We start from the raw sequence: 107047 nt of genomic DNA on the forward strand, positions 1-107047 counted from the left end.
ACTGCCCGTGGTGGGGGTGACACCGGTAGGGCGAGCGGTCGTAGTAGGGGCCGGTGTCGGCACCTGTGCTGCCCACACCCCCAACGGGAGCCACTTCTGTCCCGGGATGTGGCTCTGGGTGGGGGGTTCGGGGTGGGGGCATGCTGATATCCCCACAGGGCACGGGCCCTTGGGGTCTGACACCCACTCGGGGGTGTTCTCGCGGGGGTGGTGTTCCACCTGGCGGAAACGCATGGTCGTGGAAGCGGATGGTGGTCAGGGGGCGGTGGCTGGGGCTGGCTCCCCCTCCCCATCCCCGGACCCGGCTTCCTTGCCTTCTTCTTGGCGGTTCTGGGCGTGGTGGTGTTCCCAGATCTGCCGGTTCACCTTCGCCTGCAACCGGTGCTTAAGCCGGTTATGGGTCGAGCACAACACCTGCATGTTGTCCGCGCTCGTGACCCCGCCGTGAGAGAACGGGACGATGTGGTCGTACTGCGACCAGCTACGCGGCACGTCACAGCCTTCGTGCCACTCGCAGTAGGGCTTCTTGAACCCCGCCGCCTGGCGCACCGGGTCCGGGGCGCACCGCTGCTTTCGCCCCACATCCAACAGAGTCCGACCCTGGGCGTCGGTCACGAACCGGCGCAGCCAACTTTCGGGGGTCAGGCGGGCCACCATCTGGTCGGGGATGACCACACCATCCTCGGTGGTGGCGGGCTCTGCGGCGCCGTCTCCGAGGAAGCGTGTGAGGGGGACGGTGATGTTCAACGTGGCCAACGGTTGGCGGCTCAGGCTGGAGCAACCCCGGTGGGTCAGAGCGGTCTCGAAGATGCGCATCATCGCGTCATAGGTGCGCTGATGCTTCGGGACGGCGGCGTTATCGGGCCCGTACGGTTCGGTGTAAGCCTGCAGGGCGGCCTGGATCAGTTCGTTGTCGGCCCCCGGCCCCCACATCCGCAGCAAAAACCCGGACTCGAACGTGGGTGAGAATTGGGCGCCCCGGTTCTCGAACGTTTCATCGTAGTCCCGGTCGGCCTTATCCGGGTCCAGGCGGGCGACGAACCATTTCGCCGCGTCCCGCAACTGGCGCACCGAAGCCTGCGGGCACTCGGCCTTGAAACCGATCAGCCCGAATTCCAACCGGGCCCGAAACCCTTCCACCGAAGGACGCTGGGCACGGAATTCCTCATCCGCTGTTTCGAGGACCTTCGCCCACTCGGTAGTCGCTTTTTCCGTGGAGGTCGCGATGGCGCACGCTTCACCCAAGGACAGGGCGCTGGTCTGGAAGGCTTCTTCTACGAGGGGGAGCTGCTGGCGGTGTAGGGCGCGGGCGAGGGTGGCAAGGCTCTTGGCCTCGGCCGGAGAGGTGCCCCACTGGTGGGTGATCCACGCCTGGATACTGCGCTGGCCACCCTCTTCCAACAGGGCACCGGTGGCCTCCATACGGGCCAGGGCGGGCAACATCCCGTAGCGGATCCGGTCTGTTTCCTGGTTGAGCCGGCGAAACTGGGCGAGCACATCGCCCTCGCACCCGAACGGGATATCCCGGCCGGAGAATTCCACCGCCATCTCCCGCGCACCCGCCATCGCCTGATCAACCGGGGTGTTCCCGGTCGGGCGCGGTGCACTGGGAGGAAAGCTCATACTCTGATTATATGAGAACACCCCAGGAAATGGCAGGCTTACCGGCGGGTATATTCAACCTATTTCCATGTCGGTGAATGTGCCTACCATAGATGGGGTGGCCATTCTGGGTTATCCACAACCCCTTCCCCTATGACCGGATCCACCTATCACGGAGATGCTCCTAGCGACTTCGAGGGAAGGGGCTCTGAAGAGAAACGATCTTGTCCGTAGCGCCATGTTGGGCGCCCAAATGGGCGCTACGAGCAAGATCATCGCTGTGAAGACCAGAGCCGGCCACCGCAGGGACGCGCCCCGCCATCCGCCCTACCTGTAGCGGGTACTTCGTTACCCCACCGGTCACGTAGTGGCGACGCGGCCCACGAGGACACCAGACGGAGGGGAAGGCATCCGGCCGGCCACGGCCGGAGTGGGCCGCAGGCCCACAGGGCCGTTGGGACCTCAACCACTCTCCCCCCTTCCCCGATAGCCGCCAAACCGCCGCCCGCACCGCACGAGTCAAGGCCACCCACCCCGCTGCCAGAGCACACAACATTGCCTTGACGCGTGCGGTGCGGGCGGCAACAATCACGCGGCGGGGAAGGAGGGAGAACCCACCCCCACCCCGCACAACAACCGGAAGGTTCTCTACCTGAGGCGCCCCACCAACCACCCGACAGCCGCCAAACCAGCGTGGAGGTTATCGCCAGGGGCGTCCTGAAGTGTTGCAGCGTTCACCTCCCACCCACCTCCCACCCCTGGTCCAAAGCGAGTTCGGGCAGCACGAAGTCGGGAGAAAACAGGCTCCCCCAAATCGACGTTACGGGGGTAAGTGCTCGGTCGCCAGGGCGTATCCACAGCCTGTGGATAACCGCCTTCGAGGGATCTCGGGACAAGGCGAGGGGTCTGAGCCTGGGCTTGGGGCAACTTGAGGTCGGGTGCCGACCACGGCACCGGGTGGAGGCACTGATGGAATCGGCGAGGACAGGGCGGGGACGCATCTGGGATGCACCGGGGCACAGAGGTCTTACACCGGCTGAGGTCGGCGGTGATCCTCCGCTCGGCCTTTCTATAACCCGTCCACCTGCCCCCACAGTCCGACACGCGCCACGACTCCCTCAGAGGTGTTCGGACACACGTCGGCCCCGGAAGCCTTCGGGGCTCCGGGGCCGGTCGGGTCAGTGATCCTCGGGCGGTAGCGGCTCGCTGCGCACCCTTCGGGAGGGTGGGCCCGAAGCGAAATCGGGCATGGGCGGCCTCGGGGGCTTGAGCACCATGGGGCGCTTGCTCACCGGCTCGCCGGGGCGTGGCCGCGGAGCGGGCTCCGGGGCCCGATCGATCTCCTCGGCGGTGGGTTCCTCCACTACCTCGGGTTCCGGTTCGAGGAGGGGTTCGGGTTCGGGGTCCGGCTCGGGGCGTGCGGCACCCGGTGGCATGGAACCCAACCGGAAGGCGGCGCGCACCTCGGGTCCGGTGTCATGGTCCAGGGCGAGGTCGGCGGTCGATCCGGTGCGCTGGGCGACGGAGTCGAGTGACGGCAGGGGCTCAGGTTCCGGGGAGTCCTCCTCGGGTGGCGTCCACACCGGCGGTACGTAGTCGTCCAGCGCGGAGGCCTCGGTTCGGTCGGTCGGGGGTTCCCATAGGGGGGCGTCTTCGTCCGAAGGCTCGTCTGCGGTGGTCGCCCCGGGCTCTTCCGGCTCTTCGGGTTCCGTGGGCTCAAGGACTTCGTCGGTGTGTTCGGGGAAGAACAGGCGAACGCCGGGCAGCTTCTGCGCAGGCTCGGCGGGGTCGGGTTCCTCGTCCCAAGGCTCCGTGTCGGGTTCGTCCTGCTCGCCTGAATCGGGGGTCACCGGCGGGAGTGGTGGGGCCTCGGACTCGTCCGAACTGGGGTCGCCGGCCTCGGGTTCGTGCACGAACCCCTCGTCTCGTTCATCGGTCGACACCTCCCACGTCACCGGGTGGAAGTCCTCGGTGCCGTCGGTGTCACCGATGTCGGCCGGTTCCGGCTCGGGGGCTTCGGCCCCCGGCACCACCGGTGCTTCGGCGGCGGCCCGCTTGATCGGATTGTCGCCGGTGCGGGCGCGTCGCGGTAGCCGGATCGTGGGGACGGAGGGCTCGGGTTCCGAAGGCTCGGGTTCCGACAGCTCGGCTTCGGGCAGTCCGGCTTCCGGCGGCTCGGTCTCTTCCCGGGTCTCTTCCTCCGTCTCCCCTTCCTCGACCTCGGCTTCCTCGGCCTTCACTTCCGCGACGTGTGGGATCGGCTCGGTGGGCGCCTCGTGACCACTCGCCCGAGCCTCGATCTCCGGCTCGATCTCCGGCTCGGTCTTCGCCGGTTCCTCAAGCTTCTCGGGCCTCTCGGGCCCTTCAAGGTCCTCCGGCTCGCCGCCCAGACGCAGCAGTCGCGTCTTGAGGGCCTCGGGCGCGTCCTCCCGGGTGTCGGTCCGGGGCTTGGGCGAACCTCGCAGGACGGTGGTGCGGTCGTCGCTGGGCTTGGGGCGGGGGCGTGCCCGTGCGTTCCGTCGTCGCACGTGCGCCCGCACGGCGATCCACAGCAGGAAGGCGACCATCAGCGCGGCCAACGGCGCCACCGCCACCACCACGGTGAGACCGCGGGGGAGGGTGTCGCCCAGTTCGGCGAACCAGGTGGTCCTGGTCAGCACCATGGGTACCGCTGCGCTGAGGATCAGCAGTGGGATCAGACCGATGTCGATCCACAGGCGTTCGCGTGGCGGGGCCGCGCGCAACGCATAGCTGACCCAGAAGGCCATGAGGACCAGCAGGGTGAAGGTCACCGGGAACACGTGGGCCAGCGGGAGGGCGCTGTCGGCGTGCACGATCGCGGCGAGGCGGTAGATGCCCTCATAAGCGATGAAGAGTGTGCACACGGCGATGACGCCGACGAACAGCGCGCCGAAGACGAGAGCACCGGCTCCCGCGCCGCGATCCGCGCTACGACCGTTACGTGTCCCTGTCTCGGGGGCGTTGTTGTAAGGGGCCATCGTCAACGCAGCGTAGTCCAGCGGATGGCGCTAACACGAGATTCCGGCCGATTCCGGTTGCTTCCCGACGCCTAGAGAAGGGGAGGCTATGTCCGTTCTTGGGGGAATTGACGGAGGGTGTTCGGTCGTGGCCAGGGTGAGTCGTCCCTTGTGAAGGGGGCAAGTCACATCCGAACCGGGCGAATACGGTTCACCACTTATAAGTGCTCGGGGCTGTCCGGAGAGCGAAGGGGGTGGTGGATCTTAGAGGTTTGTGACGCATGCGCGAGGGGAAAGCGGATACGCTTGACCGTGTGAGTCTGCGCTTCTATGACACCAGTGCCCGACAGGTTCGAGAGTTCACCCCGATTCGCGAAGGGTGTGCCTCCCTGTACCTGTGTGGTGCCACGGTGCAGGCGCCTCCCCACATCGGCCACATCAGGTCGGGAGTCAACTTCGACATCCTGCGCCGGTGGCTGACCCACCTCGGGTACGAGGTCACCTTCTGCCGCAACGTCACCGACATCGACGACAAGATCATCAAGGTCGCCGCGGAAGAGGGCGTTCCGTGGTGGCAGGTGAGCGAGCGCAACCAGCGTGCCTTCACCTGGGCCTACGACAGTCTGGGCTGCCTGCCGCCCACGGTCGAGCCGCGTGCCACCGGCCACGTGCCGGAGATGATCGAGCTCATGCGGCGCCTCATCGACGCCGGTCACGCCTACCCGTCCGAGGACGGCTGCGGCGACGTCTACTTCAACGTGGGTTCCTACCCGGCCTACGGGGAGCTGTCCAACCAGCGCCCGGACCAGCTGGTCGAGGCCGCGGACACCGACCCGGACCGGGACAAGCGCGACCCCCGCGACTTCGCCCTGTGGAAGGGCGCCAAACCGGGTGAGCCCACGTGGGACACCCCTTGGGGTCGGGGTCGCCCGGGTTGGCACCTGGAGTGCTCGGCCATGGCGACCAAGTACCTGGGCCCCAGCTTCGACATCCATGGCGGCGGTCTGGACCTGGTCTTCCCTCACCACGAGAACGAGCAGGCCCAGTCCCGGGCCGCGGGTGACGGGTTCGCCCGGTACTGGCTGCACAACGGTCTGTTGGCCGTGGGCGGCGAGAAGATGAGCAAGTCGCTCGGCAACTCGCTGCGCATCCCACAGATGCTGGAGAAGGTGCGGGCCGTCGAGCTGCGCTACTACCTGGGACAGGCGCACTACCGGTCCACCATCGACTACTCCGACGCCGCGTTGCAGGAGGCCGCCGTGGCCTACCAGCGCATCGAGGGTTTCCTCACCCGCGCCGTCGAGGTGCTGGGCTCCGTCGAGCACGCTTTGGACGTCCCCAAGGAGTTCGCCGAGGCGCTCAACGACGACCTCGGGGTCTCGCAAGCCTTGGCGGTGGTTCACGGGCACGTGCGCGAGGGCAACACCGCGCTGGCCTCCGGCGCCAAGGAACGGGCCGCGGAGCTGGCCAACGAGCTGCGCACCATGCTCGACGTGCTCGGGCTGGACCCGTTGAGCCCGCAGTGGGCCTCCGGCGACCAGGGGCTGAGCGAGATCGTGGACGCGCTCGTGGTGGTCGCACTCGAACAGCGCAAGGCCGCTCGGGGGCGTAAGGACTACGCCGCCGCCGACGCCATCCGTGACCAGCTGGCCGATGCCGGTGTGGTGGTCGAGGACACCCCGCAGGGGCCGCGCTGGGACCTGCGCCGGGGCTGACCCGACCGATCCCGAATCGACGCGTGTGGTCACGCGTCCCCACTAGGCTGGGAGTTTGCCGCCGCCCATCGGCGAGACGGCGACCCATCGGCCGGAAGTGCTCTTCCGGCATGCTCGCGACACGTATTTGGAGGCGGCGATCATGCCGGCGAAGAAGAACAAGAAGGGCCCGACCAAGGGCAGCGGCGGCAAGGGACGTCGGTCCCTCGAAGCCAAGAGCGGGACTCTGCCCGCCGAGCAACGGCACTGGTACGAGGGCAAGCAGCGGCACAAGGCGAACAAGAACGCCACGCGTTCCGGTGGTTCCGCCGGTCAGGGTGGCGGCCCCGAGCGTTCGCCCAACCGTCCGGACAACTCCGACCTGCTGATCGGTCGCAACCCGGTCGTCGAGGCACTGCGTGCCGGCATGCCCGCCACCCGCCTGTTCCTGTCCAACAGCCTGGACCCGGACGAGCGCGTCAACGAGGCCGCCAAGTCGGCCGGTGCGCAGGGCGTGGACGTGGTCGAGGTGACCCGCTCGGAGCTGGACCGTCGTTGTGAGAGCAACGGCCTGCCCGGCGCGGCCCACCAGGGCATGGTGCTGCAGGTGCGGCCCTACCAGTACTGGGCGTCCGAGGGGCTGCTGGACAAGGCGCTGGACTCGGAGACTCCGGCGCTGATCGTGGCCCTGGACGGGGTGACCGACCCGCACAACCTGGGCGCCATCGCCCGTTCCGCCACCGCCTTCGGCGCTCACGGCCTGCTCATCCCCGAGCGTCGCGCCGCCGGGGTGACCATGGCTTCCTGGAAGACCTCCGCGGGCACGTTGGCCAAGCTGCCCGTCGCTCAGGCCACCAACCTGACCCGGGCCCTGGAGGCCTACAAGAAGGCGGGGCTGTTCGTCGTCGGTCTCGACGCGGGTGGGGACACGCAGCTGCCCGACCTGGAGCTGGCCACCGGCCCGCTCGTCATCGTCGTGGGTGCCGAGGGCAAGGGCTTGTCCCGTCTGGTCCGTGAGACCTGCGACGTGGTCGCGAGCATCCCGATCAGTGGCGCCGAGTCCCTGAACGCCTCGGTCGCCGCGGGTGTGTCCCTCTACGAGGTGGCACGTCGCCGGGGCGCTCAGGCATAATCGCAGGTCGGAGGCGATGGGATGGCGCCGAGTAGGCCACCTGTCGCCGGACCCGGTACCATGCGGGTGGACACCAGAGGCCGTGAGCCTCGGTGGCCGGCCGACGTAGCTCAATTGGCAGAGCAATCGCCTTGTAAGCGATAGGTTAGGGGTTCAAGTCCCCTCGTCGGCTCTGATCTTTCTCTGGCCCGGTCCTTCCCGACCGGGCCAGAGTCGTTTCCGGGCTCGGTGGGCAGACCGAGGGGACGGAGCACCCGGCCGGAAGAGCGGAGCAGTGACAGCGAACCCGAGCCCTGAGCAGTGGCGGGACCGGATGGTGGAGGCCCTACTCCGACCCGGAGTGGTGGGAGGGGAGTTCCTTTCCCCACGGATCGAACGGGCGTTGCGTAAGGTGCCGCGTCATCTCTTCATCCCCGAGGCGGATCTGGAACAGGCCTACGACCCCTTCAGTCCGGTGATGACCAAGCGCGACGAAGAACAGGGCTTTGTCAGCTCGGTCTCCGCGCCGCAGATCCAGGCGATGATGCTCGGCCAGGCCGAACTGCGGCCCGGGCAGCGTGTTCTGGAGGTCGGCTCTGGTGGCTACAACGCGGCTCTGATCGCCGAGATGGTCGGGCCGGAGGGTGAGGTCACCACCGTCGACATCGACCCGGACATCACCGCTCGTGCCCGAGACCTGTTGGAGGCCAACGGTTACGCGCGGGTTCGGGTGGTCACCGCCGACGCCGCTCGGGGGGTCGAGGAGGGTGCGCCCTACGACGCCATCATCGTCACCGCCGGGGCCTGGGACATTCCGCCCGCCTGGATCGGGCAGTTGACCGAGGGCGGTCGGTTGGTGGTTCCGTTCCGGGTCCATGGCCTGACCCGATCGATCGGGTTCGTTGAACACGATGGGATTCTGCACTCGACTTCGGCGCTGATCTGCGGGTTCGTGTCCATGCGGGGCGAGGACGAGCATCGGGGGATCCTACTTCGGCTCAGGGGGACCGAGGGGATCGTCCTGCGCTTCGATGAGAGGGTTCCCGAGGATCCGCACCTGTTGGACGACGTCGCGCGTACTCCCAGGGTGGAACGGTGGACGGGGGTGATGGTGACTCTCCGGGAAACGATCGACACCTTGCAGTCGTACCTGGCCACCACCCTGCCGGGTTTCTGCGTCATGACGGTCGACCCCGCACTGGATACGGGGACGGTGGCGCCGAACAGCACTCGCTTCTCCATGGCCGCGGTCGAGGGCGGTGACTTCGCCTACCTGGTCACGCGAGGGGTCCCGGGGCAGGGGGCGGTCGCATACGGGGTGCACGCCTTCGGACCGACGGCGGCGGAGTTCGCGGAACGGGTGGGGTCACGGGTCCGCGAGTGGGATCGGGGTCGGCGTTATGGGCCGGGGCCCGAGATCCGGGTGTATCCGATCTCCGTTCCGGTCGATCGGTTGTCGCAGGACCTGGTGGTCACCAAGCGGCACACCCATGTCACGTTCTCCTGGCCGACTTCCTGAACGTCGCGTCGGCCATGTGGTCTCGGGGTCTGCGTCAGCGTCGAAGAGTGTTCAACAGGCCGGACCATTCGTGGCGGTCGAAGGTGAGGTGGCCGTGTTCGCGGTTCTTGGTGTCGCGAACCAGGACGCTCGGTCCCCCGGCTACTTCGATGCACTCTCCGCCGTTGGTGCTGTAGCTGCTCTTGTGCCACTTCATCGGCTATCCCCATGAGCGCCGGGTATCTCGGTCGGTGCCGAGATACCCGATCGTGTCAGCGCCTAAGAGCATTCAAGAGGTTGGTCCACTCAGGGCCTTGGAAGGAAAGGTGCCCGAGCTCTCGGTACTGGGTGTCCCTGACCAAGACCTTCTCTCCCCCAGCGACCTCAACACAGTTGCCACCTCCGCTACCGGAGTAGCTGGACTTATGCCAGACCACTTTTTCGGCCTTGTCGAAAGCCACTTTGTACCTCATCCCTCAAATCGTTCACTACGGATGCGCAGGATGCGCTGGACGGATTCCTCCTGGTCGAGTGCCTGACTCTGAAGACGCTGGAAGATACGTGAGAAGAGGTCGACTTCCTGCTCCTTCTCCAAGTAGAGAGCGCCTGTTCGGTACTCGATGAGCACGACCTCCCCGAAGCTGACGTCATCCAACAGCTCCGGGAACTGCATGAGGGCGAAATTGCTTCCCGTTACCGGGTGAGCTCCTGCCTCGAACGGAAGCACTCGCAGGTCAATGTTGGGCGACTCGGCGCGCTCCAGGAGCGAAGCAAGCTGCTCACGCATGACTTCTGTATCGCCAACGGATCGGTAGAGCGCGCTTTCGTTGAAGACCGCCTTGAACTGAAGGGGTGAATCTCCGGTGAGCCGCTTCTGACGCTGCATGCGTACGGTGACGTGGCCCTCGACCTGATCGTCCGAGCCGGCATCGATATCAGCGGCGAGGATGGCACGTGCGTAGTCCTCGGTCTGAAGCAGACCTGGGATGACGCCGTCTTCATAGTTGAGCACGGCCTCAGCCTCGGATTCAAAGGCCACAAAAGGGGCGAACCAATCGGGGATCTCCCGGTGGTTCTGCCACCAGCCCAGTTCCTTCTGGCTCGCCAACTCGACAAGGCTGTCCCGTACATGCGAGTCAAGCCCGTAGTAGTCGGCGAGGCGATACACGACGGCTTTGGGGAAGGGGTTCTCCGCCCGCTCGTACTTGGTCAGAGTCCCCTGAGTGAACCCTGCGACCGAGGCGGCGTGAGTGACCGTTGCTCCATGTCGGATGCGAGCATCGCGCATCACCTTGGCCACCATCCGGCGCGCAACTGATGCTGTGGGTTGACCCACTGGACCACTCTCCTGACAGCCGATACCTCTTCAGTCTGGCGCACAGCAGTCCCACGGGCCAACTTTTCGCATGCTCGGCTAGGGAATAATTCCCTAGAAGAGATTGTGCATGGGAATCATTCCATGCACACTGATTCCAGAAGCTTCGACTCCTCAGAGCATCGGGTCGAACACGCTTCGAAGCAATGCGACAGCTATGCCTTGAAGGAGGCGCTATGGGCAAGGAGCGGATACCGGGACCGCGGCGGCCTGATGGTGGTGGGGTGGGTTGGCCGTCCGCACGCTGGTCCTACTTCGGAGGGACGCTCTCCGACGTGCGCCGTCTGCGTGACTGGTGTGGGAGTGAGCCGGGCCTACAAAACCACCGTGGGGACTGGGTGCGGCTGGTGGCCAGCGAACTCGCCACCAACGCCGTCCTGCACACCGCGACCGGCGAGAAGTACGGCCGCATGGGCGCTTCCATCGAGGTCCTCGACGACCGGGCCATCCTCTGCGTGCTCGACCAGGGAGCCAAGGCAGGCAAGCTCGCGTCGGTGCCGCGAGTGCGTCAGCAGGGACCGAACGTCCTCTGCGCCGGCGGCCGGGGGTTGTGGCTGGTGGATCGGATCGCCGAGCACTGGTGGTGGGAGGGACAACACGGCTTCCCCCTGGAACTCTGGGCGACCATCCCGCTGGACCGGGATCCGAGCGCGTAAAACCCCCAGAAAAACGAACACCCCGGACGGTGGGTGCAACCGCCGTCCGGGGCTGATCAACCACCTGAAACCAGCAGGAGGATGACTGTGCAGCACCCTATCGGCCGGCACCACCGGCGATGCCGAAGTCTCACCGAACACCTCTGGGCCTTGTTCGCCCTCGCCCTGGCGGCGGCGCTGACCTACGTGTTCATCCCGAAGGCACGAGAACGCGCGGCGATCGCTCCCGCCCCGAAAAGGGCGGAGATTGCGACCCCGGAACCGAGCCCGCCGTCCCCGGAGGACGACTACCGCCACCCGGACGATTACGCGGGCGCGCTGGTCCGCCCGTACCTGGCCTCTCCAGCCCCGCCGACCCCGCTGATCCCGCGCCCCCGAGTACCGGTAGGGGACCTACTGGCCGAACCCGAACCCGAACCGGCACCCGCCGACGACCTCACGGACCTTGCGGAAGCCATACGTACCTACCTGCGGGTATGCGGCTGACCCCCGACCAACGACGGGGCGTGCGGGGGTTTGTCCCCCGGGAGAGCCACAACCAGGTGTCCACCACATGGTGACGACCGGAAACCGCCGAATCCGTAGCGTTTCCCTCAGTCGCGAAGTTCCGCGCTCTCGACCCCCGCACCCCTTCCTGGAGATCGACATGTTCCGCACCGCCCGGACCGCCACCGTCACCGCCCTGATCGCCATCCTGGGCGCGGGTCTGACCGGATGCGGAGCGCTCTCCGACGTGGAGGACGGCCTGCGGGAAGCCGAAGGCGACCTGGAGACCGCCGCCGAGGAGATCGCGAACGACGGCGAACTCTTCACCGGCACGAAGACGCTCGACGTGAACGGCGCGTCGGTGAACCTCTCCTGCTCCGGTGACCCGGCCGTCGACAGCCCGGTCATCCTCCTCATGGCCGGGATGGGCGACGGCCTCGACACCATGGCCGACCTCCAGGAGACCCTGAGTGAACAGGACCGGGTCTGCTCCTACGACCGTCTCGGCGAGGGCGAGAGCGACCAGCCGGAAGGCCCGCAGAGCATCGCCGACAGCGGCGAGATCCTGTCGGCGGTCCTCGACGACGTCTCCGACGGCCCGGTCGTCCTGGCCGGCCACTCGCTGGGCGGCCTGATCGCCGCCCGCTACGCCCCCGACGACACCGAACGCGTCAAGGGTCTGGTCCTGATGGACGCCACCTCCCCGACCATGCTCGACGACATCACCGAGGTGATCCCCGAATCCGCCACCGGTGACGGCGCCGAGGTTCGGGCACAGAACATCGCCATGTTCGAGGGTGAGAACCCGGAGATGATCACCATCGAGAGCGACCCGGAGGTCCGCTCGGCCGGTGACATCCCGACGGAGGTCATCCAGCACGGCGTCCCTTACCTGGGTGAGATCCCCGAGTACGGCGACGAGCTGGAGCGCGTGTGGAGCGAGGGCCAGGAGAAGTGGCTGGCGGTCTCCGGAGCCAGTGAACTGAGCACCGCCGAGGAGGCCGGTCACTACATCCACGTCGACCAGCCCGAGGTCGCCGTCGAGGCCATCCGACGAGTGGTGGGTCAGGTCGCCGAGTAGGGGCGAGGACCGATCGCGGGGCTCAGCGCAGGGCGGCCTTCGGTGGCTTCTCGCGCAGGGCCCCGTAAGCCAACAGGTACGGCGGAATCCGCCTGGCCCACGGCACCTGCTCGACCACCCGCAACGGCAACGGCGGGGTCTCACGCCCCAGGTCGATACGCCCCTCCAACGCGGGCAGGATCGCGCGGCGGTGGGCCAGGCGCTGGAGGTTCTGGGTCAGCATCGTGACGGGCATCCGGCGCCGCTGCACGGCGGCCACGTCGGCCAGAGTCACCCGTCCACGGCGGAGAGGCTCCTCCAGATAACGGGCGGCGGCGACCGCGTCCTGCACGGCGAGGTTGATACCGATCCCTCCGACGGGCGACATCGCGTGCGCCGCGTCGCCGATGCACAACAGGCCCGGGGTGTGCCACCGCCGCATCCGGTCGACCCGGACGTCCAACAGCTTCACGTCGTCCCACTCGGCCACCAGCCGGCGCCCCTCGAACCAGGGGAACTGCCGCACCAACGCCTCGTTGAACTCCTCCAACGACCGTGCCCGGTTCCGCGCGTCGGCGCCCTTGGGGATGATCGCCGCGGCCTGGTAGTAGTCCCCGCGATCGATCAGGATGCTGAACCTGCCCTCCCCGAACTGCCCGATCCCGCCCGCAGGGTCGTCGGTAGCACGGGGCAGCCGGAACCACTGCACGTCCATCGGCGCGGAGAAGTCCCGCAGCTCCAGCCGGGACAGCTCACGGGCCAGGGAATCGCGGCCGTCACAGGCCACCGTGACCATGGCCCGAACCTCGCCGGTCTCCCCGTCACGGGTTCGATACCGCACCCCGTTGATCCGCCCGCCCTCCTCGATGAAGGAGGTCGCCTTGGTGTTCATCCGCAGCGTGAAGCCGGGCTCCTCGGAGGCGGAGGCGACGAGCAGGTCCAACAGGTCCCACTGAGGGACCATCGCGATGTAGTTGTAGTCGCTGTGCATCGGGGTGAAGTCCGCCAGGGTCACCATCCGCCCATCCGGCCCGGTGGGCAACCGGACTTGATCCACGCGGCGTTGGGGCAGTCGCGCGAACCGTTCGGCCAGGCCGAGGTCGTCCAGCAACTCCATGGTGGAGGGGTGGACGGTGTCGCCGCGAAAGTCCCGTAGGAAGTCGCCGTGTTTCTCCAACACGGTGACCTCGACACCGCAGCGGGCGAGGAGCAGACCGAGGACGATGCCGGCCGGGCCGCCCCCGACCACACAACACGTCGTTCTGGACATGTGACCACCTCTGTGACGGGTCGGGTGCCCTCAACCTACAGAGCGAGTGAACCCCTGTACAGGAAGGGTCCGGGGGTCGTGTTGCATGGAGCCGTGTCCCCGCCTGTCTGAGGAGGAGTGCGCATGCGCTGGACCGTCCACTCGGAGAAACCGCTCTACACCGACCGCTGGCTCGACATTCGGGTCGCCGATGTGGAGGTGGGCGAGGGCCGGAGGTTGGAGCATCGGCTGATCCGCTCCGCTCCGGGAGCGGGTGCCGTCCTGTTGGACGGTCGAGGGAACGTGCTGTTGATCTGGCGCCACCGCTTCATCACCGACACCTGGGGTTATGAGATCCCCATGGGAGGGGTGGAGGAGGGGGAGACACCGATCGAGGCCGCGGCGCGGGAGGCGGAGGAGGAGACGGGGTGGCGTCCGGGCCCGTTGCGGCCGCTGCTGTACACCCAACCGTCGGCGGGCATCTCTGACAGCGCGCACCACGTGTTCGTCGCCGAGGGGGCCGAACACGTCGGTGAGCCCGTGGACGGCTGGGAGTCCGAACGGGTGGAGTGGGTTCCGGTGGAGCGGGTTCCCGAGCTCGTACGGGACCGGAGGGTGGTCAGCGGCAGCACCATGAACGCGCTCCTGTACGTGTACGCGACGGGGTGAGCCGAAACCCATTGGTGTCCGGCCCCAGGCCTTCGTTAGGTTGCTGTCCCATGGACACCTCCACTCCGCGGGACTGGCTCACGACCAATCGTGCCAACTGGGACGAACGCGTCCCCCTGCACGTCGCCAGTGACTTCTACGACCTGGACGGTTTTCGCGCCGGGGACGAGGCACTGCGCGACTTCGAGTTGGCCGAGGTCGGCGACGTCACCGGCAGGTCCCTGCTGCACCTGCAGTGCCACATCGGGCTGGACACGCTCTCCTGGGCGCGGCACGGGGCACGGCGGGTGGTGGGGCTGGACTTCTCCGGACCGGCGGTCGAGGCGGCCCGGGGGATCGCCGCGCAGATCGGGATGTCGCGGGAACGGGCGAGCTTCGTCGAGTCCGACGTGTACGCCGCCGCCGACGTGGTGCCGGAGGAGTCGTACGACATCGTCTACACGGGTGTGGGCGCCCTCTGCTGGCTCCCCGACATCCGGCGGTGGGCCGAGGTCGCCGCCTCGCTGGTGGCACCCGGCGGATTCCTGTACCTGGCCGAGTTCCACCCGATCACGGACGTGCTCGACGACGAGACCGGAACGAAGGTCGTCCACGACTACTTCGCGCGCGAGGCCAAGGTGTACGAGGCCACAGGGACGTACGCGGACCTGGAGGCCCGTACCGAGAACAACCGTGCCGTCGAGTGGCAGCACCCGATCGGGGACGTGGTGTCGGCACTGGCGGCCGAGGGACTGCGACTGGAGTTCCTGCACGAACACGACGTGTCGCTCTTCCCACGGTTCGGCTCCTTCCAGCGCGACGACAAGGGTTACCACCGCTTCCCTGAGAGTTCACCGAGAATTCCCCTGATGTACTCCCTGCGTGCGAGCAAACCCGCGCGTTAGGGGACCGGTGTCGCAAGGGCCCGGAGTGGGTGCAAGATCGACAAAAGGGCCTATTGGTACCGGGTTCGGGGGTTCGGGAGAAGAATTTTCAGGAACTTCCCGCACACGCGGGAACGGGTTGGAAACGCTGTGAACTGTGCGAACGCCGGGGGTCTCTAGGTAAGTGGGGGACCGAACCCTCTCCTATTGGGTTGTTTCGCTTCCCGAGTGCTCCGGTTGATGGCAAAATGACCAGCTGAGGGAGCCTCCCGGCCGGATTCGTCCATGGACCGCCGTGCCCGCAGTCTTCCTCTCGAACCCCGCTGACACCAACCTGGGTCGGCCCTCGCGGCGAGTCCGCACACCCACGGCGGATCTCCCATCGCGAAGACCTCCTGGAATCCCCCGCAGTCCGTGCACGACGGCTGAACCACGAACCTTCTTCACCCGCATCCCCGGACCAACTCTCTGTGTCCTTCGACGTCCCTTCCCCGGCCCGTTCTCGAAGTGAATCGACCAAGGCATGCTGCTGACAGACACAGCGGTTCCAGTGGAGTCCGCCCCCACACAGATCTGGCTGTGGGTACTGGCGGCGAGCACGATCGTGCTCCTGGCCGCGATGGTTTACACGACCCTGCGACTGCGGGAGGCCCGGCGAAGCGCGACCGAATCGGCGCGCCGTGACGCCGGGTTGATCGAAGAGGCCCGGGCCGCGGCGGCCCGCGCCGAGGCCCGGGCCGACCGACTTCAGTCGGCACTGGCCCAACGCGACCGCACCGCCCGCACCGTGACCGAGGACCTGTTCCCACAGGTGACGCGGCGAATCCGAGAAGGAGCCTCGACCGACACCGTCCTCGCCGAGGTCGACTCCGCGGACGGCCCCGACCCCGCCACCAGACCACTGGTGGAGGCGGTCACCCGTTCGCTCTGGCGTGGGCACCAACAGCGCCGAAGACTCCTCAGCGTGGTCAAGGGCTGTGCCGACCGCGCCCGCGCCGGTGTCGCACAGCTGCGCGCCGACGTGCAACAACGCAGCGCACCCTATTGGAAGTCCCTCGACTCCACCGGGGCCAGTGAGCGGATGCGTGAGGACTTCATGGTCGTGGAGGCCGGTCTCTCCCGCCTGGAGATGCTCATCCAGCGCCTGCTCACCGTGGCCGAGGCCGACCGGATCGGCCGCAACTGGACCCAACCCCTGCGCGTCGAACGACTGGTCCGCGCGGCGGTCGGCAGTGTCCCCGACTACGCCCGCGTGCAGATGAACATGCCCACCACCCCGGTGGTGGTCGAGGGCCGCGCCGTCAACTCGATCATCCAGATCATGGCCGAACTGATCGACAACGCCACCGCCTTCTCCGCACCCTCCGAGGCCGTCGTGGTGCACTTCGAGAACACCGCCATGCGGCTCGGCGTGCACATCGACGACAGCGGTCTGGCCATGACCGAGGAACAGTTGGCCGAGGTGCGTCGTCGCCTCGACCCGAAACGGCCCCCGGACATCTCCGAGCTCTCCGCCAACCAGTTGGGTCTGCTGGTGGTCCGTCGGGCCGCCGACCCCCTGGGCATTCGGGTCGACATCTCCCCGTCGCCCCGCGGCGGCACCCGTGCGACCGTGTGGATCCCGCGCAATGGGCTCCTGCGCACCGACGACGCCGCCGTGTCCGTGGTCCCTCCGGCTCCCGCGGTGTCCTCCTCCGCTCCGACGGTGCCGGTCCAGGCCCCCGCGGAGCCGGTCGCCGACCCCGCCGCCACCGAACCGCTCTCCACCCTCCCGACCCGTGGTTACCAGGCCCCGGTCGAGCCTTCCGCCGAGCCCTCTTCGGAACCTTCCGCCGAGCGTCCCCGGCAACTGCCCCGGCGGCGTCGCGGAGCCACCCTCCCCGACGAGGCGGCCGCCCCCAAGACCGTCGAGCCACCCCGGGACCGGGTGGCGACCAGCCTTCGGATCGCCCAGTGGCACGCCCACACACGGCCGACACCGAACCCTGCCGCCGAGAATCGTGAGGACTCCTGATGCTGACCAACCTGACCTGGCTCATGGACAAGCTGCGCGAGCTTCCCGGAGTGCGTCACGTGCTCCTGCTGTCCACCGACGGTCTGGTCCGTTCGGCCGACAGCACTTTGGGCAGAGACGAGGCCGATGGCCTGGCCGCCTCCGCCTGTGGGCTTTTGGCCACGGGTGGTCAGGTCAACTCCGTGTTCGGCATCACCGACCCGGTCCGCACCGTCGCGGTGGATCTGGATCCCCACCACCTGCTGGTGATGGGGGCCGGCTCGGGGTCGGCGCTGGCCGTGCTCACCGACCTGACGAGCCCCTCCTCCGACCTGGGCGTGGTCGCCACGGAGATGGGCCGACTGGTCGAGCGCCTGCCGGAGCAGCTCGCCACGCCGAGCAGGCACGGTGGCGAGGCGGGTCTGTCGTGATGGATCCCGACGTTCCCGATGGCCTGTTCATGGTGGTCGGTGGGCGCAGCGGTACCACTCTGAGGCTGGATCCCTTCGCACTGGTGGTCACCGAACGCTCCGACACGGCAGGCCTGTCCCTCGAACAGGCCGACATCGTGCGGATATGCGACCGGCCGATCGCCCCCGCCGAGCTCGGTGCGCGGCTGGGGATCCCGTTGGGCGCGGTCACCATCCTGCTGGCCGACCTCGTCGATCGCGGGCACATCGTGATCCGTTCCGCCGGTGGAGCCGCAGACCGGTCCACTTCGGCGTTCGCCTCCCCGGCCGACGACCGTCAACTCTTGGAGAAACTGCGTGTTGGGCTCATCAACCTCCCCCTATGAACCCCTGGCGCCGTCCGCCGCGATCTCGATGAAGATCCTCGTCACCGGCGGTTTCGGGGTGGGAAAGACCACGATGGTGGGTGCGATCAGCGAGATCAAGCCGCTGACCACCGAAGCCGAGATGACCCAGGCCGGGGCAGGTGTGGACGAGGGCCTGGAACTGCGCCCGGACAAGACGACCACCACGGTCGCCTTCGACTTCGGTCGGATCAGCATCGACGACCAGATCGTGCTGTACCTGTTCGGCGCCCCCGGACAGAAGCGGTTCCACGCGCTCTGGGAACGGCTCTGCCAGGGCGCGGTGGGCGCGATCGTGCTCGTCGACACCCGTGACGTGGAGGGTTCGTTCGCCGCGCTCGACCGGGTCGAACGAGCGGGCCTGCCCTACCTGGTGGTCCACAATCCCTTCGCGGACGAGGCCGAGGAGTGGAGTCTGGAGGAGATCCGGACCAGCCTGGACATCGACCCGGGTACGCCGCTCGTGCGCTGCGACGCTCGCGACCCCCAACAGGTTCGCACGGCCCTCGCCGAACTGGTCGTGCACCGTCAGCAGATCCTGGAACAGGAGCCGGCCCGATGACCGAAGCGAACACCGAGATCGAACACCCGCGCCTGCCGCCGCTTCCGGAGACGCACCGGAACGCGTTGAGCCTGCTCGATGAGCGGTACCAGCGGGACTCGCCCGGACTGTTCGCCGAGATGCGTCGGCGTCACGGACCCGTGGTCCCCGTCCTGATGGCCTGGGACGTGCCGGCCTGGCTGGTGGTCGGTTACTCGGAGCTGCTCCAGGTGACCTCCGACTCCGACCTGTTCGCCCGGTCCTACACCCGGTGGAACATGGGGGAGTACCTGCCACCCGAATGGCCGATGTGGCCGCTGGTCGGTGGCGGTTTCGCCACGAAGTCGATGCTCTACACCGAGGGTGCGGAGCATCGGCGTCGTTCGGCGGTGCTGAGCGACGGGTTCGCCCGCATCGACCAGTGGGAGTTCGAGGAGTTCTGCCGCAGGTCCTCGCAACGACTGATCGAGGAGTTCGCCCAGGAGGGCGAGGCCGAGTTGATCCTCGCCTACGCGCAACGGTTGCCGGTCATGGCCCTGGGGTGGGCGGTCGGCGCCCCGGAGGAGTTCCACGATGACCTGGTCACCGGTTTCCTCCAGCTCATGGGGGCGGTCGGCGGAGACCCCAACGAGGGGATGCGCAAGGTTCAGGCCGTCACCGACGAACTGGCCGACCGCGCCATGCGCGAACCCGGTCCCCATATCGCCGCACACCTGGCGCACAGCGGGCTGGGGCTGACCCGGGAACAGCTCAGCGCGGACATCTTCGTGTCCATCATCGCCGGTCACCAGACCAGTGCGAACTGGATCGGCAACACCATCAGGCTGATGTTGACCGACCAGACGCACACCAACGCGCTCACGCGTGGTCGTCGTTCGGTGACCGACGCGGCCCGTGACGTCCTCAAGGACGACAGCCCCACGCAGATCTTCGCCGGCCGTTGGGCGGTTCGTACGACCCAGTTGGCGGGTACGACGATCCAGAGCGGTGATCTGGTGCTGCTCGGCTTGGCGGCCACCCACCAGGATCCGCTGTTCCGTCCGCCCGGCCAGGAACGCCACCACAGCCGGGCCTACCTGTCCTTTTCACACGGCCCCCACGGCTGCCCCCACGCGGCCCGAACCCTGTCCGAGATCATCACGGTCACCGGCATCGAAACCCTTCTCACCCACCTCCCCGATCTGCATCTGGCCGTCCCCGCCGACCAGTTGCGCTGGCAGCCCCAGGTCCTGATCCGGGCCCTGGAATCGCTGCCGGTCCGTTTCACCCCGCCTGTCACCTCAGCTGATCCCCTAGGAGACTCTCTGTGGCTCTGAGCCTGTCCAGACCGGTCCACCAGCTCGATCCCCTCAGCCCCGACCTGCACGAAGACGCCGTGAAGATGCGCGAGCACGGCCCCATCGTGCCGATCGCACTTCCCGGCGGCGTCCCCATGTGGGGCGTCGCCGGCGACGCAGCAGGGCGCAACCTCCTCAAGGACAACGTCCGCTTCACCAAGGACCCCGGGTACTGGAGGGCCCTCAACGAGGGGGAGATCCCCGATGACTGGCCGCTGATCAGCATCGCGGCGCCCTCCGGGCACTCGGTCGTGAACACCGACGGCGCCGATCACCGGAAGCTGCGCCGTCCCCTGGCGCAGGCGTTGACGGCCCGCCGGGTCGAGGCGTTGACCCCCCTGGTCACCTCCCTGGTGGAGCGCCTCGTGGGCGAGATGGAGAAGGCGGCGGACGAGGCCGAGGACGGGGTGATCGACTTCCGGGGGCGGTTCGCCTGGCCGCTGCCGATGGGCGTGATCGGTTACCTGCTCGGAGTGGACGAGGCCGACCACGACGAACTGGGTCGGCTGTACAACGCCCTGTTCGACGACACGGTGAGCGAGGGGCGAAGCGCCGAACTGAGCCTGCACGCCTGGTTGGACGCCCACGTGGCCAAGCTCGAACGCGAGCCCGGCGACGACCTGGTCAGCGCCATGTTGGCACTGCCGGAGGAGGACCGCCTTCCCCGCGAGGACCTGGTCGTGACCCTGTACGTGGTGCTGGCGGCCGGTCACGAGACCACCACCCACCTGCTGCTCAACGCCGTGCACGCGCTCAGCGCCCGCCCCGAGCAGCTCCGTCTCCTGCTCTCGGGCGAGGTGCCCTGGGAGAACGCGGTGGAGGAGACCATGCGCTGGGACTCGCCCACCGCGAACTTCTTCACCCGCTTCGCCACCGAGGACGTGGACGGGGCGGACATCCACCCGGCCGCGGCGGGGGTGAAGATCGCCAAGGGCGATCCGGTGTTCGTCTCCTACATCTCGATGGGGCGTGACCCCGAGCGCTTCGGTCCCACCGCCGGTGAGTTCGACATCCAGCGTGAGGGCGCGGCCCACAGCAACTTCGGGTACGGCGCGCACTTCTGTATCGGCGCGCCCCTGGCCCGTATGGAGGCGGGTATCGCCCTGAAGACGATCTTCGCCCGCTGGCCCGAGCTGTCGGTGGTCGGTGACGTGCCGCGCTCACCCACGATCGTGGTCAACTCGCGAACCCACCTGAACGTGCGCCTGAAATAACACGCGCCTGAAGTAGGGCCGGTTCGGTCGGACCGCCGGTCCGTCGTGGTCGATGACCATCGACGAGCCCGGCGGCCCACCCCGGGTGGTACGGTCAGTCCTCCGGCTCCCGTGGACGGACCACGGTCTCCGGGCCCGGGTAGATGACCCGTTCCTCGCCGTCGGCGAACCGCACCAGGTAGGGCGGGCCGTTGCCGGCCCCGCGCACCTCGATGATCTCCGCCTCCCGCTCGCCTCGGGAACTGGCGACACCGTGCGTGTGCAGATGGTCCCCGACCGTCGCTCGCATGGTTCCTCCCGTAACGATGATTCGGTTGAGCCCTAGGATGTCCGGGTGAACAAGGTCCTCCCCGTCATCGCCTTCGTCGTCTTCGTGCTCGTCTTCGTCGTCACGAGGACCCCCGTCCGGAACTTCCTGGAATCGTGGGTGGCCCTCGAAGGTGTCGTCCTCGGTCTGGCCTCGATGGTCGCCTCGGCGGCGTTGGCCGCTCTGGTCGCGGGTGCCATCCTGTACGTGAGTCGGCTCCTCGAATGATGGCCGAACGGTCCGCGACGAGCGTTCACCCGGTGCCGAGGTAGCCGTTCGGGTCGAGCACGTACTTGCTCGCGGCCCCCTGGTCGAAGGACCGGTAGCCCTCCGGGGCCTCCTCCAACGAGATCGCCACCGCGTTGACCGCCTTCGCGATCTGCACGCGGTCGTTGAGGATCGCCATCATCAGTTGCCGGTGGTACTTCATCACCGGGCATTGGCCCGTGAAGAAGGCGTGCGACTTCGACCAGCCCAGCCCGAAGCGGATCGACAGCGAACCCACCTTGGCGGCCTCGTCCGACGCGCCCGGGTCACCGGTCACGTACAGACCCGGGATGCCGATGGAACCGCCGGCCTTGGTGACGTCCATGGCGTCGTTCAGGACGCTCGCGGGCGCCTCCTCACCGGCCTTGTCCCCGCTTCCATGGGCCTCGAAGCCGACCGCGTCCACCGCGCAGTCCACCTGCGGTGCGCCCAGGACCTGTTCGATGAGGTCGCCGGGATCGCCCTCGGAGATGTCGATGGTCTCGCAGCCGAACCCGCGCGCCTGGGCCAGACGCTCCTTCTTGGAGTCGCCGACGATCACCACCGCCGCGCCCAAGAGCTGTGCGGAGGCCGCCGCGGCGAGACCGACCGGTCCGGCGCCCGCGATGTACACGGTCGACCCCACGGTGACCCCGGCGGTCACACAACCGTGGAAGCCGGTGGGGAAGATGTCGGAGAGCATCGTCAGGTCGAGCATCTTCTCCATGGCCTGGTCCCTGTCGGGGAACCTCAGCAGGTTCCAGTCCGCGTAGGGAACCAGCGCGTACTGCGCCTGGCCACCGACCCATCCGCCCATGTCGACGTAGCCGTAGGCCGACCCCGGGCGGTCGGGGTTGACGTTCAGGCAGATCTCGGTGCGCCTGGCCTTGCAGTTCACACATCGTCCACAGGAGATGTTGAACGGTACCGAGACCAGGTCGCCGACCTTGACGAACTCGACGTCGGGTCCGGTCTCGACCACCTCTCCGGTGATCTCGTGTCCCAGCACCATCCCTTCCGGGGCGGTGGTGCGGCCCCGGACCATGTGCTGGTCGCTGCCGCAGATGTTGGTCGCCACGACCTTCAGGATCGCCCCGTGGGGGATCTTGCGCCCCACGTTCGCGGGGTTCACGCCCGGGCCGTCCTTGAGCTCGAACTCCGGGTAGGCGATGTCCCGCACCTCGACCCGCCCGGAGCCTTGGTAGACCACTCCTCTGTTGCCGGTCATCTTCCCTTCCACCTCTCTGCCGCCACGCGGCGAGGACCAACGTTCGTGGCACGCCCTCGTGTTCGGAGGGCGTGCCTGAGTCGTTTCCTGTGGCGGGGGTGACTAACCGGGCCGGAAGGTTCATTAACCCGATGAGGATCCCGGCCCGGTCGCGTCATGATGTGGTCATGGGGTTGCGAGAACAGAAGAAGGCCGCCACACGCGCGGAGATCGGCCGCCAAGCGTCGCGGCTCATCCGGGAACACGGGTACGAGGCCACCACGACCGAACAGATCGCCGCTGCCGCGAACGTCTCGCCGAGCACGTTCTTCCGGTACTTCCCCGGAAAGGCGGAGACGGTCCTGGGCGAGGACGTCTTGCCGTGGGTGTTCGCCCGTTTCAGGGACCAACCCGAGGGACACTCGCCGACGGAGGCCTTCAGGGCAGGGATCCGTGAGGTCTACGGCGGGATGGACGAGACCGAACGGGAACAAGACCGCGAGCGGCGACGTCTCCTGTTCTCCGTTCCCGAACTGCGCGCGACGCTGATGGACCGGTACGCGACCGGAATCGAGGAACTGTGCGACGCCGCCGCGGACCGCACCGGCCGCGACCGGAACGAACCACGGGTCCGGGTCTGGGCCGGGGCGATCATCGGAACCCTGGCCTCGGTGTCCGCCGGCCTGGAGGAGGAAACCGAGGGGGCCGACCTCGCGGCCCGACTAGACGAGGCCATCGGTCTGCTGCGGGAGGGCCTCCCGCTCTGAGCGCCGGAGACGGGCCCCGGGCGGGTACCGGACCACGGCGCCGAGACCCAGGTCGTCGCGGGGCCCACGCGAGCCTAGAGCTTTCCGAGCCGGGTGATCCACGGGTTTTTCGGGGCCTTTGTGCCCGGTGTGACGAAAGTGGCCAAAGGCTTCGGGAGAAGAAAACGACGATGGCCGAATGCGGTGGCCGAATTCGGCCAATGGTCGTCCGAAACGAGGAATTCCGTATTCCTGTGCGTAGCATCTCTTCCCCACGGGAAACCGGACCTCAAGGCAAGGCCCCTTCCCGTGGTGGGCCGATCGGGCCACGCGCGGACCGGTCGGTGCGCACGGGCAGGGAAGACTGCCCGCGTGGGTGTGTACGGGCGCACCCGTGGCGAAGGGTGTCCGGCGGGGTGTGGGCCCGGCCGGACACCATTCCCACGGCGAAGGTTCGGTGAGTGGGGCTCGCCACCCGGAACAGCCCTGGTGGTGTCCGACGGCCGGATGAAACACTTTCACCATGCTCGGTATCACCGACCTGCCCACCTACCTGGCAGGGCTCATCCTCATCGTGCTCCTCCCCGGGCCCAATTCGATCTACGTGCTCTCCGTCGCCGCGCGCAGTGGGACAAGGGCCGGGTACACGGCCGCCGCCGGGGTCTTCACCGGAGACGCCGTGCTGATGATCCTCGCCGCCGCGGGCGCCGCCACGTTGTTGCAGACCAACCCGGTGGTCTTCGCGGTCATCAAGTTCGCGGGCGCCGCCTACCTGGTGTGGATGGCGATCGGGATGCTGCGCACCGCGCACGCCATGTGGACCTCAAGGCACCGGCGCGCCGAGGAACAGCGCGCCGCCGACGCCGCGCCCACCCCGGTCAAGGGGGAGCATCCCTACCGCCGCGCCCTGGTGGTCTCGCTGTTCAACCCGAAGGTGATCCTGTTCCTGATCTCCTTCTTCGTGCAGTTCGTCGACCCGACCTACGCCTATCCGGCGCTGTCCTTCCTGGTCCTGGGCCTGCTGATGCAGCTGGTCAGCTTCGTGTACCTGTCCGCCCTGATCTTCAGCGGCACCCGCATCTCCGCGGCCTTCGGACGGCGCAGGCGCCTCTCCGCGGGCGCGACCTCCGCGGCGGGCGCGCTGTTCCTCGGGTTCGCCGTGAAGCTCTCCCTGAGCACCGCCTGAGCACAAGTGGGTAGACGGGGGCCGACGAAATGGCGATGTGGCGGTACCCCTCGCGTTCCTAGCGTGGTTCTCCCAACGGACGACCACGAAGGGATCCCACCGTGCTCACAGCACGCGATCTCAGCAAACGCTACGGGCCGCGAACCGCCGTTGACGCCCTGAGCGTCACCGTCGAGCCCGGACGGGTGACCGGGTTCCTCGGCCCCAACGGTGCCGGGAAGTCCACCACCATGCGCATGTTCCTGGGACTGACCCGACCCACGTCCGGGTGCGCCCTGGTGGACGGCCATCGTTACGAGGACCTGAGGTGGCCCGCCCGTGAGGTGGGCGCGCTCCTGGACGTGAGCGCCGCCCACCCCGGTCGCACCGCCCGCGCCCACCTGAGGGCCAAGGCCCACGTGTGCGGACTTCCCCGCCGGCGGGTGGATGAGGTCCTGGACGAGGTCGGGTTGACCGGGGCCGCCGACCGCAGGGTCGCCGACTACTCGCTCGGGATGCGGCAGCGGTTGGGGATCGCCGACGCGCTGCTCGCCGACCCCGGTGTGCTGCTCTTCGACGAACCCGTCAACGGCCTGGACCTGGACGGGGTGCGCTGGATGCGCGAACTCACCCGCCGGCTCGCGGACGAGGGCCGGACCGTGCTGGTCTCCAGCCACCTGATGAGCGAGATGGAACAGGTCGCCGACCGGCTGCTGGTGGTGGGCCGCGGCCGGTTGGTGGCCGACGCCTCCCTCGACGAGGCGATCGCCACCTGGTCGCGTACCCATGTGGTGGTCCACTCCTTCGGGGACACCCGCCTGCCGGCGCGGTTGGCGCGGGAGGGCAGGGTCGAGGACCTCGGCGACGGGGCCCTGCGCGTGTTCGGGGTGCCGGTGGAACGGGTCGGCGACCTCGCGCATGAGGTCGGGGCGCGAGTGCATGGTCTGTGGACGGAACGCGCGTCGCTCGAACAGGCCTATCTGGAACTGACCGGCGCCGACGTCGAGTACACGGCCGGTGCCGGAGAGGAGGTGCGCTCATGAGGCCGGTGAGAGGGGAGACCTCGACGCCACGGTCGTCCCGGTGGCGGTCGCTGCGCCGGGAGGTCGCGGCCGAGTGGGTCCGCCGCTCCTCCCTACGCTCCACGTGGTGGTGCCTGGTGGCGGCGGTGGTCGGGATGACCGTGTTCGCGGGACTGATGGGCTGGTCCCAGCTCTCCAGGGCCCTGGAGAACCCCATTTCCGGTGACGGGGTGGAGTTCGCCCAACTCACCTCACAGGGCTACTTCTACCTGGTGCAGTTCACCGTGTTGGTCCTGGCGGCGCTGGCCGCCACCGACGAGTTCGGCAACCGGAGCATCGTGGGGACCTTGACGTGGAACCCCGACCGGGCCGTGGTGCTCACCGCCCGCGTCCTGGTCACCGCGGCGTTGGCGTTCGGCACGGCGATCGTCGCCGGGCTGGCCGGGATGGGGATCCTCGCGGTGCTGCTGGCCTCGCACGTGACCTTCCCACTCGGGGACGTGCTCGCCACCGTTTTCGGCGCCGGGGTGTGCATGGCGCTGTTCGCCGCCCTGTTCGTCGGGATCGGGACCGTCCTGCGGGGGACCGCGAGCACCGTCCTGGTCGGGTTCCTGCTGTTGTTGGGGTTGCCGATGGTGATGCAGCTGTCGGGGATCGACCTGGTCGACGACCTGGCCGCGCTCACCCCGGGCCTGGCCGGGGTCGAGTTCTACGCCGCCGGTGACGTCGGTTTCTACACCGCGCCCTTCGACGGGCCGATCAACGTGACCGTGGTGGTGGGCTGGACCGTGGCCGCGCTCTTGGCCGCCTGGTCCGAACTGCGGGCACGCGATGTGTGAGTCACCGGGCGCGGTCGGCACGGGGGCGGGCCGCGCCCGGTGAGCTCAGTCGATGACCTCCATCTCCGGGAACTCCGGAGACGGCCCGGACAGGAGCGGTTCCTCCGTTCCGCGCAGGTGGGCGTCGAAGAAGGCGAGCAGATAGGCCCGCTGGGCGGCGATCGAGGTCTCGGGATCGATCGGTCCGATGCTTTCGAGCCGGTCCTCCCAGGACCGCCCGGACAGTCCGTGCTCGGCTTCCAAAGCCGGCAACGCCCACTGGTCGTCGCTGTAGGAGTTGTGCTCGCCGTCGGCCATGTGGACCTCGAAGTAGGGGCCGGTCGAGGCGGAGCGGAACAGTTCGAGGTCGCGGTGGTGCCGGCTGTGGTGCGGTAGGTCCGCCCCGGACAGCCCGGCGCCGAAGTACGCGAACGGGCGCTCCACCCCGCGGGTGGTCACGTCCGCCCACGCCTCGTCGCTCACGTGGTAGGCCATGCTCCCGTCCAGGTTCGCGCCGGCGGCGACCCGATCGTCCACCAGCATGACCTCCCCGGTGGTCAGCCCGCCCGCGGAGTGCCCGAACATGCCCACCGTGTCGGTGTCCGCGGCCTCGGCCAGGTACGGGGGCAGGAGGGCGCCCTCCTCCAGGGCGTCGAGCACGAAGCGCGTGTCCAGGGTCCGCGTGTCGATCGCCTCCCGGTAGGTGGGGGTCTCCCGGTCCGGGTAGCTGTTCCGCAGCACCCGGCCGTCTGGCAGGTCGACCGCGATGGACTCGTAGGGGTGGTCCATGGCCACCACCAGATACCCGTGCGAGGCGAGTTCCTCCAGGTTGGCGGCGTTCGTGTACCGCGACCCACCGAACCCGTGCGAGTACAGCACGACGGGCATGTCCTCCGTCTCCTCGGCGACCGGAGCGTCCTGGAGGGCGTTGGCGGTGGAGGAGGCGGCGTCGACGGCACCGCGCGGTACCCCGGCGCCGTACAGGGAGCCGGACAGCGCGTCGGCCACGGAGGGGGATACGTAGGGCGCCGGCTCGGCGGAAGGGGTGGCCCGGGCCGGGTACCAGAGCCCGATCATGAGGTCGCGTTCGGTCTCACCCTCCACCCATGGGTGCCCCCGAGAGGTGTCGACCAGGTGGGCCTCGGTGCGCCCTACGGCGTGTGGGCCGGTCGGTTCTGGAGGAGAGAGCACCAGTGGATCCCCGGTCGTGACGGCCGAGTGGGCGGCGGGCACGCAGAAGGACGTCACCAGGACCAGGGCGGCGGCGGAGTGGACGAACGCGCGTCGGGACGCGGATGGGTGCGGAGATGGATTCGTGTCGACCATGTCCGCATCCTGCGACGCGCGCACCCTCGGGCACATCGCCTGAGCGACACCGTCCGACTAGTCACTAAGGGGTAGACACGGGTTCCGCCGGGGCGTCGAGGACCCGTCAGGCCGGGTCGACCAGTCCGGCCTCGTGCGCCAGCACCGCGGCCTGCACTCGGTTGCGCAGGTCCAGGCGAGCGAGGATCGACCGCACGTGCACCTTGGCGGTACCCGGCGCGATCGTCAACCGGCGAGCCACCTCGTCGTTGGAACAACCCTCGCCCAGCAACGCCAGCACATCGCGCTCTCGGTCGGTCAACGCGGCGACGCGCTCCCGGGCGGACACGGCACGCGACAGCCGGCCGCCGCCCGCCCCCAGTTCGTCGATGACCCGCCGGGCGACCTCGGGCGACAGGTAGGCGCCACCGTCCACCACCGCGCGCACCCCGGACACCAACTCGTGCGGGTCGCCCGACTTGAGCACGAACCCGGTGGCGCCCCTGGACAGCGCCCGTGCGATGTAGGCGTCCTCGGAGAAGGTGGTGAGGATGACCACGGACGTCCCCGGGTGCTCGGCGGTGATCGTCTCGGTGGCGGCGAGCCCGTCGGTGCCGGGCATCTGCACGTCCAACAGGGCCACGTCCGGGGCCAGCTCGGCGACCAGGGACACCGCCTCGGCGCCGTCGGCGGCCTCGCCCACCACCTCGAACCCGGGAACGGTCGCCAGGATCGCCCGGATCCCCGCGCGCATCATGGCTTCGTCGTCGGCCAGTACCACCCGGATCGTCGCGTCACCGTTCGTCTCGCTCACCGGGCCAGGGTAGCGGTGGCTACTCGTGCCGTTCGACGTGTTCCTTGGCGATGAGCACCCCGTCGTCGAAGCACAGCCGGTACACGGGCGGCAGCCCGCTCTCGTGTTCCACCAGGTAGAAGCGGCAGTCGTCCGCCTCGGGTGGCGGCGGGGGAGGATGGTCGACCGAGCGTGCCGGGTACTCGAACCGGGGCGACACCTCCTCGACGCTCTCCACGGTGTCTCCCACGGACAGACGTTCGTAGCTCGACGGTGGTAGCACCGAGTTCTCGCCCAGCCACCACAGTGTCAGGAAACCGAACCCGATCAGGCCGGTGGTCAGAGCCACCGGCACGATCAGGGCGGTGCGAAGGCTTCGTCGGGCCCGTTCGTCGGCCTCTGAACGCAACCGGTCCGTCTGCGAGGCGGGTTCGTCCGAAACGATGTCCTCGGGCCGCTCCGGGACGAGCGCCCGCACCTCGAAGCCGCCCTGTTCCCCGGGACCCGCGGTGATCTCGCCACCGTGCTCCTCCACCAGGGCACGTAGCCCCGCCAACCCGCCGGCGTCCTCGCCGGTGCGCGCGGGAAGAATCGGGGTCTCCACCGGTCCGGTGTCGGTGACCGTCACCCGGACGGCGTCCTCTCCCCGGACCACGCGCACCGACACCTCGCCGCCGGGCGCGTACTTGGCGGCGTTGGTCAGGCCCTCCCGCACCACTCGGTGAACCGTGCGGCCCATCACGGAACCGGCCTCCGGGTCGGGCCCCTCTCGTAGCAGGCGCACCGAGAGCCCGGCGTCCGAGGCGTGTTCCACCAGCGCCGAGATCCCCTCCTCGGGTTCCGCGGAATCCCGGTCGGAGTCCTCACGCAGCACTCCGATGACCTCGCGCAGCCGAAGGTTGGCCTCGTGCGCCGCCTCTCGTAGCTCCGAGGCGGCCTCCCGCCGCTCCGGGTCGTCCTGGGCGGACATCTCCAGGGCCGCCGCGCGCACCGCGATCAGCGCCAGGTCATGGCCCAGGGAGTCGTGCATGCGGGAGGCGATGCGGGTACGTTCGCGCAGGCGGGCGCGGTCGGCCTCGGCCGCGCGGGTGCGCTCCATCCGTTCGGCCAGTGCCCAGGCGCCCCGGGTCGCGTTCAGGCGTCGCCGCTGGTATCGGGCGAACAGCCAGGGGGCCACCAACGCCAGCACCAGGGCCAGCGCGCCGCCGGTCCAGTCCACCAGCGACGACAGGTAGGCCCGGGTGTCGAGTCCGAACACCGCCGCGGCGGCAGCGTTCACCGTGAACGTGACCGCCGCGGCCAGGATCGCGGGTGCCACCACCGGACCGGGGCGATCCGAGCGCAGGCCGTACCGATAGGACAGGACGGCCACCACCAGCACGGGCACGAACAGGTAGAGCGTGGTGAACAACCCCAGCCCCGTCGAAACCGTCTGCGCGGTGGCGTAGGCGGTCGCGACCGCGAGGGAGACCGAGGGAGACCGGCGGAACGATCCGACCGCGATCGCCACCACGGCCAGCGCGACCGTGCTCTCGGCGAACCCGGACCGACCCTCGTCCCCCGAGAGCTCGGCCACGGCGAGTCCACCGAGGACCGCCCAGAGCAGGAGGTCGACGGCGGGCGCGAACCCGCGCCGGTGTGAGACCGCCGATGCGTTCATGGTGACCAGGCTACGAGGGATCCGCCTGTTGGAAGGTGGGGGTTCCGATCGGTGGGTCAGCGCGGGGCGAGGCCTTGGAGGAGGTGGTGGACGACCTGCGGGAGGACCCCGTCGAACTTCTCCTCGGAGTGGTCGGCGGTCAGGGACGCGAAACCGTGCAGGGTGGAGACGACGGTGTAGGCGATCGACTGCGGGTCGCCCTGGACGATCTCGCCGGCGTGCTGACCCTGGACGATCGGGGCGAGCACGACGTCGAGCAGCTCTTCGATGGCGGTGATGAGCCGATCGGCGACGTCGCTGTCGTGCTTGCGGGAGTACATCAGGTCCAGCAGGGCGCCGTTGGCCCGGGTGAAGTCCACGTAGGCCAGGGCCAGGGCGAGGACACGGGTCTCGGCGTCGGCGTCCCCGACGTCCGCGCGTCGCAGGGCGGCCTTGAGCCGCTGGAAACCGCTGAGCGCGAGGGCGTCCAACAGCGCCCCCTTGTCCTTGAAGTGCCGGCCGGGGGCGGCATGGCTCACGCCCGCCTCACGGGCGAGTTCGCGAAGGGAGATCGCGGCGGGTCCGCGGTCGGCCAGGGTGCGTTCCGCACCGGCCAGGAGTACGGCGCGCAGGTCTCCGTGGTGGTAGGGACGTTCGGCCATGTTCACCAGCATAGAGGGATGTTGACGGCGTCATCATGGCGGCCGTGGACAGCCTTCCGGCGGTGGATCTACGGTGTGGGGATGAGCGAGAAGAACGTCCACCTGCCCGATCTCGGTGGCAGGACCGCTGTCGTCACGGGGGCCAACAGCGGCCTCGGTCTGGAGACCGCGAAGGTCCTGGCCGGGCGCGGGGCCCGTGTGATCCTGGCCGTCCGCGACACCGCCAAGGGGGACGAGGCCGCTCGGGCGATCCCCGGTGAGACCGAGGTTCGTCGGCTCGACCTCGCCGACCTCTCCTCGGTGCGCGCCTTCGCCGAGGACTGGAAGGGCGACCTCCACCTGCTGGTCAACAACGCCGGGGTCATGGCCATCCCCAGGTCCAGCACCGTGGACGGTTTCGAGACCCAGTTCGGCGTCAACCACCTGGGCCACTTCGCCCTCACCAACCTGCTCCTGGAACACGTCACCGGGCGCGTGGTCACCGTGTCCTCCGGGTTGCACGCCACCGCGCGCGGGATCCACTTCGAGGACGTGAACTTCGAGAAGGGATACACCCCCTATCGGGCGTACGGTCAGTCGAAGCTGGCCAACCTGCTCTTCACCCTGGAGCTGCAGCGCAGACTGGAGGAGGTGGGGTCCTCGGTACTGGCGACCGCGGCCCACCCCGGCTACGCGGCCACCAACCTTCAGGGGCGCACCGAGAAGGCGCTGGAGGACCGGTTCATGCGGGTGCTGAACAAGGTCATCGCGCAGAGTGCCTCGGCCGGTGCCCTGCCGACGATCTACGCCGCCACCCAGGACGTGCCAGGGGCGGCCTACGCCGGCCCCACCGGGATGTTCGGCGCCGGCGCGCCCGGCCTGGTCCGTCGTAGCGGACCCGCCCAGGACACCGACGCCGCCCGCCGGTTGTGGAAGCTGTCCGAGGAGTGGACCGGCACCTCGTTCCCGCTGTGAGCCCACGCGTGGGGGCGGGGACCACGAGGTCCCCGCCCCGATCCCGGATGGTTCCTATGGGGTGAGGGTGAGCTCGTCCGTGCTCGCCTCGCGCACGGCCTCCTCCGTCACCGCCCACGGCAGTGACGTTCCCTCGGACCATGGTTCCAACTGATCGTCGTAGTTGGGGTGGAAGGCGTGCCCCGAGTTGCCGGTCAGGTGGATCCAGGTGGAGGAGTCCCGGTCGGACAGGTCGACGACCATCCGCATGGACGGGACCGTGGTGATGCCGTACCCCTCGGCCGGGTTCCACCCGGTCGCGTTGACGATGCTCGAACCCCCCGGGCTCTCCACCGGGCCGCGGTTGAACAGCCACTCCACCGGGCCGATCCCCGAGCTGCCGAACGACTCGTGCGTGGCCGTGAGGGTGTGCAGATCGCCCCAGCGCCAGGCGGCGGGATCGTCGCCGAGCAGTTCGGTGAGTTCCTCGGCGGCCTCGTCCATGGCGGCGGCCAGTACCTCGTCACGGCCGCTGACCTCCCGGCCCTCCCACCATGGGGAGTCGGGGTCCTCCAACAGCCCGGTCACCACGTACATGCCGCGCGAGTTGCTGTTCATGTCCATCTCGCCCAACTCGTCGAAGAGCAGGGGGAGCAGGTGACGCCAGGTCGCGTTGTAGAAGGCCGCGCCCGCGGAGTCGGGTTCGTTGAAGTGGTCCCAGTCCGCCAGTTCGTCCTGTGCCTCGGCGGTGGTTCCGTCCACGTCCACGTCCAGGAGGTGGGGCGTGATGTCGACGGCGGCGCCGTGGTGGGAGTCCATCAGGACGCGTTCCATGTCCTCGATGGTCACCGGGCCGTCGGCGACCGCCTCCGCCAGCAGGTCGTTGATCCGCTGACTGCGGTAGCCGTAGTCCCAGTCGGTGGTGAGGAAGTGTTCGTAGTCCTCGTCGACCACCGACTGGTTGGCGGTGACGATGATCCCCGACTCGGGGTTGAGCACGCTGGGCAGCTCGTCGAAGGGAAGGTACTCCTCCTCCCAGTCGTAGTCGGAGTCCCAGCCGGGGGCGGGCCAACGGCCGTCGCCCTTGCCGCGCACCGGCACCAGACCGGGGGACTGGTAGCCGATGTTGCCCTCGTCGTCCGCGTAGACGAGGTTCTGCGCCGGTACCTCGAACTGTGCTGCGGCGCTTCGGAAGTCGTCCCAGTCACGTGCGCGGTTCAGGGCGAAGATGGAGTCGGCGGTGGTTCCCGGCTGGAGGGCGGTCCACCGCATGGAGACCGCGTAGGGGGAGTCGTCGCCCTCGGAGGGGGTCGCACCGATCTCGCGCAGGTTCCCGCCGGCGGCGGTCGTGGACAGGATCGGGCCGTGGTGTGTGGAGCGGATGGTGATGTCCATGTCCTCACCGCCGGAGACCTCGATGGTGTCCTCGATGATCTCCAGGGGGCGTTCCTCGCCGTCCACGATGTAGTTGTCGCCCTCGACCTGTTCCAGGTACAGGTCCATGACGTCCGGGTTGAGGTTGGTGAAGCCCCACGCGATCGACTCGTTCTGGCCGATGACCACGCCGGGCAGCCCGGAGAAGCTGAACCCGCTGACGTCGAAGGGGCACTCCTTGGACAGTTCCGTGCAGTGCAGGCCCATCTGGTACCAGGTGGACGGCATGGAGGCGCCCAGGTGGGGGTCGTTGGTCAGCAGGGGAGCGCCGGTGTCGGTGTGCTCCCCGGAGACCACCCAGGAGTTGGAACCCATGTCGGGGCTGTCCGAGGGGCCGAGGAGGTCGGGCACGGCGTCATGGACGGCGGGCAGACCTTCGAGGGCGTCCAAGGCCTCTTCGGGGAGTTCTGGACCCCGGGACAGGTCGGCCTCCGGCTCGGTGCCGTTGTGCTCTTCGGTGTCGGTGATGGGTGCGTGTCGCTCGGTCGGGTACTCCGGGTAGAGCTCCTCGATCCGTTCCCGGTCGAGGCCGTTGGAGAGCAGCAGGGCGCGGTCGGTCTCCTCCTGGAGGTTGCCGCCCAGGTCCCAGGCCATGGCCTTGAGCCAGGCGAGGCTGTCGGTGGGGGTCCAGGGCTCGACGGTGTAGTCGTCGGCGGTGATGCCCAGGAGTCCGTACTCCAGGCTCGCGGAAAGCCCTTCGTTGTCCTCGATCCAGGCGTTCACCCCGGCGGCGTAGGCGTCCAGGTACCCCTGCGTCTCCTCGGAGAGCAGGTCGTACTCCTGCTCGGCGACGCGGCGCCAGCCCATGGTGCGCAGGTAGACGTCGGTCTCGACCTGGTCCGGGCCGAACAGTTCGGCGGTGCGGCCCGCGGTGACGTGACGGCGGAAGTCCATCTCCCAGAAGCGGTCCTGGGCGTGGGTGAACCCCTGGGCGACGAAGAGGTCATCGGAGTTGTCGGCGTATACGTGCGCGACCCCGTGTTCGTCCCGCAGGACGTTCACCGGCGCGTTCAGTTCCGGCAGGGAGAGTTCCCCATCGGTGGTGGGGAAGGAGCTGCGCACCGCCCACACGCCGAGGAGAGCGGTGATCAGGGCGAGCGACGCGACGACCGCGACAAACCCCAAAACGACACGAAGAAGGACACGCTTACGCAATACACCCATGGCGGAACCCTAGAGTGTCCCGGCTCACGTGCTCTAGGTCTCATGGGCTGCCGTTTTCAATTGTTACCAAGTGGTAGGTCCGCCTTCGCGGTGCGTGACAGGAGCGGTACGCAGAGGAAGATCGCCAGGGCCATGCCGGTGAAGTAGACCGGGGCGGACAGGTCCAGAAGCACCCCGCCCAGGACGGGGCCGACGAAGAACCCCAGGTAACGCAGCTCGGACAGGCCGAAGTAGGTGCCCTTGCGGTCGTCGGTGGCGATGGCGTGGACCGCGATGTCCGGCAACGGCAGCAGGATCGCCTCGCCCAGGGTCCAGAACACGATGGCCACGTACAGCGCCACCACAGCGCTCGTCCCCAGCCATACGAAGGCGAACGCCACCGCGAAGCACGCACAGCCCGCCGTCACCAGCGGGCCCTGGGGCAGACGTTCGGACAGCCGGATCACCAGAGGCTGCACCAACAACGCCAGCACGGCGTTGACCACCAGCAACGACGCGAACAGGTACTCCGTCCGGTCCCCGTAGGTCCCCTTCATGTACAGCGGGATCGCCGTGTCCATCTGGGAGAACACCAGGAAGACCACCGCGCCGGCGCCGATCGCGGCCAGGAGCAGCGGATCGCGCAGGGCCGCGGTCCAGGCGGAGCCGGCACCACCGGAGGACGGGGAGTCCAGGCGTGCCAACTCGTCGCCACGAACGACCATCACCGCCAGGTACAGGGCGAAGAAGGCGGCGGGCACCAGGAAGAACGCCGTCGGGCTCGCGTGGTAGAGCAAACCGCCCACGGCGGGGCCGACGATCGCGCCCAGGCACAGGGTGATGTAGCGGACCCGGAAGATCCGCCCGTCGCCGGTGTCGGCCAGCGACAGCAGCTTCTTCATGCTCGGTTCGACCATCGTGCGTCCCACGCCCAGGCACAGGAACAGGGCGATGATGGCGACCGGCGCGGTGACGAAGGCCAGCGCGACGTAGACCAGGACGTTCGAGAGCAGTCCCAGCCGCATCAGCCGGACCGTGCCGAAGCGGTCGGCGAGCATCCCGCCGGCCAGGCCGCCCAGCGCCGCGATCATGGCGATACCACCGACCACCGCCCCGATACCCGCGGTCGGCAGGTCCGTGCGGTCGGCGAGGTAGAGCGCCGCGAACGGCAGGGCGGCGAAGAACGCCATCGAGTTGAGCAGGGCGCCCAACACGAGGGTGCGTTCGTCGCGACTGAATCGCCAGGGGGACTCGCGGGTGTTCGTCGGGGGCACCGCGCCGCCTTCCGGAAGTGGGGGAGGCGGCGACCGTACCCCGCACCACCGACAATCCGACCGGAAACCGGGGGAGGTCAGGGCAGTGACACCCTCGCGAGATCCCCCATGCCGGTGAGTCGCAGAGAGGGCACCTCGGCCAGACACGCGAGCAGGTGCGAGCGTTGTTCCACCCATCGTTCGCGCAGGTCCGGGACGAAGTGATGCCAGACGGGGCCGTCGAACCCCGACTCGGCGTGGCCCGCCAGGTCGCTCGGGGCGGGACGGGAGGGGGTGAGTTCGGTGGGACCCGGACCGATGGAGGGGTAGAGGACCGCACGCACGGGGACGGTCGTGCCGGGCGCCGCATTGGCGAAACGCTCCCGGAAGGGGCCGGGGTCCACCGCGTATTTGCCGAGGGGAGAGAACGCGTGTCCCTCGGGTTCGTTCACGGCGCCGGCGATCTCCGCCAGCCCCGGATACTTGACGATGGTCCCGTAGCCCAGGTGTGGGTAGTCCGGCCATCCCGACACCAGCGGCGCCCCGTCCGGACCGGGACGCACCACCGTCTTGTCGCCGCTCAGGACCTCGAAACCGTGATGCTCCACCAGCTCCAGCAAGATCGTGCTCTTTCCAGCGCCCTTGGCCCCCACGACCAGCACTGCCTCACCATCGCGGTGGGCGGCGGTGGCGTGCAGGACCGACGCGCCCCGGTTCTCCTGGTCGCGCAGCACCAGTTCACGGAGCAATTCCACCGGTTCCAGGCCTGTACCGGGGGTGACGGTGACGTCGACGCGCCGTTCTTCGCGGTCGAACACGAAGCGCGTGCCGCTGCGGACGCACTCCACGTACTCGCGTCCCTTCGAAGACGCCAACTTGGCGGGGATGGTGAAGAAATCGCTCGCGCTGCGCCGGACGAACCCCTCCGACCAGGTGACGTCGGCCGGAGGCGTACGTGTCGGGGACGCGTGCACGTACAGCGTGGCCAAGGGCTCGGGGCCCTGGTCCGGGGTCGGAGCGATGGTGAGGTGGGTGCCGAGGAATCGCAGTGTCGGCTCCAGGTCCGTGCCGGGGGCGAACCGTAGATCCACGTGGGAGTCGAGGTAGGTCAGTCGCAGGTTCACACGGCGAACCTACCGGGGTCACCCGGTGCCGTGAGGAGGTGGTGAGGACGTCGGGGGTCCCGTGCGGGTCAGAGGGAGGCGCCCGCCTGGATCGCCTCATCACGCAGCACCGTCACCAGTTCGCCCGCCGGCGACTCCCGTGCCCGCCGGAACCCGGTCCCCGCCCACAACGCCATCCCCTCGGGGTCGGCGGCCCGGGTCGCGGCGGCGCGCAGTGGCTTGGTCATGTGGTGCACCTGTGGGTAGGCGCAGGGGGCATCGCGGTGGTCGAGGATGAAGCGGTTGGTCAGCCCCCGCGCCGGTCGGCCGGTGAACGCACACGTCAGTGAGGTCTCGGTGAAGTCGGGGTCGGCGAGCGCGGCCTTGTGGACCGGCTGCGTGCCGCTCTCCGGGCAACGTAGGAACGCCGTGCCCGACTGGGCGGCGGCCGCTCCGGAGGTCAGGACCGCGGCGACATCGGCACCGTCCATGATCCCGCCGGCGGCGATCACCGGGACGTCCACCGCACGCACCACGTCTGGCAACAGCTCGGCCAACGGGCGGTCCCCACCATGGGCGGGGTCGAAGACGGCGCGGTGGCCGCCCGCCTCCACGCCCTGGGCGCACACACCGTCGGCGCCCCGGGCCACGGCGGTGAGGGCCTCCGCCACGGTGGTGACGGTGACGACGGTCGCCGACCCCACCGCGCGCAGCCGGGTCAGGACCTCCTCGGAAGGGCAACCGAACGTGAAGCTCACGACGGGTACCCGGGCCTCGACCAGCAGGTCGACCTTGGCGTCCCAGTCATCGTCGTCGTAGCGGGCCGGTCCCACCTCCACACCCAGACGCCCGGACTCCTCCGCCAGCTCGGAGCGGTAGGCGGCCAGTTCGTCGTCGCACTCCGGAGACCGAGAGGGGGAGGGGACGAACAGATTGGCCGCGAACACCTGGGTCCCCAGCCCGCGCACCTCGGCGATCCGAGCGCCGAACGCGTCGGCGGTCAGATATCCGGCCGGCAGCGACCCCAGGCCGCCGGCGGCGCTCACCGCGGCCACCAGGTCCGGGGTGGTGGCGCCCCCGGCCATCGGCGCCTGGACGATCGGACGTTCCCCGCACAACCGCGACAGATCCATCATCACTCACTTCCTCCACGTCGATCGCCCGCAGATTATCAAGGTGGCGAATGGGTGATTCGTGCGGGTCATGAACTCTCGGGTTCACTATTTCTGTCGGAATCTTCCATTTTCGTCTCGGTGAATTCCGTGGACTCCGGGAAAAGGCGGACCAGGGTGAGTGAGACGACCCCACCGACGACGGATCCCAAAGCCATGATGGTGACCGCTGTGGGAATCCCCCAAAGATCCCACAGCCAGCCGAAACTGAAACTGGTCGCGACACCGGCCAACATGGCCAGGGTCGATATCGTGGAGAACATGGTGTTGCGGTCGGCGTCGGTGAACATCAGTTGGCACCAGATCCCCGTCACCACGCCCGCGAGGCCGATGAGGAACTCGGCCGCGACCAGGCCGACGATCAACGGGACCACGTCGTGCGCGGCCAACACCACGGGAAGTCCGATCGCCATGACCGACAGCGGGCCCCACACGTGAGGTCGGCGCGGGTGCACCCAACGCGCGGCGGCCGCCCCCGCCGCCAGGGACAACGTCATCACCAGCAGGAACAGACCGTTGAGGTGGACGTCCTGCCCGAAACGCTCCAGCAGCATCGGCTGCCAGGAAGCCACCAACAGCACCGTCGCCGACATGGCGCCCATGGCCAACGCCACCATCGGGGCGAAGCGCCGGCTGAGCACCTGGGAGACCGACTCCAGCACGAGCACACCGATCCGCCGGTCCGGTCGTCCAGGAGTGTCGGGGAAACTCAACGGTGTCAGGGCCGCGAGGGACAACATCAGCAGACCACCGCAGGCCACCAGTGGACCCGCGGGCAGCCACGCACCCGCCACCATCACCAGGGCGGCGCCGAGTGCCGAACCGACCCGGCCGGACAGGGCTCCCACACGAACGATCCGCGCGATCCGGGCGGTCCGGTCCCGGGCATCGACCCGGTTGATCAGGATCGCGCTCATGGTGCCCGAGTGCAGCGCGTAACCGACGGTGCCTAAACACATGCCCACCAGGGTCAGGGGCAGGGTCGGTGCGGCGCCGACGAGCATGAATCCGGCGCTCCAACCGAGCAGGCCGATGAACAACAACCTCCGGTGTCCGTAGCGGTCGCCCAGTGCCCCGCTCGGCGCCTCCATGAGGAGACCGACCAGGTTGGCGCCGGCCATGATCGACCCCACCATCCATGGTTCCGCGCCGCGCCCCAGGAAAATCGTGACGAAGACCGCACCGTAAACGAAGTCGGCGAGGGATGTGCCGAGTGAGTACACGGTGAATCGTCGAAGTAGTGACCGTTCTCCGGGCGGTGCAGGATATTCTGTTTCGGCCATGGGCGTTCTTCCCAAGCGGTGGAATTGCAGCGGAGGATGAATTCCGCCGAAAATACCATGGTGTTTCGCCCGGGGCCACGGGTTATTTCGCGTCCTCGGTCCGGATGGATCAGCCCCGGTGCGCGAGGTAGAGGCGGATCACGGCAGCGAGGTCGTCCAGGTCGTCCGGATCCTCTGGCACGGTGGCGCGGGTCCTCCCGTTCGGCGACCCACCCGCCCGGATACGCTCGGCGCGACAACGTCAGTCCTGGGGAGGAACCAACATGACAGCGACCGCGGTCGTCACCGGAGCCAGCAGCGGGATCGGCGCGGCCACCGCTCGCGGACTCGCCGCCGAGGGCTACGAGGTGGTCCTGGTCGCCCGTCGCGCCGACCGGATCGAGGCCCTGGCCGAAGAGATCACCGAGGCCGGCCGGGTCGCGCGGGCACAGGTCCTCGACGTCACCGACCGGGCCGCCGTCGATGCCTTCGCCGAGGCACTGGGCTCCTGCGACGTGCTCGTCAACAACGCGGGCGGCGCGATCGGCACGGAGACGGTGGCCACCGGCGACCCCGCCGACTGGCGGCGGATGTACGAGGTCAACGTCCTGGGCGTGCTCAACATGACCCAGGCCCTGCTGCCCAAGCTCATCGCGAGCGGGGACGGCACCGTCCTCCTGGTCTCCTCGGTGGCCGGGCACGTCGTCTACGAGGGCGGCGGCGGTTACGTGGCGGCCAAGCACGGCGCGCACACCCTGGCGGCCACGCTCCGCCTGGAACTGGTCGGGGAACCGGTCCGGGTGCTGGAAGTGGCCCCCGGCATGGTCAAGACCGAGGAGTTCTCGCTCAACCGCCTGCGTGGCGACAAGGAGGGCGCCGACGCCGTCTACGAGGGCGTCCCCGACCCGCTGTCCGCGGAGGACGTCGCCGACACCATCGTGTGGGCGATCACCCGCCCCTCGCACGTCAACATCGACCTGTTGGTGCTCCGCCCCCGCGCCCAGGCCGCCCAGCACAAGGTCCACCGGGTCAAGGAGTAGACCGGCGCTCCGGTTGCGGGGGCCTTCCCACCGGACACCGGTGGGAAGGCCCCCGACGTGCTTCACAGGCACCCGACCCTCGTGATACGTGTGATCCGGCGCACATGACCACAAAGGTGACGACGAGTCCCCGGTCATGGCGTCCTCCGTCTCTCACATCCAGGAGTCCGGACTTGAGTACAACCGAACCCCGACCGAGTTACGCCTCCGGAACGTCGACCACACCCTTGCTCGGCGACACGATCGGCGTGAACCTGGCGCGTACCGTCGCCGCCCATCCCGACCAGGACGCGCTGATCGACCGGCCCGCCGGGCTCCGGCTCACCTACCGGGAGTTCGACGCCGAGGTCGACCGCGTCGCCCTCGGCCTGCTCGCCCTCGGAGTGGTCAAGGGCGACCGCGTGGGGATCTGGTCCCCGAACCGCGCGGAGTGGGTCCTCATCCAGTACGCCACGGCGCGGATCGGCTCGGTACTGGTCAACATCAACCCCGCCTACCGGACCCACGAACTGGAGTACGTCCTCCAGCAGTCGGGGACCTCCGTCCTGGTCGCCGCGCCCTCCTTCAAGACCTCCGACTACGCGGGCATGATCGAGGAGGTGCGCGGCAAGTGCCCGGACCTGCGCGAGGTCTTGCTCTTCGGCGGGGCCGGCTGGGACTCCCTGCTCGAAGCGGGCGGTCGCGGTGATCGGTCGCGACTGGCCGAGGTGGAGGCGACCCTGTCCCCGGACGACCCGGTCAACATCCAGTACACGTCGGGCACCACCGGGTTCCCCAAGGGCGCGACCCTGTCCCACCACAACATCCTCAACAACGGATTCTCCGTGGGAGAGCTGCTGGGGTACACCGAACGGGATCGAATCGCGATTCCGGTGCCGTTCTACCACTGCTTCGGCATGGTGATGGCGAATCTCGCGGCCACCAGTCACGGGTCCTGCATGGTCATCCCCGGGCCCGGATTCGACCCGGCGGCCTCGCTGGAGGCGGTCCAGGCCGAACGCTGCACCTCGCTGTACGGGGTCCCCGCCATGTTCATCGCCGAGCTCGCCCTGCCCGACTTCGACGACTACGACCTGTCCTCGCTGCGCACCGGCATCATGGCCGGCTCGCCCTGCCCGGCGGAGATCATGCGCAAGGTCATCGACCGGATGGGCATGTCCGAGGTCTCCATCTGCTACGGCATGACCGAGACCTCTCCGGTGAGCACCCAGACCCGGCGGGACGACTCGTTGGAACGCCGCGTGTCCACGGTGGGCCGCGTCGGCCCACACCTGGAGGTCAAGGTGATCGACCCGGGGTCCGGGGTCACCGTCCCGCGCGGCGTCCCGGGCGAGCTGTGCACCCGCGGCTACTCGGTGATGCTCGGGTACTGGAACGAGCCGGAGAAGACCGCCGAGGCCATCGACTCGGGACGCTGGATGCACACCGGCGACCTCGCCGTCATGGACGAGGACGGGTACGTGAGCATCACCGGCCGGATCAAGGACATGGTGATCCGCGGTGGGGAGAACGTCTACCCGCGCGAGATCGAGGAACTCCTCCACACCCACCCCGACCTCTTGGACGCCCAGGTCATCGGGGTCCCGGACGAACGGTACGGCGAGGAGCTCATGGTGTGGGTCCGCATGCGGGACGGGGCCGATCCGTTGACCGTCGAGTCACTGCGGGCCTTCTGCGAGGGGCGTATCGCCCACTACAAGATCCCGCGTTACGTCCACGTGGTGGACGAGTTCCCGATGACGGTGACCGGCAAGGTGCGCAAGGTCCAGATGCGCGAGGAGGCCATCCGCCTCCTCGGGTGACGCGGCGGGCCCCTCACCGTCGGGTGAGGGGCCCACGCGCCTATTTCGGGTCGAGTTCCTTGCCGAGTAGCTCCACGAGGCCGTCCAGCGCCTCGTCCGCGCCCTCGGCGTCGCAGGTCAGGGTGACGGTCTCCCCATGAGAGGCCCCCATGGACATCACGGCGAGGACACTGCGCGCGTCCACCTCCTTGTGTCCCTCGCGGGAGATCATCACGGGCAGGCCGGTCTCGTTGACGGCCTGCACGAACAGGGCCGCGGGGCGGGCGTGCAGGCCCAGCTGGGAGCCGATGGCTACGGTGCGTTCGGACATGTCGGTCCTCGGGGTCTCGTGGTTCGTGGCCGGTGGTCGGGTGTTCATGGCCGCCGATGGGTGGTCAGAGCTTGTCGATCCGCCACAGGGGGTCGGGTCCGGTCATCGAGACGATGCCGTCGTCGGTCACGTCTTCGGGGCGGGGGACGGTGGTCCCCGGCAGGGACACGGCGGCGGTGCCCCAGGCCACGGCCCGACGCAGCCGTTCCTCGGGGGTGCCCTCAAGGGCGAGGAAACCGGCCAGCGCGCTGTCACCCGCGCCCACGGTACTCCGGGTGCGTACCCGGGGTCCCCTGGCCCACAACACTTGCCCGGCGTCCACGTACAGGGCCCCGTGTCCGCCGAGGGTGACCAGGGCGGCGCCGTTCCCCCCGGCGAGGACCTCGCGCGCCGCGCCGGTGACCTCCCCGATGGTCGTCGGCGTGCGGCCGACCAGGCCGGACAGCTCCTCCAGGTTGGGCTTGAGCAGTTCCACCGAACCCGCACGCGCCGCGGATTCGAGTGGGGCGCCCGAGGTGTCCAGCGCGAGCGGTACCCCGTGGCCGGCGGCGAGTTCGGCCACTCGAACGTAGAGGTCGTCGGGGGCGCCCACGGGCAGGCTTCCGCTGGCCACCATCCAGTCGGGACCCTTGGCGAGTTCGTCCTCCACGGCTCGGAGCAGGGCCCGGACCTCGGCGGGGGAGAGCGTGGGGCCCGCGGCGTTGAGCTTGGTGGTGGTGCCGTCGGACTCGGTGACGGCGAAGTTGCCGCGGGTCTCGCCCTCGATGGGGACGGTGACCCGGGGCAGGCCACCGAGGAGGGCGGTGAGTTCGGCGCCGCCGCCCCCGCCGACGGGAAGGATCGCGCGGGTGTCGACGCCCGCTTCGAGCAGGGCTCGGGCGACGTTGACGCCCTTGCCGCCGGCCTGGGCGCGTGTGGCGCGTATCCGCACGACCTCGCCTCGGACGAGGCCGTCGACCTCAAGAGTGTGGTCGACGCTCGGATTCGGGGTGAGGGTCAGGATCATGGGAGCTCTTTTCGAGGGGTGGGGCTGCCCGGCCTGCGTGTGGGGATGGTTTTGATTATGTGTGTTTGCCTGCGCCTGTCAACAGCGTGCGATGTGGTGGGGGAAGGATGGGGGGTCGGGCGGGAGTGCCCCTGTGTGCTGTGATGGCCAAGGTGGTTGACCAGAGTTTTCCTGAAATGGCGCGATCATCGTGAGTGCTGGGATATTGGGTGGAGATACCCCTTGTGTGTCCCACGCAACACGATTATGCTCACCCAAAACCACACCGAAACACAGGTGATCCCACATGTATGCGGAAGAGCGCCAGCAGGTGATCCTCGAACGCGCCCGCCGTGACGGCCGGGTCGACGTCACGGGGCTCGCCTCGGAGTTCGACGTCACCTACGAGACCATCCGCCGCGACCTCACCGCCCTCGAACGGCACGGGGTCCTGCGCAGGGTCCACGGCGGCGCGATCCCCGTCGAGCGTCTGGGTTTCGAACCCACGCTCAACGTGCGCGACTCCGTCATGACAGAGGAGAAGGAACGGATCGCCAAGGCGGCGCTGGCCGAACTCCCCGAGGAGGGCGCGGTCCTCCTCGACGCGGGCTCCACCACCGGCCGCATGGCCGAACAGCTGCCCACGGACCGGGAGCTCATCGTCGTCACCAACTCCCTCTCCATCGCCCTCACCCTCACCACCCGCCCCAACATCAACCTCATGTTGCTCGGCGGCCGGCTACGGAACCGGACCCAGGCAAGCGTCGACGCCTGGGCCCTACGATCCCTCGCCGAGTCCTACGTCGACGTCGCCTTCATGGCCGCCAACGGAGTGTCCGTCGAACGCGGGCTCACCACCCCCGACCCGGCCGAGGCCGAGGTCAAGCGGGCCATGATCGCCTCCGCCCGACGCGCAGTCCTGCTCGCCGACCACACCAAGGTCGGCAACGACCACTTCGCCCGTTTCGCCAACGTCGAGGACCTCGACCTGATCGTCACCGACGACAAACTCGCCGATGGTCTGGCCGACGAACTGGAGTCGGCGGGACCGGCGGTCCAAGTGGTCTGACCCCACACCGTCCACTCCTCGGCGGGCCACCACCGCCGCACCTCTCAGGAGGTTCCCCCCATGTCCACCCAGCAGAGCGAGAGCCGATTCGCCTCGGTCCGCTCCGGAGTCCAACGCTTCGGCGGCTTCCTCGCGGGCATGGTCATGCCCAACATCGGCGCCTTCATCGCCTGGGGCCTGATCACCGCGCTGTTCATCCCCGACGGCTGGTGGCCCAACGAACACCTCGCCCAGCTCGTCGACCCGATGATCGCCTACCTGTTGCCGCTGCTCATCGGCTACACCGGCGGTCACCTGGTCTACGACAAGCGCGGTGGTGTCGTCGGCGCGATCGCGACCATCGGTGTCATCGTCTCCGCGGACATCCCGATGTTCCTCGGCGCCATGGTCGTCGGACCGCTCACCGCCTACCTGATGAAGCAGTTCGACCGTGTCGCCCAGCCGCGCACGCCGTCCGGCTTCGAGATGCTCGTCAACAACTTCAGCGCCGGAATCCTCGGCGGTGTCATGGCGGGCCTGGGGCTGTACGCCATCGGCCCGGTCGTGACCGCCGTCGCCGGCTGGCTGGGCTCCGGGGTCCAGTTCCTCATCGACATGTCACTGCTGCCGCTGGTGTCGTTGATCGTGGAACCCGCCAAGATCCTCTTCCTGAACAACGCCATCAACCACGGTGTCCTCGGCCCCCTGGGCGTGGCCCGAGTGGCCGAGCAGGGCAAGGCGATCGAGTTCCTCGTCGAGACCAGTCCCGGCCCCGGCCTGGGCATCCTGTTGGCCTGCATGCTGTTCGGCCCCAAGCTCAGCCGGGCCACCGCCCCGGGCGCGATCGTCATCCACTTCCTCGGCGGCATCCACGAGATCTACTTCCCGTACATCCTCGCCCAGCCCAAGCTCCTCCTGGCCGTGATCGGCGGAGGCATGTCCGGCGTGACCACCTTCATGCTCCTCGACGCCGGACTCGTCGCCACCCCGGCACCGGGCAGCATCATCGCCCTGATGGCGGTCACCCCGCGCGGCGACCACATCGCGGTCCTCGCCGGTGTCCTCGTCGGTACGGTCGTCTCGTTCCTCATCGCCTCGGCCCTACTCGGATTCGGGCGCGCCGAACGCAAGGCCGAACGCGAGGCCGCCGCGGCGGCGGAGACCAAGGACGCCTAGCCGTCCGTCCGGGCCCATCCGGGCCGCAAGACCACCCCCAGTCCAGGTTCAGCACAGGAGGGCCACATGGCCACCATCGAAGGATCCGCCGTCAAGAAGGTCGTCGTCGCCTGCGACGCCGGCATGGGCAGCAGCGTCCTGCTCACCACCCAGCTCAAGAAGACCCTCGCCCCCTACGACGTCACCGTGGAGCACTCCCCGGTGGACCGCGTCCCCGACGACGCCGACCTCGTGCTCTGCCACTCCGGCCTGGTCGCCCGGGCCCGGACCCGCGTGCCCGACACCGTCGTCATCGGTTTCCAGATGTTCCTCGGCGACCCCGTGTTCACCAAGGTGGAGGCGGCCATCCGGGACGGTGGGACCCTTGGCGACTGATCTCGTCCTCAACGCGGACGCCGTCCGGCTCGGCCGCACCGCCCGCGACCGCGCCGACGCCATCGACCAGTGCGGCGCCCTGCTGGTGGAGTTGGGCGCGGTCGACCCCGGATACGTGAGCGCGATGCACGAACGGGAGGCCTCCATCCCCACCTTCGTGGGCGAGGGCGTGGCCATCCCGCACGGCACCGACGCCTCCCGCGTCCTCGTACGCAAGGCGGCGCTCGCCGTCGTCCAGTTCCCCGAGGGGGTCGACTGGGACGGTCCCACCGTGCACGTGGCCATCGGCATCGCCGCGTCGGGCGAGGAACACCTGCGGGTGCTGTCCTCCCTGGCCGGGGTCCTCACCGACCCCGAAAGGGCGGCGCGGCTCCGGTCGGCGGAGGACCCCGACGAGGTCCTCGAACTGCTCGCCCCCGCCGCGGGCTGATCACCGCGTACCCCCGGTGGACCCGTGCCACCGCTTCCTCGAACGGTCGGGGGCGGACACCCCGCCCCCGACCCCACAAGAAAGGCCCCACCATGCTCGTCGCCCGTTTCTACGCCCCCGGGGACATCCGCCTGGAACAGGCGCCCGAACCCACGCCGGGGGCGGGGCAGCTCAAGATCGCCGTCGCCAACTGCTCCACCTGCGGCACCGACGTCAAGATCTCCCGACACGGTCACCACCACATCCGTCCGCCCCGGGTGATCGGACACGAGATCTCCGGTCGGATCGTGGAGGTCGGCGAGGGGGTCACCGGCTGGTCGGAGGGGGACCGGGTACAGGTCATCGCCGCCATCCCGTGCGGCACCTGCGTGGAGTGCGCCGACGGCCGGTTCACGGTGTGCTCGCGCCAGGAGTCCATGGGCTACCACTACGACGGCGGGTTCGCCGAGTACATGATCATCCCCGAGGCGGTGCTGGCCGTGGACGGCGTCAACCGGGTGCCCGACAACGTCTCCCTCGCCGAGGCGTCCGTGGCCGAACCCCTCGCCTGCGTGCTCAACGGTCAGGAGATCGCCGGGGTCGGCGAGGGCGACAAGGTGGTGGTGATCGGCGCCGGACCCATCGGCTGTCTGCACGTCCGTCTGGCCCGGGCCAAGGGCGCCTCCGAGGTGTACCTGGTGGACCTGAACCGGGGTCGCCTGGACATGTCCGCCGAACTGGTGCGTCCCGACGCCGCGATCTGCGGGTCGGACACCGACGCCGTCGCCGAGGTGCTGAAGCTGACCGGCGACCGGGGCGCGGACCTGGTCATCACCGCGGCCGCGTCCGGCAAGGCCCAGGAGGACGCGGTGCGGATGGTGGCGCGCAGCGGCCGGATCAGCCTTTTCGGTGGGCTGCCCAAGGACGCGCCGATCATCGCGCTGGACGCCAACGCGGTCCACTACCGGGAGCTCTCGATCTTCGGGGCCAACGGCTCCAGCCCCGAACACAACAAGCGCGCCCTCGACCTCATCTCCACCGGGGCGGTGCCGGTCGCCGACCTCATCACCGAACGAATGCCGCTGGCCGACGTGCACAAGGCGATCGAGACGGTCGCGGCGGGCACCGCGGTCAAGGTGACCATCGAGCCCTGACCGTTCCGGGAGACACCCACGCCCGGCCCCGGTAGGCGCGCACGCCGGCCCCTGCCCGGTTATCCACAGATTCGGGATCGGGGCCGGCGCCGGCGCCGTTTTCGGGGTTGGCTGGACCCGACGGATCATCGTCCCCACCATCACAGCCGGCCCCCATCAGTCGCAGGAGAGCACACATGGCGCAGACGGAACCCGTCCAGAACCCGGCCTCCGGCCCCGCCCCCGAGGGCCCGCTCAAGGGCATCGCCGCCGGGCCGGGCGCCGCGGTGGCGCCCGTCGCCCGGATGGCCGACCCGCCCGCCCTGCCCGCGCACGAACCCGTGGTCGACGATCCGGCGGCGGAGGAGGGCGCCGCCCTCGCCGCCCTGGACGAGGTGGGCGCGGAACTGGACGCGCGGGCGGCCGACGTCGAGGGCGAGGCCGCCGCGGTGCTGACCACCCTGGCGATGATGGCCCGAGACCCCGACCTGCGTAGGCAGATCGGCGAGCTCGCCCGGGGAGGTCGCCCGGCGGCCTGGGCGGTCCATACGGCGTGCGGCCGCTACCAGGAGCTTCTGCTCGCGGCCGGAGGGTACCTGGCCGAACGCGCCGCCGACCTGGCCGACATCCGGGACAGGGCGGTGGCGGTGTTGCTCGGACTCCCGATGCCGGGCCTGCCCGATCCCGGACATCCGTACGTGTTGGTCGCCCGGGACCTCGCGCCGGCCGATACGGTGCGGCTCGACCCGGCGAGGGTGAAGGCCATCGTCACCCGACTGGGCGGTCCCACCAGCCACACCGTGATCCTGGCCCGCTCCCTGGGTCTGCCCGCGGTGGTGGGCTGCTCGGGAGCGGAACACCTGGTGGACGGTGTGACGGTGGCGGTGGACGGCGACGCGGGCACCGTCGAGGTGGACCCGGACACCGAGGTCGTCGAGCGTATCCAGGGGCGGGCCGAACGCCGCCGGATCCTGCTGGCCGAGTCCGGTGGGCCGGGCCGTACCGCCGACGGTGTGCCGATCGCGTTGCTGCTCAACGCGGGCGAGGGCGACCCGGACGAGGCCGGCGCGCACGACAGCGAGGGGATCGGGCTGTTGCGCACCGAGTTCCTCTTCCTCGACCGGGCGGAGCCACCCACGGTGGCCGAGCAGACCGAGGCCTACACCCGGTTGTTCCGGGCCTTCGCCGGTCGGGTGGTGACGGTGCGGACCCTGGACGCGGGTTCGGACAAGCCCCTGGAGTTCGCGCCGACGGGTGAGGAGGCCAACCCGGCCCTGGGCGTGCGCGGGTTCCGTACGTCGAGGCTTCACCCACGGCTGCTCACCGACCAGCTCACCGCGATCTCCGCGGCCGAACACGCGGCCGCCGCCGACGGGGCCTCCGCCCGGGTCCGGGTGATGGCTCCGATGGTCTCCACCCCGGCGGAGGCGGGCGAGTTCGCCGAACTGGCGAGATCGGCCGGGATCACCGAGGTCGGTGTGATGGTGGAGGTGCCGGCCGCCGCGCTGTTGGCCGACCGGCTGCTGCGCCGTGTGGACTTCGTGTCGATCGGCACCAACGACCTGGCGCAGTACACCATGGGGGCCGACCGGACTCTGGAGAGCCTGCCGGAGCTGCTGGACCCATGGCAGCCGTCGCTGTTGCACCTGCTGGCCAAGGTGGGGCGGGCGGGGGAGGCGCTGGGCCAACCCGTGGGGGTGTGCGGTGAGGCCGCGGCCGACCCACTGCTCGCCGTGGTGCTGGTGGGTCTCGGGGCGACCAGCCTGTCCATGGCGTCCCCGGCGCTGCCCGCGGTGCGCTACGTCCTGTCCCGGCACACGCATGCCGAGTGCCGACGCCTGGCCGAGCTGGCCCTGGCGGCCGAGGACCCGGAGCGGGCCAGGAAGGTGGTGCGCGAGGCGGCGCATCCGGAGGCCCTACGGCTCTGACCCGAGGGGTCGTGTTCCGCGAACACGACCCTGCCGCGCGGGGCCCCGGAGCCCCGGCGGCACCGTCACGGCGTCCTCACGGTCGACAACCGAACCCGGGCCGACCGTGAGGACGTGCGGTGACTTCGCCGACGGACCCGACCCACGTGCCGAGCCACACCGGGACGCTCCGGGGGACCCACCGTCCGGGCCCCCGGAGCGGCGCCTCACCACGAGCGCCCTCACCACACGCGGCCCCATCGCCTCCGGGCTCGTCGGGTGGTGGGCCCGGTCAGGTGCCGGTGGGGGTGCCCCAGCCGCCGCCGACGGCTTCGGGGACCAGGTCCAGCTGTTCCAGGAAGCAGGCGAGCAGGCGGCCGAGGTCCTCGCATCCGGAGGCGCACCAGATCTGGTGGCCGTTGCTCAGGGCGGCGAAGAACACCGAGGCGACCAGTGACGGGCGGTGGTCGGTGGTCGGGTCCACCCCCGCGCGTTCCCCCAGGACCTTGGCGAGGCGTGCCTGGCGCCGATGGTGGTAGCGCATGTTCGCCTCGATCAGCTCGGGACTGCGGGCGATGAGGTTGCTCGCGCTGCCCTGGAGATGCAGGTCCTCGCGCTCCAGGTACTCCCAGTGGTCGCGCATCGCGTTGCGCAGGGCACGGAACGGTGCCTCGTCGGCGGGGCGTTCGCGCAGGGAGTCGAACAGACTCTGGTCCACGCCCTCCGCGGCCTCCAGGACCACGTCCTCCTTGGAGGCGAAGTACCGGAAGAACGTGCGCTGGGATACGTCGACGGCTGCGGCGATCTCCTCCGTGGTGGTCCCCTCGAACCCGCGCTCGTGGAACAGGCGGATCGCCGCGTCGATGAGGTCCCTGCGCATGCGCGCCTTCTTGCGCTCACGTAGACCGGTCGGTTCGGAGCTCGTCACGGTCATGGACGGCCTCCTTCCTCGGTGGCCTCGGATCTCGCACCCACTGCGAGGATACATGCGGGCCAGTATGACGTCAGTCACTGACTTCTTGCATGGATTGCGAAGTGTCAGTGGCTGCCATAATCTCGCCCGGTAACCAACGGGGAACCATCGGGGGAGCCATGACCGCACAGACCGCCGCACCACCGACACGGGTGGCCGAACGCCTCACCCGGAGCCCCTGGGCGACGCTGGTCGCCATCGCCTTCGGCGTGATGATGGTGGCCTTGGACGGGACCATCGTGGCCGTCGCGAACCCGGCGATCGGCGCGAGCCTCGGGGCGTCCCTGGCCGAGTTGCAGTGGGTCACCCACGGCTACCTGCTGGGCCTCGCCGTCTTCCTCATCACCGCGGGCAAGCTCGGCGACCGCTTCGGCCACCGGAACACCTACCTGGTGGGCGTGGTCGGCTTCGTCGTGGCCTCGGTGGCCATCGCCCTGTCCTCCGGGGTCATCATGTTGGTCGCCTTCCGGATCGTCCAAGGCGTTTTCGGGGCGCTCCTGCTGCCGTCGGCCATGGGCCTGATGCGCGCGAGCTTCCCGCCCAGCAAGCTCGGCCGGGCCTTCGGGGTGTTCGGCAGCCTGATCGGCGCGGCCACCGCCGGCGGTCCCATCCTGGGCGGCGTCCTCGTCGACGCGCTCAGCTGGGAGGCGGTCTTCTACATCAACGTCCCGGTGGGCGTGATCGCCCTGGTCCTGGGCCTGTGGCTACTGGCCGCCAACCGGCCCACCGACCCGGGAAGCCGCATGGACCTGCCCGGCATCGTCCTCATCAGCATCGCAGTCTTCGCCCTGGTGTGGGCACTGGTGGAGGCGCCGAGCATCGGCTGGGGCCACCCCGTCACCCTGGGTTCCCTGGGTGGGGCGATCCTGTTCGCCCTCGCCTTCGTGCTCTGGGAGCGCAAGCCCGAACAGCCGCTCATCCCGCTCGCGCTGTTCGCCAACCCCTCCCTGGCCATCGGTGTGGTGCTGATGGTGTTCATGGCCGTGAGCCTGATGGGCTCGCTGTTCTTCATCACCTTCTACCTACAGGGCGTGCGAGGGATGAGCCCCGCCCAGACCGGAACGCAGCTCATCTCGATGACCGCGACCATGGCCATCGTCTCTCCGATCGCGGGACGGATCCTCGACCGGGTCGGCGCACGGTTGCCCACCACCATCGGCCTGCTGTCCGCGGCGGCGGGCATGTTCCTGCTCTCCCGACTGACCCTGGACACCTCGGTGGTGTACCTGTCGATCGGGTTCGTCCTGCTGGGAGTGGGGCTGAGCCTGGTGATGACCGGTGCCACCGCCGCGATCATCGGGAACGCGCCGGTGCGCTTCGCCGGTGTCGCCTCCGCCGTGCAACAGGCGGCGATGCAGCTCGGCGGTTCGCTGGGCACGGCGGTCCTGGGCGCGGTCATGTCCGCGACCATCGTCACGAGGCTGCCGGACCACTACGGCGCCTTCGGCCAGGACGCGCCCTCCGGTGGTGAACTGAGCTCCATGCAGAGCGTCATCGCCCAGGGCGGCGCCGTCCTGCCCGAAGGGGCCGACGCCGACACCGTCTCCGCGATCACCACGGCGAGCAACCTGGCCTTCCTGGACGGCCTGCACCTGGCCTTCCTCATCGCCGCGGGGCTGCTGTTCGCGGGCGCGATCCTGTCGCTGTTCATGCGCGGGGGGAGGATGACCGACGGCCCCGCCGTGCACATCTGACCGCGGCGCGGTCCCGAGAGCGGCGTGCCCCCGAAACACCGTGGCCCCGGAGGAATCCGTTCCTCCGGGGCCACGTCGTCGTTCGTGGGGGTGGCTCAGGTCGTGTAGTCGGCGTTGATCCGGATGTAGCCCTCGGTCAGGTCACAGCCGTAGACGGTGAAGTCACCGTCGGCGATACCCAGGTCGACCCCGATCAGCACCTCCTGGCCCTTCATGTGCCGGGCGGCGCGCTCCAGGGTCTCCTCGGTGGCCTCTGCGGGGAAGGTCTCCACGTCACCGAAGACGATGCGCACGTTCTCCGGCAGCACGTCGGTCTCGTCCGAGCACTTGCCCACGGCCATCGCGACCCGGCCCCAGTTGGGGTCGGCCCCGTGCACGGCGGTCTTGACCAGCGGAGAGTTCACCACGGCCTTGCCCACGCGCTTGGCCTGCGCGTCGTCGCGAGCTCCGGTGACCCGCACCTCGATGAGCTTGCCCGCGCCCTCGCCGTCGGAGGCGATCATCCGGACCAGCCTCAGCGCCGTCTCGTACAGCGCTTCCTCGAACTCGGCGACGTCCACCGGGCCGGCCACACCGTTGGCGATGATCGCGGCGGAGTCGCTCGTGGAGGTGTCGGTGTCGATGCTGAGCGCGTTGAAGGTGCGGTCCACCACCCGGCGGAACACCTCGTCCAGAACCGGTTGCTCCAGCTCGGCGTCGGTGAAGAACCAGGCCAGCATGGTCGCCATGTTCGGCTCGATCATGCCCACACCCTTGGCCATGCCGGTGAGGGTCGCCCCGCCCACCTTCGCGCCGACGATCTTGGGGTGGGTGTCGGTGGTCATCATCGCCGACGCGGCGCGGTCCAGGTCGGCCGGCGGGAACTCGGCCGGCAGCCCGTCCAGGTAGGCGCGGACCCGTTCCATCGGGTAGGGGCGTCCGATGACGCCGGTGGAAGCGATCAGGAGTTCGTCGGGGTCGACGCCGGCGGCCCGGGCCACCCGGTCCCGCACCTCGCGCGCGTCCCGGGTGCCGACCTGTCCGGTGGCCACGTTGGCGTTGCGGGCTATCACGGTGACTCCGCGGGCACGGCCGTCCGAGGCCGCCTCCCGGCTCAGGCGCACACTGGGCCCGGCGAACCGGGACCTGGTGAACACGGCGGACACCACCGCCGGGGTCTGGGAGACGACGGCGAAGAAATCGTCGTCGGGGTCCTTGATCCCCATGTTTCCGGCCACGCCGACGAAACCGGCGGGAACGGGGGTCTGGCTGCTCATCGTCCTCCTCGGGAAACTCCTGAACGCCAGCCTACTTCGCCACGCCCGACCCCCTCGATTACGGCCTCCACCTGCGCGGGTTTCGTACTGTTCGTTGACGACACGGGTGTGACAAGCCGGATCGAACGGGGTATCCGCCGAGAGTGGGGGAAGACCGCTCGGGGGGAGGCGTGTGGTGCACGATGGTGACTGGCTCACGGAGACGGGGGCACGGATCCGTGGGGTCCTGAAGGTGATGGTGGACGCCGACTGGCTACCCGGTGGGGCCGCGGTGGTCGGTACCGGTGGCATGTGGGAGTTCGTCGCGGTCGGTCGGATCGACGACGAACACGACACCGCGCCGGACGTCTCCTACGACGTCGCGAGCCTGACGAAGGTGATGGCGACCTGGCCGCTGGTCGGTAGGGCGGTCGCCGAGGGGGTTTTGGACCTCAACGCTCCGATGTCCGAATACTTCGAGGGGGAGGACCTTCCCGGGGCCTGGGTGACCACCAGACAGATCCTCACGCACACCAGCAGACTCAACCAGGTGACCTGGTTGGAACGGTACGTGGGCACCGACCAGGACCTGGCCGAGGCCATCCTGTCCGATCCTTTGGAGGATCCCGGCTACCTGTACATCGACCGTGGGTTCATCCTGCTGGGGTTGCTGCTGGAACGCCTGTACGGCAAGGGCCTGGACCGATTGGCCGCCGACTTCTGGGCCGGCTTGGGCATGCGCTCGACCACCTTCGGTCCGCTGCCACGCTCGCCCGGCGTGGCCCCCACCGAGCGTCGACTCGTCGGAACCGCTCCCACCTGGGGCGTGGTGCACGACGAGGCCGCGGCGCTGATGGGCGGTGTGGCCGGGCACGCCGGGGCGTTCACCACCGCCATCGACCTGGGCACCTTCGCTCGGGAGATGCTGCGCCTGCACGAGATCGGGGCGGAGGGGGAGATCCCCGGTTCGTACGTGCGGGAGAGCTGGACCCCGCAGGTGGACGCGGGAGGGCGGCTCTCCCGCGGGTTGGGTTGGCTGGTCACTCCGGAAGGGGTGGTCTACCACAACGGGTTCACGGGGACGAGCCTGTTCATGCACCCCGAGAGCGGACGGTACGTGGGCGTGCTCACCAACGCCGTCCACCACGGGCGAGACCGCACCGGCCTGGTGGACCTGCGCGGCGCCGCCCGGTCGGCGCTCACGCCACAGGCCCACGAATCCTCTCCGTGATCTCCCCAAGGAACACGGCGAGCCCGGCGGGACCGGGGACGGTCAGGTCGGCGGCCTCGGCCACCGCGGTGACCTCGTCGGAGGACGAACAAACGGTGAGCCCGGGTGTCCCGCGTTCGCGCAGGGCCGTGACGGCCGCGAAGGCCGGCAGGTCACCGAGGTCGTCACCGGCGTAGAGGATCGAACGCGCGGCCCTCTCCTCCACCAGGGAGGTGAGGGCCGCGCCCTTGTCCACGCCCTGGGGGCGGAGCTCGATCACCATCCTCCCGGGCTCCAGTTTGAGGTCGGCGCGTTCGGCCAGGTCGGCCAGTGGTCCGGACAGCAGTTCCAACGCCCGGTCGGGGTCGTCGGCGCGGCGGGTGTGCACGGCCAGCGAACGGCCCTTGTCCTCGATCCAGGTACCCGCGGGAGCCCCGGACGCGTCGACCAGCGCGGGGAGTTCGGCGCGGACCAGGGCCACCCCCGGCGGTGGATCCGCGGCGACCACACGGCCGTCCACCCAGCGTTCGGCCCCGTAGTGGCCGAGGACGACGATGCCGGGCACCTGGTCCAGGCCGCCCAGACGCACCGCGGTGGCCGCGGGGCGGCCGGTGATCACCGCCACGGTTCCGACCAGTGCGGACAGCGCGGCCAGCGCATCCACGACCCCGGGTTGGGGTGCGGAGGCGCGGGGGTCGGCGACGATGGGGGCGAGTGTGCCGTCGAAGTCGAAGCCGGTCAGCGCGGTGGAGGGTTGGTCGAGTAGCGCCCGCAGGCCGGCGCGTCCGGCCTCGGTGCCGGGTGCGAGCGGGTTACCGGGCTCGGTCGGGGACATGCGGAAGACCTCGTCGTAGTCGTCGATGGGCCGCGCGGCGCGGGCCCTGGCGTGGACGTGTGGTCTTCGCCGAGGGGAGAGCGCGCAGGTTCGGCTTCGTGCGGATGCGGGGATCGTCCCTGGCGCACGTACCGGCCCGGTGGGTCAGATCTGAATGCCCAGGCGGCGGGCGTTGCGTTGTCGTCGACGGTCGGCGCGCAGGCGGCGCAGACGCTTGACGGTCATGGGATCGAAGGCGAGCGCCTCCGGGCGCTCGACCAGACCGTTGAGCAGTTGGTAGTACCGGGTCGCGGAGAACCCGAACTCATCGCGGATCGCCTGTTCCTTGGAGCCCTCGAACTTCCACCACTGGCGTTCGAAGGCGAGGATGCGCTGTTCGCGTTCGGCGAGGGCCGACTGACCGTCCTTGGACGGACCGATATTCGGCATGGGACACCCCCTGGACGGGTAATTGGTTTGTCCGGATCGGCGCGACTCATGCTAGCGACTCGACATGCCGGATGAGGAGCGGAAAACTCAGGAGTGGCACCAGGGCTACAGTTGCCTTCCCTACCCGGGTGGTCACTTGTCCAAGCTTGGAACCTGTGCTCGTGACAGAATCGCGAGGGTCCGGGGAGGGCCCGGCGGAACGCCGACCGCAACGTTCGAGGGAGCCTGACGTGCTCGGGGGCAACAGCCGTAGCAGGACACATTCGCGCCATCTGTTGGGCGCCACGGCCGGGACCTGCGCGTCCTTGGTCGTACTGGGGTTGACGGCGGCGCCCGCCGCCTCCTCGGAGATCCCCGACTTCCGTCCCGACCAGTGGGCCTTGACGTCCATCGGGGCGCAGGACGTTTGGGAGGAGACCCAGGGACAGGGCATCACCGTGGCGTTGCCCGGGGTGTCGGTCGATGAGGAACACCCCGACCTGCGCGACAACGTGGAGATCGACGACGGGTTCGGCTCCAACGGGGCCGACGACGAGCAGGGGACCGCGGCGGCCGGCCTGGTGGCGGCGCACGGCCACGGCATGGACGCCGACGGTGGGGTGCTCGGGGTCGCCCCCGAAGCGAACATCCTGGTGCTGCCCACCGAGGACGACCTGCCCGGTGCCATCCGTCACGCCGTGGACGAGGACGTTCAGATCGTCCTGCTGCCCGATGAGGTCGGTGACGACGAGGACCTGACCGAGGCCATCGCGGCGGCCGCCGGCGGGGGCGCCCTGGTGGTGGGCCCCGCGGGTGGGAACACGGACGAGAACGTCCTGACGGTGGCGGGGGTGGACGAGGACGGCGCGCTCATCCCGGACTCGCCCGACGCCTCCGCGATCGACCTCGTGGCACCCGGCGCCGAACTGCGGACCGCCGGCCAAGACCTGCGCCAGGCCGACGTGACCGGGACGCCCTACGCGGCCGCCGTCGTCGCCGGCGCGGCCGCGCTGCTGGCCGCCGACTACCCGCAGCTGAGCCCGGCCCAGGTGCGCGAAGCCCTGGTCGATGGGGCTCAGCCGGGTCCCGACGGCCTGCCGTCGTTGCAGGTGGGCGATGCGGTGGCCCAGGCCTCGGGTACGGCCGAGGACGTCCCCCTCGTCGACGAGAACCTGGTCCAGGAGGAGGACGAGGGCGTCCCGGTGTGGGTGTGGTTCGCCCTGGTCGGTGTGGTGTTCGCGATCGTCGTGCTCGTGCTGGTGCTGTGGGTGCGCCGCAGCAGCGCCGACCCGTACGGGGTGAAGGCCGAACGGGAGGCCGAGGACGCGGAGTTGGCGGCGGCCCGGGCCGAGCAGGCCAAGGCCGAGGAACGCCCGTCCCGGCGCAAGAAGGGCGGCCGTCGCCGCAAGGCCAAGTAGCGGTGAGGCCGGGTGACCGGGTGACCGCGTGACCGGGTGATGGTGGGGTCGCGTGGCCGGTCGCTGGAGGACGATGACGTGTGGTGTGGGGGCGTTCCCGGGTGGGGAGCGCCCCCTCGTGTGTGCGGGGTGGGTCATGGGCAGCACGATGTGGGCGGGGCCCAGAGCCCCCCGAATACGACGTTACGGCTCACGCGGGCCCTGGAACAGCGGCGGACCCGGAGCCTGTGGAAAACCCCTGGGGGCGGGAAGGGGGCACGGTTTAGGGTGGCACCGCCCCCCACCCCTTCCACGACGGGAGAAGCCGCATGGCGCGTAAGGCGGACGGAAGCGCGGGTGACGCCGACTACGGCGTGATCGCCAGGACCTACACCGACCACCGTCGGCCCGACCCCCGGATCGCCTCCTTCGTGCACGCGGCCCTGGGCGACGCGCGCACGGTGCTCAACGTCGGGGCCGGCGCGGGCTCCTACGAGCCGGCGGACCGGAAGGTCACCCCGGTGGAACCCTCGTCCAGCATGCGGGCCCGCAGACCCGACGACCTCCCGAAGGCGGTGAACGCCACCGCCGAGTCCCTGCCCTTCCCCGACGGTTCCTTCGACGCCGCCATGACCACGTTCAGCGTCCACCAGTGGTCGGATCCCACGGCCGGACTGGCCGAGGTACGACGGGTCACCGATGGACCGGTCGCGGTGCTCACCTGTGACCCGGACCTGGTGCGCCGTTTCTGGCTGTACGAATACGCCCCGGAAGTCCTGGACACCGAGGCGCGACGCTACCCGTCCATGTCCGACCTGTCCGAGGGTCTGGGCGGGCGCACCACGGTCACCCGGGTGCCGATCCCCCTCGACTGCTCGGACGGTTTCAACGAGGCCTACTACGGGCGGCCGGAGGCGCTGCTGGACTCCAGGGCCCGGCAGGCCTGTTCGGCGTGGAGCTTCGTCTCGGAGGAGGTCCACGAACGCTTCCACGCGGACCTGTCCCGAGCCCTGGACGATGGCACATGGGACCGAGACCACGGTCACCTTCGGTCGACCCCGGAACTGGAGGGTTCCCTCGTCCTGCTGGTCTCCGTTCCCGAATGAGCCGGGTGGTCGCCCGGGGGCCGTTCGACGTTGCCTCCAAGGGCTTTCGGGCGACCGTCCGGGTACCTTCGCCGGGTGTGGTGTAGTCCGGTTCCCGGTACCAGGGGAAAGGCGAAGGAAAGCGCCATCGCCGAACGTCACCGCAGGTCGACGTATGGTCACGTCACAAATGCGCGTGCATATGTAAGCCACGCGAAGGCCCTTGACTCGAACAGCGCGGACGGCAAGGCTTTGAAAATGTCCTCCCTGGAATCCCCGTCCCTGCCCTCGCGCGGCGCCACCCGGACCGATTCGCACGACCACAACCTGGTCAACGGTCGGGTCAACGTCGTCCCCTACGACCCCAAGTGGCCCTACCTGTTCCAACGGGAGGCCGACCGCATCCGTCAGGCCCTCGGCGAGCGTGTCCTGGTGATCGAGCACATCGGGTCCACCGCCGTTCCCGGTCTGGACGCCAAGGCCTGCATCGACATCCGTCTGGGGGTGGCCGACCCCACGGACGAGCCCGCCTACCTGCCGGAACTGGAGGAGATCGGGTACAGCGTCCGCGTTGGCTTCGAGGGCGAGCACGACCACCGACTCCTCAAGGGCTCACGCGTCAACGTGAACCTCTACGTCGGTACGAGGGAGTGCCCGGCGCTCGAACGCATGAGCCTGTTCCGCGACCACCTGATCGCCGACGCCGGCGCGCGCGAACGCTACGCCGCCGTCAAACGCGAGTTGGGCGAGCGGGAATGGGAGCACCTCCAGGACTACACCGGGGCCAAGGGGGAGATCATCACCGAACTCATGGCCGAGGCCGAGTCCTGGAAGGCGTCCCGGAGTCCGAACTGACCTCGGCCCCGCTCAGCCCAGGGAACGGATCTGGTCCTGGAACCAGCGACGAGGCGGCAGCGCCACCGCCGCCTCCGCCAGCCGCTCCCGACGCTTGCTCCGCTCCGCCTCCGGCATCGTCAACGCCGCGTGCAGCGCCTCCGCCGTCTCCACCGTGTCATAGGGGTTGACCAGCAGCGCGTCCTCGCCCAACTCGTCGGCCGCGCCCGCCTCCCGGGACAGCACCAGGACGGAGTCGCGCTCGGACAACACCGGGCCCTCCTTGGCGACCAGGTTCATCCCGTCCCGGATCGGGTTGACCAGCAGCACGTCCGCGATCTGGAACGAGGCCAGCGACCGCGGGTAGTCGTCGTTGACCTCCAGCACCACCGGCGTCCACTCGGGGGTGGCGAACTCCTCGTTGATCTCCTTGGCCGTCCGCAGCACCGAGTCGGTGTAGGTCCGGTACTCGGGCACGTCGCCCCGGCTCGGGTAGGCGAACGCCAGGTGCGTGACCCGCCCACGCCACTCCGGGTGCGCCCTCAAGAGCTCCCGATAGGCCTCCAGGCCGCGCACGATGTTCTTGGACAACTCGGTGCGGTCCACCCGCACGATCAGCCTGGTGTCGCCGACCAGGTCGATCAGTGTCCGCCGGCGCTCGGCCACGGCCGGTTCCGAGGCGCTCTCCCGCAGCCCGTCGGCGTCCGCGCCCAAGGCGTGCACACCCACCTCGACCACGCGGCCGCCGTACTCCACCGTGCGCTGCCCGAGGTCGACGTCGGCGCGCAGGATCTCGGCGCAGCAACGCAGGAAGGCCTCGGCCCATCGAGGGCTGTGGAAACCGAGCCGGTCGGCGCCGAGCATGCCCTCCAGCAGTTCCCGGGCCACATGGGTCGGCAGCATCCGGAAGTACTCCGGGGGAGCCCAGGGGGTGTGCGAGAAGTGCGCGATCCGCAGGTCGGGGCGGCGGGTGCGCAGAATGCGCGGCACCAGGGCCAGGTGGTAGTCCTGCACGGCCACGCGGGCGTTGTCCGAGGCCCCGCTCACCAGGGCCTCGGCGAAGGCGTTGTTGTAGGCGGAGTAGTCCTCCCAACGCCTGCGGAAGTCCGAACCGAAGGAGGGCTTGTTCGGGGTGTCGTACAACATGTGCTGCACGAACCACAGGATCGAGTTGGCCACTTCGGTGTAGGCGCCGGCCAGAGTCTCCTCCGGAATGTCCAGCATGTGGACGCGCATGCCGTCGAGGTCGTGCGTCCGGTCCAGTCGGGCCTCCGGGGCCTCGGCCGCGGCGCGCCGGTCGGCGTCGGACAGGCCCGCGCACACCCACAGGGCGTCGATCTCGGTCGCCACCGAACTCATCCCCGACACCAGTCCACCGCCGCCCCTGCGGTGCTCCAGGGAGCCGTCGGCCGTCGTGGAGAAGGAGACCGGTCCTCTGTTGGAGGCGATGAGGATCTGTGCCTTGTCCACGTGTGAGGTCCTCTCAAGTGCGCGAACGAGTGTCGCGGTGGGAAGGTGGGGAAGTCGTGGATGCACCCCCGGCGATCCGGAGGCGCACCCTAGGTCTCGCCGGAGCGCCCGGGCCCCAAACCCACCCCTGGTCAACGGGGAGGATCATCACGCTCCACGGGCACGACACGCGCGCGACGCGGCGCCGATCGGGGTCGTCTCATCCTGTGTCGAATAGCGAGACGCTTGGTGTAATCCGGATCACCCGGCATGGAAAACCGGTCAGGGCGTCGGTTACAGTGACGGTGCGTTCTCCGAGCGGAGAAGCCACAACTTCATATTGCTCATCCAGAGGGGTGGAGGGACCGGCCCTACGAAGCCCCGGCAACCATCTCGACATGTGGACGCACCATCGCGTACCGGTCGAGGCAGGTGCCAACTCCGGCCTGGGGCCAAGGTGGCCACCAGGGAAGATGAGGGGAGACACCTCGCCATGGCGATCGCCGCCGCTGAACCCACCGCTGTCCGCGCCTTCGGCCCCGGAACCGCCCTTTCCTGTCGAGAGTGCGGCGAGCGTTATGAACTTTCGCCGAGCTTCGCCTGTCAGTTCTGTTTCGGCCCCCTGGAGATCGCCTACGACTTCGGGACCGTCACCCGCGAGGAGATCGAGAGCGGCCCCAAGAACATCTGGCGCTACCGCTCCCTCCTGCCGGTCCCCACGAACGTGGCCGAGCTGCCCAACATGAACCCCGGCTTCACGCCCCTGGTCGGGGCCGACCGCCTCGCCGCCGAACTCGGGCTGAAGTCCCTGCACGTCAAGGACGACTCCGCCAACCCCACGCACTCCTTCAAGGACCGCGTGGTCGCGATCGCCGTCGAGGCCGCCCGCACATTCGGATTCACCACCCTGTCCTGTTCCTCCACCGGGAACCTCGCCGGCGCGGTCGGTGCCGCGGCCGCGCGGGCCGGCTTCGAGTCGTGCGTGTTCATCCCCGCCGGGCTGGAGGAGGGCAAGGTCGTCATGGCGGCCGTCTACGGCGGCAAGGTCGTGGCCATCGACGGCAACTACGACGACGTCAACCGCTTCTGCTCCGAACTCATCGGCGACGAGGCCGGTGAGAGCTGGGGCTTCACCAACGTCAACCTGCGGCCCTACTACGCCGAGGGTTCCAAGACGCTGGCCTACGAGATCGCCGAGCAGCTCGGCTGGCGACTGCCCGAGCAGATCGTCGTCCCGATCGCCTCCGGCTCCCAGCTCACCAAGATCGACAAGGGCTTCCAGGAGCTCATCAAGGTCGGCCTGGTCGAGGACCGCCCCTACAAGGTGTTCGGGGCGCAGGCCACGGGCTGCTCCCCGGTCGCCAAGGCGTGGGAGAACGGCCACGACGTCATCCAGCCGGTCAAGCCGGACACGATCGCCAAGTCCCTGGCCATCGGCAACCCGGCGGACGGGCCATACGTCCTGGACATCGCCGAGCGCACCGGTGGTTCGGTGGAGCACGTGGGCGACGACGAGATCGTCGACGCCATCAAGCTGCTGGCCCGTACCGAGGGCATCTTCGCCGAGACAGCGGGCGGTGTGACCACCGGCGTCCTGCGCAAGCTGGTCCGCGAGGGCCGGATCGACCCCGAGGCCGAGACCGTCATCGTCAACACCGGTGACGGGCTCAAGACCCTCAACGCCGTCGACTCCGGCGTCACGGCCACCATCAAGCCCTCCCTCGACGCGTTCAAGGCCCAGGGCCTGGTCTGATCGTCCGGCCACGCGCCACCACCCACCACCGCACTCACCAGGAGATCCGCACATGAGCGCCAGCGTCCGCGTCCCCACCATCCTGCGCACCTACACCGACGACGCCTCCGAGGTCACCGCCGAGGGCGCCACCCTCGCCGAGATCCTCGACGACCTGGAGGCCAACCACCCGGGTATCCGGGCCCGCATCCTCGACGACAACGGCAAGGTGCGCCGTTTCGTGAACGTCTACGTCGGTGACGAGGACGTGCGTTTCGAGAAGGGCCTGCAGACCGAGGTCAGGGCCGGTCAGCAGGTGTCGATCATCCCCGCGGTCGCCGGGGGCTGCTGACCGTAGGAACGATGAGGGGGCGGGCGCTCGACGCGTCCGCCCCCTCACTTCTTCTCCGCGGGCCTCATAACCTGGGAGGAGGTTTCTTCCGGGACGAGGGTGGCGATGTCGGCGACACGGTTGTTGGTGCTCGGTGTGGTGCGCGTCCACGGGGGGACGCACGGCTACCGCGTGGGCCGTGACCTCATGGACTGGGGAGCCAAGGAATGGGCCAACGTGAAGTGGGGGTCGATCTACCACGCCCTGCGCAAGCTGTCCGAGCAGGGAAAACTCCGTGAGTTCGTGTCCCCGGGCGATGAGATCACCGACCGCACCTCCTACGAGCTCACCGAGGAGGGCGAGGTGGAGTTCCGCCGGCTGTTGCGGGGGGCACTGCGCCACGCCGGCGACGACCACGCCCTGTTGTACGCCGGGGTCACCCTGATGCCCTGCCTGCCTCGGGCGGAGGTGATCGAGGCCCTGCGAGAGCGGTTGGTCGCGTTGGAGAAGAGCAACGCCGAGACGGCGGCGGCGATCGACTCCTCGGCGGCGGAATGGGGCAAGCCCGCCCACGTGCGTGAACTCTTCCGACTGTGGCACATCACCGTCGAGGCGGGGGCCGAGTGGACCCGACGGCTCCTCGGGGAACTGGAGGCGGGGGAGTACGTGATGGCCGACGAATCGCCCGACGCCTTCGGCAATCCGGCCACCGGGCCCGCTCGGCCCTCCTGACCGCCGGCCCCCATGCGGCTTCGCCTCGGGCCACTCGGGCCTGAGTATTAAAACTTGAGTATCTGGCTTCGGTAGTGCATCCTGATCCGTGTATTCAAATTTTAATAGGAGGATCGCGTGATCCGAACACACGAGCTGACCCGGGACTTCCGGGTCGGCAAGGACACCGTCGAAGCCGTACGCGGAGTCGACATGGAAGTGGTCGAAGGAGAACTCGTGGCGCTCCTGGGACCCAACGGAGCCGGCAAGAGCACCACCCTGCGCATGCTCACCACACTGCTCGAACCCACCTCGGGTACCGCCGTGGTCGCCGGACACGACGTGCGCGCCGAGCCCGCCGAGGTGCGACGCCGGATCGGCTTCGTCGGGCAGGGACACAGCGGGGCCGATGACCAGCGCGCCCGCGACGAACTCCACTACCAAGGGCGGCTCTACGGCCTGGACCGACGCACCGCCCGGTCCCGCACCGACGAACTCCTGGAGATGCTCGACCTCACCGCGGTCGCCGACCGTGAGACGACCACCCTCTCCGGCGGTCAACGACGCAGGCTCGACATCGCCATGGGACTCATCCACCGACCCGGCCTGCTCTTCCTCGACGAGCCCTCCACCGGGCTGGACCCGCAGAGCCGCGCCGACCTGTGGGAACACGTGGCCCGGCTTCGGTCGGAGTACGGCACCACCGTCGTGCTCACCACCCACTACCTGGAGGAGGCCGACAACGCGGCGGAACGGGTGCTGGTCATCGACCACGGTCGCCTGATCGCCGACGGCACCCCCGACGAACTCAAGGGGCGCGTCTCCGGGGACCTGATCCGGTTCACCCTCGACGAGACGCACCTGGCGGAGAAGGCCGCGGAAGTGGCCGCGACCCTGAGCGACGGAGCGGTGCCCGAGGTCACCGAGGTGGAAGCGAGCGGCGCGGAGGTGGCCCTACGGGTCGAACGCGGGGACGCCTTCCTGCCCGGGTTGCTGCGCGCACTCGACGAGTCCGGTGTCCAGCCGAGCAGCGTCCAAGTGCAGCGGCCCACCCTGGACGACGTCTTCCTGACGCTGACCGGCCGCAGTCTGCGCGAGGAGGGGCGATGAGCCGGGCCACCACCGGATCGGCGATCCGGCGACCCGCCGTGCCCGGATTCGTGCGCGACACCGGGATCGTGTTCGCCCGCCAGATCCGCCCGATGCTGTACCGGCCCCACCTGATCGCCTTCGGGATGCTGCAACCCCTGCTCTACCTGGTGCTGTTCGCACCCCTGTTGGGCGGGCTGGCCGGGGTCGAGGGCGAGAATCCCTGGCAGTGGTTCGTCCCCGGGCTGCTGGTGATGATGGCGCTGTTCTCGGCCGGGTTCTCCGGGTTCGGGCTGCTTCCGGAGATGGCGTCGGGGGCGCATGAACGCCTCCTGGCCACGCCGGCGGGCCGGGTGCCCCTGCTGCTCGGCCGGGTCCTGCGGGAGATGGTGGTCGTGGTGGCACAGATCCTGCTGATCCTCGTGGTGGTGGTGCCGTTGGGCTTCCGCACCACACCGGTCGGGGCCCTGTCCGGTGTCGCCCTGTTGGCGGTCCTCGGCATCGGGCTGTCCACGCTGTCCTCCCTGGCGGCGCTGGCGGCCAAGCAGACCTACGTGTTCGCGCCGATCATCCAGACCGTGATGATGCCGCTGCTCCTGCTGTCCGGGGTGCTGTTGCCGATGGAACTGGCGCCCGGGTGGCTGTACACGCTGTCCAGGCTCAACCCGATCGCGCACGTGGTGGACGCCGCCCGGGTGCTGTTCGGCGGTGGTCCCTGGGACACCACGGTCCTGGTCGGTTGGGCCATGGCGCTCGCGATGACCGTCCTGGCCCTGGCCGTGGGATCGCGTGCGATGCGACGGATGAACACCTGAGCCGAACCGATCGGTGACGGTGGGTGCTCACCCGGACCTTCCCGGATGAGGGAGCGACGGAGTCGCCACCGGGTCCAGGTGTCACCATCTGTTCGCCCAACGCTCAAATGCCCCGGTTCGGGCACGTCATCGCAGGTGATGGGTGTTTTCGAGGTCATGGAAATCGTGACCACATCGTTTGCACTCTCCAAGGCCGAGTGCTAAAAAGATGAGTGGTTAGCACTCAGCATGGCCGAGTGCTAATCGGATCGAGGCTGCGAGATCGTGGGCCTCCGGCAGCAGGGTTGCCGGATCGACCACGGTCGTCCGTCGCGGGCGCACGCCTCGTCCCATCGCGTATCAGCCCGGTCACGGGAGGACAAGAACTCAATGGCAGCCAAACTGATCGCGTTCGACGAGGAGGCCCGTCGCGGCCTCGAGCGTGGCATGAACCAGCTCGCGGACGCCGTGAAGGTCACCCTCGGCCCGAAGGGCCGCAACGTCGTCCTGGAGAAGAAGTGGGGCGCCCCCACGATCACCAACGACGGTGTCTCCATCGCCAAGGAGATCGAGCTCGAGGACCCCTGGGAGAAGATCGGGGCCGAGCTGGTCAAGGAGGTCGCCAAGAAGACGGACGACGTCGCCGGTGACGGTACGACCACCGCCACCGTCCTGGCCCAGGCCCTCGTACGCGAGGGTCTGCGCAACGTCGCCGCCGGCGCCAACCCGGTCGGCCTCAAGCGCGGCATCGAGGTCGCCGTGGCTCGCATCAACGAGGAGCTCGGCAACCTCTCCAAGGACATCGAGACCAAGGAGCAGATCGCCTCCACCGCCTCGATCTCCGCCGGCGACGACCAGATCGGCGAGAGCATCGCCGAGGCCATGGACAAGGTCGGCAAGGAAGGCGTCATCACCGTCGAGGAGGGGCAGACCTTCGGGCTCGAGCTGGAGCTCGCCGAGGGCATGCGCTTCGACAAGGGCTACATCTCGCCCTACTTCGCCACCGACCTTGAGCGCATGGAGACGGTCCTTGAGGACCCCTACATCCTCATCGTCAACTCCAAGATCTCCAACAACAACGAGTTCCTGCCCGTTGTCGAGAAGGTCCTGCAGGCCGGTCGTCCGCTGATGGTCATCGCCGAGGACGTCGCCGACGGCGCCCTGCAGACCCTGGTGGTCAACAAGATCCGCGGCACCTTCAAGTCCGTCGCCGTCAAGGCTCCGGGCTTCGGTGACCGTCGCAAGGCTCAGCTCGGCGACATCGCCGTCCTGACCGGCGGCCAGGTCGTCACCGAGGAGGTCGGCCTCAAGCTGGAGAGCACCGAGCTCGACATGCTGGGTCGCGCCCGCAAGGTCGTCGTCACCAAGGACGAGACCACCATCGTCGACGGTGCCGGTGACGCCACCGCCATCGCCGGTCGCGTGAACGAGATCCGCAACGAGATCGAGCGCACCGACTCCGACTACGACCGCGAGAAGCTCCAGGAGCGTCTCGCCCGTCTGGCCGGCGGCGTGGCCGTCATCAAGGCCGGTGCCGCCACCGAGGTGGAGCTCAAGGAGCGCAAGCACCGCATCGAGGACGCCGTCCGCAACGCCAAGGCGGCCGTCGAAGAGGGCATCCTGCCCGGTGGTGGCGTCGCGCTGCTGCAGGCCAGTGTCCCCGCCTTCGAGAAGCTGGAGCTGGAGGGTGACGAGGCCATCGGCGCCGACATCGTCCGCCGCGCCATCGCCGAGCCGCTCAAGCAGATCGCGATCAACGCCGGCCTTGAGGGCGGCGTCGTGGCCGAGAAGGTCAGGAACCTGGAGCCCGGCTTCGGTCTGAACGCCGCTTCCGGTGAGTACACCGACCTGTTCAAGGACGGCGTCATCGACCCGACCAAGGTCACCCGTTCCGCTCTGCAGAACGCGTCCTCGATCGCCGGTCTGTTCCTGACGACCGAGGCCGTCATCGCCGAGAAGCCGGAGAAGGCCGCGGCTCCCGCCGGCGACCCGACCGGTGGCATGGGCGGCATGGACTTCTAAGAGGTTCAGGAGTCCGAGGTCCGGATACGCGACCTCGCCCGCGACGACCGGGCGGCCCTTCACGGGGCCGCCCGGTTTCGCTGTTTCCGGGGCCTCAGGTGAGAGTGTCGCGGTGGTCGAGCCACTCCCGGACCGCGGCCTTCACCTGCGGGGTGAGATCGCTGTCGGAGTGCTTCTCGGCCGGGAACCACCGAAAGTCCGTGTGCTCCTGCGACAACCGCACGGGTGTGCCGTCATGTGGTCGCGCGAACGTGAACTGGCGTTTGCGCTCGCCGTGCCGTGAGTCGTAGTCGAACCAGCTCACGAAGGGCTCCAACAGGAGTGGGGCGCCCACGGGCGTGCCGATCTCCTCGTGCAGTTCCCGGGCCAACCCGCCGAGGAGGGTCTCGCCCGGTTCCACTCCACCCGAGGGCAGACTCTCCGCCCCTGGGAAGGAGGTCTCGTCGTCGCGACGGCGCAGCAGGAGGATCTCCCGCCCGAAGTCCCGGTGGACGATCGCGCCCGCCGAGAACCCCTCGATCCCCGACCGTCGGGCGTCGTCGGCGAGTGCCCGCGTGTCCATAAGCCTCCTCCCCCGGGGAACCGGCCGGCCCCCGGAAACGATCATGCGTGCGCCGGGACGCGCGCGCAACCGGCGCCCGGAGAACCCGTGGACAACCCTTCTCAGACCCGCAGGAGGGTCAGGTAGGCGAAGCCGAGCACAGCCCGACCATGCAGACGGAGTCGCCGGTGGGCGTCGGTGCGCCGGACGACCTCGTCGAAGTCGGGGGAGTGGGGGTTGTCCCGGATCCAGTCCTCCATGCCCCACGCGTTGCCGTTCTCGAAGTGGTCCCACTCGTCCACCGTGGCCTCCGACAGGGAGTACAGCCGGAAACCATGGGAGAGCGCGAAGTCGACCAGGTCGGGCAATGACCGGTACTGGTCACGGGGGACCACCTCCATCGCGGTGATCTCCTCCTCGGTGGGCGGACGCTTCCAGTAGCACTCACCGAACAGCACCCGGCCGCCCGGGCGGGTCAGGTCGGCCAGGGCGGAGAGCGCGTTCCCGGTGTGCGTGACGGGGTCACCACCCCACACATGGGTGGCGCCCACGTTGAACACCACGTCGGAGGCTTCGCCCTTCCACGCACCGACGTCCCCGACCTCCAGTTCCACCCGGCCGGCCAGCCCCCTGGCCTCGGCGCCGGCCCGACCATGCCGGATGTTCTCCTCCCCGAGGTCGATACCGAAGCCGGTGGCCTCCGGCTCGGTGGCCAGGGTGCGAAGGAGGAGTTCGGCCCAGCCACAGCCCAGGTCCACGACGTGGCGCCCCTCCAAGGGGCCGAGCGAGTGGATCAGACGCGTGGCCCGCTCGTCGGAGAGGGGACCGTTGAAGTCGAGGTCGCGGTGCATGGGAGGGAACGCCGGGGAGGTCATCCGAGCAGTGTCCTTCGCCCGGACGGGCTCGTCCAATGTTTTTCCGCGCCCGTCGGGGTTATCGTGCGAAGTGTCGGGTGGACAGGCGCGCAAGGCGCTAGCTTCCTGTCCGGAGGTGCGATCGAGATGAGTCCGGCGATGACGGAGACCGTTCCGGCGACGGGGATGTCGCGATGGGACCACGCCCTGAGCACCTGGAAGGAACTGGACGTGCCCGACGGCTGGCGGGCCGAGATCGTTGACGACAACGGAATCTTGCTCGTGGCGCCCCCATCCGACCCCCACAACTTCATCGCGGGGCGGGTGAACCGTGCGCTGAACGGGGTTCTTCCGGATGACTGGGACGTGTATCAGACGCTGGGAATCCAGATCCCCGCCATTGAGCGGCTCTACGTGCCTGATCTGGTGGTTATGCCGGAATCGGTCGTTCTCGATCCCGGACAGACCCCCAACCCGGCCGACGGGGCCGAACTGGTGGTCGAGATCGTCTCCAAGAGCAGTATGGACATCGACCGTAAGAAGAAGCTGTGGGGCTACGCGCACGCCCCTGTTCCGCTCTACCTGCTGGTCGACGCCTGGGACGAGACCGGACCTTCTGTCACGTTGTACGAACAGCCTGGAAACGGTCGCTACAACCACGCCACCACCGTGGACTTCGGCGAGAAGATCCGGCTTCCGGAGCCCTTCGACCTGGAGATCGACACCTCCCGGTTCCCTCGCCCGGACCAGTGGCCTTCGTGAGTTCGCGAACCTAGGCGTCGCCGTGCCAGGCGTGCCACAGCCGGGCGTACGAACCTCCTCGATCCAGCAACTCCTCGTGGGATCCGAGTTCGGCGACCGTTCCGTGTTCGACCACCGCGACGCGATCGGCGTCGTGGGCGGTGTACAGGCGGTGGGCGATCGCGACCACGGTGCGGCCGGACAGCACAACGGCCAGGGAACGCTCCAGGTCGCGGGCGGAGCGGGGGTCGATCAGGGACGTGGCCTCATCCAGCACCAGGACCTGAGGATCGGCGAGCATGACCCGGGCCAGGGCGAGTTGTTGCACGTGGGCCGGGTCGAGGGCGTCCTGCCCCGAACCCACCCTCGTGTCCAGGCCCTCCGGTAGGGAACGCACCCAGGCGTCGGCGTCGACCGCCTCCAGGGCGTGCCACAGACGGGCGCGGTCGCTGTCCTTCTCGTCGAGGGCCAACGCGAGGTTGTCGGCGATGGTGCCGCGGAACACGTGGCTCTCCTGGCTGAGCAGGATCACCCGCTCGCGACGTTCCTCGGGGGTCAGGGACGCCAGGTCCACCCCGCCGACGCGCACACTGCCCGACCCCGGGAGATACGTCCCGGCCAGCAGCTTGCCGAGGGTGGACTTGCCCGCGCCACTGGGCCCCACCATGGCCAACCTCTCGCCCGGACGCAGGTCCAGGTCCACGCCGTGCAGCACGTCGGTACCGGAGGCGTAGCCGAACCGGACGTCGCGGATCGACACGGTTCCGGGATCGCGGGGCTCGGTCCCCGCCCCGGGACAGGTCTCCTCGGTGGCGAACCGTACGCCCAACAGCCGACGTAGCGCGGTGAAGCCCACCATCACGTTGTCGACCTGGTCGATCATGTGTTCCAGGGGCCTGGACATCTGCACGGTCAGGAAGACGGCCGTGGCGATCTGCCCCAGGGACAGTTCGCCCTGGGTGAACAGCAACCCCGAGACCAGGAACGTCGTGGCCGCGGCGAACAGATAGGAGAACTCCAGCGGCGGGTACCACACGCAGCGCAGCCACAGCGTGTACCTCTCGGCGGCGTAGGCGCGTCGAACGTCGGCGTCGGTGCGCAGGTCCTGCCACTCCTGGCGGCCCAGCGCCTCCAGGGTGTGCGCGCCCTCCACCGTGTCGGACACACCCTGGGTCAGCCGCGAGTACGTACCCATCTCGGCGAGGTAGCCGTCCGCCGCCCGGCGGGCGTACCAACGGGAGGACACCCAGATGAGCAGGGCGGACGGAACCCACGCGAGGAGGAGGGCCGGGTGCAACACGGCCTGGGCCGCCAGGATGACCAGCACCGTCGTCAGACCGGTGGCGATCACCGGTACCGATCGGCGCACCATGGTGCTGAGCGAGTTGATGTCGCGCCCCGTACGGGAGACCAGGTCACCGGTGCCGGCGCGTTCCACGGTGCCGAGCGGCAGCCTCAAGACCGCGTGCACGAACTCCTCGCGCAGTTCGGCCAGCAGCCCCTCACCGAAACGGATCGACTGTGACACCGCTCCGAGCAGCAGAGCGGCGTTGACCAGGAGGGAGACCACGATCAGCAGGGCCATGACGTCCACGTGCGCCGGTGCGGCGCCCTCGCGAACGGCGTCCACGATCATCCCGAGCATCCAGGGGGCGACCAGCGCCGAAGCGGTGGCCAGGGCGTACAGAACCACCACGAGGAACAGCAGCGGGCCGTGTTCGCGGCCGGCTCGGCGCAACCGCACCCATACCGCCGAAACGGGTGCGACGGGCAGCGCCGTCGGTTCGATCGGCGCGGTGGGCGGCCCATCGAACATCGGCCCGGGTGAGGACGGGGGTTCGTCGATGCGGGTCATACCTTCTCCTCCGTCGTCTCCCCCGTCGCGCGCAGGACGGTCGCGGCGTAGGCGTCCAGGTGGAGAAGGTCCCGGTGGGACCCCTCGGCCACCACGCGGCCGGCCTCGACGAACTGGACGTGGTCGGTGCGGTCGAGCAGCAGCGGGTTGGTGGTGACCACCCCGGTGGTGCGACCGAGGCGGGCCTCGACGAGACGTTCGGCGATGGCCGCCTGGGAATGGGCGTCGACCGCGGAGGTGGGTTCGACCAGCAACAACACCTCGGGGTCCATGAGCAGGGCGCGGGTGAGCCGAAGCCGTTGCTGTTGGCCGCCGGAGTACTCACGGCCGCGTTCGGTGAGCTTCGCGTCGAAGCCCCTCGGGGACTGGGCGAGCACGTCCTCGGCCGCGGCGGCCCGGATCATCGCGGTCAGTTCCTCGTCGGTGCGGGCACCTCGGGGGTCGAGTTCGTCGCGCAACCGGCCGGAGAACAGGTGGGCGTCGTTGCCGGCGACCAGGACGCGATGGCGTACCTCCCGCAGTGGGAGGTCGCGCAGCCGGACGGAACGATCGCCGACCAAGACGGCTCCCTCGCCGTCGTCGCGGTAGCGCCCCAACCGTTCGACGAGGGTGGCCGTGTCGGAGTGGTCGGCGCAGACGACCCCGGTGACACGTCCGTGGACGAGCCGTACCCCACTGTCGGGGTCGTACAGGTCGCAGGGGCCGTCGGGGAACGGCGCGGGGGTCCGGGGATCGGGCAGGTCGTGGTCCAGGCTCAGGACCCGGACCACCCGCGAGGCCGCCACCCGGGCGGTCACCAGGTCGGAGAAGAAGCGCATGAAGAAGCGCACGGCCGTGGCCAGGGCACCGGTGTATCCGTAGAAGGCGACGAGTTGTCCCACGGTGATCTCGCCGACCAACGCCAGTCGCGCGCCGTACCAGACGATCCCCACCAACAGCAGCCCCGGATAGAGGGTGCGGACGGCCTCCAGGGCCGCGTCCATCCATCCGACACGGACCCCGGCGGCGCGCACCCGCTGGGACTCGGCCCGGTAGCGTTCGCCCACCGAACGTTCGCCGCCCACTCCGCGCAGGACCCGTAGTCCGGCGACCAGGTCGGTGGCCCTGGTGGTCAGGTCGGCCTGCCGATCCCGGTGGGTGCGCGTACGACGGTTGAGCGGCCGTAGCAGCGGGCTCATGCCGACGACGATCACCGGTACCGCGATCAGCGAGATCAGCCCGAAGGTGACGTGCGAGGTCAACATCAGGAAACCGACCATCAGCACCGAGACCACGGAGGAGACCATCAGGTTGGAGCGTTCGAAGAAGCCGCCGATGTGATCGATGTCGTCGGTGCCGACCGCCACGACCTCGCCGGTGGGAAGACGGCGGGTGAGGGTCGGGCCGAGTCGGGAGGAGTGGCGGGTGACCGACTGCACCGTGCGGTAGGCGGAGGCGTACCAGTTGAAGCAGGCGGCCCGTTCGAACAGGGGGGCGACCAAGGCGGCTGTCACCAGGGAGCACAGCGCGATGAGGGTGAACCAGTACAGCAGGGAACCGAGGTCACCGGCGGCCAGGTCCGAGTCCAGGGCGGCACCGAGCAGGTAGGAAACCAGGATCGTGCCCAGGACGTAGACCGAGGCGATCGACGAGGACCACAGCAGGGAACCCCACTCCCGCCGGGCCAGCCAGAGCAGGTAGTGGTCGGCCGAGCGGTGGTCGGGGGTGCCCGGGGGCTGAGGCAAGTGGCGCACGTTCAAGGACTCTAACCAGGGGAACCGAAGGCGGCCACCGATTTTTCGCGTCCAGGATGAGTGGCCCGCGCTAGATCAGTCGTACACCGTGGACCGGTGCCCGACGTGCACCACCCAGACGACGAGTTCTTCGTCTTCCACCGTGTAGACGACTCGATAGTCGCCCACCCTGAGACGCCGCACCTCCGGGTTTCCGACCAATGCCGTGGTTCCGTAACCCAGGGGGTCGTGCTCTAGTTCAGTGAGCTTACGGAATACCGCCATGGCTATATTGCGCGGAAGTTTGCGAAGTTCTGAACGGGCTTCCGGGCGAAAGATCGTCCGATAGTTCACTCGGGACCGTCCAAGATCTCCGCCATGACTTCTTCCATCGGGATCCCCTGCGCAGGATTGCTCATACGTTCCCGGACCATGCGCATGATTTCCTGCTCTTCGAATTGCTGGTATCGACGCAGGAGGTCGATGGGTACAACCGCTGCCACCTCTCTTCCGCGTCTGGTGATCACTGTCGGCGAGTCTTCGCGATCCGCTCGGTCAACGACGTCGGCGATGTGATCGCGTACTTGACGGATGGTCTCCACCTGCATTTCGCTCATGGAACCAATGGTACACCTGGTCCCTTCGGTACGTGTGGACCAGGGAATGCGTCACGCCGGCGGGGTCAGGGAGGTTTCCGGGTGATTCCGGATGTCGCCGGCCGCGGTGGGAGGGGAAGGATGCGGACATGGACGAAACCAGCCCCCAGGAAGTCCGTGTCGACGACATCCCTCGCCCGAACCTCCCCCTGCGGATCCTCGCCGTCATGGCGGGGTCCGTGCTGATCTGGTACTCGCTCTCGGCGCTCAACGAGCTACTGCCCTTGCGACCCGGCGGTGGCGGCAACCTCGCCCACTGGATGAACGCCTTGTTCGTCACCGTCCTGGCGCTGCCCATGGTCTGGGCGGCCCGCCGTTTCCTGGACCGACGCCCGTGGAGCGGTCTGGGTCTGACCGGGGTCCGTGAGGCCTGGCGGCCGTTGCTCGTGGGCGCGCTCTCCTGGCTGCTGCCCGCGTCGGTGGGGCTGGGGGTCGCCCTCGCCCTGGGTGCTTCGATCAGCCCCAGCGCCCCCGCCGGCGAGATCGTGTTCTCCCTGGCCGTACTGACGGTCCTGGTGCTGCTCTACGAGGCCCTGCCGGAGGAACTGATCTTCCGGGGATACCTGTTCCGCAACCTGGAGACCGCGATGCCCGCCTGGCTCGCGGTGGTGGCCCAGGCGGCGCTGTTCACCCTGTTCGGCACGGGTCTGTGGGTGCTCGGCGGTGGCTGGGAGGTGTTGGCCGAACGTCTGCCGCTGTTCCTGGGCATGGGCCTGGTGCTCGGCTGCATCCGGGTGGTCGCCGCGAACGTCTGGGCCTGTGTGGGATTCCACCTGGCCTTCCAGATCGCGGCCCAGGCCCTGTTGAGCTGGGAACTGTTCGAGGTGCGGGGCCTGGACACGGTCATGGGGACCGTCTTCCTGCTCCCGTTCGTGCTCGGGGTGACCGTCGCGATGCTGCTGCTGCGCGACACCGGTTCCTGGTCGGGGAGGGCCCCCGACCCCGTGGCGGAAACGGTCAGGTGACCAGGCCGCGGGCGTGGAGCAGTCCCACCAGGTCGCGGACGGCGGGGGCGCACCGCTCACGTTCGGCGTGGCCGATCCACTCCAGCTCGGTGATCTCGTTGTCGGCGACGAGCTCCCCGTCGTGCTCGGCGGTGTAGCACACCAGTTCCACGCGGGTCCCCGGTGCCTGACCGTGCGCCTCCTGGTCGATCACCGCCACGCGTTGGAACGTGCCGGGGCGCAACACCGCGCCGACCTCCTCCAACGCCTCGCGCGCCACGGCCTGCTCATCCGTCTCACCCGGATCGCGCTTGCCGCCGGGCAGGTACAGCCGGTCCCGGTCCTCCGGGCGAACGCACAACAGGCGTCCGTCACGTACGTGGACCCAAGAGAGCGCCTCGATGACGACGGGCGCTTCGGCGGTGAAGGAGGTCGAAGACATGTGGCCACTTTAGGCCGGACGGGAACCGGGCCGTTCGCCGACCCGAGGTGACGCGAAGCACTAAAATCCGGGGTGCCGGCGGTAGCCCACTCGCGCGTCCCACGGAGGCGTGCCACGGCAGAGATCGGACGTACATGACCCCCTCCAGCACTGGAACCGAACCCGGCCTCGGCCCCGACCCCGTCGGTGGGACTCCCCTGACGCGGGTCGCTCCACTGCTCTCGGAGAGCTCCAGCGGCGGCGTCCCACCCCAGTCCGCCGAGCGACGTCAGGCCGTCGAACGCGCCTACAACCTCTACAGCGCGGCCATCGGCGCCTGCCTGGCCCGGGGGGAGGACGACCCGGGACTGGTCGAACGCGCCGCCCTTCTCCTGGCGGAGGAAGCACGCCTGCCGTTCCTGACGTCGGAGGAGGTCGACCGGGCCTGTGCCGTCCTGCCCGGTGCCATCGCCGAGCTGCGCGGCGCACCGGTGCGAGCGCCCGCCGGTTCCACCCCGGACGACCTGCGTGAGCTGTCCGAGGAAACGCTGGATTCCCTGTTCGACCTGGCCCTGCGGGATCGGCTTACCGGGACCCCGCGCGAGCACCCGCGACTGCTGCTGTTCGGCGGCCAGCCGGGCTCGGGCAAGTCCACCCTCCAACGCCTGCTCCTGCCGGTCCTGCCGGAGGGCACGGTCGGCTACGACGGGGACGACCTGCTGCGCCTGTCGCCCGACTACGAATGGGCCATGAGCGCCGACGACAAGTTCGCCTCCAACTCCGTGTCCAAGCAGGTCGGTGCCCTGCACCGGCGGGCCATGGAACACGTTCGACGCGGACGCTACGACGTCGTGTGCAGCCACCCCTTGGGTCGCGCCGACTGGGCCGCCTCCTGGGTCTCGGGCTTCAAGGAGGCCGGTTACCGGGTCGAGGTGGCGTTCGTGGCCACCCATTCCTCCAACAGCGGTTTCGCGATCGTGGACCGGCACGCCCGTGCCACCCGCGACCAGGGTTTCGGCCGATGGTTGCCGAAGATCCACCATGACCGCTTCTACCTTGGTGTTCCCAACAGCATCGAGTTCCTGGAGACCCACCGTCTGGTCGACTCGATGTACGTGATGTCCCGCGAGGGCGAGGTGCTCTACGCCGACCACCAGGACGGCGGAGAGTGGTACCGAGAGCCGTTCGGCCGGATCGCGTTGGAGGCCGAAAGGGGCCGACGCGAACTCTGGCGCGTCGAGGACGACGTCTAGGATCCCTGCCCATGGACATCTTCAACGCGAACCCCCTGGTGGTACGCCAGCCCAAGCGCTTCATGGTCGACGTCTCCGACTACGAGGTGTACGACGCCTACGGCCGCCCCATCGCGCAGGTGCGCGAACAGGGAGCCGACGGCGGCATGCAGGTGCTCCGGGCCCTGTCCCGCGACACCGGTGGGTTCGAACGGCGCGTGCACGTCAACGACATGTACGGACGGACCGGGCTCGTCATCCAGAAGCACTGGTCCTGGATGACCGCCTCCACCAGCGTGAACCTGCCGGACGGCCGGCCGGTGGGGACCATCGAACAGGACCTGAAGTTCTTCGGCTCCAAGTTCACCCTGATGGACCCCTGGAAGCGGGTGGTCGGCGGTATCGAGGGCGACTTCATCGGTATGGACTTCCGGCTCAAGGACCACGCCGACCACGAGATCGCCCGTGTGGACCGTCGTATGCCCGACCTGGGGGAGATGTTCACCTCGGCCGACAGCTACGCGCTGCACCAGCGCTACCCGTCGCTGCCCCAGCCCCTGGGCACGCTGGTGGTGGCCGCCGCCATCGTCATCGACCTGGTCCTGAAGGAGGGCAAGTGACCCGGCGGGCCCGGCCTCGGGCCCACCCGCCCCGCGCGGCCCAGGCCGTTCACCCCTCCAGGGCGGCCATGGCGGCGCGGTCCTCCTCGCCGAAGCGTTCCTCCAGGGCTTCGGGGGAGGCGTCCAGGTCGATTCGGGCCACCGGGATCCCCCGGGCGGACTCGATGGCGCCCAATCGTCGGGTCGCCCGGTCGGCGGCGTAGTCGAGCAGTTTGCCGGGAGGCAGCTCGTACCGCTGCGTCTCAGGATCGTCGGAGGGGGTGTCGCCCCGTTCGACGGTGCCCAGCACGTGGGGCAACAGTTCTTCGAGGCGTTCGCTCACCACGTCCCAATTGCGGTCGTCGGCGGCCACGTGGCGCCGACAGGTGAAGGTTCCCCAAGCCATGTGGCGGCGCTCGTCGTCGCCGATCCGGCGGATGATCCGCCGCATCCCCGGGAAGATCCCGCGCACGGTGCACACGTGGTTCCAGGCGTAGTAGCCGGTCAGCGCGAGGGAACCCTCGATGATGTGGTTGTAGGTGACCGAGGCGCGCACCTGGTTGCGCGGGCTCGGGTCGTCCAGGAGCGCCTCCAGGGACCGGGGGAGTTCCTCGTAGAACAGCGCCCGGTAGCCGGGGTTCTTGTCGACGAACCCGTGCAGGTCGTCGTGGACCCCGAGCGCGTCCAACCACAGGCGGAAGGCCTGGACGTGCTTGGCCTCCTCGAACGCGAACTGGGTCAGGTACATCTCGTCGCCCAGACGGCCCTCCGCGGCCATGGCGCGCAGGAACGGCTGGATGTCCTCGGTGACGGCCTCCTCTCCGGCGACGAAGAGCGAGCACAGCCGTAGGATCCGGGTCCTGGCCTCGTCGTCGAGCCTCTTCCAGTCCTCGGCGTCCTGTTCCAGGTCGATGTCGGTCGGGTTCCAGAACTTCGCGTTGCCCTTGACGAACAGCTTGAGGGGAAGCGAGTCCCAGTTCAGGCCGCCGCCGCGCAGTGAGTGGAAGCCGTCGCGCCGGGGTCTGTCGGGGATCGTCGTGGCCATGTCGCATACCTCCGTGGGGGGTGGGGTCGCACTCATGATTGGACACGAGAACCTTCCGTGTAAACCCCTGGGGGTGGTCCAGGTCACCGGAGACCCGGGTTCCACGCGCATCGCCTGATGGGGGCGGGATCCGGTCGGAGTCGGCGGCGATCCGACATCGCCGAAACGGTACGGTCGAAGGAATACGCTCGCTTGAACGATCCGATCGGGGGACGACGTGTTCTGTGGTGATCCCGGCAGTGCCGGCTACTCCGCGTGCGCCGCCCAGTCCCAGCTCTTCGCGCTGGCCTCGGTGATCCCCGCGCTGCTCGGCCTGGCCCTGCTGGTGGCCGCCTTCACGGCGCCCTCCGTGCGCGGGGACCGACTGCTGCGCACCCGAACCCTCAGCTACTCCCTCGTGGCCTGGGGGATCGCCGCGGGAACCTACGTGATGGGCGGCCTGCCCTCCCTGTAGTCCTGCGCCTTCCGCCTCGCCGGTGGCGTGATCAGATCTCCTCGCCGGCGAGCAGGTCACCGGCGTCGGCGATCCGGTAGGCGTACCCTTGCTCGGCCAGGAACCGCTGCCGGTGGGCGGCGTAGTCCTGATCCAGGGTGTCGCGGGCGACCACCGCGTAGAAGCGGGCGGTCCGGCCGTCCGTCTTGGGGCGCAGGACCCGGCCCAGCCGCTGGGCCTCCTCCTGCCGGGAACCGAAGGAACCCGACACCTGTACCGCCACACCCGCCTCGGGCAGGTCGATCGAGAAGTTCGCGACCTTGGACACCACCAGGGTGCGCAGCTCACCGGAGCGGAACGCGTCGTACAGCCGCTCGCGTTCCTTGTTGCGGGTCTCGCCCTTGATCACCGGGGCGCCCAACCGCTCCCCGAGTTCGTCCAACTGGTCGATGTAGGAGCCGATCACCAACACCTGGTCCTCGGGGTGGCGATCCACGATCTCGCGCACGACCGACGTCTTGGACTCCGTGGAGGCGCAGAACCGGTACCGGTCCTCCGGTTCGGCGGTCGCGTACGCCAGCCGCTCGGACTCGGTCAGGTCCACCCGGACCTCCACGCAGTCCGCCGGGGCGATCCACCCCTGGTTCTCCATGTCCTTCCATGGGGCGTCGTAGCGCTTGGGGCCGATCAGGGAGAACACGTCACCCTCGCGGCCGTCCTCACGGACCAGGGTCGCGGTCAGTCCGAGGCGCCGCCGGGCCTGCAGGTCGGCGGTCATCCGGAAGATCGGCGCGGGCAACAGGTGCACCTCGTCGTAGACGACCAGGCCCCAGTCGCGAGCGTCGAACAGCTCCAGGTGCGTGTACACGCCCTTCTTGCGCGAGGCCATCACCTGGTAGGTGGCGATGGTGACCGGGCGGATCTCCTTCTTGGTGCCCGAGTACTCGCCGATCTCGTCCTCGGTGAGGGAGGTGCGGCGCAGCAGCTCCGCCTTCCACTGGTGCACCGAGACCGTGTTCGTCACCAGGATGAGCGTGGTCTTGCCGGTCATCGCCATGGCCGCCGCGCCCACGATCGTCTTGCCCGCTCCGCATGGCAGCACCACCACACCGGATCCGCCGGCGTGGAAGCTCTCGGCGGCCTCCCGCTGGTAGCCGCGCAGGTCCCAGTCGCCGTCGGCCAGGTCGATCGGGTGCTTCTCACCGTCGACGTATCCGGCCAGGTCCTCGGCGGGCCAACCGATCTTCAGCAGCGCCTGCTTGAGGTTGCCGCGCTCGCTCGGGTGCACCGAGACGGAGTCCTCGCTCAGTCGTTCGCCCAGCATCCCCTTGAGCTTCTTGGCCCGGACGACCTCCTCCAGGACCGCGCGATCGGAGGACTCCAGGACCAGACCGTTCCGAGGGTCTCCGACCAGCTTCAGACGCCCGTACCGCCCCATCGTCTCGGCGATGTCCACGAGCAGCGAATGCGGCACCGGGAACTTGGAGAATCGGATGAGGGCGTCCACGACCTGCTCGGCGTCGTGCCCGGCGGCCCGCGCGTTCCACAGGGCCAGCGGGGTGATCCGGTAGGTGTGCACGTGCTCGGGCGCACGCTCCAGCTCCGCGAACGGGGCGATGGTCCGGCGGCACTCGCCGGCCTGTTCGTGGTCGATTTCGAGGAGGAGGGTCTTGTCGGACTGGACGATCAAACAGGACACGCAGGGACCTTCCGAAGCGCGGTGAGAGGGGTGGCCTACGGTGCAACACCGGAGACCGCCCGAACATGCCCGTCAGGCATCGATGGCGATCACGGTGATGATGAACCCGAAGAACAGCACCAGGAGACCTATGACCACGCCGTTGGCGATCCAGGCGTAGCGGGTGAAACGGGAGACCCTCTCCTGGTCGACCGTCTCACTGACCGCCATGATCGAGAAGATGAGTCCGATCGCGGCGAAGATCCCGTAGCAGGAGATCACCAGGAGGATCGACGTGACCAGCGCGCCGATCGCGCCGCCCTTCGCCAACGGCACCGGGTACATCGGGTAGGCCGGGTACGCCTGCGGCGGCGGGGGCGGATAGGCGGGCTGCTGCGCCATGTAGGGGTCCTGGTAAGGGGCCTGGTACGGGCCGGGCGGGGGCGGCCCGTAACCCGGTCCGTACCCTGGACCGCCGTACGGATCGGAAGCGGAGTAACCACCCGTGTTGTCGCCTTCCGGCGGGCCCTGGTTCCTGTCGTCGTACATGCCGTGCCTTAGGGGTTCGGGCTCCATGCCGGGAGCCGGGGGAAGGGGCGGTCAGAATCCGAGAAGCATGGCCAGGGCCGCGAAGACGATCACGGGGACCACGAAGACCACGGACAGCGCCACGTAAGCGAAGTTACAGGCCCAGGTGTAGCGGATGTACCTCTCCACCTGGACCGCGTCGGGGATCTTGCGCAGGGCCATGATCCCGAGCACGATGCCCGGGACGTTGGCGACGAGCACGAAGAACCACAACCCGAGTGAGAGACCGAGCGCCGGGACGATCAGTGTGAGCCCGGCGACGACCAGCGCGGCGACGGCTCCGCCGACCCTGGCAGGGGGGCCGGAAGGGCCCGGGGCCGCCGGGGCCGATAGTGGCTCCGAGACGTTCGGCGAGCCGGTGGCGGGAGGCGTCGTCGGTGAGGGTGAGGTCCCCGTGGGCGCGGCGCCCACGGGACGCATGGGGCGTCGGCGTGTGGCCGCCACGTGGGACGTGGTGCCCTGTCCTCGTTCCCAGAAGGCGCGAGGATCGCTCCGGTCGCTGCGCAAGGCCTACCGTGCCTCCCTGGTCCAAAGGCGGAAATGTCGGGTCCGGTCCCTTGCTCGCATACCCGCCCTCATCGGTTCGGACGCGGAACGCAGGCTCTCGGTTCCGCCAACCGGCGGTCAGTACTGCGTCACATCGACGATGCCCTGGATCCAGTCGCCCGCCTGCGTGAACATGACGAACGTCAACACCGCCATCACGAAGAACATCACCGCCGCGGCGCCCAGGCAGTACCAGGAGTAGCGGGTCAGGACCTCGGCCTGGTCCGGACGGCCCCGGTCCCGGGCGTGCGCCGCTCGGACCGCGAAGGTGATCCCCGCGATGCCGAAGATCCAGTTGGCGCAGCACAACGCCGTCACCAGGTGCAGGATCAGCGCCATGGTGGAACTGTTGGCGCCTCCGCCCGCGACGGGCGAGGAGGACGTGGAGCGGTCCTCGTCGCGTTCCCTTTCGGGCGCCCGGTCCCGTCCCACGTGTTCGCGGTCCTCCCGCCCCCGGTCACGGGGGGAAGAGGCTCCGGGGGGCAGCGAAGCGTTGCTCATTCGGGGTGTCTCTCGCCGTTGGTGGTCGACAGGGCCACTCTAGTCCGTGTGGTTCGGAGCGTGAGTGGGATGGGGGTCAGGGGTCAGGGGTCGGGGGAGAGTTCGGCGACGCCGGTGACCCGGTGGAGCGCGAACCGGTGCACGGCGTCACGGGTGGTGTCGTAGGCGGTGAGGAAACCCCCGTCCACGCGGGTGGGCACGACGATCCGGCTGACCTGGCGGCCGTCGGTGTCGGTGTAGCCGATCCACACCCGTCGCTCATCGGCCAGGACCCGTTCGAGCACCTCGACGAGCGCGTTCACGCGCGCCGCCGGGCCGTCGTTCTCCGGCAGCTCCACCGGAATCCGTGCGACGTTCGTGGCCTCGTCCCCGGCGCGCAGCGCGCGGACGGCGGCGCGGGCGAGTTCCGGATCGCCCGCGTGCTCGCGGACGGGGAGCCCGTCCGGTTCGGCGCGGCGTACCTCGGGCCGACTCAATCGGATGGTCCCGTCTCCGCTCTCGGCCACCGGGTGGTAACCGAGTCGGTCCAAGCGCTCCGTCAGGGCGGCGCGGGTGAGCCCGCTGACCACGACGGTGGGGGCCAGGAGCACCAGTTCCAGATCGGTGGCCCGACGGTCGCCGACCAGTTCGGTGAGCAGGGCGGGCTCGTCGCAACGCAGATAGCTGGTGGCGGACCCGGCGCGCAGTCTGCCGTGCCTGCGCCCCACGTCCGAGATCAGGTAACGCAGTGCCTGGGGCAAGGGCGTACGCGAGTGGCGTTCCAGCATCGCGGTGAGGTCGGCGACCCCGCGTCCGGCGTCCAGCGCCCGGCGCACGGATGACTCGGTGAAGCGGTAGACCGTGGCACCGCCGGTGGACTCCACGTCCGCGGTCAAGGCGAGTTCGCGCGCCAGTTGGGTCACCAACGGACCCGGGGCCACCGCGGTCATGTCGCCCTGCACCAGCACGTAGTCCAGCGGCTGGGGCAACTCGGTGGCCAGGAGTGCCGCGGAGGCGTCCTCGTCGCCGGAGAGCCACGGGCGGGTGTGGGCGGCGAGGGCGCCCATTCCGGTCAGGCCCAGAGTGGCCGCCTCGGCCACCGTCGCCTCGACCAGTTCGGTGTACAGGGGCGACTGGCGGCGGGGATACCGCCAGGCCAGACGGGCCCTCAGGGAGTCGGCCTCCGGGACGCTCCCCGGAGCGGCCGACGCGAGTTCGGTCAGCACGTCACGGCGAACCTGCGGCGCGGCCGGGCGTGCGAGTCCCGGGCCGAGCACGTTGTGCGAGCGCCCACCGGAGTCCTGCGATCCGGCCAGGGAGGGCACCCGGTCCGAATCCGCCCAGGCCCGCGCCAAACGCGACCAGCGACGTTCCGGAGGACTCTCCCGCCACAGGTCGTACTCGCGGGTGGGCAACCATTCCCCGGACAGTCGGTCGTCGGTGGCGAGCAGCCCGGCGGCGTGGGCCGTCTCCAGGAACAGGGCGGCGGTCGTGTCGTCGGTGTCCATGCCCTGGGCGGCGCGGCGCAGGTCGCGCACGCCCAACCCCCCGTTACGCAGCACCGCGGCGGGTTCCTGGGACCAGCGTTCCAAGAGCTCCTCGATGGCGCGCAGCACCACGAAGGCCTGCCCCGCGGCGGCGCGGGAGACCGTGTCGGGATCGACGGAACGCCCTTCGAAGTCGGGCGGTGCGGTGCCGACGTCCTGGAACAGCACCCCCGAACGAAGGAACAGCCCGACCTCGCGCGGCAGCGTCAGCGTGTCGTCGCCGGTGGGCAGGAGCAGGCCACGGGCGATGAGGGAATCCACCGGTGAGGACGCCGTGGCGAGGGAGACCTCTCGTCGGGCGTCCGTGACGGTGCCGTTGGGCGGCCCCCAGGTGAGACTGTCCAGCAGTCGACGGGCGGAGGCGTCGACCTGTTCGACGAGGGCGCGTACCCGGTCGGGGTCGGACAGGGCGGTGGCGACCGACTCCACCGGCGACCCGGCGGTGGAGTGGGGGACCAGGTCGTCGGCCAGACGTTTGACCGCCCCGTGCGGCAGGGCCGCCAGCGGAACCCGCGCGGGCGGGCCCAAGCGTGCGGGGTGCGGCAGTAGCTCGCGCAGGACCTGCACCGGGCGCAGTCGGCCCCGGTCGGGCCAGATCAGGGCCAGGGACCGTAGGGCGTCCAGGGCGGTGTCGAGAGGTTCCGTTCCGAGCGTGTCGGCGGGGGTGAACCCGAGTCCGTGCGCGAGGTCGGAGGGGAGCGCGCCGACCGGTTCCGACAGGCGGTCGTCGCCCAGGGCGACCACGGACTCCAACACCTGGAGCGTGAACCGGTCCAGTCGTTCCAGGGCGCGCAGCGTCGCGTTGCGCGAGGTCGCACGGTGGGCCAGCGCCCCGATGTCCGCCGGGACCGGGCGACCCAGGTCGGGGCGGCCCCGCAGGAGGGCGGTGAGTTCCTCGTCGGAGCGGGATCGCAGCCAGGACGTGAACGTGGGGGGACGCCCCGACGTCGAATCGTCGGGGCTGTCGCTTGAGGACTCTGGCCGTGCGTTGTGCGTCATCGGTTTCAACGCTAAGCGATCTTGCTCCTTGGATCGCACCGCCTCACCAACAGGCCCCCGCGACACCGTGATCACACCGCCTCGGGCCGATTCCAGGGGGAATTCGCCGGCCGAAAATCGGTGGGGAGGGGTTAAAAGGCAGGTCAATGTGGGCCAATATGGGGCCATGACCCAGCGCTCGGAACAATTGGTACTCGACTATCTCTCCGAGGTCGGACTCGCGCTGTACGGTCGTGTCTCGGCGAAGGAACGGACCGCCTATCTGACGGCTCTGCGCGCGCGTATCGACGAGCGCAGAGGGGCGGCCGGCGACGACGTCGACACCGTGCGGCGGATCCTTCGTGGCTTCGGAGCCCCGGAACACCTCGTTCGGGAGGAGTTGACCGGGGAGGCCTTCGACCTTGAGGACGACGAGATGATCCCGGCCAGACCCAGGCACGCGGATCGACCCCCGCCGCCCTGGCGCGGTGGCCCCAGCCAAGGCTTCATGTCCCTGCTGGAGGGCCCCGGTCAGACCGAGTTGCGGATGGACGGTCGGACCAGGCGCCGCAGGTCCGGGACGATGCGCAACGGCCTTCTCCTGGTCCGCCACCACACCCCCGAAGCGGTCGCGCTCGGCGTGTTCGTGCTCGCCGGCGTGTGGTGGGACGCGGCCTTCGTGTGGGTGCTCGGAGCCGCGCTCCTGCTGCTCAGCCATGTGTGGGGGGCCCGTGAGAAGTGGGTCGGGGTGGGGTTTCCGCTCCTGGCCTGTGTGGTCGGGGTGGCCCTGTGGGACGGTGACGCGAAGTTCGTCGACCTCTACATCCAGCAGGCCCTGCCCTCGACCGGGGTTCCGGCCCTGGGCATCGCCTCCCTCGTATGCGTGCTCTACCTCTTCCCCAAGGCCGCCCGCTCCGCTCGGGCCGCCGACCGGGCCGGAGGCTGACCGAACCGGGCGACCGACCGAGCCGGGAGCCATCGCCCCGGACCCGTCCCCGCCGGTCATCGCTTGGCAAATCCTGGGGAATACCTTTTCCGGTCGGCCCGTTACGGAGCATCCACGGTCGACATCTCGGGTAGTCAGGTCCATATACCGCCGTTTTCGCTACATGGCGGTCACGTCGGGTGGTCCGGCCGCCAGCTCGGGCACCGACCCGTCGACGGAGTCCCCGATTCCGCCGAGTCCCGTCCCACACTCCGCACCCAGCGGTGACGGGGGCGACGTCGACATCCACGAGGCCCGGGTGAGCCGTATCCGGGCCTCGTTCTCATGTCCGGCCGCCACTTCCTCCCCCTACTCCGGCCACGCACAATTCCCTCTCGCCTTGGCGAGTACGCGGGTACTAGCCTTGACCCCAACTATGGAAACCAGGGGTCGCCGGGGTGGGGAAAGGGTGGACGGCACCGCTTTCCACGCCCTCGCGTCGCCCGCCAGTGAAAGCATGAGGTCACTACCGTGCCCACCGGCAAGGTCAAGTGGTACGACGGCGACAAGGGTTTCGGCTTTCTCACCCGGGACGACGGCGGTGAGGTCTTCGTCCATTCCACAGCCCTGCCCTCCGGCACCACCTCACTGCGCCCCGGTCAACGGGTCGAGTTCGGTGTGGCGGAGGGGCGTAAGGGCGCGCAGGCGCTGCAGGTGCAGCTACTGGAGACCCAGCACTCCGTGGCCAAGGCGCGGCGCAAGAAGCCCGACGAGATGGTGGTCATCACCGAGGACCTCATCAAACTCCTGGAGAACGTCTCCAACAACTACCGGCGGGGCCGACACCCCGACAAGCGCGAGGCGGGCAGGGTCGCCCAGGTACTACGTGTGGTGGCGGACGACCTGGAGGCCTGACCGGTGAGGGGTCGTGGTGGCCGTCGAGGCCGGCCACCACGACCGAGTCCCGGGCCACTCGGGTTCCCCGCATGTGACGAATCAGGAGACGATCGTTACCGGAAGACGCGGGGGAGGGGTGGAGAGCGGCCGGTTCCGGCCGGCCGCAACGACCTTCCAGGCAGACGGTGTGACAAGAGATGACCAAGAGGTCGCAATCGGACGAACCTTGACCGGCCTTGTGGTCAAATCGGTGCCCGCGATCAGTGAGAATGGGGGACGTGAGCCCTTCTCGACGTTCTCCTGTACCGGACAAGGCATGTATCGACGCGGTGGATCTGGCCCGCTCGGTGGCGGCGGAGGTCGGGCGACCCGAATGGGTGGGTGAGCACCTCACCGCCCAGGTCGAGGACACACGCCTGGTCACCCACTACTTCGAGTGCCTGGACCCCTCATACCCGGGATGGACCTACGCGGTCACCGTGGTGCGCGCTTCGCGTGCCAGGAACGTCACGGTCAACGAGGTGGTCCAGCTTCCCGGAGAGGGTGCGCTCATTGCACCCGAGTGGGTTCCATGGAAGGAACGAGTGCGCCCCGGCGACCTCGGCGCGGGAGACCTCCTGCCCACCGAGGAAGGCGACGAACGACTCGTCCCCGGTTACGCGCAGGTGCCCGACAGCGAACTCGACGCCGAGGGCATGGACAAGCAGATGGTGTGGGAGCTCGGACTGGGCCGTCGCCAGGTACTCTCCGAAACCGGCCGTGAACAGGCCGCGGAGCGCTGGTACAACGGCGACGCCGGACCGCGCAGCCCCGTCGCCACGGCCGCGCCGGCCCGCTGCGGCACCTGCGGCTTCATGACCCCGCTGGCCGGTGAGCTGCGCCAGATGTTCGGGGTGTGCACCAACGAGTTCGCCCCCGACGACGGCAAGGTCGTCTCGCTCGACCACGGCTGTGGCGCCCACTCCGAGGTCCGTCGACCCGGCCCGCAGAACGAGCCGGTCGGACCGGTCGTCGACGAGATGGGTTACGACCACATCGTCTTCGACGACACCACGGAACTGGAACTGGTCTCCTCCGACTCCTGAGAGTCCCACCACGGGCACGGATCCACCCGGAAAACACGAAACGAGGGCCCCGTCGCACACCGCGGCGGGGCCCTCGCACGTCCCGACCCCGTTCGCCCCTCACACCCCGGGCACCACGCGCCGCGCCGCCTCCACGGCCGGGGGACGGGGGGAGGGAGGTGGGCTAGGGTCGAGCCGACCCATTGGCTCACCTCGCCCGGATCGTGCGCGCCCACGCGCCGAACCGATCGCACCGTGTGCCCCGCGCAGGAGGAGACCATCATGGCCGAGCCGGTGACCGCGTCGGTGACCGATCCTTACGACACCGCCGAACTACGCAGACGCGTGCTGTCGGCGTGGGCGGACGCGCCCGCCCGCTTCCGGGAGGACGCCAACGCCGAAGAGGACTTCGCGCTGGGCGGCTACCGGGACCGGGTGGTGGTGGAACTGGCGCAGAACGCCGCCGACGCCGCACGACGCGCCGGGGTGCCCGGGCGGCTCCGCCTGGAACTGGCCGGCGACCGTCTCACCGCGGCCAACACCGGCGCCCACCTGACCTCGGACGGGGTGGAATCGCTCGCCACCCTGCGAGCCTCCACCAAACGCGGTGACGAAGACTCCGTGGGCCGGTTCGGGGTCGGTTTCTCCGCGGTGGCGGCGCTCAGCGACAACGTCGTCGTGGACTCAGGGCACGGGGCCGTGCACTTCTCCGCCGAACGCGCCCGCGCCGTGGTCACCGACCTGCTGGACGTCAACGGCACCCACGCCGACCTCGCGGACGAGGTGGCGCGGCGCTCCGGGCACGTACCGATGCTGAGGCTGCCCTTCCCCGCCGACGTGCTGCCGGAGCGTCCCGAGGGCGACTTCGACACGGTCGTCACCTTGGTGCTCCGGGACGAGCGGGCCCGCGAACGGGTGCGGGAACTGCTGGAGCGCACCGGTGAAGCGCTGCTGCTCGCCTTGGAGGGCCTGTCCGAGGTGCGCGTCGTGGTCGACGGCGCCGAACGACTGCTCACCCGATCCGAGGGTGACGAGGCCGCCGGGATCGACCTGGTCACCACCGGCCACAGCGACGACGGCACCCGGGTCACCCGTTGGCGGACCCTGTCCCGCTCCGGCGAGTTCGACCCCCACCTGCTCTCGGACCGGCCCACCGAGGACCGCGAACGCACCGCGTGGTCGCTGACCTGGGCCGTACCGATCGACGAGGAGGGCCGGGTCGGGGCGCTGCCCGCCGACGTCGAGAGCGTCGTGCACGCGCCGACCCCCACCGACACCGAACTCGACCTGTCGGCGGTGCTCATCGGAACGTTCCCCTTGGGTTCGGACCGTCGTTCGGTGCAACCCGGAGGCACCACCGACCTGCTGCTCACGGAGGCGGCCGACGCCTACTGCGCGTTGCTGCGCCGATTCGACCCCCGCGACGCCCTCGACCTGGTGCCCGCCACCCGGGTGGGCGGCGGTGCCATCGACGCGGTCTTCCGGGCCCATGTCGCCGAACCGCTCCTGGACACCGCGTTCCTGGTCACCGCCGTCGGACACCCCGTCGCACCGCGCGACGCCGTCCTCCTGGACACGGGCGGTTCCAGCGGGGTCCCCGAACTCGTCGACCTGCTCGCGGAGTCGGCCCCACCGCTGCTGCCCGGCACGTGGAGTCCTCGCCACCCCGCACTCGTCTCGCTTCGCGTGCGCCGCTTGGGCCTGGCCGACCTCGCCGACCTTCTCGGGGACGCCCAACGGCCGCCCTCCTGGTGGGCCTCGCTTTACAAGGCCCTGGCCACCGCGGGCACCGCCGGCGCCGACCTCGACGAACTCGGGTCCCTACCGGTGCCCTTGGCCGACGACCGGCTCGTCCGCGGTCCCCGCTCCCTGCTGTTGCCCACCGACGACTGGGCCCGGGTGGTCGACGCCGAGGGCAACCGGCTCGACCCCGCCGTCCTGGCGACCCTGGGCGTGCGCGTGGTCCACCCCGAGGCCGTCCACCCGCTCCTGTTGCGCCTGGGCGCGGTCGAGGCGGAGGCCGCCACGGTACTGGCCGACCCCAACACCGAGGGCGCCGTCCGTACGTCCCTGGACGCCGAGGACCCCGAACCGATCGCCGAGGCCGTCCTGGACCTGGTCGCCGCCGCCGGTGTCACCGTCGAGGACCTGCCCTGGCTGTCCGAGCTCGCACTGCGCGACGACGAGGACGGTTACTCCGTCGCCGCCGAACTCCTGGTCCCCGGCGCGCCGTTGGCCGAACTGCTGGTCCACGACGCCCCGTTCGGGACCGTGCACGAGGACCTCGTCCGCAGGCACGGATCCGACGCGCTGCGGGCCGTGGGCGCCCTGTGGGGGCTCACCGTGGTGCGCGCAGAGGAGGTCGCCCTGGGGGAGGACCCGGGTTCGATCTTCGACGGGGCCGCGGGGGAGGACGGTCCGGAAGGGCTGGAGGACTGGTCCGACGAGCTCCTGGAACGTCTCGGCGATCCGGAGCTGCCTCCGGTCGTCCCCGAGCTGGTGTGCGTGGCCGACCTCGACTACATCGCCGACGACGCCTGGCCCAAGGCCTTGACGATGCTCTCCTCCGGGTCCCTGCGTGCGGCCGTCACCGAACCGGCGCGGTTGTTGACGTCGGACGGCCGGGTCGTGGACACGCCCTCCTATACCGCCTGGTGGTTGCGCACCCGTGCCCTGCTGAACGATCGCGCGCCGGTGGAGCTGCGCACCGCCGACGCCGACCCCGGGCTCCTGGGCCTCTACGACGAGGTGCCCGCCGAGATCGACCCCGAGTTCGCCCGGGCCCTGGGGGTGCGCAGGAGCCTTCCCGACCTGCTCGCCGACCCCGATGGCCCCGACGACCTCCTGGGGCGACTGGCCGATCCGGCCCGGCACGTCGACCGTTCCGCGCTGCGGCGTCTGTGGACCGCCCTGGCGGATCTGGACGCCGACCGAGTCGCCCCGCCCGACCTGGTGCGGGCCGTCCGGGCCGGCTCGATCGTGGTCGCCGACTCGGATGACGCCGTGGTGGTGGACTCACCGGACCTGCTGCCCCTGTTGGAGGACCGGCCGCTGGTGTTGGCCGCGGCCGACGCCGCCGAACGGTTGGCCGACGTCCTCGACCTGGATCTGGCCTCCGAGGTCGTCACCGGGAAGGTGAACTCCACGGGGCGGATCCGCGCCGTGCCGGACGAGGCGGCGCTGTTCCTCGACGGGTCGGAGGGTTTGGACCGTACCTACCTGCACCATCAGACCCTCACCGTGGACGGGGTCGAGGTGGACTGGTACGCGGGTGACGGGACGGTGCACGCCTCCGGCACGGAGGGGCTGGCCCGGGCGCTGTGCTGGCGTGCCGGGCAGTGGTCGCGCCGCCACCTGTTGGCGGCGGTGCTGCGCGATCCGTCGGCCGCGGCGCACCTGCTCGCCGAGTCCGACCTGGATTAGGCCCCTCCCACCTCCCCGAGGATCTCGCCACCGGCCCGCTACCGGTGGCGAGATCACGGCTCAGGCGAGGGCGTCCGCCAGGCGCGGGCCCAGACCCTGCTCCGGCTCGGCCCACTCGGTGACCTCCAACGGGTCGCCGACGGACACGGCGCCGGGGGCGGTCACTGCGAACTTCGAGCAGAACGCCACGCCGCCGTCGTCCGCGCGTCGGTATCCGGCCAGGGCGCGCAACGGTTCGGGTCCGCGCTTGTCACCGGTCTCCTGGTCGACGGTGGTCACCGCGCACCGGATGCACACCTTCGCGTAACCGAGCTCCGCGGTGCCCAGGCGGACCCTGCGCACCCGGTCCTCGGTGTGCGCCTCCGGCCAGCCGGACACGATGACGTTGGGTCGGAACCGCGAGATCGGTACGGGCTCGCCCCCGGTGGCGAGGATGCGTTCGTTGAGCAGGTCCAGTGAGGACAGCGAGGCCAACACGGCGGCGTGGCCGTCGGCGAACCCCGCGGTGCCGGTGGTCAGGCCCCTGGTCTCGCGCCGGTGGTCGTCGGGCACCCGCACGAGCCTGCTGGACGAACCGAGCACCTCCGTCAACCACGCGGCGGCCTCCTCGCCCTGGTCAACGCCCTGAAAGGGGTTCCCGTGCACGGTGACGTCCAGGCGCGGGCCGTCGAGGGTGGTCTTGAGTTCGAGTGGTTCGGCCCCGGGGGTCCGCAGCGTCAGACGGGTGGCGTCGGCGTCGATCTCCGGGACGAGCCGCGCCATCCGAGGGTCCCTCCGCTGGCTGCGGAAGGTGCCGGAGTCGTCGACCACCATGAAGGAGCGGTCGTGGGCGAGACCGGCGGCGGTGACCTTGGAGGTCGACAGCGGGACGCCCGCGCACCCCTTCACGGGGTAGGTGACGAGCACGCTCACACGGGCGATGGGTTCAGGGGCCATGCGACCAAGTTAGTGGAACCACCGATCCGACCGCTCCGACCACTCCGACCCGATCGCCCTGGGCGTCGGGACCGCCCTGATGGTGCGTTCCGTCGACCGGACCGGCAGGATGGGGAGTGGCGAAAGGGGCGTTCGTGAGCGACGTGAGGAATGGGACCGAAGCACCGGTCCTGGGTCCGGCCCGAAGGTGGCTGGTCCTGGCCGCGGTCTCCGCCGGGCTGCTGCTGATCTCGGTGGACATGACGGTGCTGTACACGGCGCTGCCCACCTTGAGCGCCGACCTCGGCGCGAACGCCTCCCAGCGTCTGTGGATCATCAACGCCTATCCCCTGGTCATGGCGGGGCTGTTGCTGGGCGCCGGGACCCTCGGCGACCGGGTCGGGCACAAACGCATGTACCTGATCGGGCTGGTCCTGTTCGGGTCGGCGTCCCTGGTGGCCGCCTACGCCACGATCCCGGAGATCCTGGTCGCCGGGCGCGCCTTCCTCGCGGTGGGCGCCGCCGCGATGATGCCCGCCACCCTGTCGCTGATCCGGATCACCTTCACCGACGAACACGAGCGCGGCATCGCGATCGGCGTGTGGGGGACCATGGCCATGGTGGGCGCCGCCATCGGACCGATCGTCGGCGGGCTCCTGCTGGCGTACTTCTGGTGGGGCTCGGTCTTCCTGGTGAACGTGCCGATCGTGCTGGTGGCCCTGGTGCTGGCGGCCGTGGTCGCGCCGGGTGGCTCGGGCGGTTCCGACCACCCCTGGGACCTGATCGGTTCGGTCCAGGTGATGGCCGGTCTGGCGGGCGCGGTGTACGCGATCAAGGAGGTCACCGGGCCGGAACCCCGGGCCACGGCGGTGCTCGCGGCGCTGGTGGTCTCGGTGGCGGGTTGGTGGACCTTCGTACGTCGCCAACGAGGACGCCCCTACCCGTTGATCGACTTCGCGCTGCTGCGCGACCCGCGCATCCTCATCGGGGTGCTGGCCGCGGCCATGGCGATGTTCGCCGTCGCCGGGGTACAGCTGGTGCTGACCCAACGCCTTCAACTGGTGCTGGACCTGACCCCGTTCCACGCGGGGGCGGTGGTGGCCGCCATGGCCCTGGGCGCGCTACCGGTCGGTGTCACCGCCGGGGCGCTCCTGTCCCGTCTGGGCACGCGACCGGTGATCGGCACCGGCCTGTTGGTGACCGCGGCGGGCACGGCGTTGGTCCTGTTCACCTCGAACCTCCCGCTCGCCTGGACGGTCACCGGGTTGCTGGTTGCGGGCGCCGGCACCGGGGCCGCGATGACCGCCGCCTCCGCCGCGATCGTGGGGTACGCGCCCGAACACCGGGCCGGGATGGCCTCCTCTGTGGAGGAGGTCTCCTACGAACTCGGCAGCCTGACCGGCGTGGCGATCCTGGGCAGCCTGCTCTCCGCCGTCTACGCCCGGACCGTCGCCCTGCCCGAGGGCGCCCCCGCCGAGGCGGCCGGCGGGCTGGACGAGGCCCGCGGGGTCGCCGCGGGGATGGAGGAGGACGCCGCGGCCGCACTGCTGGCGGAGGCCGTCCACGCCTTCGACAACGGCTACCGGGCGACCCTGCTCATCGCCGTCGTCGTACTGACGGCGAGCGGCCTGTTCGGATTCCTGTACAAGCGGGGGAGCGCCTCGGAGACGACCCCCGCGCAAGGGTGAGCCGCCCCCGTCGGATCAGCGGGTGACGCGGAAGAAACCCTCGGAGATGAGGGTGCGCAGCGCGTCCGGGGTGCGTTCGCGGACGGTCTCCTGGTCCTCGCCCATGAGCTCGGCGATCGCGTCCAACAGCGGACCGACCGGCATGGTGCCGTCGCAGACGCTGGCCAGGGCCGCCTCCACGGTGCCGATCCGGGCCACCCGGTGCAGGCCCTCCCGCTGCCGGAGCAGGATCTTCTCCGGGTCGGGCGCGCCCGGCACGCCCACTCGCTCCTCGACCACACCGGGTGCGAGCGCCACGTGCGCCGCCAACAGGGCGGCGTCGGTGAGCCGTCGCGCGGTCATCGATCCGTCCACCACGTCCGGCAGGTAGCGCCCCACGGGCTGCTCGATGTCGTGTCGCAGTTCCTCGACCCGGACCGTGGCGTCCTGGGCGACGTCGTTGCGCAGACTGATCCAGCCGAACCCGATGCCCTTGATGCCCTCGCGCTCGAAGTAGTCCAGCCAGGCGTCGTAGCGCCGCGTGTACTCGGGGGTCCCGTGCTCGCAGGAGTCTCGTAGCCACAGTTCCACGTACTCGGCCGGGTCCTGGACGTCGCGCTGGACCACCCAGCCAGAACAGCCGGTGCCGGTGATCCATCCACCGACCCGGTCCTCCCAGTCGTCGCCGTCGGTGTGGGTCCAGTTGGCCAGGAACTGGGCCCAGCCGCCGTCGGTGAGATGGGCGGGGGCCTGTCTGACCAGTTCGGCGCAGACGGTGTCGCCCGGCAGGTCGGACTCGCGGTAGGTGTATCGGGCCGCGTCGGGGGTGATGACGAAGGGCGGGTTGGACACGATCAGGTCGAAGCGTTCGTCCTTGACCGGTTCGAACAGCGAACCCTGGAGCAGACGGGCGTCGTGGACCCCGGACAGCGCGAGGCTGATCCCCGCCAGGTGGACGGCGCGCGGGTTGAGGTCGGTGGCCACCACCTCACGTGCCCTGGAAGCCAAGTGCAGGGCCTGGACCCCACAGCCGGTGCCCAGGTCCAGTGCGCGTTCGAAGGGCCCGTCGACCATCAACCGGGACAGGTTCGCGGAGGCCCCGCCCGTGCCCACGACGTGGTCGTGGCCGGGGACGTCACCGCTGCCGGGACGCACCTTGGGGTCGGACACCACGAAGCCCGGGCGGCCGTCCTCCAGTTCCCAGGGGCCCAGGTGCACCAGTGCTCGGACCACCTGACCCTCGGGTCCGTCGTCGACGCGCACCAGGCCGGCTTCGGCGAGTTCGTCCACGGGAAGGATGCCGCGGGCGGCGCGGAGCGGGACGGCGCCGCGCAGCCACCACAGGCGCAGCAGCAGTCCGAGGCGTTCCTCTCCGCCGGTGGCGCGCAGGGCGGGCACCAGCTGTTCGCGGGCCAAGGCCTTTGCGGCGGCGTCGCCGAGCCGGTCGCGGACCCCGGACACCGTGTAGTCGGCGTCGATGAGGATGCCGCGAAGACGGTCGGCGAGACCGCGCGGGAATTCTGTCTCAGACACTCGCCCATTATCGGGCAGGTTCACGGTGCGGCCGGCACAGGTCAGGGGGTTTCGGAACGGTCCTCGATCCTTCCGTCGGCGTGTTCGACCGTCTCTCCGCGCTTGCGGAGGAGATGGGGGATGTAGAGGAAACCGAAGACGCCGAGGGCGATTCCGGTCACACAGACACCGATCCACCAGCGTTCGGAGTCGGGCAAGGAGTCGCCCATGACGAGCAGCACGATGAGCGCGACCGCCCACGCGCCGGTACCGATGGCGGCCGGCACTCGGTAGTCGGTCTCGTGAACTTCCGGGTCTGGTCGGCGAGGTTTGCGCACGGGTTCAGGCTATCCGGTGCCGCCGGTCCGAGGGGGAGGATGCGTCGTGGGAGGTCGGAGCGGAGATGCGTTGCTCACATTTGGAGATCCGATCATCCGATCACATGGCGATTTGTACAAAACTGGAGTGACTCCAGAGGATGCTGTTGTACGAATATGCAACTAATCTGGCGCACAATCCTTGATGTCCCGTAACACGAGCAGGTCAGGCTGACGACGTGAACGCATCGAATCCATCCCCCACCGACGAACACACCAGACGGCCCACGGGGCCGATCGACCGCTACTTCAAGATCACGGAACGTGGTTCGACCCTCGGAACCGAGATCCGAGGCGGCATGGCGACCTTCTTCGCCATGGCCTACATCGTGGTCCTCAACCCACTGATCATCGGCACCGCCGAGGACGTCAACGGGGACACCCTGGGGCTCCCGGGCGTCGCCGCCATGACCGCGCTGGTGGCGGCCCTCTCCTGTGTCCTCATGGGTGTGGTCAGCCGCTACCCGTTCGCCATCGCCGCGGGTATGGGCCTCAACGCGGTCGTCGCTTACGGGATCGCCCCCCTGATGTCCTGGGCGGACGTCTTCCTGCTGATCATCGTCGAGGGCGTCCTGCTCTTGATCCTGGTGATCACCGGGTTCCGTACCGCCGTGTTCGCCGCGATCCCGCCCGGCCTCAAGGTCGCGATCGCCGTCGGTGTGGGTCTCTTCCTCGCCCTGATCGGCCTGGTGAACGCCGGCTTCATCCAGGCCGGTGACGGCACCCTGGTCCAGTTGGGCAACGGCGGCCTCAACGGCTGGCCCATCCTGATCTTCGTCATCGGTCTCCTGGTCAGCATCGCCCTCTACGTGCGCAACGTCCGAGGTGCCCTGCTCCTGGGCATCGTGGTCGCCACGGCCCTCGCCATCGTGGTGGAGACCCTGCTCGGTGACGGCGGGGAGGGCCTCGGCTGGGCGCTCACCGTTCCCAGCATTCCCACCAGCGTGGACGACCTCGTGGCGGTGCCCGACGTCTCCCTTCTCGGCCTCTTCACCGAAGGCGGGTTCAACATCGCCGAGCGGTGGTCCGACGTCGGTGTCGCCACCGTGCTCATGCTGATCTTCACGCTGCTCCTGGCGGACTTCTTCGACACCATGGGCACCATGGTGGGTGTCGCGCACCAGGGTGGCCTGGCCGACGACGACGGCAACATCGAGGGCACCCGTGAGGTCCTGGTCGCCGACTCCGTGGGCACCATCCTCGGTGGTCTGGGTTCGGCGTCGGTCGCGACCCTGTACGCCGAGTCCGCCGCGGGTGTCGGTGAGGGCGCCCGTACCGGTATCGCGCCGATCGTCACCGGTGCGATGTTCATGATCGCGACGCTCTTCACCCCGCTGGTGAGCCTGGTGCCCTTCGAGGCCGCCACACCGGTGCTGGTGATCGTGGGCTTCATGATGCTCACCCAGGTCACCAACATCGACTTCAAGGACCCGGCGATCGGCATCGGCTCCTTCCTGGCGATCATCATGATGCCGTTCACCTACTCGATCGCGAACGGCATCGGGTTCGGTCTGCTCGGCTTCGCCTTCGTCATGTTGGTCACGGGGCGCGCGCGCCGAGTGCACCCGCTGCTCTGGCTCATCTCGGTGGTCTTCCTGATCCACTTCGCGGAACCGGCGATCTACGCCCTGATCGGCTGATCCCGCCGCGGATCGAACCGCGTTCCCCGTCACACGTGGGGTCGTCCCACGGGTGACGGGGAATGGAAGCGGCGGTGAACGGCGTTGACCCGAGTGATGAGTCAACGCCGTTTACTTCTTTGTTCCCGTACCTCCGCCACGATGCTGGTTTCAGCCCCCCTCCACGGGTTCGCCCGACAGGGGAGGGGATGATGCGACGTATCGCGATGTTCCGTTCGCTGGGCGTGCGCAACTACCGGATCTACGCCTTGGGCCAGCTCGTGTCCAACCCCGGCACCTGGATGCAGCGCATCGCCCAGGACTGGCTGGTGCTCCAGCTCAGCGGCGGAAGCGGTATCGCGCTGGGCATGACCACCGCCCTACAGTTCCTGCCCATGCTCTTCTTCGGGCTCTGGGGCGGCGCCATGGTCGACCGTTTTGACAAGCGTCGCCTGCTGGTCCTGACCCAGGCCGCCATGGGCGTATTGGCCGTGGCGCTCGGTGTGCTGGCCACCCTCGGCGCCGCCGAGGTCTGGCACGTGTACCTCTTCGCCTTCGGCCTCGGCATGATCACCGTGCTCGACAACCCGGGGCGGCAGGCGTTCGTCCCGGAGATGGTCGACCGCGACCTGCTGCCTAACGCGATCGCCCTGAACAGCGCCAGCTTCCAGCTCGGACGGGTCACCGGGCCCGCCATCGCCGGTCTGTTGATCGGCCTCATCGGCAGCGGCCCCGTGTTCATGATCAACGGCGCCTCGTTCGGTTTCACGATCGTGGCGCTGCTGATGATCCGCGCCGGTGAGCTCAACTCCACCGACCGCGTGCCGCGCGGCAAGGGCCAGATCAGGGAGGGGCTGCGCTACATCGGTGGCAGACGCGACCTCGTCGTGCTGTTGGCCTTGGCGGCTTCGGTGCAGTTCTTCGGCGCCAACAGCCAGAACCAGATCGCGCTCATGGTCAACAACGTGTTCGAGAGCGGAGCCGAGGCGTTCGGAGTGGCCGCCGCGGCCCTCGCGGTGGGCGCGCTCGCGGGCGCGCTGTTGGCCGCCCGACGCGAACACCCACGGCTGCGACTGGTGCTCATCGGTTCGATGGGCTTCGGGGTCACCCAGTTGATCGCCGGGTTCATGCCCGGCTACGTGGCGTTCGTCGTGGTCCTGGTCCCCATGGGCGTGCTCTTCATGACCTACGTGACCACCCTCAACGCCACCTTCCAGCTCAGCGTCGACCCTCGGATGCGAGGACGGGCGATGAGCATGTTCCTGTTGGTGTTCATGGGCGTGGCCCCGATCGGCGCCCCGGTGGTGGGCATGCTCGCCGACGCGTTCGGCCCCAGGGTCAGCCTCATCGTGGGCGGTGCGGTCACCATGGTCGTGGTCGCCGTGCTCTCGGCCATGCTCCTGCGGATCAAGGGCGTCCACGCGCGCGAACTGCTGCCGGCCCGCCGGCGCGGCTCCACCGGAGTCGCGGCCGACCCCGAATCAGGTACGGCGTCCGGTTCGCCGGAGGTTCCCGAGACGGATCGACGGGGTGTTCCCGAGGCGGACCGCGTCGCGGCACCGGAGGGGGCGTGGGGGGTCAGGCGGTGACCACCCGCGTGACCATGGACACCGAACTCACCACCAACAGCACCAGGACGGTGCGGCGGAAGAGTTCGGCGTCCAACCTCCGGAACAACCGTTCCCCGGCGAAGGTGCCGAGCAGCAGGGCCGGAACACCCACCGCCACCAGGCCGCCCACCTGCGGGGTCAGCTGACCGCCGAACCCGAACCCCACCAGCGTCGCCGCACTCGTGACGGAGAACGCCACCGCCAGCGTGGCGCGTTGGATCCTCGGTGGGAGATCGGCCAGCCGGGACCCCTGGAGGCCGGCCACCAGGAGCGGCCCGTCGATCGCGGTCGCGGCGAAGGACGCACCGGAGAGCACGCTCATCCCCGCCACCGCGCCCATCCCACCGGGCACCCGTACCCGCAGCCCCACCAGCAGGGTCCCCACGACCACCGAGAGCGCGATCAGCAGCAACAACGTCGACTCGGGCACGACGTTGAGCGCCCACAGACCGAACGGGACCCCGACGAGCACACACCCCGACAACAACACAGAACCCTTGCGGTCCACGTGCGCCCGGTCGCCGATCGCCACCCACAGGTTCAGCGGAACCGACAAGGTCGCGGCGAGCACCACCGAGGTCACCGGGTCCAACAGCAGCGCCAGCAAGGGGACGGACACCAGGGCGAAGCCGAACCCGGCGGTGATCCGGACCAGCGCCGCCAAGGTGAGCACGACGAACACACCGGCGAGGACGAACATGGGGCGGCTCACGGGGAAGAGTTCGGAGGGGACCCGGCGACCCTAACCCGAGCAGGACGTTTCGCCTACGAGAGGAGGGGATGACCCCATGAGGTTGTTCGTCGCGCTGTGGCCTCCCCGGGAGGTCCTGGACGCACTGGGCGAGGCCGTGCGCCGAGGACGTGGGCACGAACCGGGGTTGCGCTGGACCCGACGCGAGGAGTGGCACCTCACCCTGCTGTTCCTCGGTGAGGTGGCCGACGAACGCGCCCCCGGGCTCGCCGACGCGCTGGAGCGCGCCGTCCACGGCCACCCCGCACCCGACCTGGCGCTCGACGGTTGGGGCGCCTTTCCCCGAAGCGACGGTCCCGCCTCGGTGTTCTGGGCGGGAGTGACCGGCCCACTGGAAGGGCTCGTCCACGACCTGACCGCGGTCGCGCGCACGAACGAGGTGCCCGTCGCGTCACGTCCCTTCGTGCCGCACCTCACCCTCGCCCGCGCCCGCCCACCGCGTTCCCCCGCCCAGATCCTGCACGCGCTGGGACACCCGCCTCGGATCGGTTGGCGGGCCGATCGAATCGACCTGGTGGAGAGCCGGCCCGGAAGGGCGGACCGCTACCGGACCGCCCGGACCTGGCGACTACCCTGGGATGGCGAATCCCAACGAGCACCGGAGCGCGGCACGTCATGAGCATGCTGACCAACAACCGCAAGCAGCGCTGGCTGCTGCCAGTGGTGCTCGCCTCGATCATGGCGATCGTGATCCTGGGCGCCCTCCTCGGCTGACCGGGCCGGGCCCGACCGAGGCGCGACTTGACCCTGACACCTGTGTCAGGGTTTTAGCGTTCCGGCATGTCCTCACGCACACCACGTCCGGGGTGGCTGCTCTGCCTGACCCTGGCCGCCTTCGCCGTCGGTACCGACGACCTGCTCATCGCCGGACTCCTCCCCGTCATCGCCCAGGACCTCCACGTGGGCACGGCCGCGGCCGGACAGCTGGTCACGGTCTTCTCGATCACCTACGCCGTCGCGGCGCCGCCGTTGGCCGTGGCCACGGCCCGCCTGCCCCGACGCGCCCTGCTGCTCGGCGCGCTCGCCCTGTTCGCGCTGGTCAACCTGATCACCGCCCTGGCTCCCGGGTACGTCGCGCTGATGGCGCTGCGGGTCTGCGCCGCGCTGGTGGCGGCCCTCATCACCCCGGTGGCCTTCGCCATGGCGGCGGGGCTGTCCGCGCCCGAACGCACCGGTCGCGCGGTCGGAATGGTGGCGGCGGGCCTCACCGTGTCGCTGTTCCTGGGGGTGCCGGTCGGCACGGTGCTCGGTGCCGCCTTCGGTTGGCGCGCGGCCTTCGTGGCGGTGGCCGTCCTCACCTGCCTCGTGCTGGCCGCTTCGGCCGTTCTGCTGCCCTCACTCCCCGGATCCTCGCAGACGGGCCCGCGTGAGCAGTTCAGGGCGTTGGCCCGTCCCGCGATCCTGTTCTGCGTCACCGGGACCGTCCTGGGCGCGAGCTGCGGTTTCATGACCTACACCTACGTCGCTCCGGTCACCGTGGACCTCACCGGTTCCTCGGGCGTGGTCCTGGCTCCCCTGATCGCCACGATCGGTGTGGCCGGCGCGCTCGGCACCCTGGCGTGCGGGCGGGCCACCGACCGGTGGGGCGCCGACCGGGTCCTGTTGGTCACCTTCGTCGGGATGGTGGCCACCAGTGTCGTCCTGGCGCTCCTCGCCCCGCTGACCGATGGAGGGCTCCCGGTGTGGGCCCTGGGCGGGGTCTTCGCGGTGTGGGGTTTCGCCGCCTGGGGTTTCGCCGCGCCCATGAGCGCCCGACTGCTCCGCCTGGCCGGGGACGCCGGCACCGAGGCCCTCGCCCTCAACACCGGCGGACTCTACGTGGGCACCGCGGTTGCGAGCATGGTCGGTGGGGCGGTGGTGGCCTCCTCCGGGGGCGCGGCGGTGCCCGCGGCCGCCGCGGTCATCGGACTCGTGGCCCTGGTGGTGATGGTCCTGTCCGTTCGCCGATACCCCACCGAGGTTCCCGAGCCCCTGGTCCGCCAGGGGAGCGGAGCCTAGTCTGGGACGGATGGTGACGGCGACGGGACACGGAGGATCCATGCGCATCGGAGAACTCGCCGAACTCAGCGGCGCCAGCGTGCGCTCCCTGCGTTACTACGAGAAGCGAGGACTCCTGGCCTCCGAACGGGCCGAGAACGGCTACCGCGAATACGGACCGGACGCGGTCGACCGGGTCCGCAACATTCGGTTGCTCCTGGAGTCCGGGCTGACCTCCGAGGACATCGGGGAACTGCGGGCCTGCCTCGAACTGGACCTGATCCGCGAACCCGACTGCGCCGCGGCCGTCGCCCTCTACGAGCAAAGGCTCCGGGCGGTCCGCGAACGCATCGACGCGCTCTCGGCGACCGAGGAACGTCTCGAACGTCGCCTGGCCGAGAACCGCGGGGCGTAGAGGCGCGGAACGTGGGAGGGCGCGATCGGACTCAGGCGGTGGTGGTGGCCAGACCGACCGCGTGGGCGACGAGCGCGGCGTTGTCGTAGGCCTCCGTGCCGTCCGGCAGTCGCATCGTGTCCTCCAGGCCCATCCGGACGTCGTACCCGGCGTCCAGGGCGGCCTCCAACATCGGCCACGCTGTGGCGTCCGCTCCGTGCAGCAACCGCGGCGTGCGCACCCTCGCACGGTCCAGCAGGGTGTTGATCGCGTCCGCGTTGCGCCGCGCGTCCTCGATGGCCACCTGGGTGGGCTCCACCAGCACGGTGGCGACCTCGATCCCGGTGGCCACCAGGATCCGGGCCGCGTCCACCGTCCACACCCCGGCCTCCACCTCCACGCGGCGATCGCCCAACAGGTGGATCAGGTCCACCGACCCCGCCTCGTGCAGGTTCACCGAAACCGAGTCGGGCAGGGTGGGTGACGCCCACCTCTGCACCAGGTCGTAACGTCTCCACGGGTCCGACTCGGCGGAGAGGGACGTGGTCAGGGACACCGGGACGTCGGGGCCGTCGGCCCGTAACCGCTCCATCAGCGCCGACACCACGGACGGCTCCAGCGACTCGGCTCCATTCGGATCGCGTGGGTGAACGTGGAGGGCGGTCGCACCCGCTTCCACCACGGAGTGGGCGTCGGCGACGAGTTGGTCGACGGACACGGGCAGGGAGGGGTGGGCACCCGGGCGGCGATCACCGTTGAGACAGGCGACGATCCTCATAGGACTCTCCTTACGGCGCTCTGTAAGCCGAATGTGCCCGTTCGCGCCCGGGTGCAAGCCACTTGTGCCCGCCCCTGGCAGGATGGCCGGTATGAGAACTCCTCTGGCCCTCTGCGCGGCTGCCCTGTTCCTCCTCGCCTCCGCGGTGCCCGCCGCGGCTGAGACGGAGCTTCCCGAGGACGGGGACGGGGGGACGGACTACCCGCGCGGTGGGGAGGGGCCGGAGGGGTCGGAGATCGCCTTCGAGTTCGAGGACCCGCGCATCTCCGAGTCCAGCGGGTTGGCCCCGTCGCTGCGCCACGAGGGCGTGTGGTGGACGCACAACGACAGCGGTGACCACCCCAGCGAGGTGTACGCCGTGAACGAGGACGGGGAGACCGTCGCCACGGTCACCCTGAACCTGGAACGTCGTGACTGGGAGGCCGTCAGCGTCGCCGAGGGGCCGGAGGGGGAACCGACGGTGTTCGTCGGCGACATCGGCGACAACTTCGGCGGCGGCTGGCCGAACATCCGGGTGTACCACTTCGCCGAACCCGAGGTCCTGGGCGACATGGTCCTGGATCCGGCGGTGCTGACCTTCACCTACGAGGACGGCGGTCGCGACGCCGAGGGCATGATGATCGACCCGCGCGACGGGCATCTGTACGTGGTCTCCAAGGAGTTCTCCGGCGGTGTGTACGCGGCCCCCGAGAACATGGACCCCGAGGGGGAGAACGTGCTGGAGCGGGTCGACTCCGCGCCCCTGTTCGCCACCGACGCCGCGTTCAGCGCCGACGGCACCCGTTACGCCATCCGTACCTACTGGGGCGTGACGATCTACGACTCCGCGGACGGTGTCCCGGGTACTTCCGTGGGCTCCTTCGACCTGCCGGAGAGCGACCAGGGCGAGTCGATCGCCTTCACCCCGGAGGGAACCGGGCTCATGGCCGGCACCGAGGGCGAACACGCCCCGGTCTGGCGGGTGCCGTTGGAAGGGGACCAACGGCCCGAACACGCGGTGGTGGACGAACCGGCGGAGTCGTCCCCGGACACCCCGGAGGGGGCGACCGAGGACGTCGAGGAGGAACAGGGCGCGGCCATCGGCTCCACCCCGCTCATCCTCGGGGGCGTCGCCGTCGCGGTCGTGTTGATCGGCGCCATCACCTGGCTCGCCCGCCGAGGCTGAGTCGGATTCACGGGGCCTCGGCCCGCCGTTCGCGCAGGGCGCGGACCTTGGCCCGGTTCCCGCAGCGTTCCATGGAACACCAGCGGCGCTTGCCCGGCCGTGAGGTGTCCACGAACAGCAGTCGACAGTCGTGCGCGGAACACTCCCGGACACGGTGGGCGTGGTCACCGGTGAGCAGGTCGATGGCGTCGCGGGCGAACTCCGACAGGGCCTGTGCGGCGTCGCAGGGCAGAACCCAGGTGGTGTTCCCGTCACCGAGCAACCGGGGCGCGAGCGGCGGATGCTCCGCGGCCGCGTTGATCCGTGCGACGTCCGCTTCGTCGGGAGGCTCCGGCAGGGCGCGCAGCGCGCGGTGGAGGGTGTCGCGCAGCTCCCGGGCGTCGCGGAGCTCGGCCTCGGTGACCCGGACCCGGGCGGGGTCGAGGCGCAGGCCGCAGTCGGCCAGCCAGCGCGCCAGGTCGTCGGGTTCGCGCAAGGCCTCCCACCTGGCGAAATCACCGGGGCCGCCGGTGACCAGCAGCTCCAGGCACAGGCTCCCCGGGTCGAAGAGGTAGGCGGAACCATCGGACGGTGTCATCGGCAAGCCGGTTGTGCTCTGTCTCACGTAACCAGTATAACTGGAATCAGAGGTCGGGGTAGGGTCCCGTCCCTGATCGGAGGAGTTGGACGATGGCTCTCGACTACCAGATCGTCGTGGACTGTGCCGCGCCGCTCACGCTCTCCCGCTTCTGGGCGGCGGCGATGGGTTACGAACCGGAGGACAACAGCGCCCTCATCGAACACGTGCTCGCTCAAGGGTTGGCAGGGGAGGACGACTACACGGTCGTCGACGGGCGCAAGGCCTGGCGCACGATCGCGGTCATCCGTCATCCGGAGGACCCCGTGCACGAGTTCACCGGTGCCGGCCTGGGGCGACGCATCCTGTTCCAGCAGGTGCCCGAACCCAAGACGGTCAAGAACCGGATGCACCTGGACCTACGGACGGCGCCGGGGGAGCGTGACGTCGAAGTGGCTCGTCTGGAGGGACTGGGCGCCGTCTCCGTCGCCGTCGTCGAGGAACCCGGGGCCTCACACGTGAGCATGAGGGACCCAGAGGGCAACGAGTTCGACGTGCAGTAGTCCTCACCTGCTCGGCTGAGAGGCCGTGAAGTGGTTCTCATGCCTGGTCGTGTCCTGTTTTCCTCCCGAACCCCGGCCGCACCGCTCTCCGTGCGCCGGTGCGGCCTTTGGAAGTGGGTTCTGGTGGGTCAGCTCAGGAGGGTGATCAAGGGTTGGGCCATGGCGCCGGCCAGTGCGGCCAGGGCGTAGCCGGTCAGCAGGTGGCCGATCCGGCGGCGGGGTTTGCGGTGGCTCGCCGGACGGTGCGGCCGGTCCGACCTGCGTGGGAGCGGCGGGGGCGGCACTTGTTCTCGGCGGGGGCGCGGGATCGGTAGCGGATGGGCGGGCTCGCGGTCCGGGTCCGGGGCCGGGGCTCGGTCGGGCACCTGGTCATGCCACCAAGGGAGCGGTTGGGGCCGGTCGGGTTCTTCGGCCCGTCGTGTGGCGGCGATCCGCATCCATTCGGGTAGGTCTCCGCGTTCGAGTCGGCGGCGGAGTCCGGGGGTGTCGGGCATGTGGGCCAGGAGGGCACGTTCCCTGGGGGTACGGCCCAGCGAGACCAGCGGCGGGAGTGACGTGGGGCCGGTTTCGTTGCTCTGGGGGGTGTCGATCGGTGCCGGTCGTGGTGCCGATGTCGTTGCCGGGCGGCTTCCCGGGCGGTGTGGGGTGTGGCTGAAGCGTCGACCCCGGGGTGCGTCCAGCACCCGGCGCAGGTCCATGGGGATGGTCGCGTTGCTCATCGCCCACCCCCGCAGACGCAAGTGGTGGTGGACGCGGGCGTGGGGTAGGTGAACTCGGCCCACAGCACGGTGCCGAGCGCGGCGGGCAGAGACGGGTCGGTCCAGCGCTGGGTGCCCCACTCGCTCGCCAGTTGGTGGATGAGCAGCAAGCCGCGCCCGGACTCGGCCTCTTCCCATTCCTCCACCGAACCCCGGACCGGCGGGCACAAGGGCTGGGTGTCCAGGGGTCCGTCGTCGATGACCGATAGGCGCACGGTGGTCTCGCGGCCCATGACGATCGGGGTGGAGAGCAGGCGGACCACTGTGCCGCCAGGACGCTGAGAGCGGGAGTGCGTGACGGCGTTGGCGAAGGCCTCGCTGCCGCACAGCTCGATGTCCTCGCACAGGGAGCGGGGTACCCCGGCCAGGGCATGCAGGTCAGAGCGCAGTTCCGCCCGGAAGCGGGTGCAGGTGGAGCGGGTTCCGGGGTAGTGGCGGGCTTGCCAGCGCCGCCCCGGGTAGGCGGGCGTGGGGATTTCAGGGACAATGGACATGTCGGCAACTCCTGCTTGAAGGGTTGGTTGTCGGCCCGGCTCTGGCGGGTGTCATCAGCACCTGCCAGAGCCCTTTTCGTGTGCGGAACCGGTCGCCAGCTCCACTAGCTCTATGGTGATACACCAGAGACAAAAAATCCATGTATTGGAAAAAACAAGAGTCGTATATCCGAAAAGTGTATTTTGCGATTGCTGGAATAATGGGGCAGGTCCACTACATGCACGAGGAGACAGCCGTGGCCCAGGGTTCCCCCGTTCGCCGCCGTCATCTGGTCAGCCAGCTCAAGCGGCTCCGCGCACATGCGAAGCTGTCGCAGGAGGAAGTCTCCAAACGCATGGGCTGGGACCCCGGAAAGATCATCAGAATCGAGACCGGCAAGTTCATCCGCCTGAACTCGGCCGACGTCTCCGAGCTGTGCCGCCTCTACGGCTCCACCGATGAACTACGCGAGGACCTGGTCGACATCGCCAAAGCCTCGCGCACGCAGAAGCCCTGGTGGTTCCAGTACAAGGACGTCAGCATCGGAGCCTTCTACGGCCTGGAGCATGAGGCGGCCAAGATCCAGCACTACACAGTCGGCCTGATCCCCGGCCTGCTCCAGCACCCGGACTACATCGAGGCGATGATGGCCCGGGGCTTCGTCCCAGATCAGGAAGAGCGCAGTCGGCGGGTGGAGGCGCGTATGCAGCGCCATACGAATGTCCTGCAACGGGAAGCGCCTCCACGCATCTGGATGATCTTGGACGAATCCTGTCTGCGCTGCGTCATCGGCGGACCCGAGGTCATGGCCGTCCAGCTCGACCACCTGTTGACCCTCTCAGCGCGCGCCTCGACCAATATCCAGGTGCTACCGGCATCCGTGGGCATGTCCCGCACCTATGGGTTCTCGCTGCTCACCTTCGAGGAGAACGACCGCGCGTTGTTCGTCGATGTTCCCCCGAACGGGTTGTTCTTCGAGGACCAAGCGGACATCGTGGAACACGAGATAGCTTTTGACCAACTACAGGCGTCCGCGCTCTCCACCTCCGAGTCGCAGACCCTCCTCAAGACGCTGATCGACGAATATAGAAGGCCGTCATGACTCCGAATACGACCACCGACGAATCCTTCATCCCCGCCGTCCCTTGGCACAAGGCGAGTTACACGAACGACCGTGGAGAATGTGTCGAGGTCGCGGAGGGGCCGATCACCGGGGTTCGCGACACCAAGCACCGTGAACTCGGAGCGCTCTTCTTCTCCAGCGGCGAGTGGGAGTCCTTCCTCCACACCGCCAAGCGCGACCTCGGCTGACGAAGCCCCCACAACCGTCGCGGGTGGGGCGCAGAGGCCCCACCCGCAACGGTGGTCTTGTACTTGTGGTCGACTCCGGCGCGCGGCGGGTCCCCAAAGAGACAACCTCCCGGGGGGAGTGCGCGCG

103 protein-coding genes, 1 tRNA gene and 1 riboswitch are annotated in these 107047 nt (G+C 69.4%); of the genes, 59 read left to right on the top strand and 45 right to left on the bottom strand.

Features of this window, described 5'->3' with window-relative positions:
• Positions 1–255: 255 nt before the first annotated feature.
• Together ACWGKS_RS13430 and ACWGKS_RS13435 are read right to left on the bottom strand one after the other, a co-directional pair.
• Positions 256–1623 (bottom strand): HNH endonuclease signature motif containing protein, encoded by a 1368-nt coding sequence (locus ACWGKS_RS13430; protein ID WP_358514634.1) that lies wholly within the window; start codon positions 1621–1623, stop codon positions 256–258.
• A 1157-nt stretch (positions 1624–2780) separates the two neighbouring features.
• Positions 2781–4601, bottom strand: a complete 1821-nt coding sequence (locus ACWGKS_RS13435; RefSeq protein WP_358515547.1) for a DUF2637 domain-containing protein — start codon at positions 4599–4601, stop codon at positions 2781–2783.
• A 293-nt stretch (positions 4602–4894) separates the two neighbouring features.
• Here ACWGKS_RS13435 and cysS point away from each other — a divergent pair, with 293 nt between their 5' ends.
• From cysS to fxlM, 4 genes are all read left to right on the top strand, one after another.
• On the top strand, positions 4895–6295 hold the full coding sequence (cysS, locus tag ACWGKS_RS13440) for a cysteine--tRNA ligase (RefSeq protein WP_358515542.1): 1401 nt from the start codon (positions 4895–4897) through the stop codon (positions 6293–6295).
• Positions 6296–6437: 142 nt separating this feature from the next.
• The gene (rlmB, locus tag ACWGKS_RS13445; protein ID WP_358515540.1) at positions 6438–7406 is read left to right on the top strand and encodes a 23S rRNA (guanosine(2251)-2'-O)-methyltransferase RlmB; all 969 of its coding nucleotides are present in this window, start codon (positions 6438–6440) and stop codon (positions 7404–7406) included.
• Positions 7407–7505: 99 nt separating this feature from the next.
• Positions 7506–7578 (top strand) — tRNA-Thr (locus ACWGKS_RS13450).
• Positions 7579–7680: 102 nt separating this feature from the next.
• Positions 7681–8904 carry a methyltransferase, FxLD system gene (fxlM, locus tag ACWGKS_RS13455; RefSeq protein ID WP_358515538.1) on the top strand — a complete coding sequence of 408 codons (1224 nt, stop codon included), beginning with the start codon at positions 7681–7683 and terminating at the stop codon, positions 8902–8904.
• A gap of 34 nt (positions 8905–8938) precedes the next feature.
• Here fxlM and ACWGKS_RS13460 read toward each other — a convergent pair whose 3' ends face one another.
• Genes ACWGKS_RS13460 through ACWGKS_RS13470 form a run of 3 tightly spaced genes read right to left on the bottom strand, consistent with a single transcriptional unit; the run spans position 8939 to position 10219 of the window.
• On the bottom strand, positions 8939–9100 hold the full coding sequence (locus ACWGKS_RS13460; protein WP_358515536.1) for a DUF397 domain-containing protein: 162 nt from the start codon (positions 9098–9100) through the stop codon (positions 8939–8941).
• Between the two features lie 55 nt (positions 9101–9155).
• Positions 9156–9356 carry a DUF397 domain-containing protein gene (locus ACWGKS_RS13465; RefSeq protein WP_358515533.1) on the bottom strand — a complete coding sequence of 67 codons (201 nt, stop codon included), beginning with the start codon at positions 9354–9356 and terminating at the stop codon, positions 9156–9158.
• Positions 9353–10219: a helix-turn-helix domain-containing protein gene (locus ACWGKS_RS13470; RefSeq protein ID WP_358515531.1), complete on the bottom strand. Its 867-nt coding sequence runs from the start codon at positions 10217–10219 to the stop codon at positions 9353–9355. Before ACWGKS_RS13470 ends, ACWGKS_RS13465 begins: the two co-directional genes overlap by 4 nt.
• Before the next feature lie 263 nt (positions 10220–10482).
• Here ACWGKS_RS13470 and ACWGKS_RS13475 point away from each other — a divergent pair, with 263 nt between their 5' ends.
• The 3 genes from ACWGKS_RS13475 to ACWGKS_RS13485 all read left to right on the top strand — a co-directional run bounded on the left by ACWGKS_RS13475 (position 10483) and on the right by ACWGKS_RS13485 (position 12481).
• Entirely contained in the window at positions 10483–10914 is a 432-nt protein-coding gene (locus ACWGKS_RS13475; protein ID WP_358515528.1) for an ATP-binding protein, read from the top strand.
• A gap of 87 nt (positions 10915–11001) precedes the next feature.
• Positions 11002–11400 (top strand): hypothetical protein, encoded by a 399-nt coding sequence (locus tag ACWGKS_RS13480; protein ID WP_358515525.1) that lies wholly within the window; start codon positions 11002–11004, stop codon positions 11398–11400.
• 160 nt (positions 11401–11560) lie between these two features.
• Positions 11561–12481, top strand: coding sequence for an alpha/beta fold hydrolase (locus ACWGKS_RS13485; protein ID WP_358515522.1), 921 nt, complete (start codon positions 11561–11563; stop codon positions 12479–12481).
• Positions 12482–12503: 22 nt separating this feature from the next.
• Here the strand turns inward: ACWGKS_RS13485 and ACWGKS_RS13490 are convergent, their stop codons facing one another.
• Entirely contained in the window at positions 12504–13730 is a 1227-nt protein-coding gene (locus ACWGKS_RS13490; RefSeq protein ID WP_358515520.1) for an FAD-dependent oxidoreductase, read from the bottom strand.
• Between the two features lie 123 nt (positions 13731–13853).
• Here ACWGKS_RS13490 and ACWGKS_RS13495 point away from each other — a divergent pair, with 123 nt between their 5' ends.
• The 8 genes from ACWGKS_RS13495 to ACWGKS_RS13530 all read left to right on the top strand — a co-directional run bounded on the left by ACWGKS_RS13495 (position 13854) and on the right by ACWGKS_RS13530 (position 21140).
• Positions 13854–14378 carry an NUDIX hydrolase gene (locus ACWGKS_RS13495; protein ID WP_358515517.1) on the top strand — a complete coding sequence of 175 codons (525 nt, stop codon included), beginning with the start codon at positions 13854–13856 and terminating at the stop codon, positions 14376–14378.
• A 50-nt stretch (positions 14379–14428) separates the two neighbouring features.
• The gene (locus ACWGKS_RS13500) at positions 14429–15262 is read left to right on the top strand and encodes a class I SAM-dependent methyltransferase (protein WP_358515514.1); all 834 of its coding nucleotides are present in this window, start codon (positions 14429–14431) and stop codon (positions 15260–15262) included.
• 502 nt (positions 15263–15764) lie between these two features.
• Positions 15765–17255: an ATP-binding protein gene (locus tag ACWGKS_RS13505; RefSeq protein WP_452522745.1), complete on the top strand. Its 1491-nt coding sequence runs from the start codon at positions 15765–15767 to the stop codon at positions 17253–17255.
• Positions 17255–17665 carry a roadblock/LC7 domain-containing protein gene (locus ACWGKS_RS13510; protein ID WP_358516045.1) on the top strand — a complete coding sequence of 137 codons (411 nt, stop codon included), beginning with the start codon at positions 17255–17257 and terminating at the stop codon, positions 17663–17665. Before ACWGKS_RS13505 ends, ACWGKS_RS13510 begins: the two co-directional genes overlap by 1 nt.
• Positions 17665–18030 carry a DUF742 domain-containing protein gene (locus ACWGKS_RS13515; RefSeq protein WP_358516049.1) on the top strand — a complete coding sequence of 122 codons (366 nt, stop codon included), beginning with the start codon at positions 17665–17667 and terminating at the stop codon, positions 18028–18030. Before ACWGKS_RS13510 ends, ACWGKS_RS13515 begins: the two co-directional genes overlap by 1 nt.
• Positions 18002–18610, top strand: a complete 609-nt coding sequence (locus ACWGKS_RS13520; RefSeq protein WP_358516043.1) for a GTP-binding protein — start codon at positions 18002–18004, stop codon at positions 18608–18610. The genes ACWGKS_RS13515 and ACWGKS_RS13520 overlap by 29 nt, the downstream gene beginning before the upstream one ends.
• Positions 18607–19905: a cytochrome P450 family protein gene (locus tag ACWGKS_RS13525; RefSeq protein ID WP_358516041.1), complete on the top strand. Its 1299-nt coding sequence runs from the start codon at positions 18607–18609 to the stop codon at positions 19903–19905. Before ACWGKS_RS13520 ends, ACWGKS_RS13525 begins: the two co-directional genes overlap by 4 nt.
• Positions 19896–21140 (top strand): cytochrome P450, encoded by a 1245-nt coding sequence (locus tag ACWGKS_RS13530; protein WP_358516039.1) that lies wholly within the window; start codon positions 19896–19898, stop codon positions 21138–21140. Before ACWGKS_RS13525 ends, ACWGKS_RS13530 begins: the two co-directional genes overlap by 10 nt.
• Before the next feature lie 94 nt (positions 21141–21234).
• On the opposite strand, the gene ACWGKS_RS13535 is transcribed toward ACWGKS_RS13530, so the two are convergent.
• Positions 21235–21429 (bottom strand): DUF1918 domain-containing protein, encoded by a 195-nt coding sequence (locus ACWGKS_RS13535; RefSeq protein ID WP_358516037.1) that lies wholly within the window; start codon positions 21427–21429, stop codon positions 21235–21237.
• A 45-nt stretch (positions 21430–21474) separates the two neighbouring features.
• On the opposite strand from ACWGKS_RS13535, the gene ACWGKS_RS13540 reads away from it, so the two are divergent.
• A complete protein-coding gene (locus tag ACWGKS_RS13540) occupies positions 21475–21675 on the top strand; it encodes a hypothetical protein (protein ID WP_358516035.1) in 201 nt (66 codons plus the stop codon).
• 25 nt (positions 21676–21700) lie between these two features.
• On the opposite strand, the gene fdhA is transcribed toward ACWGKS_RS13540, so the two are convergent.
• Positions 21701–22921 (bottom strand): formaldehyde dehydrogenase, glutathione-independent, encoded by a 1221-nt coding sequence (fdhA, locus tag ACWGKS_RS13545; RefSeq protein ID WP_358516033.1) that lies wholly within the window; start codon positions 22919–22921, stop codon positions 21701–21703.
• A gap of 167 nt (positions 22922–23088) precedes the next feature.
• Here fdhA and ACWGKS_RS13550 point away from each other — a divergent pair, with 167 nt between their 5' ends.
• The 4 genes from ACWGKS_RS13550 (at position 23089) to ACWGKS_RS13565 (ending at position 26672) form a co-directional block, all read left to right on the top strand.
• Complete coding sequence (locus ACWGKS_RS13550; protein WP_358516029.1) at positions 23089–23667, top strand: acyl-CoA-like ligand-binding transcription factor; 579 nt, start codon at positions 23089–23091, stop codon at positions 23665–23667.
• Between the two features lie 502 nt (positions 23668–24169).
• Positions 24170–24832, top strand: a complete 663-nt coding sequence (gene leuE, locus ACWGKS_RS13555; RefSeq protein ID WP_358516026.1) for a leucine efflux protein LeuE — start codon at positions 24170–24172, stop codon at positions 24830–24832.
• 101 nt (positions 24833–24933) lie between these two features.
• Entirely contained in the window at positions 24934–25854 is a 921-nt protein-coding gene (locus tag ACWGKS_RS13560) for an ATP-binding cassette domain-containing protein (protein WP_358516024.1), read from the top strand.
• Entirely contained in the window at positions 25851–26672 is an 822-nt protein-coding gene (locus ACWGKS_RS13565; protein ID WP_452522750.1) for an ABC transporter permease, read from the top strand. The genes ACWGKS_RS13560 and ACWGKS_RS13565 overlap by 4 nt, the downstream gene beginning before the upstream one ends.
• A gap of 45 nt (positions 26673–26717) precedes the next feature.
• Here ACWGKS_RS13565 and ACWGKS_RS13570 read toward each other — a convergent pair whose 3' ends face one another.
• The 4 genes from ACWGKS_RS13570 to ACWGKS_RS13585 all read right to left on the bottom strand — a co-directional run bounded on the left by ACWGKS_RS13570 (position 26718) and on the right by ACWGKS_RS13585 (position 31050).
• Entirely contained in the window at positions 26718–27977 is a 1260-nt protein-coding gene (locus ACWGKS_RS13570) for an alpha/beta hydrolase family protein (RefSeq protein ID WP_358515258.1), read from the bottom strand.
• 106 nt (positions 27978–28083) lie between these two features.
• Complete coding sequence (locus ACWGKS_RS13575) at positions 28084–28770, bottom strand: response regulator transcription factor (protein WP_358515255.1); 687 nt, start codon at positions 28768–28770, stop codon at positions 28084–28086.
• A gap of 19 nt (positions 28771–28789) precedes the next feature.
• Complete coding sequence (locus ACWGKS_RS13580) at positions 28790–30409, bottom strand: sensor histidine kinase (protein WP_358515252.1); 1620 nt, start codon at positions 30407–30409, stop codon at positions 28790–28792.
• Between the two features lie 56 nt (positions 30410–30465).
• Positions 30466–31050, bottom strand: coding sequence for a TetR/AcrR family transcriptional regulator (locus ACWGKS_RS13585; protein ID WP_358515249.1), 585 nt, complete (start codon positions 31048–31050; stop codon positions 30466–30468).
• 81 nt (positions 31051–31131) lie between these two features.
• On the opposite strand from ACWGKS_RS13585, the gene ACWGKS_RS13590 reads away from it, so the two are divergent.
• Positions 31132–32004: an oxidoreductase gene (locus tag ACWGKS_RS13590; RefSeq protein ID WP_358515246.1), complete on the top strand. Its 873-nt coding sequence runs from the start codon at positions 31132–31134 to the stop codon at positions 32002–32004.
• Between the two features lie 54 nt (positions 32005–32058).
• Here the strand turns inward: ACWGKS_RS13590 and ACWGKS_RS13595 are convergent, their stop codons facing one another.
• From ACWGKS_RS13595 to ACWGKS_RS13615, 5 genes are all read right to left on the bottom strand, one after another.
• Positions 32059–34581: a penicillin acylase family protein gene (locus ACWGKS_RS13595; protein WP_358515243.1), complete on the bottom strand. Its 2523-nt coding sequence runs from the start codon at positions 34579–34581 to the stop codon at positions 32059–32061.
• Between the two features lie 56 nt (positions 34582–34637).
• Complete coding sequence (locus tag ACWGKS_RS13600) at positions 34638–35834, bottom strand: MFS transporter (protein WP_358515241.1); 1197 nt, start codon at positions 35832–35834, stop codon at positions 34638–34640.
• Positions 35835–35911: 77 nt separating this feature from the next.
• Entirely contained in the window at positions 35912–36937 is a 1026-nt protein-coding gene (locus tag ACWGKS_RS13605; RefSeq protein WP_452522754.1) for a hypothetical protein, read from the bottom strand.
• A gap of 68 nt (positions 36938–37005) precedes the next feature.
• Positions 37006–38049 (bottom strand): nitronate monooxygenase, encoded by a 1044-nt coding sequence (locus ACWGKS_RS13610; protein ID WP_358515261.1) that lies wholly within the window; start codon positions 38047–38049, stop codon positions 37006–37008.
• 68 nt (positions 38050–38117) lie between these two features.
• Entirely contained in the window at positions 38118–39371 is a 1254-nt protein-coding gene (locus ACWGKS_RS13615) for an MFS transporter (protein ID WP_358515235.1), read from the bottom strand.
• A 263-nt stretch (positions 39372–39634) separates the two neighbouring features.
• Between ACWGKS_RS13615 and ACWGKS_RS13620 the strand changes: the two genes are divergently transcribed.
• Entirely contained in the window at positions 39635–40390 is a 756-nt protein-coding gene (locus tag ACWGKS_RS13620; protein WP_358515232.1) for an SDR family oxidoreductase, read from the top strand.
• Positions 40391–40563: 173 nt separating this feature from the next.
• Positions 40564–42192, top strand: coding sequence for an AMP-binding protein (locus tag ACWGKS_RS13625; RefSeq protein WP_452522757.1), 1629 nt, complete (start codon positions 40564–40566; stop codon positions 42190–42192).
• Between the two features lie 40 nt (positions 42193–42232).
• Here the strand turns inward: ACWGKS_RS13625 and ACWGKS_RS13630 are convergent, their stop codons facing one another.
• On the bottom strand, positions 42233–42502 hold the full coding sequence (locus tag ACWGKS_RS13630) for an HPr family phosphocarrier protein (RefSeq protein ID WP_358515227.1): 270 nt from the start codon (positions 42500–42502) through the stop codon (positions 42233–42235).
• A 64-nt stretch (positions 42503–42566) separates the two neighbouring features.
• Positions 42567–43508, bottom strand: coding sequence for a 1-phosphofructokinase family hexose kinase (locus ACWGKS_RS13635; protein ID WP_358515224.1), 942 nt, complete (start codon positions 43506–43508; stop codon positions 42567–42569).
• Between the two features lie 286 nt (positions 43509–43794).
• Here ACWGKS_RS13635 and ACWGKS_RS13640 point away from each other — a divergent pair, with 286 nt between their 5' ends.
• From ACWGKS_RS13640 to ptsP, 6 genes are all read left to right on the top strand, one after another.
• Positions 43795–44556 carry a DeoR/GlpR family DNA-binding transcription regulator gene (locus tag ACWGKS_RS13640; protein ID WP_452455467.1) on the top strand — a complete coding sequence of 254 codons (762 nt, stop codon included), beginning with the start codon at positions 43795–43797 and terminating at the stop codon, positions 44554–44556.
• A 60-nt stretch (positions 44557–44616) separates the two neighbouring features.
• Positions 44617–45711, top strand: coding sequence for a mannitol-specific PTS transporter subunit IIC (mtlA, locus tag ACWGKS_RS13645; RefSeq protein WP_452522760.1), 1095 nt, complete (start codon positions 44617–44619; stop codon positions 45709–45711).
• Between the two features lie 66 nt (positions 45712–45777).
• Positions 45778–46086, top strand: a complete 309-nt coding sequence (locus tag ACWGKS_RS13650; RefSeq protein WP_067604073.1) for a PTS lactose transporter subunit IIB — start codon at positions 45778–45780, stop codon at positions 46084–46086.
• Positions 46076–46516 (top strand): PTS sugar transporter subunit IIA, encoded by a 441-nt coding sequence (locus tag ACWGKS_RS13655; protein ID WP_358513773.1) that lies wholly within the window; start codon positions 46076–46078, stop codon positions 46514–46516. The genes ACWGKS_RS13650 and ACWGKS_RS13655 overlap by 11 nt, the downstream gene beginning before the upstream one ends.
• Positions 46517–46608: 92 nt before the next feature.
• Positions 46609–47649, top strand: a complete 1041-nt coding sequence (locus tag ACWGKS_RS13660; protein WP_358513771.1) for a zinc-dependent dehydrogenase — start codon at positions 46609–46611, stop codon at positions 47647–47649.
• Between the two features lie 176 nt (positions 47650–47825).
• Positions 47826–49556, top strand: coding sequence for a phosphoenolpyruvate--protein phosphotransferase (ptsP, locus tag ACWGKS_RS13665; protein WP_358513769.1), 1731 nt, complete (start codon positions 47826–47828; stop codon positions 49554–49556).
• Between the two features lie 271 nt (positions 49557–49827).
• Here ptsP and ACWGKS_RS13670 read toward each other — a convergent pair whose 3' ends face one another.
• Positions 49828–50469 (bottom strand): TetR/AcrR family transcriptional regulator, encoded by a 642-nt coding sequence (locus tag ACWGKS_RS13670; RefSeq protein WP_358513767.1) that lies wholly within the window; start codon positions 50467–50469, stop codon positions 49828–49830.
• 158 nt (positions 50470–50627) lie between these two features.
• On the opposite strand from ACWGKS_RS13670, the gene ACWGKS_RS13675 reads away from it, so the two are divergent.
• Entirely contained in the window at positions 50628–52202 is a 1575-nt protein-coding gene (locus tag ACWGKS_RS13675) for an MFS transporter (RefSeq protein WP_358513765.1), read from the top strand.
• 95 nt (positions 52203–52297) lie between these two features.
• Here ACWGKS_RS13675 and argJ read toward each other — a convergent pair whose 3' ends face one another.
• Entirely contained in the window at positions 52298–53458 is a 1161-nt protein-coding gene (argJ, locus tag ACWGKS_RS13680) for a bifunctional glutamate N-acetyltransferase/amino-acid acetyltransferase ArgJ (protein ID WP_358513763.1), read from the bottom strand.
• 175 nt (positions 53459–53633) lie between these two features.
• Between argJ and ACWGKS_RS13685 the strand changes: the two genes are divergently transcribed.
• On the top strand, positions 53634–54668 hold the full coding sequence (locus ACWGKS_RS13685; RefSeq protein ID WP_452455473.1) for a serine hydrolase domain-containing protein: 1035 nt from the start codon (positions 53634–53636) through the stop codon (positions 54666–54668).
• On the opposite strand, the gene otsB is transcribed toward ACWGKS_RS13685, so the two are convergent.
• Together otsB and ACWGKS_RS13695 are read right to left on the bottom strand one after the other, a co-directional pair.
• Positions 54637–55482, bottom strand: a complete 846-nt coding sequence (gene otsB, locus ACWGKS_RS13690) for a trehalose-phosphatase (protein WP_358513761.1) — start codon at positions 55480–55482, stop codon at positions 54637–54639. The two genes, ACWGKS_RS13685 and otsB, sit on opposite strands and share 32 nt — an antisense overlap.
• 144 nt (positions 55483–55626) lie before the next feature.
• Entirely contained in the window at positions 55627–55911 is a 285-nt protein-coding gene (locus tag ACWGKS_RS13695) for a DUF3263 domain-containing protein (RefSeq protein WP_358513759.1), read from the bottom strand.
• Positions 55912–56141: 230 nt separating this feature from the next.
• Between ACWGKS_RS13695 and ACWGKS_RS13700 the strand changes: the two genes are divergently transcribed.
• From ACWGKS_RS13700 to ACWGKS_RS13710, 3 genes are all read left to right on the top strand, one after another.
• Entirely contained in the window at positions 56142–57308 is a 1167-nt protein-coding gene (locus tag ACWGKS_RS13700) for a S8 family serine peptidase (RefSeq protein ID WP_358513757.1), read from the top strand.
• 308 nt (positions 57309–57616) lie between these two features.
• Positions 57617–58393 carry a class I SAM-dependent methyltransferase gene (locus tag ACWGKS_RS13705; RefSeq protein WP_358513755.1) on the top strand — a complete coding sequence of 259 codons (777 nt, stop codon included), beginning with the start codon at positions 57617–57619 and terminating at the stop codon, positions 58391–58393.
• Between the two features lie 237 nt (positions 58394–58630).
• Entirely contained in the window at positions 58631–59227 is a 597-nt protein-coding gene (locus ACWGKS_RS13710; protein WP_358513753.1) for a GrpB family protein, read from the top strand.
• Between the two features lie 12 nt (positions 59228–59239).
• Here ACWGKS_RS13710 and ACWGKS_RS13715 read toward each other — a convergent pair whose 3' ends face one another.
• Complete coding sequence (locus tag ACWGKS_RS13715; protein WP_358513751.1) at positions 59240–60676, bottom strand: alpha,alpha-trehalose-phosphate synthase (UDP-forming); 1437 nt, start codon at positions 60674–60676, stop codon at positions 59240–59242.
• Between the two features lie 320 nt (positions 60677–60996).
• Positions 60997–61135: riboswitch (SAM riboswitch) on the top strand.
• 13 nt (positions 61136–61148) lie between these two features.
• Here ACWGKS_RS13715 and thrC point away from each other — a divergent pair.
• The 6 genes from thrC (at position 61149) to groL (ending at position 67334) form a co-directional block, all read left to right on the top strand.
• The gene (thrC, locus tag ACWGKS_RS13720) at positions 61149–62408 is read left to right on the top strand and encodes a threonine synthase (protein ID WP_358513749.1); all 1260 of its coding nucleotides are present in this window, start codon (positions 61149–61151) and stop codon (positions 62406–62408) included.
• Between the two features lie 52 nt (positions 62409–62460).
• A complete protein-coding gene (locus ACWGKS_RS13725) occupies positions 62461–62739 on the top strand; it encodes a ubiquitin-like small modifier protein 1 (RefSeq protein WP_358513747.1) in 279 nt (92 codons plus the stop codon).
• 105 nt (positions 62740–62844) lie between these two features.
• Positions 62845–63450 carry a PadR family transcriptional regulator gene (locus ACWGKS_RS13730; RefSeq protein ID WP_358513745.1) on the top strand — a complete coding sequence of 202 codons (606 nt, stop codon included), beginning with the start codon at positions 62845–62847 and terminating at the stop codon, positions 63448–63450.
• Positions 63451–63567: 117 nt separating this feature from the next.
• Positions 63568–64539 carry an ATP-binding cassette domain-containing protein gene (locus ACWGKS_RS13735; RefSeq protein WP_358513743.1) on the top strand — a complete coding sequence of 324 codons (972 nt, stop codon included), beginning with the start codon at positions 63568–63570 and terminating at the stop codon, positions 64537–64539.
• A complete protein-coding gene (locus ACWGKS_RS13740) occupies positions 64536–65333 on the top strand; it encodes an ABC transporter permease (protein WP_358513742.1) in 798 nt (265 codons plus the stop codon). The genes ACWGKS_RS13735 and ACWGKS_RS13740 overlap by 4 nt, the downstream gene beginning before the upstream one ends.
• A 369-nt stretch (positions 65334–65702) precedes the next feature.
• On the top strand, positions 65703–67334 hold the full coding sequence (gene groL / locus ACWGKS_RS13745) for a chaperonin GroEL (RefSeq protein ID WP_358513740.1): 1632 nt from the start codon (positions 65703–65705) through the stop codon (positions 67332–67334).
• A 94-nt stretch (positions 67335–67428) separates the two neighbouring features.
• Here the strand turns inward: groL and ACWGKS_RS13750 are convergent, their stop codons facing one another.
• Positions 67429–67896 carry an NUDIX hydrolase gene (locus tag ACWGKS_RS13750; protein WP_358513738.1) on the bottom strand — a complete coding sequence of 156 codons (468 nt, stop codon included), beginning with the start codon at positions 67894–67896 and terminating at the stop codon, positions 67429–67431.
• Positions 67897–67997: 101 nt separating this feature from the next.
• A complete protein-coding gene (locus ACWGKS_RS13755) occupies positions 67998–68750 on the bottom strand; it encodes an SAM-dependent methyltransferase (RefSeq protein WP_358513736.1) in 753 nt (250 codons plus the stop codon).
• Positions 68751–68888: 138 nt separating this feature from the next.
• Between ACWGKS_RS13755 and ACWGKS_RS13760 the strand changes: the two genes are divergently transcribed.
• A complete protein-coding gene (locus ACWGKS_RS13760) occupies positions 68889–69491 on the top strand; it encodes a Uma2 family endonuclease (RefSeq protein WP_358513734.1) in 603 nt (200 codons plus the stop codon).
• 10 nt (positions 69492–69501) lie between these two features.
• Here ACWGKS_RS13760 and ACWGKS_RS13765 read toward each other — a convergent pair whose 3' ends face one another.
• The 4 genes from ACWGKS_RS13765 to ACWGKS_RS13780 all read right to left on the bottom strand — a co-directional run bounded on the left by ACWGKS_RS13765 (position 69502) and on the right by ACWGKS_RS13780 (position 73654).
• Complete coding sequence (locus ACWGKS_RS13765; protein WP_452522768.1) at positions 69502–71325, bottom strand: ABC transporter ATP-binding protein; 1824 nt, start codon at positions 71323–71325, stop codon at positions 69502–69504.
• A complete protein-coding gene (locus ACWGKS_RS13770; RefSeq protein ID WP_358513732.1) occupies positions 71322–73058 on the bottom strand; it encodes an ABC transporter ATP-binding protein in 1737 nt (578 codons plus the stop codon). Before ACWGKS_RS13770 ends, ACWGKS_RS13765 begins: the two co-directional genes overlap by 4 nt.
• A 75-nt stretch (positions 73059–73133) precedes the next feature.
• Positions 73134–73391, bottom strand: coding sequence for a type II toxin-antitoxin system RelE family toxin (locus ACWGKS_RS13775; RefSeq protein WP_358513730.1), 258 nt, complete (start codon positions 73389–73391; stop codon positions 73134–73136).
• Complete coding sequence (locus tag ACWGKS_RS13780) at positions 73388–73654, bottom strand: type II toxin-antitoxin system Phd/YefM family antitoxin (RefSeq protein WP_358513728.1); 267 nt, start codon at positions 73652–73654, stop codon at positions 73388–73390. The genes ACWGKS_RS13775 and ACWGKS_RS13780 overlap by 4 nt, the downstream gene beginning before the upstream one ends.
• A gap of 128 nt (positions 73655–73782) precedes the next feature.
• Here ACWGKS_RS13780 and ACWGKS_RS13785 point away from each other — a divergent pair, with 128 nt between their 5' ends.
• Positions 73783–74658, top strand: a complete 876-nt coding sequence (locus tag ACWGKS_RS13785) for a CPBP family intramembrane glutamic endopeptidase (RefSeq protein ID WP_358513726.1) — start codon at positions 73783–73785, stop codon at positions 74656–74658.
• On the opposite strand, the gene ACWGKS_RS13790 is transcribed toward ACWGKS_RS13785, so the two are convergent.
• Positions 74651–75079, bottom strand: a complete 429-nt coding sequence (locus ACWGKS_RS13790; RefSeq protein WP_358513724.1) for an NUDIX hydrolase — start codon at positions 75077–75079, stop codon at positions 74651–74653. The genes ACWGKS_RS13785 and ACWGKS_RS13790 overlap by 8 nt on opposite strands.
• A 134-nt stretch (positions 75080–75213) precedes the next feature.
• Here ACWGKS_RS13790 and ACWGKS_RS13795 point away from each other — a divergent pair, with 134 nt between their 5' ends.
• Both ACWGKS_RS13795 and ACWGKS_RS13800 read left to right on the top strand, forming a co-directional pair.
• Entirely contained in the window at positions 75214–76311 is a 1098-nt protein-coding gene (locus tag ACWGKS_RS13795) for a zeta toxin family protein (RefSeq protein ID WP_358513722.1), read from the top strand.
• A gap of 11 nt (positions 76312–76322) precedes the next feature.
• The gene (locus ACWGKS_RS13800) at positions 76323–76910 is read left to right on the top strand and encodes an LURP-one-related/scramblase family protein (RefSeq protein ID WP_358513720.1); all 588 of its coding nucleotides are present in this window, start codon (positions 76323–76325) and stop codon (positions 76908–76910) included.
• Between the two features lie 49 nt (positions 76911–76959).
• Here ACWGKS_RS13800 and ACWGKS_RS13805 read toward each other — a convergent pair whose 3' ends face one another.
• Positions 76960–77934, bottom strand: a complete 975-nt coding sequence (locus ACWGKS_RS13805) for a R2-like ligand-binding oxidase (protein WP_358513718.1) — start codon at positions 77932–77934, stop codon at positions 76960–76962.
• A gap of 217 nt (positions 77935–78151) precedes the next feature.
• Between ACWGKS_RS13805 and ACWGKS_RS13810 the strand changes: the two genes are divergently transcribed.
• Complete coding sequence (locus ACWGKS_RS13810; RefSeq protein ID WP_358513716.1) at positions 78152–78388, top strand: hypothetical protein; 237 nt, start codon at positions 78152–78154, stop codon at positions 78386–78388.
• 31 nt (positions 78389–78419) lie between these two features.
• Here the strand turns inward: ACWGKS_RS13810 and ACWGKS_RS13815 are convergent, their stop codons facing one another.
• The 5 genes from ACWGKS_RS13815 to ACWGKS_RS13835 all read right to left on the bottom strand — a co-directional run bounded on the left by ACWGKS_RS13815 (position 78420) and on the right by ACWGKS_RS13835 (position 84205).
• A complete protein-coding gene (locus ACWGKS_RS13815) occupies positions 78420–80066 on the bottom strand; it encodes a DNA repair helicase XPB (protein ID WP_358513714.1) in 1647 nt (548 codons plus the stop codon).
• 72 nt (positions 80067–80138) lie between these two features.
• Positions 80139–80594, bottom strand: coding sequence for a hypothetical protein (locus ACWGKS_RS13820; protein WP_452455483.1), 456 nt, complete (start codon positions 80592–80594; stop codon positions 80139–80141).
• 51 nt (positions 80595–80645) lie between these two features.
• Positions 80646–81140, bottom strand: coding sequence for a hypothetical protein (locus ACWGKS_RS13825; protein WP_358513710.1), 495 nt, complete (start codon positions 81138–81140; stop codon positions 80646–80648).
• Positions 81141–81257: 117 nt separating this feature from the next.
• Positions 81258–81680, bottom strand: coding sequence for a hypothetical protein (locus tag ACWGKS_RS13830; protein WP_452455484.1), 423 nt, complete (start codon positions 81678–81680; stop codon positions 81258–81260).
• An 83-nt stretch (positions 81681–81763) separates the two neighbouring features.
• Positions 81764–84205 carry a helicase-associated domain-containing protein gene (locus ACWGKS_RS13835; protein WP_358516268.1) on the bottom strand — a complete coding sequence of 814 codons (2442 nt, stop codon included), beginning with the start codon at positions 84203–84205 and terminating at the stop codon, positions 81764–81766.
• A gap of 166 nt (positions 84206–84371) precedes the next feature.
• On the opposite strand from ACWGKS_RS13835, the gene ACWGKS_RS13840 reads away from it, so the two are divergent.
• The 4 genes from ACWGKS_RS13840 to ACWGKS_RS13855 all read left to right on the top strand — a co-directional run bounded on the left by ACWGKS_RS13840 (position 84372) and on the right by ACWGKS_RS13855 (position 90493).
• The gene (locus ACWGKS_RS13840) at positions 84372–85130 is read left to right on the top strand and encodes a hypothetical protein (RefSeq protein ID WP_358516265.1); all 759 of its coding nucleotides are present in this window, start codon (positions 84372–84374) and stop codon (positions 85128–85130) included.
• Between the two features lie 510 nt (positions 85131–85640).
• Positions 85641–86024 (top strand): cold-shock protein, encoded by a 384-nt coding sequence (locus ACWGKS_RS13845; protein ID WP_358516262.1) that lies wholly within the window; start codon positions 85641–85643, stop codon positions 86022–86024.
• Between the two features lie 311 nt (positions 86025–86335).
• Positions 86336–87091 carry a DUF3027 domain-containing protein gene (locus ACWGKS_RS13850; RefSeq protein ID WP_358515162.1) on the top strand — a complete coding sequence of 252 codons (756 nt, stop codon included), beginning with the start codon at positions 86336–86338 and terminating at the stop codon, positions 87089–87091.
• A gap of 261 nt (positions 87092–87352) precedes the next feature.
• Positions 87353–90493, top strand: a complete 3141-nt coding sequence (locus ACWGKS_RS13855) for a sacsin N-terminal ATP-binding-like domain-containing protein (RefSeq protein WP_358515112.1) — start codon at positions 87353–87355, stop codon at positions 90491–90493.
• Between the two features lie 60 nt (positions 90494–90553).
• Here ACWGKS_RS13855 and ACWGKS_RS13860 read toward each other — a convergent pair whose 3' ends face one another.
• On the bottom strand, positions 90554–91429 hold the full coding sequence (locus ACWGKS_RS13860; protein ID WP_358515115.1) for an MOSC domain-containing protein: 876 nt from the start codon (positions 91427–91429) through the stop codon (positions 90554–90556).
• Between the two features lie 134 nt (positions 91430–91563).
• Here ACWGKS_RS13860 and ACWGKS_RS13865 point away from each other — a divergent pair, with 134 nt between their 5' ends.
• A complete protein-coding gene (locus tag ACWGKS_RS13865) occupies positions 91564–93096 on the top strand; it encodes an MFS transporter (RefSeq protein ID WP_452455485.1) in 1533 nt (510 codons plus the stop codon).
• A gap of 15 nt (positions 93097–93111) precedes the next feature.
• On the opposite strand, the gene ACWGKS_RS13870 is transcribed toward ACWGKS_RS13865, so the two are convergent.
• Positions 93112–94608, bottom strand: coding sequence for a class I SAM-dependent methyltransferase (locus ACWGKS_RS13870; protein WP_358515120.1), 1497 nt, complete (start codon positions 94606–94608; stop codon positions 93112–93114).
• 41 nt (positions 94609–94649) lie between these two features.
• Positions 94650–94925, bottom strand: a complete 276-nt coding sequence (locus ACWGKS_RS13875; RefSeq protein ID WP_358515123.1) for a DUF2530 domain-containing protein — start codon at positions 94923–94925, stop codon at positions 94650–94652.
• Positions 94926–95143: 218 nt separating this feature from the next.
• Between ACWGKS_RS13875 and ACWGKS_RS13880 the strand changes: the two genes are divergently transcribed.
• Positions 95144–96604: an NCS2 family permease gene (locus tag ACWGKS_RS13880; RefSeq protein WP_358515126.1), complete on the top strand. Its 1461-nt coding sequence runs from the start codon at positions 95144–95146 to the stop codon at positions 96602–96604.
• A gap of 191 nt (positions 96605–96795) precedes the next feature.
• Positions 96796–98172, top strand: coding sequence for an MFS transporter (locus ACWGKS_RS13885; protein WP_358515165.1), 1377 nt, complete (start codon positions 96796–96798; stop codon positions 98170–98172).
• Here the strand turns inward: ACWGKS_RS13885 and ACWGKS_RS13890 are convergent.
• Positions 98162–98905 (bottom strand): sulfite exporter TauE/SafE family protein, encoded by a 744-nt coding sequence (locus tag ACWGKS_RS13890; RefSeq protein WP_358515128.1) that lies wholly within the window; start codon positions 98903–98905, stop codon positions 98162–98164. The two genes, ACWGKS_RS13885 and ACWGKS_RS13890, sit on opposite strands and share 11 nt — an antisense overlap.
• Positions 98906–98981: 76 nt before the next feature.
• On the opposite strand from ACWGKS_RS13890, the gene thpR reads away from it, so the two are divergent.
• The 3 genes from thpR to ACWGKS_RS13905 all read left to right on the top strand — a co-directional run bounded on the left by thpR (position 98982) and on the right by ACWGKS_RS13905 (position 101336).
• Positions 98982–99563, top strand: coding sequence for an RNA 2',3'-cyclic phosphodiesterase (gene thpR / locus ACWGKS_RS13895; RefSeq protein ID WP_358515131.1), 582 nt, complete (start codon positions 98982–98984; stop codon positions 99561–99563).
• Between the two features lie 161 nt (positions 99564–99724).
• Positions 99725–100942, top strand: a complete 1218-nt coding sequence (locus ACWGKS_RS13900; protein ID WP_358515134.1) for an MFS transporter — start codon at positions 99725–99727, stop codon at positions 100940–100942.
• Positions 100943–100982: 40 nt separating this feature from the next.
• Entirely contained in the window at positions 100983–101336 is a 354-nt protein-coding gene (locus ACWGKS_RS13905) for a MerR family transcriptional regulator (RefSeq protein WP_358515136.1), read from the top strand.
• Between the two features lie 31 nt (positions 101337–101367).
• On the opposite strand, the gene ACWGKS_RS13910 is transcribed toward ACWGKS_RS13905, so the two are convergent.
• Complete coding sequence (locus ACWGKS_RS13910) at positions 101368–102093, bottom strand: 3-keto-5-aminohexanoate cleavage protein (RefSeq protein ID WP_358515140.1); 726 nt, start codon at positions 102091–102093, stop codon at positions 101368–101370.
• A gap of 91 nt (positions 102094–102184) precedes the next feature.
• Between ACWGKS_RS13910 and ACWGKS_RS13915 the strand changes: the two genes are divergently transcribed.
• Positions 102185–103258 (top strand): hypothetical protein, encoded by a 1074-nt coding sequence (locus ACWGKS_RS13915; protein ID WP_358515143.1) that lies wholly within the window; start codon positions 102185–102187, stop codon positions 103256–103258.
• 7 nt (positions 103259–103265) lie between these two features.
• On the opposite strand, the gene ACWGKS_RS13920 is transcribed toward ACWGKS_RS13915, so the two are convergent.
• Positions 103266–103862, bottom strand: a complete 597-nt coding sequence (locus ACWGKS_RS13920; RefSeq protein ID WP_358515146.1) for a CGNR zinc finger domain-containing protein — start codon at positions 103860–103862, stop codon at positions 103266–103268.
• Between the two features lie 65 nt (positions 103863–103927).
• Here ACWGKS_RS13920 and ACWGKS_RS13925 point away from each other — a divergent pair, with 65 nt between their 5' ends.
• Positions 103928–104377, top strand: a complete 450-nt coding sequence (locus tag ACWGKS_RS13925; protein ID WP_358515149.1) for a VOC family protein — start codon at positions 103928–103930, stop codon at positions 104375–104377.
• Between the two features lie 128 nt (positions 104378–104505).
• Here the strand turns inward: ACWGKS_RS13925 and ACWGKS_RS13930 are convergent, their stop codons facing one another.
• Complete coding sequence (locus ACWGKS_RS13930) at positions 104506–105096, bottom strand: hypothetical protein (protein ID WP_358515152.1); 591 nt, start codon at positions 105094–105096, stop codon at positions 104506–104508.
• A complete protein-coding gene (locus tag ACWGKS_RS13935) occupies positions 105093–105629 on the bottom strand; it encodes an ATP-binding protein (protein ID WP_358515155.1) in 537 nt (178 codons plus the stop codon). Before ACWGKS_RS13935 ends, ACWGKS_RS13930 begins: the two co-directional genes overlap by 4 nt.
• 218 nt (positions 105630–105847) lie before the next feature.
• On the opposite strand from ACWGKS_RS13935, the gene ACWGKS_RS13940 reads away from it, so the two are divergent.
• Positions 105848–106711, top strand: a complete 864-nt coding sequence (locus tag ACWGKS_RS13940) for a helix-turn-helix domain-containing protein (protein ID WP_358515157.1) — start codon at positions 105848–105850, stop codon at positions 106709–106711.
• Positions 106708–106920 carry a DUF397 domain-containing protein gene (locus ACWGKS_RS13945; protein ID WP_358515160.1) on the top strand — a complete coding sequence of 71 codons (213 nt, stop codon included), beginning with the start codon at positions 106708–106710 and terminating at the stop codon, positions 106918–106920. The genes ACWGKS_RS13940 and ACWGKS_RS13945 overlap by 4 nt, the downstream gene beginning before the upstream one ends.
• Positions 106921–107047: the final 127 nt, after the last annotated feature.

Source organism: Nocardiopsis sp. NPDC055879 (genome assembly GCF_053615935.1).

Bases quoted from the DNA above. Each gene is read 5' to 3' on its own strand.
- ACWGKS_RS13495 (WP_358515517.1), top strand. From the start codon at position 13,854: ATGCGCTGGACCGTCCACTCGGAGAAACCGCTCTACACCGACCGCTGG.
- ACWGKS_RS13610 (WP_358515261.1), bottom strand. From the start codon at position 38,049: ATGGATCTGTCGCGGTTGTGCGGGGAACGTCCGATCGTCCAGGCGCCG.
- ACWGKS_RS13595 (WP_358515243.1), bottom strand. From the start codon at position 34,581: ATGGGTGTATTGCGTAAGCGTGTCCTTCTTCGTGTCGTTTTGGGGTTT.
- ACWGKS_RS13900 (WP_358515134.1), top strand. From the start codon at position 99,725: ATGTCCTCACGCACACCACGTCCGGGGTGGCTGCTCTGCCTGACCCTG.
- ACWGKS_RS13730 (WP_358513745.1), top strand. From the start codon at position 62,845: ATGTCGGCGACACGGTTGTTGGTGCTCGGTGTGGTGCGCGTCCACGGG.
- thrC (WP_358513749.1), top strand. From the start codon at position 61,149: ATGGCGATCGCCGCCGCTGAACCCACCGCTGTCCGCGCCTTCGGCCCC.
- ACWGKS_RS13760 (WP_358513734.1), top strand. From the start codon at position 68,889: ATGACGGAGACCGTTCCGGCGACGGGGATGTCGCGATGGGACCACGCC.
- ACWGKS_RS13510 (WP_358516045.1), top strand. From the start codon at position 17,255: ATGCTGACCAACCTGACCTGGCTCATGGACAAGCTGCGCGAGCTTCCC.
- ACWGKS_RS13705 (WP_358513755.1), top strand. From the start codon at position 57,617: ATGGCGCGTAAGGCGGACGGAAGCGCGGGTGACGCCGACTACGGCGTG.
- ACWGKS_RS13725 (WP_358513747.1), top strand. From the start codon at position 62,461: ATGAGCGCCAGCGTCCGCGTCCCCACCATCCTGCGCACCTACACCGAC.
- ACWGKS_RS13635 (WP_358515224.1), bottom strand. From the start codon at position 43,508: ATGATCCTGACCCTCACCCCGAATCCGAGCGTCGACCACACTCTTGAG.
- argJ (WP_358513763.1), bottom strand. From the start codon at position 53,458: ATGAGCAGCCAGACCCCCGTTCCCGCCGGTTTCGTCGGCGTGGCCGGA.
- rlmB (WP_358515540.1), top strand. From the start codon at position 6,438: ATGCCGGCGAAGAAGAACAAGAAGGGCCCGACCAAGGGCAGCGGCGGC.
- ACWGKS_RS13515 (WP_358516049.1), top strand. From the start codon at position 17,665: ATGGATCCCGACGTTCCCGATGGCCTGTTCATGGTGGTCGGTGGGCGC.
- ACWGKS_RS13500 (WP_358515514.1), top strand. From the start codon at position 14,429: ATGGACACCTCCACTCCGCGGGACTGGCTCACGACCAATCGTGCCAAC.
- ACWGKS_RS13820 (WP_452455483.1), bottom strand. From the start codon at position 80,594: ATGTACGACGACAGGAACCAGGGCCCGCCGGAAGGCGACAACACGGGT.
- ACWGKS_RS13915 (WP_358515143.1), top strand. From the start codon at position 102,185: ATGAGAACTCCTCTGGCCCTCTGCGCGGCTGCCCTGTTCCTCCTCGCC.
- ACWGKS_RS13910 (WP_358515140.1), bottom strand. From the start codon at position 102,093: ATGAGGATCGTCGCCTGTCTCAACGGTGATCGCCGCCCGGGTGCCCAC.
- ACWGKS_RS13615 (WP_358515235.1), bottom strand. From the start codon at position 39,371: ATGGCCGAAACAGAATATCCTGCACCGCCCGGAGAACGGTCACTACTT.
- ACWGKS_RS13620 (WP_358515232.1), top strand. From the start codon at position 39,635: ATGACAGCGACCGCGGTCGTCACCGGAGCCAGCAGCGGGATCGGCGCG.
- ACWGKS_RS13840 (WP_358516265.1), top strand. From the start codon at position 84,372: ATGACCCAGCGCTCGGAACAATTGGTACTCGACTATCTCTCCGAGGTC.
- ACWGKS_RS13570 (WP_358515258.1), bottom strand. From the start codon at position 27,977: ATGGTCGACACGAATCCATCTCCGCACCCATCCGCGTCCCGACGCGCG.
- ACWGKS_RS13925 (WP_358515149.1), top strand. From the start codon at position 103,928: ATGGCTCTCGACTACCAGATCGTCGTGGACTGTGCCGCGCCGCTCACG.
- ACWGKS_RS13930 (WP_358515152.1), bottom strand. From the start codon at position 105,096: ATGAGCAACGCGACCATCCCCATGGACCTGCGCCGGGTGCTGGACGCA.
- ACWGKS_RS13740 (WP_358513742.1), top strand. From the start codon at position 64,536: ATGAGCCGGGCCACCACCGGATCGGCGATCCGGCGACCCGCCGTGCCC.
- ACWGKS_RS13795 (WP_358513722.1), top strand. From the start codon at position 75,214: ATGACCCCCTCCAGCACTGGAACCGAACCCGGCCTCGGCCCCGACCCC.
- otsB (WP_358513761.1), bottom strand. From the start codon at position 55,482: ATGTCCCCGACCGAGCCCGGTAACCCGCTCGCACCCGGCACCGAGGCC.
- ACWGKS_RS13835 (WP_358516268.1), bottom strand. From the start codon at position 84,205: ATGACGCACAACGCACGGCCAGAGTCCTCAAGCGACAGCCCCGACGAT.
- mtlA (WP_452522760.1), top strand. From the start codon at position 44,617: ATGTCCACCCAGCAGAGCGAGAGCCGATTCGCCTCGGTCCGCTCCGGA.
- ACWGKS_RS13550 (WP_358516029.1), top strand. From the start codon at position 23,089: ATGGGGTTGCGAGAACAGAAGAAGGCCGCCACACGCGCGGAGATCGGC.
- ACWGKS_RS13885 (WP_358515165.1), top strand. From the start codon at position 96,796: ATGCGACGTATCGCGATGTTCCGTTCGCTGGGCGTGCGCAACTACCGG.
- ACWGKS_RS13465 (WP_358515533.1), bottom strand. From the start codon at position 9,356: ATGAGGTACAAAGTGGCTTTCGACAAGGCCGAAAAAGTGGTCTGGCAT.
- ACWGKS_RS13430 (WP_358514634.1), bottom strand. From the start codon at position 1,623: ATGAGCTTTCCTCCCAGTGCACCGCGCCCGACCGGGAACACCCCGGTT.
- ACWGKS_RS13765 (WP_452522768.1), bottom strand. From the start codon at position 71,325: ATGACCCGCATCGACGAACCCCCGTCCTCACCCGGGCCGATGTTCGAT.
- ACWGKS_RS13750 (WP_358513738.1), bottom strand. From the start codon at position 67,896: ATGGACACGCGGGCACTCGCCGACGACGCCCGACGGTCGGGGATCGAG.
- ACWGKS_RS13805 (WP_358513718.1), bottom strand. From the start codon at position 77,934: ATGGCCACGACGATCCCCGACAGACCCCGGCGCGACGGCTTCCACTCA.
- ACWGKS_RS13435 (WP_358515547.1), bottom strand. From the start codon at position 4,601: ATGGCCCCTTACAACAACGCCCCCGAGACAGGGACACGTAACGGTCGT.
- ACWGKS_RS13535 (WP_358516037.1), bottom strand. From the start codon at position 21,429: ATGCGAGCGACGGTCGGGGACCATCTGCACACGCACGGTGTCGCCAGT.
- ACWGKS_RS13660 (WP_358513771.1), top strand. From the start codon at position 46,609: ATGCTCGTCGCCCGTTTCTACGCCCCCGGGGACATCCGCCTGGAACAG.
- ACWGKS_RS13675 (WP_358513765.1), top strand. From the start codon at position 50,628: ATGACCGCACAGACCGCCGCACCACCGACACGGGTGGCCGAACGCCTC.
- ACWGKS_RS13640 (WP_452455467.1), top strand. From the start codon at position 43,795: ATGTATGCGGAAGAGCGCCAGCAGGTGATCCTCGAACGCGCCCGCCGT.
- fdhA (WP_358516033.1), bottom strand. From the start codon at position 22,921: ATGACCGGCAACAGAGGAGTGGTCTACCAAGGCTCCGGGCGGGTCGAG.
- thpR (WP_358515131.1), top strand. From the start codon at position 98,982: ATGAGGTTGTTCGTCGCGCTGTGGCCTCCCCGGGAGGTCCTGGACGCA.
- ACWGKS_RS13505 (WP_452522745.1), top strand. From the start codon at position 15,765: ATGCTGCTGACAGACACAGCGGTTCCAGTGGAGTCCGCCCCCACACAG.
- ACWGKS_RS13945 (WP_358515160.1), top strand. From the start codon at position 106,708: ATGACTCCGAATACGACCACCGACGAATCCTTCATCCCCGCCGTCCCT.
- groL (WP_358513740.1), top strand. From the start codon at position 65,703: ATGGCAGCCAAACTGATCGCGTTCGACGAGGAGGCCCGTCGCGGCCTC.
- ACWGKS_RS13525 (WP_358516041.1), top strand. From the start codon at position 18,607: ATGACCGAAGCGAACACCGAGATCGAACACCCGCGCCTGCCGCCGCTT.
- ACWGKS_RS13860 (WP_358515115.1), bottom strand. From the start codon at position 91,429: ATGGCCCCTGAACCCATCGCCCGTGTGAGCGTGCTCGTCACCTACCCC.
- ACWGKS_RS13630 (WP_358515227.1), bottom strand. From the start codon at position 42,502: ATGTCCGAACGCACCGTAGCCATCGGCTCCCAGCTGGGCCTGCACGCC.
- ACWGKS_RS13485 (WP_358515522.1), top strand. From the start codon at position 11,561: ATGTTCCGCACCGCCCGGACCGCCACCGTCACCGCCCTGATCGCCATC.
- ACWGKS_RS13695 (WP_358513759.1), bottom strand. From the start codon at position 55,911: ATGCCGAATATCGGTCCGTCCAAGGACGGTCAGTCGGCCCTCGCCGAA.
- ACWGKS_RS13460 (WP_358515536.1), bottom strand. From the start codon at position 9,100: ATGAAGTGGCACAAGAGCAGCTACAGCACCAACGGCGGAGAGTGCATC.
- leuE (WP_358516026.1), top strand. From the start codon at position 24,170: ATGCTCGGTATCACCGACCTGCCCACCTACCTGGCAGGGCTCATCCTC.
- ACWGKS_RS13855 (WP_358515112.1), top strand. From the start codon at position 87,353: ATGGCCGAGCCGGTGACCGCGTCGGTGACCGATCCTTACGACACCGCC.
- ACWGKS_RS13940 (WP_358515157.1), top strand. From the start codon at position 105,848: ATGCACGAGGAGACAGCCGTGGCCCAGGGTTCCCCCGTTCGCCGCCGT.
- ACWGKS_RS13580 (WP_358515252.1), bottom strand. From the start codon at position 30,409: ATGAACGCATCGGCGGTCTCACACCGGCGCGGGTTCGCGCCCGCCGTC.
- ACWGKS_RS13790 (WP_358513724.1), bottom strand. From the start codon at position 75,079: ATGTCTTCGACCTCCTTCACCGCCGAAGCGCCCGTCGTCATCGAGGCG.
- ACWGKS_RS13935 (WP_358515155.1), bottom strand. From the start codon at position 105,629: ATGTCCATTGTCCCTGAAATCCCCACGCCCGCCTACCCGGGGCGGCGC.
- ACWGKS_RS13710 (WP_358513753.1), top strand. From the start codon at position 58,631: ATGTCCTCCCTGGAATCCCCGTCCCTGCCCTCGCGCGGCGCCACCCGG.
- ptsP (WP_358513769.1), top strand. From the start codon at position 47,826: ATGGCGCAGACGGAACCCGTCCAGAACCCGGCCTCCGGCCCCGCCCCC.
- ACWGKS_RS13785 (WP_358513726.1), top strand. From the start codon at position 73,783: ATGGACGAAACCAGCCCCCAGGAAGTCCGTGTCGACGACATCCCTCGC.
- ACWGKS_RS13650 (WP_067604073.1), top strand. From the start codon at position 45,778: ATGGCCACCATCGAAGGATCCGCCGTCAAGAAGGTCGTCGTCGCCTGC.
- ACWGKS_RS13585 (WP_358515249.1), bottom strand. From the start codon at position 31,050: ATGGCCGAACGTCCCTACCACCACGGAGACCTGCGCGCCGTACTCCTG.
- ACWGKS_RS13800 (WP_358513720.1), top strand. From the start codon at position 76,323: ATGGACATCTTCAACGCGAACCCCCTGGTGGTACGCCAGCCCAAGCGC.
- ACWGKS_RS13755 (WP_358513736.1), bottom strand. From the start codon at position 68,750: ATGACCTCCCCGGCGTTCCCTCCCATGCACCGCGACCTCGACTTCAAC.
- ACWGKS_RS13590 (WP_358515246.1), top strand. From the start codon at position 31,132: ATGAGCGAGAAGAACGTCCACCTGCCCGATCTCGGTGGCAGGACCGCT.
- ACWGKS_RS13490 (WP_358515520.1), bottom strand. From the start codon at position 13,730: ATGTCCAGAACGACGTGTTGTGTGGTCGGGGGCGGCCCGGCCGGCATC.
- ACWGKS_RS13565 (WP_452522750.1), top strand. From the start codon at position 25,851: ATGAGGCCGGTGAGAGGGGAGACCTCGACGCCACGGTCGTCCCGGTGG.
- ACWGKS_RS13670 (WP_358513767.1), bottom strand. From the start codon at position 50,469: ATGACCGTGACGAGCTCCGAACCGACCGGTCTACGTGAGCGCAAGAAG.
- ACWGKS_RS13780 (WP_358513728.1), bottom strand. From the start codon at position 73,654: ATGAGCGAAATGCAGGTGGAGACCATCCGTCAAGTACGCGATCACATC.
- ACWGKS_RS13905 (WP_358515136.1), top strand. From the start codon at position 100,983: ATGCGCATCGGAGAACTCGCCGAACTCAGCGGCGCCAGCGTGCGCTCC.
- ACWGKS_RS13830 (WP_452455484.1), bottom strand. From the start codon at position 81,680: ATGAGCAACGCTTCGCTGCCCCCCGGAGCCTCTTCCCCCCGTGACCGG.